97 protein-coding genes, 1 tRNA gene and 4 pseudogenes (2 of these 102 only partly in view) are annotated in these 115,343 nt (G+C 71.7%); 41 read left to right on the top strand and 61 right to left on the bottom strand.

Annotated elements, in window-relative coordinates:
• Window positions 1–1,014 carry the 3' portion of a cytochrome P450 gene (locus ACZ56L_RS24020; protein WP_471066186.1) on the top strand. The gene continues 159 nt to the left of window position 1, outside the view, so only the last 1,014 of its 1,173 coding nucleotides appear in the window; its start codon lies beyond the left edge, outside the window; it ends in the stop codon at window positions 1,012–1,014.
• 84 nt (window positions 1,015–1,098) lie between these two features.
• Here ACZ56L_RS24020 and ACZ56L_RS24015 read toward each other — a convergent pair whose 3' ends face one another.
• From ACZ56L_RS24015 to ACZ56L_RS23995, 5 genes are read right to left on the bottom strand one after another with little or no spacing between them, the layout of a single operon-like run.
• Entirely contained in the window at window positions 1,099–1,473 is a 375-nt protein-coding gene (locus ACZ56L_RS24015; protein ID WP_471066184.1) for an EamA family transporter, read from the bottom strand.
• Between the two features lie 49 nt (window positions 1,474–1,522).
• Entirely contained in the window at window positions 1,523–2,743 is a 1,221-nt protein-coding gene (locus tag ACZ56L_RS24010; RefSeq protein WP_471066182.1) for an ABC transporter permease, read from the bottom strand.
• Window positions 2,743–3,477, bottom strand: coding sequence for an ABC transporter ATP-binding protein (locus ACZ56L_RS24005; protein WP_345219803.1), 735 nt, complete (start codon window positions 3,475–3,477; stop codon window positions 2,743–2,745). The genes ACZ56L_RS24010 and ACZ56L_RS24005 overlap by 1 nt, the downstream gene beginning before the upstream one ends.
• Window positions 3,474–4,532, bottom strand: a complete 1,059-nt coding sequence (locus ACZ56L_RS24000; protein ID WP_468690157.1) for a peptidoglycan-binding protein — start codon at window positions 4,530–4,532, stop codon at window positions 3,474–3,476. Before ACZ56L_RS24000 ends, ACZ56L_RS24005 begins: the two co-directional genes overlap by 4 nt.
• Window positions 4,529–5,035, bottom strand: a complete 507-nt coding sequence (locus ACZ56L_RS23995; RefSeq protein ID WP_468690155.1) for a hypothetical protein — start codon at window positions 5,033–5,035, stop codon at window positions 4,529–4,531. Before ACZ56L_RS23995 ends, ACZ56L_RS24000 begins: the two co-directional genes overlap by 4 nt.
• Before the next feature lie 87 nt (window positions 5,036–5,122).
• Between ACZ56L_RS23995 and ACZ56L_RS23990 the strand changes: the two genes are divergently transcribed.
• Both ACZ56L_RS23990 and ACZ56L_RS23985 read left to right on the top strand, forming a co-directional pair.
• The gene (locus tag ACZ56L_RS23990) at window positions 5,123–5,791 is read left to right on the top strand and encodes a response regulator transcription factor (RefSeq protein WP_401760533.1); all 669 of its coding nucleotides are present in this window, start codon (window positions 5,123–5,125) and stop codon (window positions 5,789–5,791) included.
• Between the two features lie 41 nt (window positions 5,792–5,832).
• The gene (locus ACZ56L_RS23985) at window positions 5,833–7,074 is read left to right on the top strand and encodes an ATP-binding protein (protein ID WP_471066319.1); all 1,242 of its coding nucleotides are present in this window, start codon (window positions 5,833–5,835) and stop codon (window positions 7,072–7,074) included.
• Window positions 7,075–7,205: 131 nt separating this feature from the next.
• On the opposite strand, the gene ACZ56L_RS23980 is transcribed toward ACZ56L_RS23985, so the two are convergent.
• Window positions 7,206–7,661, bottom strand: coding sequence for a DUF6192 family protein (locus ACZ56L_RS23980; protein WP_471066317.1), 456 nt, complete (start codon window positions 7,659–7,661; stop codon window positions 7,206–7,208).
• Between the two features lie 15 nt (window positions 7,662–7,676).
• On the opposite strand from ACZ56L_RS23980, the gene ACZ56L_RS23975 reads away from it, so the two are divergent.
• Together ACZ56L_RS23975 and ACZ56L_RS23970 are read left to right on the top strand one after the other, a co-directional pair.
• Window positions 7,677–7,949 carry a hypothetical protein gene (locus ACZ56L_RS23975; protein ID WP_471066179.1) on the top strand — a complete coding sequence of 91 codons (273 nt, stop codon included), beginning with the start codon at window positions 7,677–7,679 and terminating at the stop codon, window positions 7,947–7,949.
• A 78-nt stretch (window positions 7,950–8,027) separates the two neighbouring features.
• On the top strand, window positions 8,028–8,282 hold the full coding sequence (locus ACZ56L_RS23970) for a Tn3 family transposase (protein WP_471066315.1): 255 nt from the start codon (window positions 8,028–8,030) through the stop codon (window positions 8,280–8,282).
• 101 nt (window positions 8,283–8,383) lie between these two features.
• On the opposite strand, the gene ACZ56L_RS23965 is transcribed toward ACZ56L_RS23970, so the two are convergent.
• From ACZ56L_RS23965 to ACZ56L_RS23955, 3 genes are read right to left on the bottom strand one after another with little or no spacing between them, the layout of a single operon-like run.
• Complete coding sequence (locus ACZ56L_RS23965) at window positions 8,384–9,220, bottom strand: ABC transporter permease (protein WP_471066177.1); 837 nt, start codon at window positions 9,218–9,220, stop codon at window positions 8,384–8,386.
• On the bottom strand, window positions 9,217–10,779 hold the full coding sequence (locus ACZ56L_RS23960; RefSeq protein ID WP_471066175.1) for a DUF1349 domain-containing protein: 1,563 nt from the start codon (window positions 10,777–10,779) through the stop codon (window positions 9,217–9,219). The genes ACZ56L_RS23965 and ACZ56L_RS23960 overlap by 4 nt, the downstream gene beginning before the upstream one ends.
• Window positions 10,776–11,723: an ATP-binding cassette domain-containing protein gene (locus ACZ56L_RS23955; RefSeq protein ID WP_471066173.1), complete on the bottom strand. Its 948-nt coding sequence runs from the start codon at window positions 11,721–11,723 to the stop codon at window positions 10,776–10,778. The genes ACZ56L_RS23960 and ACZ56L_RS23955 overlap by 4 nt, the downstream gene beginning before the upstream one ends.
• 124 nt (window positions 11,724–11,847) lie before the next feature.
• On the opposite strand from ACZ56L_RS23955, the gene ACZ56L_RS23950 reads away from it, so the two are divergent.
• From ACZ56L_RS23950 to ACZ56L_RS23925, 6 genes and pseudogenes are all read left to right on the top strand, one after another.
• The gene (locus tag ACZ56L_RS23950) at window positions 11,848–13,101 is read left to right on the top strand and encodes a sensor histidine kinase (protein WP_471066171.1); all 1,254 of its coding nucleotides are present in this window, start codon (window positions 11,848–11,850) and stop codon (window positions 13,099–13,101) included.
• Window positions 13,098–13,775, top strand: coding sequence for a response regulator transcription factor (locus ACZ56L_RS23945; RefSeq protein WP_471066169.1), 678 nt, complete (start codon window positions 13,098–13,100; stop codon window positions 13,773–13,775). The genes ACZ56L_RS23950 and ACZ56L_RS23945 overlap by 4 nt, the downstream gene beginning before the upstream one ends.
• A 344-nt stretch (window positions 13,776–14,119) precedes the next feature.
• Complete coding sequence (locus ACZ56L_RS23940; RefSeq protein WP_471066167.1) at window positions 14,120–15,658, top strand: recombinase family protein; 1,539 nt, start codon at window positions 14,120–14,122, stop codon at window positions 15,656–15,658.
• Window positions 15,659–15,976: 318 nt separating this feature from the next.
• Complete coding sequence (locus ACZ56L_RS23935; protein ID WP_471066165.1) at window positions 15,977–16,828, top strand: phytanoyl-CoA dioxygenase family protein; 852 nt, start codon at window positions 15,977–15,979, stop codon at window positions 16,826–16,828.
• Window positions 16,829–17,171: 343 nt separating this feature from the next.
• Window positions 17,172–17,471: pseudogene (locus tag ACZ56L_RS23930) on the top strand (AAA family ATPase); the annotation flags it as partial.
• A 448-nt stretch (window positions 17,472–17,919) separates the two neighbouring features.
• On the top strand, window positions 17,920–18,342 hold the full coding sequence (locus ACZ56L_RS23925) for a hypothetical protein (protein ID WP_471066163.1): 423 nt from the start codon (window positions 17,920–17,922) through the stop codon (window positions 18,340–18,342).
• 708 nt (window positions 18,343–19,050) lie between these two features.
• On the opposite strand, the gene ACZ56L_RS23920 is transcribed toward ACZ56L_RS23925, so the two are convergent.
• From ACZ56L_RS23920 to ACZ56L_RS23910, 3 genes are all read right to left on the bottom strand, one after another.
• Window positions 19,051–19,497, bottom strand: a complete 447-nt coding sequence (locus tag ACZ56L_RS23920; RefSeq protein ID WP_471066161.1) for a DUF6228 family protein — start codon at window positions 19,495–19,497, stop codon at window positions 19,051–19,053.
• A 172-nt stretch (window positions 19,498–19,669) separates the two neighbouring features.
• Entirely contained in the window at window positions 19,670–20,056 is a 387-nt protein-coding gene (locus ACZ56L_RS23915; RefSeq protein ID WP_471066159.1) for a hypothetical protein, read from the bottom strand.
• A 627-nt stretch (window positions 20,057–20,683) separates the two neighbouring features.
• Window positions 20,684–21,562, bottom strand: coding sequence for a hypothetical protein (locus ACZ56L_RS23910; RefSeq protein ID WP_471066157.1), 879 nt, complete (start codon window positions 21,560–21,562; stop codon window positions 20,684–20,686).
• Between the two features lie 214 nt (window positions 21,563–21,776).
• On the opposite strand from ACZ56L_RS23910, the gene ACZ56L_RS23905 reads away from it, so the two are divergent.
• From ACZ56L_RS23905 to ACZ56L_RS23855, 11 genes and pseudogenes are all read left to right on the top strand, one after another.
• Window positions 21,777–22,073, top strand: a complete 297-nt coding sequence (locus ACZ56L_RS23905; protein ID WP_471066155.1) for a hypothetical protein — start codon at window positions 21,777–21,779, stop codon at window positions 22,071–22,073.
• A 55-nt stretch (window positions 22,074–22,128) separates the two neighbouring features.
• Window positions 22,129–22,236 (top strand): annotated as a pseudogene (locus tag ACZ56L_RS23900) (peptidase inhibitor family I36 protein); the annotation flags it as partial.
• Window positions 22,237–22,335: 99 nt separating this feature from the next.
• Window positions 22,336–23,153, top strand: a protein-coding gene (locus ACZ56L_RS23895) for an IS5 family transposase (protein WP_471066313.1) whose coding sequence is annotated in 2 segments (ribosomal slippage) — window positions 22,336–22,678 and window positions 22,678–23,153 — 819 coding nt in all. Because the reading frame shifts where the segments join, the coding sequence is not laid out codon by codon here.
• 281 nt (window positions 23,154–23,434) lie between these two features.
• A complete protein-coding gene (locus ACZ56L_RS23890) occupies window positions 23,435–24,712 on the top strand; it encodes a radical SAM protein (RefSeq protein WP_471066153.1) in 1,278 nt (425 codons plus the stop codon).
• The gene (locus ACZ56L_RS23885) at window positions 24,709–25,629 is read left to right on the top strand and encodes a phosphotransferase family protein (protein WP_345219782.1); all 921 of its coding nucleotides are present in this window, start codon (window positions 24,709–24,711) and stop codon (window positions 25,627–25,629) included. Before ACZ56L_RS23890 ends, ACZ56L_RS23885 begins: the two co-directional genes overlap by 4 nt.
• The gene (locus ACZ56L_RS23880) at window positions 25,608–26,708 is read left to right on the top strand and encodes a GNAT family N-acetyltransferase (protein WP_468690143.1); all 1,101 of its coding nucleotides are present in this window, start codon (window positions 25,608–25,610) and stop codon (window positions 26,706–26,708) included. Before ACZ56L_RS23885 ends, ACZ56L_RS23880 begins: the two co-directional genes overlap by 22 nt.
• Window positions 26,705–27,931 (top strand): MFS transporter, encoded by a 1,227-nt coding sequence (locus ACZ56L_RS23875; RefSeq protein ID WP_468690141.1) that lies wholly within the window; start codon window positions 26,705–26,707, stop codon window positions 27,929–27,931. The genes ACZ56L_RS23880 and ACZ56L_RS23875 overlap by 4 nt, the downstream gene beginning before the upstream one ends.
• Window positions 27,932–27,962: 31 nt before the next feature.
• A complete protein-coding gene (locus ACZ56L_RS23870) occupies window positions 27,963–29,183 on the top strand; it encodes a GNAT family N-acetyltransferase (protein WP_471066150.1) in 1,221 nt (406 codons plus the stop codon).
• 11 nt (window positions 29,184–29,194) lie between these two features.
• A complete protein-coding gene (locus ACZ56L_RS23865) occupies window positions 29,195–29,875 on the top strand; it encodes an HAD family hydrolase (protein ID WP_468690137.1) in 681 nt (226 codons plus the stop codon).
• Window positions 29,876–30,007: 132 nt separating this feature from the next.
• Window positions 30,008–30,560: pseudogene (locus ACZ56L_RS23860) on the top strand (transposase); the annotation flags it as partial.
• A gap of 1,038 nt (window positions 30,561–31,598) precedes the next feature.
• Window positions 31,599–31,760 (top strand): hypothetical protein, encoded by a 162-nt coding sequence (locus tag ACZ56L_RS23855; RefSeq protein ID WP_471066148.1) that lies wholly within the window; start codon window positions 31,599–31,601, stop codon window positions 31,758–31,760.
• 30 nt (window positions 31,761–31,790) lie between these two features.
• Here the strand turns inward: ACZ56L_RS23855 and ACZ56L_RS23850 are convergent, their stop codons facing one another.
• The 8 genes from ACZ56L_RS23850 to ACZ56L_RS23815 all read right to left on the bottom strand — a co-directional run bounded on the left by ACZ56L_RS23850 (window position 31,791) and on the right by ACZ56L_RS23815 (window position 38,840).
• Window positions 31,791–32,522 carry a restriction endonuclease gene (locus ACZ56L_RS23850; RefSeq protein ID WP_471066146.1) on the bottom strand — a complete coding sequence of 244 codons (732 nt, stop codon included), beginning with the start codon at window positions 32,520–32,522 and terminating at the stop codon, window positions 31,791–31,793.
• Window positions 32,519–32,728, bottom strand: a complete 210-nt coding sequence (locus ACZ56L_RS23845; protein ID WP_345219868.1) for a hypothetical protein — start codon at window positions 32,726–32,728, stop codon at window positions 32,519–32,521. The genes ACZ56L_RS23850 and ACZ56L_RS23845 overlap by 4 nt, the downstream gene beginning before the upstream one ends.
• A gap of 247 nt (window positions 32,729–32,975) precedes the next feature.
• Window positions 32,976–34,046, bottom strand: coding sequence for a medium chain dehydrogenase/reductase family protein (locus ACZ56L_RS23840; protein WP_471066144.1), 1,071 nt, complete (start codon window positions 34,044–34,046; stop codon window positions 32,976–32,978).
• A gap of 149 nt (window positions 34,047–34,195) precedes the next feature.
• Window positions 34,196–35,548 carry a carotenoid oxygenase family protein gene (locus tag ACZ56L_RS23835; RefSeq protein WP_471066142.1) on the bottom strand — a complete coding sequence of 451 codons (1,353 nt, stop codon included), beginning with the start codon at window positions 35,546–35,548 and terminating at the stop codon, window positions 34,196–34,198.
• A 125-nt stretch (window positions 35,549–35,673) separates the two neighbouring features.
• Window positions 35,674–36,237, bottom strand: coding sequence for a TetR/AcrR family transcriptional regulator (locus ACZ56L_RS23830; RefSeq protein WP_345219770.1), 564 nt, complete (start codon window positions 36,235–36,237; stop codon window positions 35,674–35,676).
• Window positions 36,238–37,093: 856 nt separating this feature from the next.
• Window positions 37,094–37,321 (bottom strand): hypothetical protein, encoded by a 228-nt coding sequence (locus ACZ56L_RS23825; protein WP_471066139.1) that lies wholly within the window; start codon window positions 37,319–37,321, stop codon window positions 37,094–37,096.
• Window positions 37,322–37,543: 222 nt separating this feature from the next.
• Window positions 37,544–38,047, bottom strand: coding sequence for a peptidase inhibitor family I36 protein (locus ACZ56L_RS23820; protein WP_471066137.1), 504 nt, complete (start codon window positions 38,045–38,047; stop codon window positions 37,544–37,546).
• A gap of 214 nt (window positions 38,048–38,261) precedes the next feature.
• Window positions 38,262–38,840: an NIPSNAP family protein gene (locus ACZ56L_RS23815; protein ID WP_471066135.1), complete on the bottom strand. Its 579-nt coding sequence runs from the start codon at window positions 38,838–38,840 to the stop codon at window positions 38,262–38,264.
• Window positions 38,841–38,943: 103 nt separating this feature from the next.
• Between ACZ56L_RS23815 and ACZ56L_RS23810 the strand changes: the two genes are divergently transcribed.
• Window positions 38,944–39,873: a helix-turn-helix transcriptional regulator gene (locus tag ACZ56L_RS23810; RefSeq protein WP_471066133.1), complete on the top strand. Its 930-nt coding sequence runs from the start codon at window positions 38,944–38,946 to the stop codon at window positions 39,871–39,873.
• A 77-nt stretch (window positions 39,874–39,950) separates the two neighbouring features.
• On the opposite strand, the gene ACZ56L_RS23805 is transcribed toward ACZ56L_RS23810, so the two are convergent.
• Window positions 39,951–40,679, bottom strand: coding sequence for an ArsR/SmtB family transcription factor (locus ACZ56L_RS23805; protein ID WP_345219765.1), 729 nt, complete (start codon window positions 40,677–40,679; stop codon window positions 39,951–39,953).
• A 56-nt stretch (window positions 40,680–40,735) separates the two neighbouring features.
• Here ACZ56L_RS23805 and ACZ56L_RS23800 point away from each other — a divergent pair, with 56 nt between their 5' ends.
• Window positions 40,736–41,422 (top strand): flavin reductase family protein, encoded by a 687-nt coding sequence (locus ACZ56L_RS23800; RefSeq protein ID WP_471066131.1) that lies wholly within the window; start codon window positions 40,736–40,738, stop codon window positions 41,420–41,422.
• 109 nt (window positions 41,423–41,531) lie between these two features.
• Here ACZ56L_RS23800 and ACZ56L_RS23795 read toward each other — a convergent pair whose 3' ends face one another.
• Both ACZ56L_RS23795 and ACZ56L_RS23790 read right to left on the bottom strand, forming a co-directional pair.
• Window positions 41,532–41,789 (bottom strand): replication initiation protein, RepL2, encoded by a 258-nt coding sequence (locus ACZ56L_RS23795; protein WP_471066311.1) that lies wholly within the window; start codon window positions 41,787–41,789, stop codon window positions 41,532–41,534.
• Window positions 41,790–41,953: 164 nt separating this feature from the next.
• Window positions 41,954–42,352, bottom strand: coding sequence for a MarR family transcriptional regulator (locus ACZ56L_RS23790; protein ID WP_471066129.1), 399 nt, complete (start codon window positions 42,350–42,352; stop codon window positions 41,954–41,956).
• Between the two features lie 405 nt (window positions 42,353–42,757).
• On the opposite strand from ACZ56L_RS23790, the gene ACZ56L_RS23785 reads away from it, so the two are divergent.
• The gene (locus tag ACZ56L_RS23785; RefSeq protein ID WP_471066127.1) at window positions 42,758–43,711 is read left to right on the top strand and encodes an SDR family NAD(P)-dependent oxidoreductase; all 954 of its coding nucleotides are present in this window, start codon (window positions 42,758–42,760) and stop codon (window positions 43,709–43,711) included.
• A 416-nt stretch (window positions 43,712–44,127) separates the two neighbouring features.
• Here ACZ56L_RS23785 and ACZ56L_RS23780 read toward each other — a convergent pair whose 3' ends face one another.
• From ACZ56L_RS23780 to ACZ56L_RS23755, 6 genes are all read right to left on the bottom strand, one after another.
• Window positions 44,128–44,541, bottom strand: a complete 414-nt coding sequence (locus ACZ56L_RS23780) for a hypothetical protein (RefSeq protein WP_471066125.1) — start codon at window positions 44,539–44,541, stop codon at window positions 44,128–44,130.
• A 78-nt stretch (window positions 44,542–44,619) separates the two neighbouring features.
• Entirely contained in the window at window positions 44,620–45,144 is a 525-nt protein-coding gene (locus tag ACZ56L_RS23775; protein ID WP_471066123.1) for a hypothetical protein, read from the bottom strand.
• A 342-nt stretch (window positions 45,145–45,486) separates the two neighbouring features.
• The gene (tpg, locus tag ACZ56L_RS23770; protein WP_471066121.1) at window positions 45,487–46,062 is read right to left on the bottom strand and encodes a telomere-protecting terminal protein Tpg; all 576 of its coding nucleotides are present in this window, start codon (window positions 46,060–46,062) and stop codon (window positions 45,487–45,489) included.
• Window positions 46,063–46,319: 257 nt separating this feature from the next.
• Entirely contained in the window at window positions 46,320–46,766 is a 447-nt protein-coding gene (locus ACZ56L_RS23765; RefSeq protein ID WP_345219757.1) for a hypothetical protein, read from the bottom strand.
• A gap of 832 nt (window positions 46,767–47,598) precedes the next feature.
• Window positions 47,599–48,117 (bottom strand): pyridoxamine 5'-phosphate oxidase family protein, encoded by a 519-nt coding sequence (locus ACZ56L_RS23760; protein WP_471066119.1) that lies wholly within the window; start codon window positions 48,115–48,117, stop codon window positions 47,599–47,601.
• A 10-nt stretch (window positions 48,118–48,127) separates the two neighbouring features.
• The gene (locus ACZ56L_RS23755) at window positions 48,128–48,418 is read right to left on the bottom strand and encodes an Imm21 family immunity protein (RefSeq protein ID WP_471066309.1); all 291 of its coding nucleotides are present in this window, start codon (window positions 48,416–48,418) and stop codon (window positions 48,128–48,130) included.
• Between the two features lie 140 nt (window positions 48,419–48,558).
• Here ACZ56L_RS23755 and ACZ56L_RS23750 point away from each other — a divergent pair, with 140 nt between their 5' ends.
• A complete protein-coding gene (locus tag ACZ56L_RS23750) occupies window positions 48,559–48,876 on the top strand; it encodes a hypothetical protein (RefSeq protein WP_471066117.1) in 318 nt (105 codons plus the stop codon).
• A gap of 994 nt (window positions 48,877–49,870) precedes the next feature.
• Here ACZ56L_RS23750 and ACZ56L_RS23745 read toward each other — a convergent pair.
• From ACZ56L_RS23745 to ACZ56L_RS23735, 3 genes are all read right to left on the bottom strand, one after another.
• A complete protein-coding gene (locus tag ACZ56L_RS23745) occupies window positions 49,871–50,920 on the bottom strand; it encodes a fatty acid desaturase family protein (protein ID WP_471066115.1) in 1,050 nt (349 codons plus the stop codon).
• An 852-nt stretch (window positions 50,921–51,772) separates the two neighbouring features.
• On the bottom strand, window positions 51,773–52,918 hold the full coding sequence (locus tag ACZ56L_RS23740) for a N(5)-(carboxyethyl)ornithine synthase (RefSeq protein WP_345219753.1): 1,146 nt from the start codon (window positions 52,916–52,918) through the stop codon (window positions 51,773–51,775).
• Entirely contained in the window at window positions 52,915–53,307 is a 393-nt protein-coding gene (locus ACZ56L_RS23735; protein WP_471066113.1) for a hypothetical protein, read from the bottom strand. The genes ACZ56L_RS23740 and ACZ56L_RS23735 overlap by 4 nt, the downstream gene beginning before the upstream one ends.
• Before the next feature lie 724 nt (window positions 53,308–54,031).
• On the opposite strand from ACZ56L_RS23735, the gene ACZ56L_RS23730 reads away from it, so the two are divergent.
• Window positions 54,032–55,165, top strand: coding sequence for an FAD-dependent oxidoreductase (locus tag ACZ56L_RS23730; RefSeq protein WP_471066112.1), 1,134 nt, complete (start codon window positions 54,032–54,034; stop codon window positions 55,163–55,165).
• 421 nt (window positions 55,166–55,586) lie between these two features.
• On the opposite strand, the gene tpg (ACZ56L_RS23725) is transcribed toward ACZ56L_RS23730, so the two are convergent.
• From tpg (ACZ56L_RS23725) to ACZ56L_RS23650, 16 genes are all read right to left on the bottom strand, one after another.
• Window positions 55,587–56,144: a telomere-protecting terminal protein Tpg gene (gene tpg / locus ACZ56L_RS23725; RefSeq protein WP_468690095.1), complete on the bottom strand. Its 558-nt coding sequence runs from the start codon at window positions 56,142–56,144 to the stop codon at window positions 55,587–55,589.
• A gap of 3 nt (window positions 56,145–56,147) precedes the next feature.
• Window positions 56,148–58,340 (bottom strand): telomere-associated protein Tap, encoded by a 2,193-nt coding sequence (tap, locus tag ACZ56L_RS23720; protein ID WP_471066109.1) that lies wholly within the window; start codon window positions 58,338–58,340, stop codon window positions 56,148–56,150.
• A 974-nt stretch (window positions 58,341–59,314) separates the two neighbouring features.
• Window positions 59,315–59,890 (bottom strand): flavin reductase family protein, encoded by a 576-nt coding sequence (locus tag ACZ56L_RS23715; protein WP_471066107.1) that lies wholly within the window; start codon window positions 59,888–59,890, stop codon window positions 59,315–59,317.
• Between the two features lie 74 nt (window positions 59,891–59,964).
• A complete protein-coding gene (locus tag ACZ56L_RS23710; protein WP_471066105.1) occupies window positions 59,965–60,378 on the bottom strand; it encodes a hypothetical protein in 414 nt (137 codons plus the stop codon).
• Entirely contained in the window at window positions 60,375–61,973 is a 1,599-nt protein-coding gene (locus ACZ56L_RS23705) for an AMP-binding protein (protein WP_471066103.1), read from the bottom strand. The genes ACZ56L_RS23710 and ACZ56L_RS23705 overlap by 4 nt, the downstream gene beginning before the upstream one ends.
• A complete protein-coding gene (locus ACZ56L_RS23700; RefSeq protein WP_401760446.1) occupies window positions 61,970–62,869 on the bottom strand; it encodes a hypothetical protein in 900 nt (299 codons plus the stop codon). Before ACZ56L_RS23700 ends, ACZ56L_RS23705 begins: the two co-directional genes overlap by 4 nt.
• On the bottom strand, window positions 62,859–63,545 hold the full coding sequence (locus tag ACZ56L_RS23695) for a 4'-phosphopantetheinyl transferase family protein (RefSeq protein WP_471066101.1): 687 nt from the start codon (window positions 63,543–63,545) through the stop codon (window positions 62,859–62,861). The genes ACZ56L_RS23700 and ACZ56L_RS23695 overlap by 11 nt, the downstream gene beginning before the upstream one ends.
• Window positions 63,542–64,660, bottom strand: a complete 1,119-nt coding sequence (locus ACZ56L_RS23690; RefSeq protein ID WP_471066099.1) for an acyl-CoA dehydrogenase family protein — start codon at window positions 64,658–64,660, stop codon at window positions 63,542–63,544. The genes ACZ56L_RS23695 and ACZ56L_RS23690 overlap by 4 nt, the downstream gene beginning before the upstream one ends.
• Complete coding sequence (locus ACZ56L_RS23685) at window positions 64,653–65,849, bottom strand: acyl-CoA dehydrogenase family protein (RefSeq protein ID WP_471066097.1); 1,197 nt, start codon at window positions 65,847–65,849, stop codon at window positions 64,653–64,655. Before ACZ56L_RS23685 ends, ACZ56L_RS23690 begins: the two co-directional genes overlap by 8 nt.
• Window positions 65,846–66,094, bottom strand: a complete 249-nt coding sequence (locus ACZ56L_RS23680; RefSeq protein WP_345219741.1) for a phosphopantetheine-binding protein — start codon at window positions 66,092–66,094, stop codon at window positions 65,846–65,848. Before ACZ56L_RS23680 ends, ACZ56L_RS23685 begins: the two co-directional genes overlap by 4 nt.
• A gap of 6 nt (window positions 66,095–66,100) precedes the next feature.
• Window positions 66,101–67,387, bottom strand: a complete 1,287-nt coding sequence (locus tag ACZ56L_RS23675; RefSeq protein WP_471066095.1) for a type III PLP-dependent enzyme domain-containing protein — start codon at window positions 67,385–67,387, stop codon at window positions 66,101–66,103.
• Window positions 67,380–68,915 (bottom strand): class I adenylate-forming enzyme family protein, encoded by a 1,536-nt coding sequence (locus ACZ56L_RS23670; RefSeq protein ID WP_471066093.1) that lies wholly within the window; start codon window positions 68,913–68,915, stop codon window positions 67,380–67,382. Before ACZ56L_RS23670 ends, ACZ56L_RS23675 begins: the two co-directional genes overlap by 8 nt.
• The gene (locus tag ACZ56L_RS23665; protein WP_468690076.1) at window positions 68,912–70,090 is read right to left on the bottom strand and encodes a hypothetical protein; all 1,179 of its coding nucleotides are present in this window, start codon (window positions 70,088–70,090) and stop codon (window positions 68,912–68,914) included. Before ACZ56L_RS23665 ends, ACZ56L_RS23670 begins: the two co-directional genes overlap by 4 nt.
• Window positions 70,087–71,517: a TrpB-like pyridoxal phosphate-dependent enzyme gene (locus tag ACZ56L_RS23660; RefSeq protein WP_401760429.1), complete on the bottom strand. Its 1,431-nt coding sequence runs from the start codon at window positions 71,515–71,517 to the stop codon at window positions 70,087–70,089. Before ACZ56L_RS23660 ends, ACZ56L_RS23665 begins: the two co-directional genes overlap by 4 nt.
• A complete protein-coding gene (locus tag ACZ56L_RS23655) occupies window positions 71,514–71,795 on the bottom strand; it encodes an acyl carrier protein (protein ID WP_401760426.1) in 282 nt (93 codons plus the stop codon). Before ACZ56L_RS23655 ends, ACZ56L_RS23660 begins: the two co-directional genes overlap by 4 nt.
• Before the next feature lie 234 nt (window positions 71,796–72,029).
• Window positions 72,030–72,821 (bottom strand): alpha/beta fold hydrolase, encoded by a 792-nt coding sequence (locus ACZ56L_RS23650; RefSeq protein WP_471066090.1) that lies wholly within the window; start codon window positions 72,819–72,821, stop codon window positions 72,030–72,032.
• A 409-nt stretch (window positions 72,822–73,230) separates the two neighbouring features.
• On the opposite strand from ACZ56L_RS23650, the gene ACZ56L_RS23645 reads away from it, so the two are divergent.
• On the top strand, window positions 73,231–74,535 hold the full coding sequence (locus ACZ56L_RS23645; RefSeq protein ID WP_471066088.1) for an ATP-grasp domain-containing protein: 1,305 nt from the start codon (window positions 73,231–73,233) through the stop codon (window positions 74,533–74,535).
• 278 nt (window positions 74,536–74,813) lie between these two features.
• The gene (locus tag ACZ56L_RS23640; protein ID WP_471066086.1) at window positions 74,814–76,013 is read left to right on the top strand and encodes an MFS transporter; all 1,200 of its coding nucleotides are present in this window, start codon (window positions 74,814–74,816) and stop codon (window positions 76,011–76,013) included.
• A gap of 209 nt (window positions 76,014–76,222) precedes the next feature.
• Here ACZ56L_RS23640 and ACZ56L_RS23635 read toward each other — a convergent pair.
• Window positions 76,223–76,296: transfer RNA gene (locus ACZ56L_RS23635), tRNA-Ala, on the bottom strand.
• Window positions 76,297–76,930: 634 nt separating this feature from the next.
• On the opposite strand from ACZ56L_RS23635, the gene ACZ56L_RS23630 reads away from it, so the two are divergent.
• The 6 genes from ACZ56L_RS23630 to ACZ56L_RS23605 all read left to right on the top strand — a co-directional run bounded on the left by ACZ56L_RS23630 (window position 76,931) and on the right by ACZ56L_RS23605 (window position 85,200).
• Window positions 76,931–77,818, top strand: a complete 888-nt coding sequence (locus tag ACZ56L_RS23630) for an MBL fold metallo-hydrolase (RefSeq protein ID WP_471066084.1) — start codon at window positions 76,931–76,933, stop codon at window positions 77,816–77,818.
• Window positions 77,819–78,484: 666 nt separating this feature from the next.
• Complete coding sequence (locus tag ACZ56L_RS23625) at window positions 78,485–80,524, top strand: ATP-binding cassette domain-containing protein (RefSeq protein ID WP_471066082.1); 2,040 nt, start codon at window positions 78,485–78,487, stop codon at window positions 80,522–80,524.
• 68 nt (window positions 80,525–80,592) lie between these two features.
• Window positions 80,593–82,056 (top strand): NUDIX domain-containing protein, encoded by a 1,464-nt coding sequence (locus ACZ56L_RS23620; protein WP_471066080.1) that lies wholly within the window; start codon window positions 80,593–80,595, stop codon window positions 82,054–82,056.
• Between the two features lie 377 nt (window positions 82,057–82,433).
• Window positions 82,434–83,756 carry a methyltransferase domain-containing protein gene (locus ACZ56L_RS23615; protein ID WP_471066078.1) on the top strand — a complete coding sequence of 441 codons (1,323 nt, stop codon included), beginning with the start codon at window positions 82,434–82,436 and terminating at the stop codon, window positions 83,754–83,756.
• Window positions 83,753–84,592: a class I SAM-dependent methyltransferase gene (locus ACZ56L_RS23610; RefSeq protein WP_471066076.1), complete on the top strand. Its 840-nt coding sequence runs from the start codon at window positions 83,753–83,755 to the stop codon at window positions 84,590–84,592. The genes ACZ56L_RS23615 and ACZ56L_RS23610 overlap by 4 nt, the downstream gene beginning before the upstream one ends.
• Window positions 84,589–85,200, top strand: coding sequence for an NUDIX hydrolase (locus ACZ56L_RS23605; protein WP_471066074.1), 612 nt, complete (start codon window positions 84,589–84,591; stop codon window positions 85,198–85,200). Before ACZ56L_RS23610 ends, ACZ56L_RS23605 begins: the two co-directional genes overlap by 4 nt.
• Window positions 85,201–85,397: 197 nt before the next feature.
• Here the strand turns inward: ACZ56L_RS23605 and ACZ56L_RS23600 are convergent, their stop codons facing one another.
• Window positions 85,398–86,168: a response regulator gene (locus ACZ56L_RS23600; RefSeq protein ID WP_345219728.1), complete on the bottom strand. Its 771-nt coding sequence runs from the start codon at window positions 86,166–86,168 to the stop codon at window positions 85,398–85,400.
• Window positions 86,169–86,276: 108 nt separating this feature from the next.
• On the opposite strand from ACZ56L_RS23600, the gene ACZ56L_RS23595 reads away from it, so the two are divergent.
• The 3 genes from ACZ56L_RS23595 to ACZ56L_RS23585 all read left to right on the top strand — a co-directional run bounded on the left by ACZ56L_RS23595 (window position 86,277) and on the right by ACZ56L_RS23585 (window position 90,482).
• Complete coding sequence (locus ACZ56L_RS23595; protein ID WP_471066072.1) at window positions 86,277–88,010, top strand: sensor histidine kinase; 1,734 nt, start codon at window positions 86,277–86,279, stop codon at window positions 88,008–88,010.
• Window positions 88,011–88,018: 8 nt separating this feature from the next.
• Window positions 88,019–89,215 carry a PP2C family protein-serine/threonine phosphatase gene (locus ACZ56L_RS23590; protein ID WP_471066307.1) on the top strand — a complete coding sequence of 399 codons (1,197 nt, stop codon included), beginning with the start codon at window positions 88,019–88,021 and terminating at the stop codon, window positions 89,213–89,215.
• 790 nt (window positions 89,216–90,005) lie between these two features.
• The gene (locus ACZ56L_RS23585) at window positions 90,006–90,482 is read left to right on the top strand and encodes a GNAT family N-acetyltransferase (protein ID WP_401760400.1); all 477 of its coding nucleotides are present in this window, start codon (window positions 90,006–90,008) and stop codon (window positions 90,480–90,482) included.
• A 908-nt stretch (window positions 90,483–91,390) separates the two neighbouring features.
• On the opposite strand, the gene ACZ56L_RS23580 is transcribed toward ACZ56L_RS23585, so the two are convergent.
• Window positions 91,391–92,893, bottom strand: a complete 1,503-nt coding sequence (locus tag ACZ56L_RS23580) for a phosphatidylinositol-specific phospholipase C domain-containing protein (RefSeq protein WP_471066069.1) — start codon at window positions 92,891–92,893, stop codon at window positions 91,391–91,393.
• Between the two features lie 733 nt (window positions 92,894–93,626).
• Between ACZ56L_RS23580 and ACZ56L_RS23575 the strand changes: the two genes are divergently transcribed.
• On the top strand, window positions 93,627–94,364 hold the full coding sequence (locus ACZ56L_RS23575; protein ID WP_471066067.1) for a VOC family protein: 738 nt from the start codon (window positions 93,627–93,629) through the stop codon (window positions 94,362–94,364).
• 263 nt (window positions 94,365–94,627) lie between these two features.
• Window positions 94,628–94,744 (top strand): annotated as a pseudogene (locus ACZ56L_RS23570) (dTDP-4-dehydrorhamnose reductase); the annotation flags it as partial.
• 305 nt (window positions 94,745–95,049) lie between these two features.
• Here ACZ56L_RS23570 and ACZ56L_RS23565 read toward each other — a convergent pair.
• From ACZ56L_RS23565 to ACZ56L_RS23520, 10 genes are all read right to left on the bottom strand, one after another.
• Window positions 95,050–96,261, bottom strand: coding sequence for an ATP-grasp domain-containing protein (locus tag ACZ56L_RS23565; RefSeq protein WP_471066065.1), 1,212 nt, complete (start codon window positions 96,259–96,261; stop codon window positions 95,050–95,052).
• A complete protein-coding gene (locus ACZ56L_RS23560) occupies window positions 96,258–99,026 on the bottom strand; it encodes an amino acid adenylation domain-containing protein (RefSeq protein ID WP_471066063.1) in 2,769 nt (922 codons plus the stop codon). Before ACZ56L_RS23560 ends, ACZ56L_RS23565 begins: the two co-directional genes overlap by 4 nt.
• Window positions 99,027–99,052: 26 nt before the next feature.
• The gene (locus ACZ56L_RS23555; protein WP_345219718.1) at window positions 99,053–99,931 is read right to left on the bottom strand and encodes an SDR family oxidoreductase; all 879 of its coding nucleotides are present in this window, start codon (window positions 99,929–99,931) and stop codon (window positions 99,053–99,055) included.
• Window positions 99,928–100,641: a thioesterase II family protein gene (locus ACZ56L_RS23550; protein WP_345219717.1), complete on the bottom strand. Its 714-nt coding sequence runs from the start codon at window positions 100,639–100,641 to the stop codon at window positions 99,928–99,930. Before ACZ56L_RS23550 ends, ACZ56L_RS23555 begins: the two co-directional genes overlap by 4 nt.
• Window position 100,642: 1 nt before the next feature.
• Window positions 100,643–105,679 carry an amino acid adenylation domain-containing protein gene (locus ACZ56L_RS23545; RefSeq protein WP_471066061.1) on the bottom strand — a complete coding sequence of 1,679 codons (5,037 nt, stop codon included), beginning with the start codon at window positions 105,677–105,679 and terminating at the stop codon, window positions 100,643–100,645.
• Between the two features lie 226 nt (window positions 105,680–105,905).
• Complete coding sequence (locus ACZ56L_RS23540) at window positions 105,906–109,694, bottom strand: amino acid adenylation domain-containing protein (protein WP_471066059.1); 3,789 nt, start codon at window positions 109,692–109,694, stop codon at window positions 105,906–105,908.
• The gene (locus tag ACZ56L_RS23535; protein WP_345219714.1) at window positions 109,633–110,922 is read right to left on the bottom strand and encodes an MFS transporter; all 1,290 of its coding nucleotides are present in this window, start codon (window positions 110,920–110,922) and stop codon (window positions 109,633–109,635) included. The genes ACZ56L_RS23540 and ACZ56L_RS23535 overlap by 62 nt, the downstream gene beginning before the upstream one ends.
• Window positions 110,923–112,364: 1,442 nt before the next feature.
• On the bottom strand, window positions 112,365–112,529 hold the full coding sequence (locus ACZ56L_RS23530; protein WP_471066057.1) for a hypothetical protein: 165 nt from the start codon (window positions 112,527–112,529) through the stop codon (window positions 112,365–112,367).
• 177 nt (window positions 112,530–112,706) lie between these two features.
• Entirely contained in the window at window positions 112,707–112,946 is a 240-nt protein-coding gene (locus tag ACZ56L_RS23525) for a hypothetical protein (protein ID WP_471066055.1), read from the bottom strand.
• Window positions 112,947–113,511: 565 nt separating this feature from the next.
• Window positions 113,512–114,417 carry a glycoside hydrolase family 19 protein gene (locus tag ACZ56L_RS23520; protein ID WP_380837499.1) on the bottom strand — a complete coding sequence of 302 codons (906 nt, stop codon included), beginning with the start codon at window positions 114,415–114,417 and terminating at the stop codon, window positions 113,512–113,514.
• A 565-nt stretch (window positions 114,418–114,982) separates the two neighbouring features.
• On the opposite strand from ACZ56L_RS23520, the gene ACZ56L_RS23515 reads away from it, so the two are divergent.
• On the top strand, window positions 114,983–115,343 hold the 5' end (the start) of the coding sequence (locus ACZ56L_RS23515; protein WP_471066053.1) for a chitinase. The gene runs 1,481 nt beyond the window's last position; 361 of the gene's 1,842 nt are visible here — the first part of the coding sequence; the start codon lies at window positions 114,983–114,985; its stop codon lies off the right edge, out of view.

Raw genomic sequence — 115,343 nt, 5'->3', positions numbered from 1 at the left:
GCCGGTCACGAACTCGCCGACCGCATCCTGTCGGCCCGGCGCGCCACGGAGGTCGAGCGGCCCACTTTCAAGCCGCTCCAGGGGCGTTCCATCCCGCCGAGCGAGGCGGCCCTGGTGATGCGGACCGTCGGCCGCGACGTACGCGAGGCGCTGAAAAGGCCACTGCCCGGAAATATCGACCTCTCCGGCCCGTGGCCGCACACCGGGCATGTATTTCTGCGCGATCTGATATTGGGCGGGGACCCTTATCGGCTGCGTATTCTGATGAGCCAGAATCTCGAATTGACGACCAAACTCACCTGGTCCGTCATCGCGGCGGGCGCCGCCCTCCCCCGCCCCCTGAGGGCCCGCCCAGGCCACGAACTCACCGCGCTGGCCCGCCGGACCGCCGAGGCCGGGAACTACCAGGACCGCCGCTACGCGATGGGCATGTACCGGCGGGCCGCCGCACCGGTCTGCTTCACCGTCTCCACCCTCGTCGCGAACGCGCTGTGGCTGGGCTCGCCCTTCGACCCGTCCGTCCCGAACCGCAACATCCTGTACGAAGCCATGCGGCTGCTGCCGCCCTCGTGGAACATGCTGCGCAACGCCTCCCCCGAGTACCCCGAACTCGATCCGGCGATCGGCGCGGGCGACGACATCCTCGTCCTGCCGCTGCTCTCGCAGCGCGATCCGGCACTGTGGGAGCACCCAGACGAGTTCCGCCCCGAGCGCTGGGACGCGCTCGACCCGGACACCGCGCCCGGCTACCTCGCCTTCGGCCACGGCTCGGAACGCTGCTGGGGCCGCCACGCGGTGATGCCGCTCGCGGAACTCCTGCTCGACCTGCTGCGCAACGAGGGCCTCGCGGTCAGCCCGAAGCAGCGCTCGGCGAAGGTTCCCCTGGCGGGGCTCCTCGGGGTGGACGAGGTGCAAGTGACGCGGGAAGGGCACTGCCGCTCACGGTGTCGTCCACTCTCAAACGGTGGGCTCCACCGCGCTTTCTCCCCCTGTCGTTTGTTCGAGAACGGGTGACGAGTGGGGGCGTCTGTCATCTGCCCCGGTGCAGTTCCCTCTTTGTGCCGCGAGGGCCTGGTGGTGGGACATTCGGCGGAGTGGTCATCCCAAGGACAGGAGGACGATCGCGGCGCCCGCACTGAGCAAGCCCGCCATCTGCTTCCCGGTCACCTTCTCGTGCAGAAGCACCAGCCCCAGAACGGTAGGGATGGCCGGGTGCAGGGAGGCCAGAACGACGACGATGGCGAGCATCTGCTGATGAGCGGCCAGGAGGTAGAGCGACAGGCCCAGTGCTGCACCCGCGCCGATGACGGCCGCCTGCATCAGCATTCTCGGCGGTTGCCGGAAATGAGAGGCGTGGCGCCAGGTGTGCGGCAGGAGGAGGAGCACTGCGGCGAGGCGGCCGGCAACGACGGGCCACAGGCCGCTTGCCGGATCGGCCTGAGCGAGCCCGATGCACTGGACCGCCGTGCCCACACTGGCGGTCAGACCGTCGACGGCCGCCCCTCCCCCGGCCGTACGGCCGTTAGGCCTGGAGCGCGAGCGTCGGGGACAGCCGGGCGGCCCGGACCGCCGGATAGAGCCCGGCCACCGTGCCGATCACCAGCGTCGCGCCGAAACCACCGCCCACCGCCCACGACGGAACCACCCAAGGCAGCGCGGCGACGTACGCGTAGGCGGCCGTCGCCGCTGCGCCCAGGGCGACGCCCGCCAGTCCGCCGAGGCCGGAGAGCATCAGGGACTCGGTCACGAACTGGATCCTGATCTGGCCCCGGGTCGCACCGAGGGAGCGGCGCAGACCGATCTCGTGGCGGCGTTCCAGAACCGAGATGATCATGGTATTGGCGACGCCGACACCGCCCACCAGCAGCGCGATCGCACCGAGCCCGAGGAGCAGGGACGAGAAGGCCCCTTCGGTCGCGGCCTTGGCCCGAAGCGCCGAGGACGGGTCCCCGACCGCCACGTTGTGCGGGCTGCGCGGGTCGATGGTCGGGGCGAGCAGTTTCTGCACGGAGGCTACGGACGCGTCCGTGGACCGTTCGTAGACCGCCGTCGGGTGTCCGTCGAAACCGAGCAGTTGTTGTGCGGCTTCCCAGCCCACCAGAGCCGCGCGTTCGATCTCCGGTGCGAGCGGCAGCGGGCCCAGGATGCCGACGACGGTGAAGTACCGGTTGTCGATCCAGACCTGCTGCCCCGCCCCGGTGATGCCGAGCCGGGCTGCCGTCACATGGCCGAGTACGACGGAGGGATAACGGCCGTTGGCGGCGTTCAGCCAGGTGCCGGTGGCCGTGGCGCCGCGCAGCACGTCCAGCATCCCCTCGGTCGCGGCCTTCACCGCGATACCGCCGGTCTCGTCCTCGGGGATCTTCTGTGAGCGCCGGACGGAGTGCGGGAGGTCACCGGTCGCGCCGACGTCCTCGACGCCCGCAATCCGGCCGACCATGCCCACCGCATCCTTCGGCAGCCTGACCTTCTCACCGCTGAACATCCCTTCGCCCGGCTTGGCGACCAGCATGTTCGTGCCGAGCGCGTCGAGCTGCCGCAGCAACTGCGCCTGGCTGGAGGCCGAGATGCCGACCACCGCGATCATCGTGGCGATGCCGATCGCGATCCCGAGCGCGGAGAGCACCACCCGAACCGGGCGGCTGCGCAGTCCGGCCGAGCCGACATGCAGAACGTCCCGTGGCCCGAGCCGGGCAGCCCGCGGTGTTCTGCTCCCTCGGCGGGTCCTGTTCGCGCGTCCCATCAGGCAGCGACCTTTCCGAGCGCGGTGTCCGCCGCAATCCGGCCGTCGCGGATGCGGACCTGGCGGGGCAACCCCTGTGCGATCTGCGTGTCGTGGGTGATGACCGCGATCGTCGTGCCCTGCGCGTTGAGGTCGCGCAGCAGTTCCATCACCGTCTCACCGGACTTCGAGTCCAGCGCGCCGGTCGGCTCGTCGGCGAGCAGCAGGTCCGGTTCGCCGACCACCGCCCGGGCGATGGCGACCCGCTGCTTCTGCCCGCCGGACAGCTCGTGCGGCCGGTGCTTCATGCGGTCGGCGAGCCCGACCCGGGCGAGCGCGTCGGCGGCCAGCTCGCGCCGCCGGGCCCGGGGCAGCCCGGAGTACAGCAGCCCTTCGGCGACGTTCTCCAGCGCGCCGACCCCGGGCACCAGGTGGAAGGCCTGGAAGACGAAGCCGATGTGCCGGGCGCGCAGCGCCGACAGTCTTCGGTCCGCCAGTGCGGCCACGTCGTGGCCGGCGATCTCCACCGACCCGGTGGTGGGTTGGTCCAGGGTGCCGACGATGTGCAGCAGGGTGGACTTGCCGGAGCCGGACGGGCCGGCGATGGCGAGGAGTTCTCCCCGTTCGACGTGCAGGTCGATTCCGTCGAGGGCGCGTACCCCGCCCGCGTACTCCTTGGTGACCTTGCGGAGCCGTACGACCGCGGGCGGCGGGGCCGTGGCGGTGGCCGGGGGTGTGGTGGTCGTGGTGGTCATGCGGACGGCACCCCGACCTTCATGCCCTCGCGCAGCCCGTGGCCGCTGATCTCGACGCGCCCCTGCCCGAACATCCCGAGTTCGACCGCCACGTCCCTGGCCCGGCCGTTGTCCACGACCTGGATGCCGAAGCCGCCGCCCGGCAGGGCGAGCAGGGCGTTGACGGGCACGGACAGGACGTTCCTGCGCGTCTGGCCGGTGAGGTCGACGACGACCGGCGACTGGTCGACGCCCTTGATCTTGTCCGGGTCGTCGAAGGAGACCGTGATGTCGATCTTCGGGGTGCGGTCCTGCGGGTCGTCGCCCGCCGAGGCGGTCCGGCCCACCGACGACACCCTGCCCGGCGCTCGCGTGCCGTCCGGGAGTTCCACGGAGACCCGAGTGCCCGCCTTCGCCTGTTCCGCGTCCGCGACGGCGAGCTTGAACCGTACGACGCGCTCGGACCCCGTCACGGTGAGCACCGGGTGGCCGGGGCCCGTCTGGTCCCCGGCGGCGGCGTTCGCTTGCTTGACACGCACCGCGCCCGCCGCGAAGGCGACCGTGTCGGGCCCGAGGGTGCCGGTCTGCTTCATGTCGTGCGACTTCTGCCACCGTCTGACGGCGGCGGCGGTCTTCTCCGAGTACGCGTCGTCGACGGTGAAGCCGGTGTACCCGAGCGCGGCCAGGTTCTCCTCCACCTGCCGTACGTCCTTGCCCTCGGCGCCCGTCTTGAGCGTGCGGTACATGGGCTCGGGGCCGTACATCAGGCGGACCGGTCTGCCGTCGACCTCGTAGAGACGCCCGTCACGTCCGACGTCGGAGCCGGCCGGGGCGATCCAGTTGAGGGTCCCGGCCGCACCCGCGTTGATCTTCCGTTCGCCGCGGTGCCCGAGGGTGCCGTCCTGCCGGGAGCTGTCGCTGAGGTCGCCCCGGGTGATCGCGGTCGTCGCGGGCGGCAGCCCCGGGTCCGCCGCCGCAGGCTGCGGCTTCGGCGCGGTCAGGGCGGTGACGGCCGCGCCCGTCCCGGCGACGGCCACGATCACGGCCAGGGAGACGACGAGCTGGCGCCGGCTCATCGCGACACGCTCTCGCAGGCCTTGTTCGCCCTGTCGAACTTCTCCTTCTCCGCACCCTGGGGCATCGGCCGCGCCGCCGACACCGCGCCGCCCTCGAACTTCGGGTCGGGCATGTCGACGCCGTTCTTCCGCATGCACTGGGCGTACGTGATCATCTTGTCCTTGTCGGCCTGGGTCAGCTCCTTGCCCATGCCGGCCCCGCCCTTGCTGCGGCAGGCCTTGAACGCCTTCTCCATCTTCTCCTTGGACATCCCGTCACCACCGATGGTCAGGCCCACGCCCTGCTCGCCCGGCTTGGGCTCGGGCACGTCCAGCCCCTGTTCACGCAGGCACTTGCGGTGCTCCAGCGCCTGATCGGCCTTCTTGCCCTCGTCGCTGGTCGTCCCGCTTCCGGCGCCGGCCGTGCCGCCGTCGGTGGCGCAGGCGCTCATGAGCAGGCAGAGGGCGGCCAGGCCGGTCACGAGGGCCGGAGTGGTGTTGCGTGGAGTCGTTCGTGTCGTCATGGGCGCAGCGTGCCGGGGCGGGATGTTTCGTTTCTCTCAGCGGATGGGTTAACACCGACGAAAGCCCCCGTCGGGTACACAGGGCTCATGCGCGTACTGGTGGTGGAGGACGAGGCGTTCCTCGCCGAGATGATTGCCGAGGGGCTGCGCCGGGACGCGCTCGCCGTGGACGTCGCCGGTGACGGCCCGGAGGCACTGCGGAAACTGCGGTTCGGGGAGTACGACGTGCTCGTCCTGGACCGCGACCTCCCCGGAATGCACGGGGACGACGTGTGCCGCCGGGTCGTCGAGCAGCGGCTGCTCACGCGGATCCTGATGCTGACGGCGGCGGGAACGGTGCGCGACCGGGTCGACGGCCTCGGCCTGGGCGCCGACGACTACCTGGCCAAGCCGTTCGCGTACGACGAACTGCTCGCCCGCGTCCTGGCCCTCGGCCGGCGTGCCCGGCCGGCGCTGCCCCCCGTCCTGGAACGGGCCGGAATCGCCCTGGACACGGCCCGCCGCCAGGCCAGCCGCGACGGACGCCACCTGCACCTGTCCCGCAAGGAGTTCGCGGTCCTGGAGGCGCTGCTGCGCGCGGAGGGAGCCGTCGTGAGCGGCGAGGACCTCATCGAGCAGGTGTGGGAGGAGCACACCAGTTACCGCACGAGCGCGGTACGGGTGACCTTGAGCAAGCTCCGCGCCAAACTGGGTGAGCCACCGGTGGTCGAGACGGTGCCCGGCGAGGGCTACCGCATCACGCCGGGAACCTCGTGAACACCCGCGGTCTCCGGCGCCCAACGACCTTCAGGGGCACGCTGGGCGGTGAGCGGGCCAAGCTGACGGCGCTGTACGGCGGCTTGCTGCTCCTGGCCGGCGCACTGCTGACGGGGGTGGTGTACCTCCTGGTCAGGGAGGGTCTGTACGCCACGATCAGCGTGGCGGTCAACGGTGCCGTACCCGCGAAGCGGCTGAACGAGGCGCCCTCCGCCACACCCGCACCGTTCGACTCCCCTCACCCGCTACCGACCTGGCAGGACGCCCAGCTCGCGAGTCCCGGCCCGCTGCCGCCCGGGGTGAGCCGCGGCATGGCGGTGACCAGCCGGGTGAGCGACGCGGTGGAGAACGCCGCACTGGAACGGCTGCTGACGGTGTCGCTGCTCGTTCTTCTCGTGTACGCCGTCCTCTCCGTCGTCCTCGCCTGGTGGGTGGCCGGCCGGGTGCTGCGGCCCGTCGCCGTGATCACCGAGACGGCCCGCCGGCTCTCCGGCGACGACCTGCTCGGGGCGCCGCCCCGGCACAGCCCCTGGGGCAGGATCGACCTGGACGCCCCGCCGGGAGAGCTGAAGAAGCTCGCCGACACCTTCGACTCCATGCTCGGCCGCATGGAGCGGCTGGTGTCGGCGCAGCAACGGTTCGCCGCGAACGCCGCGCACGAGCTGCGCACCCCGGTCGCGGTGCAGCGGGCCGCCGCCGAGATCGGACTGGCCGGAACACCGGACCCGGAGCGGGTCGCCCGGATCCGTACGAAACTGATCGACGTCGCCGACACGAGCGAGAGGATCATCGAAGGGCTGCTGCTCCTGGCCTCCTCCGACCAGGGCCTGGCCGAACTCCGGCCCGTGACGGTGCACGAGGCGGCCCGCCGCACGGCGGACGCGCTGGCGGCCGAGGCCGCGGAACACGCGGTGACGGTCACGGTCGACGCACGACCGCTGACGGTGTCCGGAGACGCGGTGCTCCTGGACCAGCTCCTGCACAACCTGCTCGCGAACGCCGTACGTCACAACGTCCCCGGCGGCCGGGTGGCGGTCCGCACCGGGCCCGACGGCATCGAGGTGGCGAACACCGGCCCGGTGGTGCCGGACGCCACTGTCCCCCTCCTCTTCGAACCCTTCCGCCGCCTGACCGAGCGCACGCACGCCTCCGGGGAGGGCGTCGGCCTGGGCCTGTCGATCGTCGACTCCATCGCACGCGCCCACGGCGCGACGGCGACGGCCACGGCGAACACGGAGGGCGGGGGCCTGACAATCCGGGTGTGCTTCGACACGAACACCTGAAGGAGTACGTCCCCGGCCGACCTCCACCAGGCGGACTCGCCCAGCGGGTTAGTACTCCAGCAGCGGATCGTGTCCTGAGGTGCTGCTGGAGTACTAAGACGCGATTTTCAACCACTCCACGTCCGTGAATTTCACCTCCAGGCCCGCACGGCCGCCACCGCCTTGACGGCAATAGGCGTTTGCGATGGCCTCCGCGACCGCGTCATGCAGATCGCTTTTCGTCGCACCCTCCTCTGTGCGGCGATGACGGCGGCCGCGTGGGCGGGGCTGACGGCGACCGTGATGTCCCGGGCCCGGCCCGCGTCCGAGGTGCCCTTTGGACCGAGGCCGAAGTACGCCCGGCAGGAGATGACCAGCCCGCCCGAGGACACCGCGCACCGCTTGGCCTGTGCCCTGACCTGCGGCTGCCACTCCGACTCGGTTTCTTCCACCAGGGTGGCCTGGACCTTCTCCTCGGTCGAGACCGGCGTGTCGACCCGCTGCCCGACCAGCCGCTTTGCCCCGTCGTTCGTCCAACCCCGCCTGCCTGTGCGCTGGTTGAACGGCGGGTCCTCGATCTGTGCCCACCGCTCGCTGTCCTCCTTGATCGAGGCCAGAATCCGGTGAACGCTGAACGCGACGCCTTCCTGCCGCTTGGCTTCGGGTCGGCGGGAAGCGATCCACCGCCAGTCTTCACCGTCGAGGCCGCCACCCCGATGTCATCGGTGAAGATCGCCAACGGCTCCTCGACCGTGAACAGGTCCTCGCTCCCCTTGGGCATCGAACCGTCCACCGGCCTCATCGGCTCGATCTCCAACGCGATGTCCTCCAGCCCGAACTGCGCCCGGGCCACTGCCGCAACGAGCTCTCTCGCGTCGGCGACCAACTTCTCGTAACGCGTCCCAGAGACGTTTCCCACCCGGTCCGCCATCGCCACCCCACCACCCCGGGCCGGACCGACCCAGTCGGCGTTGGTGCACGTCAACACGCTGCTCCTCCAAGAGATCCTGAGCGCGGGGAAGTGGCAGAAGTGGCTCACCGACGCCGATCGGCGGGCGCTGTCCCCGCTGTTCTGGACCCACGTGAACCCCTACGGCCGGTTCGAGCTGGACATGAACTCCCACCTCGCCTTCGCCACCACGGTGTCCGTAGTGCCCGGCTTTCGCACAGTATCCGAGGCGGAAGCCGCCCGACCGGCGGCGGACGGTGGGTCCGGGCCGGCGGCCTGAAGACCCGCCCGCCCGGCGTCGCTCCCGGTCGGCCGGATCGTCGACCGGGTGAGGCGCCGGGCCGGGGGCAAGCCACCGTGCCCGTAATCGGCCCGACTCGGCTACGCGTCGCGCCTGTGCAGCAGCAGGCCGCCGACCAGCAGCGCGGCCGCGGCCCACACGGTGAGCACGCCCAGGCCGGCCCAGGGGCCGATGGGCAGCTCGTGCAGACGGACGGTGGCCTGGACCGCGAGTCCGGCGGTCATGGGCGCGATCTGCTGGAGGTGCCGCTGCCACTCCGGGTCGTTGACCACCTGGATGACGACCGGGAAGAGATAGAGCAGCCCGAGCACGATTCCGATGGCGCTCGCCGCCTCCTGTACCGCCGTCGCCACGCCGAGACCGATCAGGGCGACCAGGACGAGGTAGAGGACCGAACCCGCGGCCGCGCGCAGGGTCGGGCCGTCGGCCAGGGACAGCGGGGCGTAGCCGTGCGCCTCGGTGAATCCGTTGCCGGGCAGGATGTGGCGGCCGGCAAGGAGCGAGGCGAGGACGGCAGCCGTCCCGGAGGTCAGGACGACCGCGGCGAGGACCGTCGCCTTGGCGGTGAGGACGGTGAGCCGGTTCGGCACCGCCGTGAGCGTGGTGCGGATCATCCCGGTGCCGTACTCGCCGCTGACGGCCAGCGCCGCCAGGACGGCGACGACCGCCTGCCCGACGGTGACGCCGGTCAGGGCGAGCTTGACGGCGTCCTGGCCGCACCCCGCATCCGGGCACTTCACGGCCTTGGCGGCGCCGCAGCCGACGGCCACGGTCAGCGCGACGGCGAGCAGGAGCAACCTGCCCGTGTCTCCTGCGGTGCGCAGCTTCGTCCACTCCGCGCGCAGGGCGCGGCCGAAGTCCCCTCGCCACGCGCCGTCCGCCGTGCTCGTGAGCCGTGCGCTTCTCAGGAGACTCATACGTCCCTCCCGCGCAGCCGCACCACGGCCAGACCGAAGGCGAGCGCGGCGTATCCGCACAGCACCGCGAGGCCGGCCCATGGCTCCAGCGGGTAGTAGCCGGTCGACGGTTCGTACACGCTGAGCACCTGCGCGTACCGCGGCAGGGTCTGCTGGATGGCGAAACCCGCGGCCGGGGTCGTCCGCAGCAGCCACTCCGAGACGCCCGGGGGCAGTACGCCGGAGGTGGCGAGCAGGAAGGGCAGCACGATCGACGCGATGACCAGGGCGACCGCCGTGCCGCTGCGCCGCAGCAGGGCGCCGGCGCCGAGAGCGAGCACGGCGGCGGCTGCGCAGAGCAGGCCGGTGCCGACCACGACGCGCACTTCGGCCGCCGACGTGACAGGGAGGACGAGGAAGCCCCTGCCGCGCGCGCTGCGTTCCCCGACGGGAACGGTGATCGCGGCGGCCGCCAGGCCGATGGCGAACGCGACGCCCCCGGCCACCAGTGCCTTGGCGCCGAGAACCCTGCCCCGCAGGGGAGTTGCCGCCATGGTCGTACGCAGCAGACCGCGCCGGTACTCGCCGGTGATGAACACCGTGCCCACGGCGATCACCACGATCAGCCCGGCGAAGGTGCCGACGAGGAAGTTCTCGACGGAGAAGCCGACGCCCATGACGGGCCCGCCGACGACCGGTGCGATGTCACCGGCCCCGGTCACGGTGTACCCGCCGTCGTCGGTCCGGGTGAAGCCGCCCCCGGTGGAGTTCGAGTAACTGCCGGAGGTGCCCGCGTCGCCGCCCACCTGTGTGCCGCTCCACGCGCTCCGGGACCAGCCGCCGGTGAGGGCGGGGCGGCCGAAGGCGCCGGTGGCCACGGCGGGGCTGAAGCCCGCGCCCGCCGCGGTGTCCTGCTTCGCCTGCGGTGACGTGGCGAAGAGCCCGGCCTGCACCGTGCGCGCGAGCCCCGGCAGCTTCGCGTGGCCGACCTCGGTCCAGTGGGAGCCGTCGGTGGAGGCGGAGCCGGTGAGGACGTCGCCGGAGCGGACCAGGCGCAGCCAGCGCGGGGACTCCTGGGTGACCTTGCCGGAAGGGCCCGCCGTGTCGTGCGTGTAGTCGTACTGCATGCGCACACCGTGGCCGCCGGTGGCCATGACCGCCGCGTACGGGGATCCCCGGGTGAGGCTCTCCTTCACGATGATCCCGGCCTTCGCCCAGGGCTGGGCGCCCTGGGCCGTCCTGCCGGTCCCGGTGTCGGCCACACCGGTCAGCGACCGCAGGGCAACGGTGAGGGCGCCGTCGCCGGTGAGCGTCTTGCGGACGAAGTAGAAGCTGTCGTTGACGGCCTCGCCGCCGGGTCCCTTCGGGTACGAGAGGGAGTCGGCGCCGCGACCGCCGGGGGCGGGGGCGGCCGTGCCGAGCAGGCCGACCACGATCGTCACCAGGAGCGCCCCCGCCATGGCGAGGACCCAGCCGCGTACCGTACGGAACTTCGTCCACTCGGCGTGCAGCGTCCTGACGAAACCGCTCTGCTCGTCGCGCCTCGTGGCCGGGGGACGCGGGGTGACGGTGGCGGTCATCGCGCGACCTCCCCCGCCGGGACGCCCCGGTACTCCACCGCGTCCCGGGTGAGCTCCATGTACGCCTCTTCGAGCGTCGCCCGGTGCGCGGACACCTGGGAGAACGGCACCCCGTTCCGGGCGAGCAGGGCCACGATCTCCTCGTCGGGCAGGCCCGTGACGCCGAGGGTGTCGGGGCCGGTGGCGAGAACGGTGGCACCCGCGCCGTGCAGGACCTGGGCGGCGCGCGGAGGCGCGGAGGTACGCAGGGTGACCCGGCCGCCGGACGCCTCGGCGAGCAGCTCGGACACACCGGTGTCCGCGACGACCCGGCCGCGGCCGATCACCACGAGGTGGTCCGCGGTGTCCTCGAGTTCGCTCATCAGGTGACTGGAGACCAGGACGGCGCGGCCCTGCCGGGCCAGCGACGACAGGAAGCCGCGCATCCACACGATGCCGTCGGGGTCGAGGCCGTTGAACGGCTCGTCCAGCATGACCACCGGCGGGTCACCGAGCAGCGCCGCCGCGATCCCCAGGCGCTGGCGCATGCCCAGCGAGAAGCCGCCGGCCCTGCGCCGGGCCGCCGTGCCCAGGCCGGCCTGTTCGACGACCTCGTCCACCCGCCGGGCCGGCAGGCCCTGCGAGTGGGCCAGCCACAGCAGGTGGTTGCGGGCGGTGCGGCTCGGTTGCAGCGCGGAGGCGTCGAGCAGTGCCCCCAGATGCCGGAGCGGGCGGCGCAGGGTGCGGTACGGCACCCCGTCGACCAGGGCCTCTCCCTCCTCCGCCGCGTCAAGGCCCAGGATCACGCGCATGGTGGTGGACTTGCCCGCGCCGTTCGGGCCGACGAAGCCGGTCACCCGTCCGGGCCGCACGGTGAACGTCATCCCGTCCAGGGCCAGTTGTGGCCCGAAGCGTTTCCGCAGACCGATGACCTCGATCGTCGCTTTCGTACTCTCGTCGCTCATGGCCCCACCCTGTAACGGAGCGAGTTACAGGGGCCGAACGGCCACTGTCATCCCGCTGTTAGGCGCCTCGGCTTAGCCTGGCCCGGTACGTTTCCTGGTGCGGTGGCGAGAGGGGAGCAGGCGGATGAAATGGGGCCCGCCCCGACGGCCCACGGGCCTGACCGCCCGGCTCGGCCTGCGCCGCGGCACTGCCCGCACCCGCTTCACGGCCTTGTACGTGGCCCTGTTCCTGCTGTCGGGAACGGCGCTGCTCGCCATCGCGGCTGTGGTGGCGTCCGGCGGATCGCGCTCCAGCCAGACCGCCCCCGACAGCGGCACCGACCAGCCCGCCACGGCGGCACAGGCCCAGGACCGCATCGCCGAGCTGGAACAGCAGCTGGCCCGGGCGCACGACACCCGGTCCCGGCAGATCCTGACCGGCTCCGCCATCGCCCTCGGCGTCATGGCGGTGATCTCGGTCGGCCTCGGCTGGTTCGTCGCGGGCCGGGTGCTGCGCCCACTGCGCGTGATGACAGCGGCCACCCGCCGGATCACCGCCGACAACCTGCACGAACGCCTGGCCATCGGCGGCCCGGGCGACGAGGTGAAGGACCTCGCCGACACCATCGACGACCTCCTCGGCCGTCTGGAGGGCTCCTTCGACGCCCAGCGCCTCTTCGTCGCCAACGCCTCCCACGAGTTGCGCACCCCGCTCACCACGATGCGGGCCTCCCTGGACGTGGCCCTCGCCAAGCCGGGCCCGGTACCCGGGACCACGGCCACGCTGGCCGCCCGGATGCGCGCCGAACTCGACCAGGTGGACCGGCTGCTGGAGAGCTTCCTCGTCCTGGCCCGCGCCCGGCACGGCGAGTTCACCGACTCGGCGCACCTCGCCCTCGGCCGACTCGCGCTGACCGCCCTCACCGGACGGGCGAAGGACATCGCGGCCAAGGGCCTGACCGTGCGGGAGAACCGGATCGACGACTCCGCGTGGGTGTGGGGCAGCCGGACGCTGCTGCGCCGCGCGGCCGACAATATGGTCGACAACGCGATCGCGCACAACGACCCCGGGGGCTGGCTCAGCGTCGGGGTGCGGGCCGAAGGAGACGACGCGGGCACGGTGTCCCTCGTCGTCGAGTCCAGCGGGCCGGTCCTCGACCAGCGGCGGGTGGCGGAGCTCGCGCAGCCCTTCCGCCGCCTTGGCGCCGACCGGACCGGCACCGGCCGGGGCAGCGGTCTCGGCCTCTCCATCGTCGCGGCCATCGCCCAGGCCCACCACGGCACCTTGGACCTGCGCGCCCGCCCCGACGGCGGCCTGCGGGTGAGCATCACCCTCCCCCGTACGGACGGCAGGGCGAGGGCGGAAGCCCCCGACACGGAGACGGGGGTGGCGCGTTGAGAGTCCTGGTGGTCGAGGACGCCCGCTCTCTCGCCGAAGTCGTCGCCGAGGGGCTGCGCGATCAGGGCATGGCCGTGGACGTGGCCCACGACGGGCTCGACGCCGCGGCCAAGCTGGACGTCAACCCGTACGACGTCGTCGTGCTCGACCGCGACCTGCCGGGCATCCACGGCGACACCCTCTGCCAGATGATCACCGAGCGGGACGGCCGCGTGATGGTCCTGATGCTGACCGCCGCCGACTCGCCCGGCGACCGTGTCAGCGGCCTCACCCTGGGCGCCGACGACTACCTCGCCAAGCCCTTCCACTTCCCCGAACTCGTCCTGCGCATCCGCGCCCTGGCCCGCCGTCGCCCCGGCGCCCGGTCCCGCACCCTGAGCGCGGCGGGCATCGAACTCGACCCGACGCGCCGCACCGTCAGCCGCGACGGCCGCCGACTCGACCTCTCCGTGAAGGAATTCGCGGTCCTCGAAGCCCTCCTGGACGCGAGCCCCGCCTTCCTCAGCACGGAAGGCCTCCTCGAACAGGTCTGGGACGAACACGCCGACCCGTTCACCAACACGGTCACGGTGACCGTCAGCCGCCTGCGCCGCAAACTCGGCGGCCCCGCGGTCATCGCCACCACACCCGGCGTGGGGTATCGGATCATCGACCCAGCCGTCCCACCCGACTGAGAAGCCGCCAGGGCCGACGGCCCGCGAGCGGAGGCCGTACTCAGTGCACCCGACTCCAGCCATCTGCGCAGCCGACTTCGGAGACTGACGCATGCAGCCACTCTCACAAACGATCCTTTGCGCGAGCAAGATCGACAACCGGCCGCCGGAGCTGGCCCGACCCCAGATCGGTTCTCGGAACCCGTTCTCACTCGAAAGCGGGACGGTCCCCCTTCTGAGACTTGCATTGTGCGAAGATCCGGGCCCACGGCGGGCCCTCAGCAGCCATCGCGAACCGACCAGTCGGACGCCGACGACGTCGAACAGCACGCCTGTTCGAAGCGTGAGGCGCAGTCCGGCTCGCCGTGCCGCTCGCGCGGCGGCGCGGTCGCCCCCGCCTACCACACCCACCGTTTCACCCTGGTGCTCCGGCTGAAGAAGGCGCTGCGAGTGCCGACCCCGGCCGACCGCGGCCGACCGCGGCCCGGGCCGACCACAGTGGCCGGGCACCCCGCCCCCGGCGCCGATCGACCCGGACCTGTCGAGCGCGGACATCCGCATCGGCTACGCCCGTTGCTCAACCCTCGGGCAGGAACTCGATCCCCCAGCTCGACGCGCTCAGCAAGCACGGCATCTCCCGGGACAAAATCTTCAGCGAGAAGATCAGCACCTGGGACCGCGTGCGGCCCAAGTTCGAGGAAGCGCTGCGGACAGCGCGGGAGGTCAGGGCCCACGCCCCGCACTGCCGGGTCATCTTCACCGTGTACGAGATGAAGCGGCTCGGCCGCGACGCCGCCGATCTCACCGCCCTGGCGGACCACCTCACCGCCCACGGCCTGGTCTTGGAGATGCTCGCCGGGCCACTGCCCGGCATCTACGACCCCACCGGCCCGGGCAAGCTGCTGTTCGCGTTCTTCGCAGCGACGGCGGAGACCGAGCGGGAGAACATCCGGGAGTCCACGTTGGAGGGGCTCGACACCGCGGTCCGCAAGGGCAAGCACGGCGGCTGGCCCCCGGTCATCACCGACTACATGCTGCACACCGTGCTACGGCACCGGGCGCTCGGCGAATCCCTCGAACAGATCCAGCCCGACCTGTTCATCCCCACCGGCAAGCGCAAGGGACGGAACCCCTCGGTGGCCAGCATCTACCGGGCGCTCGCCGAACACGCCAAGCGCGAGGCATACCTCGAAGCCGTCGAGCAGGCCCACGCCGGCTTCGCCGCCCTCCAGACCGGAGAAGTCCCCGGACCTCGCCCCGCTCTCCCTGACCGAGGGCCGCTCTGCTTACAGAGAGCTACGTGTCACTTCGCCGTAGCTTCGGGAGAACAGAGCCGACGGCACCGGTGCCGCCGTTTACGTCCGGCCTCACAACTGGTGAATCCAGGCGATGACCAACGCGGCCCCACCAACGGAGGCCGCCGCCGTGATGATGAAGGGACCGAGCCCGACCTTGCGGCCCCACATCCAGCCCGCCAGGCGGGAGTGCAGGCGCCCCAACAGCCACAGGGCGCCCACCCCGGCAACCGCAAACGGCACGGCGACACCGAGGTGCGCCACCCAGGCCCCACCGACGCTCGGACCGCCCCGGGAGTGGTTGTAAGGGCCGCGGTCGACCAGCGGGTAGAGGACCCCGCGAAGAACGAACAAGACCTCGACGCCCACGGGGATGAGCGCCAGCAGCCCGAGCGGCACGCACAACAGGGCATGTGCCAGCAGACGCGCCGCACCAGGCCGCCCATTCGACGTCTGCGTTGCCAAGCCCTGCTCACCGGCCCGGGCCCACCACTCACACGCCCTGTCCGAACGTCCGACCGCAACCGCACCGACCGTGGCGACCGAGGCCGGAAGCAGCACTGCCGCGTACCCGACCCGCCGCGCGAATCCCGGACGAACGACTGCTGAACCGGACCCGGAAGCCTTGCCGACGCGCTGCGAAACCCTGAACGACATTGTTTTCTCCTCCACTTCCTGGCCGACCCGTTGCCGACGGCCAGAAAATTAGGACCAAGGCTCCATCCACCGCGTCACACCACAGTGCCAAACCGACCCCCTACCCCCGTAGGGGCCAGGGCGTGCGGCAGAGGTGTGGCACGCGGAGGGCGGTCGCCTCCAAGATCCCGGCCATTGATTCCATCAGGCGCGGCGCTGCACACCGCACCCGATAAAAGCGGTGCGGCAAGTGTCGGGTGACCGGGACGGTCGGCGCCGCACGATGGGGGCATGGACGACACGACCTTGGTATCCCGCTTCCTCCGCGACGGCTTCGTCAGGCTGGAGGGCGCCGTCGCGCCCCGCGTGGCCGCGGGCTGCGCGCGGCTGCTGTGGCGGGAGACGGGCTGCGACCCGGACGACCCGAAGACGTGGACGCAGCCCGTGCACTGGGTCGGCGGGATGGCACAGGGACCGTTCGCCGCCGCGCCCAACTCCCCGGCTCTGCACCGGGCGTACGACCTGCTGGCCGGCGCCGGGCGCTGGGAGCCGCGCTACTCGCTCGGCACCTTCCCGCTGCGCTTCCCGCACGAACAGGAGCCCGGCGACGCGGGCTGGCACATCGAGGGCAGCTACGCGGTAGAGGGCGAAACCTGGCCCTTCACCAACCTCCGCTCACGCGGCCGGGCCCTGCTGATGCTGTTCCTGTTCAGCGAGGTGGGGGAAGAAGACGCCCCCACCCGGATCCGGGTCGGCTCCCACCTCGACGTGCCGAAGGTGCTGGAGCCGTACGGGGAGGAGGGCGCGAGCGGCCTGGCCGTCGCGCCAGACCTCGTAACGGCATCCGCCCACCGGCCGCTCGCCCTCGCCACCGGTTCCCCGGGCGACGTCTTCCTGTGCCATCCGTTCCTGGTCCACGCGGCACAGCCGCACCACGGGGTGCGACCGCGCTTCATGGCCCAGCCGCCGCTGATGCCGGCCGCGCCGTATGAACTGGAGCGGGCCGACGGCGCGTACTCACCCGTGGAGATCGCGATCCGCCGGGGCCTGGGACGGACCACCCCCGGTCCCGCCGGGGAGGACGCCGGATCCGCCCATCAGAATGCTCAGCTCCGCCAAGCAGAGCGCTCATCCGCCACCTAGCAAGCTCAGTCATACGGTGTGGTGACTGAGCGCCCCAGTTGGCGAATTGAGCGTCAGCCGGTCCTCACCCGTGTGCTCGGCTGGTGTGGTGTCGGCGCGTCCGCGGCGCCGTCAGACGGATGACCGCCTGGCGGGCGGCCTCGCGGTGGTCTGGGGGTGGAAGCAGGGAGGGGCCATGTCCCGGGTTTTCACCGGTGCCTGCGGCAGAGCCGCCCTCCTCGGTGCGGTGATCGCCTCGCGGGGCGCCGGGGCCGTGCCGCCCGGGGCCAGGACCTGGACGGTGCGAACCGCCTGAGTACCGACGGCGTCGTTCGCCGCGGCGAACCTCGCGGCCGAGGCGGGCATCGACAGCCAGACCATCGCCGCCTGGACCCGCGACATCACCGGGGGCCGCGGCCTGGCCGGAGTCGGCGTCCTGGTAGTCGACGAGGCCGCGGTGGTCGACGACCGCGCCCTGGCCGTCCTGCTGCGCCACGCGACGACCACCGGCGCGAAGGTCGCCCTCGTCGGCGACCCGGTGCAACTGCGCGCGGTCGGCGTCGGCGGGTCCTTCGCCCGCATCCACCGCATCGTCGGCGGCGCGGAGCTCACCGAGAACCGCCGCCAGCGCGACGTCGTCGAGCGCGCCGCCCTCCAGGACTGGCGCGACGGCGGACGCACCACCGCGCTCGCCACCCTCGCCGAGCACGGACACGTCCACGCGGACGCCACCGCCACCGACGCGCTCACCGGCATGCTCCACCGCTGGAACACCGAGCGGACCCGCTGGAGCGGTGACCCGCACGGACAGGTCGAGGACCTCCTGCTGCTCGCCGCCCGGCGTGCGGACGCCGCCACCCTCAACACCGGTGCCCGTGCACTGCGCGTCGCGGCCGGGGAGCTGGAAGCAGGCCGGGTTTGGGCGGTGCGTTCCCTTCGCACCGTTTCGGTCGTCGCAGTCGATCATCTGGCGTGGCCGCTCCATGCCACCATGCTGCCGTACGAGTTGAGACGGCCGGCCGAACGGCGCCCCAGGAGTGCGGGGCTGGCGACGCGGGCAACCCGATGCCACCCTCGGTCCGGAAGCCGCACCGCACAGGAGGTACCGAGGCATGTCCGGAACCGCATCCGTATCCGCGTCCGTACTCACCATCGGGCTCGATCCCGTCCTCGTGGAGGACGCGGCCTCGTCGCGGGTGGCGTTCCCCGATCTCGACGTCGACGTGGTCCGGGCCGGGGTGGCCGCCGAGCGGGCCAGGCTCCAGGAGCTGGGCTTCTCCGTCGACCTCTGCCTGCTCGACTACGGCCGCACGGCCGAGGCGGTCTACCGCGCCGCGCTGTCCGCGAAGGACTACGATCTGGTGGTGATCGGCGCCGGTATCCGGCTGGACCCGGCGCTGACCCCGCTTCTCGAAGTCCTGGTCGACGTCACCCGCGAGCTGGCGCCCGCCGCGAAGCTCTGTTTCAACGTGAGTCCGACGACGACCGTCGAGGCCGTCCAGCGCTGGTGGCCGGACCGCAAGCCGCTGGCCTGACAGGTCATCCGGAGGCGAGCGTCCGGAACGCCGTACACAGCGGCCGCACGCTGCGCCGGGACTTCTCGTCCTGGCCGAGCCGGGGCATCTGCTCCATGACGAGGGGGAAGCGAGCGCGCAGCTCGGCGGTGACGGGCGGGGTTGCGGCGCCCGGGAACTCCTCCTCCGGCTGCTCCTGGAGGACGAAGCCGGTGAGTGGCTGAGGAGGGTGTCGGTCGCGACGCCCCCGCCGTCGACGGGCTTACCCGCGCCGAGAATTCCAGGTCGGCGATTCGACAGAGGACGGCCGCAGATGGTGCAGGCGCCGGTCCGGCACAGCAGCATGTCCTGCAGGGCGTCGAGGACTTGGTAGAGGCTCAGGCCGGACGCGGTGCTTTGGGGTCGGGCCGCCGGAGAGTGCCCAGAGCTTCAAGTGGTGGGGTGTCACGCTGTCGCGCCTGTCACGCGGAAACGGCCCGGAGAAGGGTTTCCGGGCCGCCTCCACGCCGTAATGCCTGAATTGATGGGCTTCCGGGTGGCGACTGTCACGCGGTCTCCCGGCAACGTGGCAGGGCGGCGTGACAACTGACCATCACTCTCGGTGAGCGTGACAACTGGTTGTCAGGTCTGGCGCGGGGGCCAGACGTGCGGGCCGGTTGTCCTTTGACAGTGATGTTGGACCGTTTGCCAACGAAGTTGGACCGGTCCGCGGGGTACCAGGCGTTTCGGCTACTGGGCCGCGCTGATGAGAAGGGCATGGATCTGGGCGGCGAGATGCCGCATGTCCTCGCCCGCAGCGTGCACCGTGGTCGTTTCGAAGTGCCACTCCTCGGCGGGTGGACGGTCGTGGATGCCCCATGTCAGATGGACATGGCCGCCGGACCGGTGCTCTGCCGAGAGGGTCAGGTCGTACTCGAGGGGGTGCCAGGTCCGCGCTCCCTGCCAGCCGCGGAAGTCCTCCGCCAGGGAAGAGATGAACAACTCGAGGCCGTCGCCGTCCCAGGTCCGAACCGAGGCCTCGATGCTCACCCGTCGGCCGCGGGCCCGCACGATGAAGTCAAGGGTCGGCTCCTCTTCGTAGGGCCGTGTGGGCTCGGAGAACAGTAGATGCACCGCCTGACTCCCAGGGTCCCCCACCTGGACGAGCAGGCCATCGGAAGCGTCGTCGGCGATCATTCAGCCAGATGAGGGGATCCGGGCGACCAACGGTGCGATGGCCCAACTTCGATGGCAATCGATCCAGGCTCCCTGCCACCGACGACTTCATCGACGAGGTGCTGCTCGACGGCGAACCCGTACGCATCGTCAAAGCCACGCCCGCCACCGACCGGAGCGCCGCGCGCGGACTTCAGGAGCGGCGGCCGAGGGTGGGCAGCCCGGCCGAGGCGGCCCGTACGCTCCGGCCGCGGCGGGCGGCGCGGCCGTCCTTGAGGATCCGGCGGGCCCGGGTACGCCACAGCCGGGCCTCCTGCGGTCGGCCGGCCTCGCGGTGTACGGCGGCGACGTTCAGCGCGGCAGTGCGGGCCCGGGCGGCCAGGACCTCCGCGACGGGAGCGAGGGGCCCATCGATCCGTACGGCCCCGGGAATTCCTCGCAGGCACAGCACGAGGAGCTGCTCGGGCCCGGCCTCACCGAGGTCCCCCACGTACACCCGGGCACGGCTGCGTCCGGTGGCGATCTCGGCGAGGCGCTCCAGCTCCGGCCACGTGCACGGGAGCAGGACCTCCTGGAGCACCGCGCGCGGCGCCGGCCGCCAGGACGCCGTCCAGGGCCGGGTGCCGGATCTCGTCCTCGCTCACCTGCTCCTCCCCCGTCGCTCCGGTCGCCTCACCGCAGTATCGCCACCGGGCCGGGGCTTCGCGGCGATACCGGTGAAGACCGGCGGCGTGGAGGGGCGCAAGGTGTTGCCGCTGCCTGGCAACACCCGGCTCCCCGCCTCCGGGCGCCCGGTCAGGCCCCGGGTGCGGCAGCTCGGCGCCAGCACGATCCGGCCGAGCCGTACGGGTCCGGACGCGGCGGTCATCGGCCGTCTCCGTCTGGAAGTTGGCCCCGGATGATGCAGGCCGGAGGGGGGACACCACGGGGCGGTGCGGCGTGCAGTCGTTCGGGTGCGGCAGAACGGAAGCCAGGACAGCGTCGAACGCTGCCGGACGACGTCGGACGGCTGGTCCTCGACGAGCCGTAACCGGGCCGGGGCCGGCCGACGAATTCGGCCGAACAACGCCGAACAACTCCACGACCAGCAGCGATACGGGTGTGCCTGCCGGGAGCAGCGGCCGACGAGCGGCGGTGCGAGGCCGCCCGAGCCGTACGGGGTCGCGCCGGCGGGCCGGCGAACACGAGCGGGCGGGGGGCGGGGTGGTCACGTGTCGGCGCTGGCTATCAGGCCCTCCCCCGCCAGCCGGCGTCCGGCGTCGTCGAGGGCCGCGCGGAGCCGGGCGCGCTGTCGCGCCTCCTCGGCGAGACGGGCGGCGAGGACCGCGTTGTCGACGTACGGGGCGACGGCGGCGGCGACCAGGCGCTGGAGCTCGGCCGGATCGAGTGCCTCGACCTCCCACTGCACCAAGCGGTCCGCGTCGAGCCGGTAGCGGCGGGCGAACGCCGGCCAGCGGGGATCGCCCGGCTTCCCCTCGACCGGCGGCAGTTCGTGCTCGCGGACCTGGTCATAGGTGAGCAGCACGCCCTCCGCCGAGGCCCAGCAGGCGGTACGGGCCACCCAGTCACGCTCGATGTCGGCGCCGGAGGCGTCGAAGTCCCCGACGTAGAGCAGCACGGCCGGTCGCGGGTCGCGGGCGGTGCACGCACGGACGACCTGGACGTAGCTCTGGCTGCCGAACCCCCGCACGACCAGGACGGGGATCCCGGACTCGGCCAGCCAGCCGGTGAGCTGGGCGCGCAGGGTGTCCTTCTCGCAGACCACGTAGACGGCCGCGTCCTGGCCGGCGGTGTGGTCCAGGCAGAACCAGGCGGGCGCCTCGCGCAGGAAGGCGCCGGTGTCCGGCCAGGCCGGCGGGACGTGGACCTCGCGCAGCGGGTCGATCAGATCGGGAAACCCCTCCCGGCGGCGGGCCTGCGCAAGGCGCGCGGACAGGCGCCGGTAGGCGGGCGCGGTGTGCGGGATCACGGCCGCGGCCACCAGCCGGTAGTAGACCTGGCGCAGGGTACAGCCGCCGACCGGGCCGTAGCCGGTCACGATGACGGCGGCCCGGTCCACCACGTCCGCCCAGCAGAGCCTGCTCACACCGGTACATGTCCCCCTCGCGCCCGGGCCAGTGCGACGGGCCGGCGGCGAGGGACGCGCGGGCGCGCGGCACAGCGCCGGGCGATCGGCGCGGCCCGGGCGGCGGGTGACCGGGACGGGCAGGGGCCAGTGTGGGCTGACGGCGGCGCGCGCTCTGCGCCATGTTCCGGGAACCCGCCCGTGCAGACCTGTTCCGGCGGGCACGATCGGCGGCATGGAGGCGTACGGGGGCGACCAGGTGCTGCGCGAGCTCGACGAGGTCGGCCGGCAGCGCGCCGCCCACTACGAGGCGGGGCTGCGGCTGCCCGCCCGTGCGCGGGAGGTGACGGCGCGGGCGCTGGAGGCGGGCATCTCCCCGCTGGAGATCAGCGAGCGGACCGGCTATCAGTCCCGCACGGTCGAGAAGTGGGAGACCCGGGTGGAGCGTGCGCACAAGCGCGGCCTGCTGACGGCCCTGCTCGAGCGCTGGCGCTCGCGCGGCCACCGTACGGACGCGCCCGTCAAGCCGTGAGGAGCGTGCCGCGCGCCGGACCCCACCACGGGGTCGCACGGGCACTCCTCACCCGGTGGTCGACTGCCATCTCTGCGCCTGGGAACACTCCAACTTCGCTGGCCAGCGGGCGAACTGGCACGGTGACGACGGATGGTGGGAGGGCCACATCGCTGACGGCGACTCCTCCTGGGCCAGCCACGGCGTCGTGGGGCCGGGCATTCCGTCCTTCGTGCAGGTCTTAGACCGTGTCCTATGTGGTCTGGCGGTCATTGAGCCGGTCATGGGGCGGGGTACGTGGAGTTGGATTGTTCCGGACGGGTTGTGGGAGATCGCGGAGCCGCTGATCCCGGCGTCGAGGGTGCGGCCGCAAGGTGGCGGGACGCAGGACACGCCTGATGAGACGCTGTTCGCCGCGATCGTCTACGTGCTGGTCAGCGGCTGTGCCTGGCGATCGCTGCCGCCCTGCTTCGGGATGTCGAAGTCGACAGCCCATCGCCGGTTTCTGATCTGGTCGAGAGCCGGCGTATGGGGCCGGCTGCACGAGGAGATCCTGCACCGGCTCGACGACGTCGGCCTCCTCGACCTCTCCCGTGCAGTCCTCGACTCCGCCCACGTCCGGGCTGAAAAGGGGGCGAACTCACAGGTCCGAGCCCCGTGGACCGGGGTAAGCAGGGTTCCAAGATGCACGTCCTGTCGGACGCGAACGGGCTGCCCCTCCTCGTCGGCATCTCGGCCGCCAACACCCACGACAGCCAAACGCTGAAGCCGATGGTGCTCGGTCACCAAACGAGACACGACCCCCACCGCGGCCGTCACTTCAAGCCCCAACGCCTCCACGCAGACAAGGCTTACGACATACCTGAACTGCGAAAAGGGCTACGCGGCAAGCGAATCGGCGTCCGCATCGCCCGTAAGGGCATCGAGTCATCAGAGCGGCTCGGCCGCCGTCGGTGGGTGATCGAGCGGACCATGTCATGGCTGACCGGCTACCGCCGGCTCGACCATTGTTACGAGCGCCATCCCTGCAACTACCTGGCCTTTCTCGGCCTCGTCGCCGCCATCTGCTGCTACAAGCGACTCGTCCGCCGGACCACATAGGACACGGTCTAGCCAGGCAGTCCTGGAGGCTCTCACCCGGCCCGCGACCGCTCAGCCCGTCAGGCCTGTCTGGGATGCCGTCTCAGCGAACTTCTGCGCGACTTCGACCCCGCAGAAGTCGTAGCGGCTGCCGCAAAACGTTGGCGCAACGAGACACCGGAACCCTGATGTGTGCACTCCCCGTTGATTCCTCTGGCCACACCTACGCCATTGCTCTGGTTGTGACCCATAGCTAGCATGACCTGTCCGTGTCCAGCGTGTGATCGGCGGGGGGGAAAACCATGTCCGTGCCCATCCCAACAGTCGGCATCAGAAGAGGAATTCTCCCTTCCGGTGAGAGGGCAGTGTCCCGAGCCGTCCTGGTCCAGTTCAGCGACCTCTTGCTGACCGAGGACAGCACCATGAGGGACTACTACAGGCGTTCATACGCCCGCATGCGTGGCTACTACATGCCACAACACTTCATGGAAATCCCATACTGGATACCCATCGTCGCCTCCATGCTCCCCGACGAGCATTTCCGCAAAGAGCTTATGGTCGTCGACGATCTCGACGTCGCGCACAGCAGGCTCGCGGAGGCGGCCGAGGGTGACGTGTTCTTCTTCTCGGCGCTGGACGCCAATGTGGAGCAGCTGCTCCATCTGGCCTCCACTGGCGCGACGATGGTCGTCGGGGGCTATGTCGACCCGGAGGTGTTCCTGGGGCACCCCCACGTGAGCTTTCTCCACGACGTCGCGAACCTGCCCGACTTTCTGCCCGGGGCGCGCCCTCGGACCACGCTCGACTACCGGCTCTTCGACGGGCTCCAGTGCATTCCTCGGTTCAGCATGAGCAGCGGATGCTCGTTCCGCTGCAACTTCTGCACCGTCCCCACACAGGTCGTTCCTGCCGACCCCGCAGGCTACGAGGCAGAGATAGCCGCCTTCGCGCCCCTGGACTTCCGGCTCGCCTTCATCGACGACAAGTCGTTCGGCGATCCGGCGGCGAACAACTGGCAGGACCTGGGAAAGGTCCGGGACATTTTCGCCGCCCTTCATCACGGATTCGAGGGGTTCATCATCCAGACCCCTCCGTCCCTGGCGGCCAGGCCCGGGTTCCTCGCCGACTGCCGTGACATGGGCGTGCGCTACGTCGAGTTCGGGGTCGAGACCGCGCACGACGGTCTCCTCAAATACCTCCGCAAGCCATTTCGCACCAAGCACCTCTACAAGGCGAGCGAAACCATCCGTGAGTTAGGGCTCTATGTGATCCCCAACTTCATCATGGGTATACCTGGGGACGACTACAAAGGAACAGTTCAATGGGTCAGGGAATTCGTGGACATCATGCCCGCCGTCAACATCAACTGGCTCGCCGCGCACTACGGCAATGAACGCGGGCATCTCGACCTGCCCGTCGAGACGTTCGGAGACCGGGACCAGAACACCGTCACCAAGAGCTGGCTCGACCAGGAGGAGATCGCCGCCGGACTGGGCGCGGTCCAGGAGATATACGCCGTCACGGAGACGTACTGGCGCGACCGCGCGACCTACCCGGGGGAACAGGTGTCGGCACAGTGACGACAGAGAAGGCCACGGCCCGGACCACCGCTCTGGAAGCGGAAGTCGGCCGCGCCCTCGGTGACCCAGGCATCCGCGTCGCTCCATGGCGGGAAGGAGTGGACTACTTCGCCGACCTCGCCCGTCACCCCGACGGCAGGATCGCCGGGGTCGTGCGCTCTCCCCGCCACGAGGTCCTGCAGACCGACTACGAGGGCGCCGTCGACTTCGCCGACGTACTCGCCAAGGAGGTGAACGTCCTCGGACTGCTGGGCGTGGCGGGCGTACCGGCTCCTCACGTCCTTGACTGGCGGCGGCGCGATGCCCCGGACGGCATCTCCTGGATGCTGTGCGAGCACATCGAACACCAGCCGACGGAGGAGCTGAACGAGGACCAGCAGCAGGAGCTGGGAGGCATCACCCGTGCGATCCACTCCATCCGCCCGGGCAGGACGGTGGGACGCCCGCCGGGACCATGGCCGTCCTACGTTCTCGGGCGCCTCACCGACCGGCTGCGCGCCGCCGAGAAGTACTGCCCTGGGCTCTCCACCGACACGGTGCTGTCCCGGTGCGCGGCCGATGTGCCCGCTGACGCGGACCGGACGGGAGCCCTGCTGCACCTCGACCTGCGGGCGCCCAACATCTGCGTGCGGCAGGGGAGCATCGCGGCGGTCATCGACGTCGCCAACGCGATCACCGGCGACCCCTGGCTCGAGCTCGCACGGATCCGCTTCTGCGGGCTTTTCACCGAGGCATTCCGGGCCGGGTACGGGCTCGACGACGCCGACGTCGAACACCACCGAAGGATCCTGGACTTCTACGAACTGGACATCGCGGCGCTGCTGACCGTCGTGGCGGTAGAGGAAATCGATGACCAGGAACTGCTGGCGTCGTCCCGAGAACGTCTGGAGCACCTGTGCGCGCAGATCGTTCGCTGAGGCCACCGCTCTGCGCCGCCCAGACGTTCCCGTCCTTCGACCAGGCCCCGACGCAGGAGCTGGCTCTCGCCAGAACGCTCTACTCCAGCGCCGCCTGGTTCAGGCTCCTGGAACGGCACGGGCACGAGTACACCTATGCGTTACTGCGTCAGGACCGTGATCTGGCGCTTTGCGCCGTCACCGAGGGAACCGGTACACAGGCACGCCGCTACCACCCGGAGTTCCTCCTCGCGGATCACGTCCCCGCCAAGGACTGCGTCGTCATCGGACCACGTACGGGATACCGCAACGAACTGCTCTTCGGCGCGAGCCCCCTCGCGGCCGACGCCCTCATCGCCGGACTCCAGGACGTCGCACAGGGGCGTACGGTCCTTCTGCCGTACCTCTGCGGCGTCGACGCCGCACGGTTCACCGCCGCGGGGCACCCGGCGGGGCTGGTGGCGTGGGAGGCATGGCTCGACGTCCCCGACCGCGGATTCGACGGCTACCTCGACTCGGTCGGCCACAGCCGCAGGCGCCAGATCAGGGCGGACCTGAGGCAGGTCACCGACAACGGTCTGCGCTTCGAGACCGCCCCCATGGACCGGAACGCGCCGCTTGACGAGATCGCACGTCTCCTTGTTCTCCACGAGAAGAAGTACGACCCCTCGTACGCCCGCCCGCCCGCCGATTTCCTTCCCTACCTCGCCCTGTGCGCGCAGATACCCGGCGCCCACGTAATCCTCGCCCGCCTGAACGGGCGAGCCGTGGGATGCCATGTCATCTTCCACCACGCGGACGTGCTGTGGGTGCGTCTCTTCGGCGTCGACGAATCCCTGAGGGAAACGCGGAGTTCCTACTTCAGCCTCATGTTCTACGAACCTCTCAGGCTCGCCCACCGCCTCGGCGCCGCGGCGGTGCATCTGGGGATCGCCGCATCGGAGACGAAACTGCGGCGTGGAGCGCGCCTAGAACCCCTGTGGACCGTCGCGCTCGCCGGCGAGGGCACCCGAGGCCGGGCACGCCAAGGCCTGCGTGCACGCTCGATCGACCTCCCCGACCCGCTGCCCGCGTCGATGCGCCCTCCGGAGGCGCCGTGACGGTCACCGCCGAACAAGCCGGGTACCGCGCCCTGTTCGCCGCCGGGCCCTTCCGCCGGTTCTTCGCCTCGCGCGCCGTCTCCCTGATCGGTGACGCCGTGGTTCCCACTGCGCTTGCCCTGGCCATGACTGAACTGGGTTATTCCTCGGGCTGGTTGGGGGGCATGCTGGCCGCGGCCATCCTCCCCAAGATCGTCTTTCTGGTCTTCGGTGGCATCGCCGCCGACCGCACGGCCAAGCGGCCCCTCATGGTCGCCTCGTCGATCGTCTGCGGATCGGCGCAGTTCATCACCGTGATCGTGCTGGTCAGCGGGGCCGACCCGTGGTGGGCCGTCCTCTGCCAGGGCGCCTACGGCATCTCGGTGGCCGCCGGTTACCCCGCCGCCTTCGGCTACCTGCCACACTGCGTCCCGGCTCAACACCTCAGGTCCGCGAACGCGTTGATCGGTGCGTGGACCGGGGCGGCCGCGCTGCTCGGCCCCGTGATCACCGCCGTCTGCTTCGCCCTGGGGAACGCGGTCTGGGCTCTCGCGCTCGACGGCTTGTCCTTCCTGCTGGCGGCCGTACTCCTGTGGGGCCTGCCCCGCGGTGCCGCGGCGGTGGGGGAGGGCGTGGGGCAAGGTGTGTCCGCGATGCGCGAGGGCTGGCGCGCCATGCGGGGTCTTCCCTGGCTGCTGCGCATGACCCTCGTCGACAGCACCATTCTCCTGCTGGTGTCCGCGCCGTTCATGGTCCTTGGCCCAGGCCTGGTGACGCAGCGCATGTCGGCGAACGCCTGGGTGCTGCTCATGCTGCTCTTCGCGGCTGGTGAACTTCTCGGCAGCTTGGTCGCCGGCCGGGTGGCGCTGCCCCGGCCGGTCTTCACGGCCGCTCTGAGCCTGCTTGCCATGGGCCTTCCGCCGCTGCTTCTGGCCGCCGGGTCCGGGCTCGCCCCGCTGGCGGTTGTGCAGGTCCTCGCAGGAGCCTCAGTAGGGGCCTACAGCGTACTGGTCACGACGGCCGTCCAACGTTCCGTGCCCCAGGAGCACCTCTCCATGGTCGGCGCCCTGGCATCCGTCGGGTCCTTCGCCTTCCTTCCCGCCGGCTATGTGCTGGCGCCGCTGATCGCTTCGTGGACCGGGCCCACGCCAGTGCTCTGGGCGGCCGCGGCGTGGACCGCCGCGTCGGTCACCACATTGGCCACCGACCGTCGGCTGCGTGAGTTCCGGGGGCAGAACGCATGAGCTTCGAAGGCGAAGGAGCACTGACGCACTGATGCGTGCGACGGCCTGGACGTCCTGGACGTCCATACGCGAAGCCATGGCGCACGGCGCCGGCGTACAAGGCGGCGACAGCGGGCTGCACAGGTCGCTGCCGTGGCTGGCGGCTGAGGAAGGCCGCATCAGTCGCGACCAGTACTACCTCTGTGCGGGTGGAGCACTCGCCAGCTGTTACCTCCTGCCACACACCTCTGCCCACCGCACCTACGCGACCTGGGAGATCGTCTGTGGTTCCCCCGTGGAGGAGTTGATAAAGCAAACGGCTCAGCCGCGGCGCGAGTCCGCCGGGGCGGAGCTCGCCCACGTGCGCTCGCAACTGCCTGCCCCGGCGACGGACACGCTGGCCGTGGTCACGCCCGGTTGTGTGTTCTCCGGAGTGACCCTCAGCCCGGAGGCGAGCGCCGACAGCCTGAACACCCTGGTCGACGGCGTGGAGGCGCAGGCCGGGGAGCTGGGGCTGCCGGTGGTCCAGTTCGGCAATCTCCGGGGGGACAACGCCGCGGAGCAAGCACTGCACCAGGTGCTGCGGGCCCGCGGTTACAGTGCCGTCACCGTGGGGGCGGACGCCGTCCTGGACACCTCCGCGTACGCGGACCTGGAGGCGTACTTCGGCAGTTTCCGCGCCCACCGCCGCAAAGTCCTTCGCAAGGAGCGCAGCCTCTTCGAAGGCGAACGTGCCACGGTCCGTGTCGAAGGCCCCGAGGGTCTGACAGAGGATCTCGCCGCACTCCAACTGGCCCGCTACCGTCGCTATGGCCATCAGGCCGACACCCGCGCGGTACAGGACCGTTTCGCCCGCGCCGCCACCATCCCCGGGCTCAAGGTCCTGCGCGCCGACGCCGAGGAGACGTCGCCGTCCGCAGGTTCACCGACGTCGTCTCCTCTGGGGTTCATCGCCTTCTACGAGGACCACAGGACCCACAGAATTCTGACGCGTCTTGGTGCCTTCCGCGCGGGAAAGGCGGCCTACTTCAACATTGCCTATTACGAGCTGATCGCCCACGCCACCCAAGTGGGCGGTATGCGCATCCACTACGGTGACTCCACCTACCTGGCGAAGATCCTCCGGGGCTGCAGCCTGACCCGTCTCACCTCCTACTTCCGTGCCACCGACCCCTCGCTCCACCGCGCGCTCGCGCGTGCGGGACGGTTGCGAACTGCCCTGGAAGAACTGCAGCTCGGCCAGGCCGCCTCTGAAAGGGGGAAGCTCTGTTGAAGCCTGACGGTGTGTTGTTCGACGCTGCGGGAACCCTCTTCGACCTGACGCCGCCCATCCACGACGTCATCGCCTCGACTGCGGCGGATCACGGTCGTGTGTGCGCCACGGACCGCGTGGAACAGGCCCTCGGCCACGTGGGCAGCACCCTCGGGTGGCCTGATGATGCACCGGACTCCTTCAGCCGCGTACGCGAGTGGGCAGTCTTCGTGCGCAGGATCATCGAGGCGGCCGACCTGCACGCCTGCGAAACGGATCGACTGCGGATCGCCGAAGCGGCCGCCAAGACGATCCTGCAACCGGCGAACTACGCTGTGTTTCCCGATGTCGCACCCGTCATCGAGCGTCTCGCAGCCGAACGCATACCGGTGGCGATCGTCTCCAACTTCGACGACCTGCTCTTCGACATCCTCGGACACACCGGGCTCGACACGGTCTTCGACACCGTGCTGACCTCCTACCGCACAGGGATCAGCAAGCCGGACCCCCGCATCTTCCACCTCGCGGCCGAGGCCATCGGTAAAGACCCCACGACCCTTCACTACGTGGGCGATTCGGTCTACTCAGACATGGGCGGGGCTCGCGCGGCAGGACTGCACGGCATTCTCATCGACCGCGACGGCAAGCATCCCTCATACACGGGTGAGAAGATCGAGTCGCTGTCGGGCCTGCTCCTGCACTTGGACCCCTAGGTGAATGAGCGTTTTCAGAGTGGTCCCTGATCGGGTGACGGGGAGGTATGACGCTGGGGTACGCAACGGACAGGGCTCCCGTGCCGTTGAGGGAGGTGTTCGACATATCAACTCAGCAGCACAGGAGCCCTGTTGGTTCCATATCCTGCCGTACTCGACCTGCCTCTCGCCTTGATCGAGTGGGTCACGATGCTCATCGTCACCCGCGAGGGTGGCCGGCGGTGCAAACTCCCGCCGCATCGCCGTGCACTGGTCCGCACTCGTGTACCTGTGCCGTCATGACACCCTCGCCCGCATCGCAGCCGGCTTCGGGATATCCGTCGGCACTGCCCACACCCATGTCACCGCGGTCACCGCCCTGCTCGCCGAGCAGGCACCGGGCCTGCTGAAGACGCTGCGCGTACGCGCCTCGGACTTCGTCCTCCTGGACGGCACGCTCGTCGAGTGCGACCGCGTCGGCGACGGCCGGGCCGACTACTCCTCGAAACACAAGCGGCACGGGGTGAACGTGCAGGCCGTAACCGATCCCAGCGGGGAGATCCTCTGGCTGTCACCGGCCCTGCCGGGCCGAACCCACGACCTGACAGCCGCCCGCACTCACAAGATCCTCCGGATCTGCGAGCGCCAGGGCGTCCCCACCCTCGCTGACATGGCCTACATCGGTGCCGGCGACTGGGTCACCACCGCCAGAGGCAACGCTGAGAAAGCTCAGTAACTGAACCACGCCAGCGCTCATGGGCGGACCGAAATCGTCAACGGCGGTGTTACGGGTGACGAAGAAGTAGGGATTGGAGCTGTCGGGCCAGCGTTGGTGGCGCTGGAACTCCCACGCTGTGGCCAGACGCAGGGTGAAGGCGCCGAGGTAGATGACATGACCATGCGTCCCACCCGGCGCAGGCGTAGCTGGCCCTTGCTGCGGTCGAGGTCGGTTCGCCGGAGGTGTGCGGGCTGCCCGGGGAGGAGGGCGTAGATGACCACGAGGCGGTCGCGCGGGTCGTCGAGGCGGTCCAGGAGACCGGCGATGCGGTCGGAGGGCAGCGCGGTGGGCACGGATCGGCTGCTGGTGAGGCAAACGTTGCGGGCCGGGTCTCGGAAGATGAGGCGTTCGCGTTTGAGGGCCCTGAAGAAGGAGCGCAGTGTGGTCTGCAGGCAGCGGGCCTGATCGCCGTGGAGCGGGTCCAGGGCGTTCTCGATTCTCCAGGGCCGTCGACCCGGTGGTGTTCTCCCGGTCGGCCGGCGCGCAGGCCGGCATCCGGGCGTCCGTCACCCAGCGCATATCACCTGCCGCCACGCGGTGGCGCAGGTCGGTCAGGACATCACCCGCAGGTGCGGTCGGCCGGGCGAGGTGAGCGCGGCGCAGGAACTTCAGCAGGGCCGGGGGCCCGGGGGCGCTCACCGTGCCGCGTTCGAGGCAGAAGTGCAGCGGCAGGTACCAGCCGGTGAACAGCTCCCGGACCGCGTGGGCCTGATGCACGTCGTACAGCCGGTCCTGTGCTGTTGCCTCGTACGGGACTCTGCCGTGCAGCAGGTACCGCATTCGGGTGTCTCCGTGGTGACGGAACAAGGCGCCGTAGGCGGCCACATGGGCGGCGGCGTTCTCGGTCACCGTCATCACCGGGCGGGTGGCACCGCGCTCGGCTGCGGCGGCCAGCACCGTCACGTGCAGCCCGGCCCGCGGGTCCAGCACCATTCCCTCCAGCCCGAGCGTCTTCAGGCTGACCCCGTGGCCGCGGGTGCGGGAGAGCACCAGCAGCGGGGGGACGTCGTGCGCGGTGTTCAGCAGGTGTGCCGGGGGCCGGGCACCGGCGGCGTGGACGTCGTCGCGGGTGAGCAACGCGGGGTGTGCGGTGCGGTCGAAGAGCAGCAGGTCCCGCCGGGCCGCTGACCCGTCCGCGGCGATCGGCGTGCGCGGGGTTCAGGAGAGGGTGCCGGGTTTGCGCGGCCGGGGTACGGCGGGGAGCAGGTCCCACAGGGGGCGGGAGCCGGCGGCCCAGGCGGCGAGGGTGTGGCGGGCGACGACGTGGAGCCGTTGCTGCCGGGCGAAGGTCACCGCGGGTGCGGTCACCCGTCCGTTGGTCACGATGACCGCCACGTCGGCGTGGTGGACCGGGCGGGCGGTGCCGTTGAGGACCTGGAGGTCGGGGGTGCCGACGGCGGATCCGGCGAGGCCGTCGCGGCGGTGTTTGCACTGGATGACCCACCGCCGGCCGTAGGGGTCGGTGGCCTTCACGTCGGCGCCCTGGTCCCCGCCGCCGCCCACCCGCACCGCGTCCCGGCACCCGTCGCGGAACATCAGGTCCCGGACCGCGTCCTCGAAGCGGGAGTGGTGCAGCGCGTCCAGCTGGGGCATCGCGTAGCGCAGCGCCTGCGCCCGTACGGCGTCCCAGCGGGCCCGCTGCTGCCGCTGGTACAGCCAGCAGCCGCCGGCTCCCGCCGCCGCCACTCCCAGGACGACGAGAACCCACCAGTTCGCCAGGAGCCAGTTGACGGCCGGCACCACCAGGCCCGCAGCCACGAGCCCGGCCACCACGACAGCGGCCAGGTGGTCGTTCTCCTGCTGCCGCCGCTTGCCGGACGTGCGCGGCCGCGGCCGTGAACCGGCCCGTCGTTTGCTTGCCGGCCGTCGACGGCGTGCGGGGGAGCTCACTGGGCGCTCTGTGTGACGGACTGCGCGAGCTGCTTCAGGAAGTCCCCGATGCCCTGCCCGACCGGGGTGGGCGCGATCAGGATGCCCAGGGCCAGCACGATCAGAGCGGTGTTCCGTTCCTCGACCCGGCTGCGGGCCTGGGTGCGCCGTCTGAGCCGGAAGAACACGACGACAGCAAGCAGCACCGCAAGGTTGATGGTCAGAATCAACCGGCCCTCCCCCACAACCGCCCGTCTTGACCCCCTCTGTCTAGCGAGACAAGGCGGATCGTGACGGTGAGTTGTTGAGAAATGGCACAAAGTAATCTGCGGGGCGTCTCAATTCCTCCCCTCGAATGACAGAGCCCCTGCCTCGTGCGGCGTCCGCCGGACCGCGCAGGGAGGGGCGTGTCTACCGGGCCCGGAGGCCGGCCATATGTGACGGGGAGTTCGCGGTCATGGGCTGTCGCGCGCCTTACGGCACCAGGACGACCTTGCCGACCACCGTGCCGGACTCGGCCATCTCTACGGCCTTGGCGACGTCGGCGAGGGGGATGCGGGCGGCGACCTGAGGGGTGAGACTGCCGTCGGCCAGGAGCGCGAAGACCTGCGTCAGGTCGGCGTGCAACTTGGCCCGGAAGGTGTCGAGTCGGCGTCGACCGGCCCAGATGTTGTAGAAGTGGGCGCTCTTGCAGTTCGGAGCTGCGTTCCACCACATCAGGCGGGCGAACAGTTTGAGGACGGGGGCCTTCGACGAGCCCTGGACGTCCCGGGTGGAAGCGGTGCCGTAGGAGACGAGCGTGCCCTTGGGAGCGAGCAGCCGGTAAGAGGTCACGATGCCCTCACCGCCCACGTGGTCGAAGACCGCGTCGTACCCCTTGGGTGCCAGGGCGCGCAACTGCTCGTGCAGGCCGGGGTCCCGGTAGTCGAGGGGGGTGGCGCCCAGCGTGCGGACGGCGTCGTGGTGCTTGGGCGATGCGGTGCCCACGACCTTGGCGCCGGCGATGCGGGCGAGCTGGACGAGGGTGGAGCCCACGCCGCCGTTCGCGCCCAGCACCAGGACGGTGTCGCCGGCGCGGACCTCGGCCAGGCGGTGGAGCATCTGGTAGGCGGTGATGCCGTTGACCACGAAGGTCTCGGCGTCGGCGGAGTCCACCGGCTCGGGCACCTCGGTGAGGTCGCCGACGTCGACGCTGACATGGCTGGCCCAGGCGCCGGTCTTGGTCAGTACCGCGAAGCGCCGCCCCAGCACGCGGCCCGGCACGCCCTCGCCGGCGTCGACGGCCCGCCCGACGAGGTCGTAACCGGGCACGAAGGGGAAGGGCGGCTGGTCGTAGTACTTGCCGCGCCGCATCTGCTGCTCGGCGAAGGAGACCCCGGCGGCCTCCATCGCCAGCACCACCTGCCCGGGGCCGGCGGGACGGGCGGGCCGGGTTCGGACCTGGATGCCGTCCGGCTCGACGATGCCGGGCAGCACCGCCTCGGTGACGGTGGACGAAGCCGCCGGGGAGCCGGCGGCGGAAACGCGGGCGTGGGAGTCGTACACGGGATTGCTCCTCAATTTCGGATGGGCCGGCGTCCGGCGACGGCGGCACGGCGGGGCATCGGCAGGGCAATGGCCCGCAAGGGCCGGCAGCGGGGTAGCCGAGCTGACAGGTGGCCGTCCGTCCGGGCGGCGAGGGCCGGGAGGCGTTCTCAGAGGGCGGAGTCGGGGATCCACGAGCCGTGGATCATCGCGGGCACCCGGCGGGGGAGGTGGATGGTGGCGACCGGCGGCGGGGTGAGGTCCGACGCGTCCAGGACGAGCATCCTGGAGGCGTCGGCGTTCAGGTCGCTCACGACCGTCAGGAGGTATCCCTCGTCCTCACCGGTGGCGCCGTCCGCCTGGACGAACACCGCTTCGCTGGGCAGCTGGCCGGTGCCGAAAGGCAGCATCTGCCGGGTGCCGGCGGCGCGGTCGTACTTCACCAGGGTGTGGTTGCCGATCCCGAGGTCGTCGGGGAAGGACAGGGCGTACTGGTAGCGGTGCTCGCTGCCGGTGAAGCTGTCATTGATGGTGGGGAACTCCACCGTCAGGTCGTCGGTCTGCTGCTCGTGGACGGTTCCTGCGGCAAGGTCGATGGTCCAGCGGCGGCTATGGGAGCCGGAGTTCGGCTCAGCGCCGCGATCGGGTGCACCGACCCACCAGTTCCACGAGCGTTGCCAGCCCTCGCGGCCCACTGTGGGGCCCTCGACAACGATCCGTCCGAAGGCGTCCTCGTAGGCGTTGGCGAAGTGCATGCCGTACCCCTGGCCGATCTCGAACCAGCGGATCTTCGCCGCGCCACCCGCACCGCGCGGCATGACGCCGATCCGCGAGGCCTGGGCATCGCTCCAGCCGTAGGGGATCCCGGAGTGCTCGGTGGGGTCGAAGGCGACCGAGCCCTCCAGGAAGATCACATGGTGCGCGGTGATCGCGAAGTCGTGCTTCAGTGCGGCGCTCGCGCCGGGGACCTCCTGGCTGTCGAGCGCCTGGCCGTCAGGGGAGGCGATGTGGTGGATCAAGTACGGGGGGAAGGGGGAGGAAGCGAAGAAGTGCAGTTCGCCAGTGGCCGGGTCCTCCTTGGGGTGGGCGGTCATGGCAGAGGTGAGCTTGCCGCCGAAGTCGTGAGCGCCCACCGTCTCCAGGTCGGCCGTCAGCTCGAAGGGCAGGGCCGTCTCCGACAGGGCCAGCAGGCGTCCGCCGTGCTCGATGACGTGCGTACCGGCCGTGCTGACCCGCAGGTCCGGTCCCCGGTCGGTCATGTACGAGGCGCCCTCCAGGGCGGGGGTGCGGACCCACCGGTTGCGGTACCACTCGGCTCGGCCCTCCTTCAGGCGGATGCCGTGCACCATGCCGCTGCCCTTGAACCAGTGGGAGGGGGTGATACCGGGCTTGGGGTTGTGACTGTTGCGGATCAGACGGCCGGTCAGCTCCGGCGGCAGGTTCCCCTCCACGGTCAGTTCGGTCGCGGTGATCTCGTCGGCGACAGGGGCGTAGTGACCGGTCAGATAGGGCTTGCTGGCCATGACGAACCTCAATCTCGGTAGAGAGGATCAATAATCAAGTGTGTGTGGTCAGACACTCACTGCCAGGGCGAAAAAGAAGGCGGCCGCAGGATCCGCAGATGCGCGGCCGCCTTCCGGGAGGCGGTTCAGTAGTGCATGATCCCCGCCGTCAGGGTGCGGGTCCAGGGCGCGGAGATCGCCCCGGCGTCGATGGAGACCAGCAGGTGGCAGAGCATGCCGACGGCGAAGAACTCCTGCACCTGCGCCTCGCTGCCGCCCGAGGCGCTGCGCACGTACTCGACGCTGCGGGCGTACCCCGCCCGCACCGCCTCCCGCACGGCCGGCTCGGAGACCGCGGCCGCTTGGGCGTGCAGCTGGACCAGCATCAGATCGTTGTCGCTGATCAGACGGGCGTACGCGTCACCCATCGAAGCGAGCACTTCCTCGGGTGAACTGCTCTCGGCTTTTGCCGCACCGCTCTCGAGGGCGGCACGCACCTTCACGAAGCAGTGCTCGACGACCGCGGTGAACAGGGCTTCCTTGTTCGGGAAGAGGCGGTAGACGTACGCCTGCGAGATGCCCGCCGCCTTGGCCACCTCTGTGGTGGTGGTCCCGAAGTACCCCCGGGCCGCGAAAGCCCCGATGGCGGTACGCAGCACCGTCTCCCTGCGCTCTTCGGCTGTGGACAGTTGGCGTCGCTCCGTCTTCATGTGAGTACTCAATCACTCACTCTTTTTTGTGTCAAGCGTGCTTCTGCGGTGCCGGGCAGAGGCGCCGGGGCCCGGCTTCTGCCGGGGTGCGCCGGATGCAGGCCGTCTGCAGGCGCAGCCCCAGGCGCAGCAGACGGAAGCGCTCCTCGCGTACAGGGGGCGGACCTCCCTGCCGGCCGGTGTCCGGTCCTGGCGACGTGTGGACCCTCCCGCTCTCTCCAGGGTGGAGGGCCACTGCCCCGGTCATCTGCTGTCCGGCAGAAGAACCGCCGGTCGGCCTTCACCCGCGAGGGGGCAGCGTCTCAAAGGGTGGGGTGACGTGTTCGGCGTGAGGAGGGGCTGGCCGTGCCGGCCGCTGAGGCGTTCGCGAAGGCGTACCGGCTGCCGCCAAAGGCACAGCGTCCTGACGCCGGGCCCGGCCTGCCGACTCCCGCTCGTATCGGCTCGGTGACCGGCTACCACTCCTGCATGCCGGGGCAGCCGCGTCAGGTCCGGCCGGAACGAGCGCTTCTCCTTGCGTTCCCGGTCTCCTCCAATCCAGCCTCCGTGGCCAGGTCCACGGGCGCGCCCGCAGTGAAGACGAGGCGTAGCCGCTGGTCGATCGCGGTGCCGGCGTTGCCGGCCTCCGTGGCGACGCCGGGTTCGGGCAGCAGAGGGTGATCGATTTGGTGCTGGGCGCGGAAGGACTCGCGCAGCGGCCGTGGGCCGGCTGACAGTTCGCGGCCCAGGAACCGGCGCAGGCGAGACTGCTCTGCCGGACCTGAACCGCTGCCCGGCGGGCTGCATGATCACCCGGACGAGTCCCAGTTGCAGCATCGGCATCGCGCTGTCGTCCTCCCGCTCATGGCCAAAGCAGTCAGCAGGGTGTCACCAGCGGGGCGAGGACGTCGGCCGCCTCGGTGTCCAACAGGCACGCGTCGGCGACTTCGAGCATCAGCTTCCCGAGCCGGTGGGTGTGAGCGGCGAGTTCGTCGGCGGTGCGGCGCAGCTCGGTGAGCGCGGGATCCGCCGGCGGTTCGGCGGGCGGCGGAGGCGGCGCGGTGCGAACATCGCGGGCGGCCTGGCGGACTGCGATGCGCATCATGTTGTTCAGTCGGCATTTCAGAGCTGCTCTGGGTGCGGCACGACTTGCACAGCAGGTTGCGCCTGCTCCGTATCGGAGGGTGCCTTCGTGGCACTTGGTGCAAGGGATCGAATTGGCTGGGCCGGCAGCCCGACTGTGAGGCGGCCGGCAGTCGGCATGCCTGCTGCCGGTCGTCACCCTGGTGGCGGACAGGCGGATCGCCCCGAGGGCAGCGTCGAGCTCTCAGAGTCCCTTGGAGGCGTAGTCGTAGTCGTCGTTGTAGCGCACGTACTCCTTGGCGCCCTCGAAGGGCTCAAACCAGTCGGGCTGCCAGTCCTTGGCCGCCTTGAGGAAGTAGTTCCCCCGTTCGCAGTTGCCCCGGGCCTGGAACGAGGAGACCTTGTTCTTCCAGTACTTCGTGAAGTTGAACTTCTTGCACCGGTCCTTGGACCCGGTCCACGCCGCCATGGCACCGCGGAACCTGCTGTGCTCCCATACGCAGTAGTAGCCCACTGCGCAGGACTTCTTGGTGGCCGACATGACCACGCGCACCTGGCCGTTCTCCCAGGTGATCTCGTTGTCGCTCACCTTCGTGCCGTTCGGCACCACGGCCATGTACGCGTCTACCTTGGCCGAGGACAAGGACGAGGACGCGGCGGGTGCGGCCACGGCCGGGGCGGTCGTCAGTCCGCTGAGGAGCAGGGCGCCCGCGCCCAGGGCGATACCGGTCTTCTTCGGAGTCTTCATGGGTGTTCCGCTCTCCGTTCGTATCAGAGGGTTGCGGATGCGGACGAAGTTACAAGTGGCATCTCCGGTGCACGTCACCCAGCCGGTTGACTTTCCCCTCCGCCTCCTGCGGTAGAGATCTGCACACCAGGCCTACGACAGGGGTTTACCGATCCTCCCGGCCCTCCTCACTGGGGAACTCTGGCCGTCCTGCGCAACCCGGTCACAGCACGTTTCACAAGCGTGCGCGGTGCGGTGAGGGGTTCCGAGGTTGCACGGGCTCCAATCGCAGCCGTCGGGTCGGCCAGGGTGCCGGCTGGGCCTGGCCGAACCAGATCCGGACGTCTTCCCCGGTCCGGACGGGCAGACGGGGAAAGTCGTTCTCGGCGTGCTCGGTGCGGTGCAGCGCGTGGCCCGGGCCCAGGTTCCGGGCTGCGTACGCGTCGAAGCCGGCCGCGTCGGTCGGATGGCAGATGGTCACGAGCACCTCGCTCGCGCCCGGTTCCGGCACGAAGCCCGGGCCGCGCAGCAGCAGGACGTCGTCGCTGTCGATCATGGTGGCGTTGGCGGTGTCGCGGTGCTCCCGCCAGACCGGGCCGGTGTAGAACGCCTCCAGTGCGCGCCGGCGGTGCGCCATGTCGGGGAACGCGCGCAGCCAGACGAAGCGGTCCGGGTCGTCCAGGTCGCGGAACCGGCCGCCGACGGTGATGCCGACCGCCTGCTGGCCGGTCACGAACTCGCGCTCGAACAGGTCGATCAGCGTTTCTCGGGCGCCGGGATGCAGGGTGTACTGCCGGAGTTCGACGATGCTCATGCGGTGGCCGCCCGGTGTGTGAGGTCCGTGGTCCAGTTGTCGTCCATGTGCCGCAGGTTAGGGCCGGTCTGCTGACATCAACTGTCAGTGGATACTGGGCGGCATGCGTGCGAGCCGGCTGGTCACCCTGCTTCTGCTGCTCCAGAACCGGGGCCGGATGACGGCCCGGCAGTTGGCCGAGGAGCTGGAGGTCTCCGTCCGGACGGTCTACCGGGACGTCGAGGCGCTCGGTGCTGCCGGTATCCCGCTGTACGGCGCCGCCGGGCACGCGGGCGGCTACCGGCTGGTCGACGGCTACCGGACCCGGCTCACCGGACTGACCGTGGACGAGGCACGGGCCGCGTTCCTCGTCGCACTTCCCGATGCCGCTGCCGATCTCGGCCTCGGCGAGGCGCTCGTTACCGCTCGGCTCAAGTTGCGGGCCGCCCTTCCGGCGGGGCTGCGCGAGCACGCCGAGCGGATCCAGGAACGCTTCCTGCTCGACGCCCCCGGCTGGTACGGCGACGCCGACCGGGTGCCCCACCTGGCCGCGGTCGCCGCCGCGGTGTGGGCGCGGCGGGCGGTGGTACTGCGGTACCGGCGCTGGCGGGCGCCGGAGGAGATCGAGCGGCGGGTGGAGCCGTACGGGCTCGTCCTCAAGGCCGGCCGCTGGTACCTGGTCGCCGGCGGGCCGTCCGGGATCCGCACCTACCGAGTCGACCAGATCCTCGGAATCCGGCCGCTGGAAGAGGAGTTCGTCATTCCGGACGGATTCGACCTGACCGGGTACTGGAACGTCTATCTGGCCGACTTCCGAGCGCGACTGCACACTGCGGACGCCGTGGTGCGGCTCACCCCGGAGGGCGCCCGCCTCCTCGGCGTGACACCCACGGGTGACGGGTGGACAGAGGCCCGCGTGCCCATCGAGTCGATCGACCACGCTCACCGAGACTTCCTGCGGCTGGGCGCCGATGTCGAGGTCCTGGCACCGGCCGAACTACGCAACCGCATCGCCCAGACGGCACGAGCCCTAGCCACCCGCTACGAAGGATGACCTCTGAGCAGAAGGTTCTCCCGGCCTGGACACCAGCCGCCCGCGCACGCGTGTAGGACCCGATATGCCTCTTCACCTCATTTCTGCGAGAGGAGTTCATCGGACAGGTCGAGATGGCGGCGGAGTGCCTGTCGGCCGAGGAGGGTGACCGCGACGGCACGCGTGGTACCTATGGGAGTGATCCAGCCCGTGTCGAACGCGTGACGGCACAGGGCGGCGCCGACGGCGCCGGCCAGGTGGGGGCGGCGTTCGGTCCAGTCCAGGCATGACCGTACCGATGGTCGGCGCGTGCCGGTCGGGACGGTGACGCCGAGATCTTCGAGCCAGGTCGCTCCGGCGCTGGTGAGCCCGAGTCCGTGCTCCACGTCCAGCAGCCTTCGGTCGAGCATCGCATCGGTGATGGCGACTCCGACGGTCCCGGCGAGGTGGTCGTAGCAGGTACGGGCGTGAGCGAGGGCCTGACGGCGGCCTGACGCCGACAGGGAGCGGGGTGCCGGGGTGCGCTCGGGTGCCATGGAGGCGAGGCTCTCGATCAGCTCGGCTACGTGCGGACCGGCCAGACGCACGTAGCGGTGGCGGCCCTGCCGTTCCTCAGCCAGCAGGTTTCCGCGGACGAGCGCGTGCAGGTGCTCCGTCGCGGTCGAGGGCGCCACCCCCACGTGACGCGCCAGTTCCGTCGCTGTCCAAGCCCGGCCGTCGAGCAGGGCCAGACAGAAACCCGCCCGTGTGCCATCGGCCAGAAGCTTTGCCACGGTAGCCAGGTCGGGGCCGGCTACGTGTGCACGCTGCGTGTCCATGCGGCCCATTGTCCCCTGTGACACTTCGGCCCCGGCCGAAACAACCGGACCCTAGGCTTCTGGCCATGAACACGGCACCCCCCAGCACCCTGCCCGCACAGCCAGTCGCCACCCACCTGGAGATCGAGCCGAGCATCCTGTACTTCGGGACGCCAGTGGTGCTCCTGTCGACAGAGAATCAGGACGGCTCGTTCAACCTTGCCCCGATATCATCCGCATGGGCCCTCGGGAAGACGGTTGTGATCGGACTGGGCCGTGAAGGGCAGACCGCGTACAACCTCGGCAGCCGCCCCGACCTGGTCATCAACCTGCCGGCCCCCGCCCAGTGGCCGGCCGTGGAGCGGCTGGCACCACTGACCGGCCGGGATCCAGTGCCCTCCAACAAGCCCAAGGGCTGCCGCTTCGAGCCCGACAAGTTCGCCGCCGCAGGCATGACCAGCGAGCCCTCCCACCGGGTCCGGCCGCCTCGCGTCGCCGGATGCCCCATTCAACTGGAGGCCCGTGCCGAACGGGTACAGCCGGACGTCTCCGGGGACTTCGTCATCGTCGAGGCAGCCGTGTGCACAGTGCACGCCGACTCCCGGATCGTCGTTCCGGGCACCGACCACATCGACCCCGCCGCATGGAGCCCTCTCATTTACAACTTCCGCCACTACTTCGGACTCGGCTCGGAACTCGGCCACTCCTACCGCACCCAGACACCCCGCAGCCCCGAGGGGCCTGCCGCAGTCGCCGACACAGCACCCCACTGAGATCAGAGGCCTCGGTTAGCTCAGCTCATGTACGTGGAGTGGATGAGGGCGGTCCCCGGACCGTAACTCATCCACTCCACGTACATGAGGGCGGTCCCGGAGAGCGTGGTCAGGTCGCCCGGCGCAGGGGGACGACGACGTCCTCGCCGGTGGACTTCTCGCTGAGCCGGTAGTCGCTGATGTGAGCGAGCCGGTCGGATTCCTCCAGCCATTCGGCTGCCACGACCTGGCGACGGGTGCGGGAGAAGACGGTGGGCGACATACCCACGAGGGCAGCGAGTGTCGCGCCGGTCTCCACGACGGGTCCGGCACGGTCGGTCGGGTGCATCGCGTAGAGCATGACGACCAGGCGCTGGTTGGCGGTCATGCCGGCGGTGCGCTGGAGAACGTCCAGGAGCTTGGTCTTGTCCTCGTTGTCCTCTTGGCCTCCTACCGCGAAGAGGCTGTGCCGTCGAAGCCGGGGATGTCCGGCGGCCTGCATGTCTTGACCGCTTTCCGCTGTTCAATCCCGGTGCCGTGGAAGGCGATGCACTACGGGCTGATGCGGTAGAGCTTGTAGTTGCCGATCCTGCCTCGCTCAATCAGGATCCGCCGCTTCAGCAACTTCCGGTTGATCTTGCCGACCGCGTCACCCGTCATGCCGACCCGCTTGCCGATGTCGGCACCGGTGGCCCTCAGGGGTTCCATGCCCGCAGGAGAGATACCGATCCACCACAGCACGAGGAACTTCTGGCTGGGGGTGAACTCCCGGCTTTCCGTGATGGCCTCGACGCGGGCCTTGTCGACCTGGATGTGATCGCCGGAGAAGGCATACGGCACATACGGGACGGCCTCGACTGTGTCGGCATCGAAGCCTGCGTACTCCCAACGGGCCCTCCGAGGAGGGGTATTGCCGTGACGTGAGGTCATGAGCCATGGCATCGTCTTCATTGGGCATCGGTTGCGCTGCGTAGCCGCACCTGGCGGGGTGCCACGCTGTTGGGCGCGAGGCCGAAACCCTGGGGTCGGGCCCGTGATCCGGGGCCCGACTGGCAGCGTGACAGCGGGGTCGAGGGCGCGTGACACACGAGCGTGACAGTCACTGTCCCGTGCCACCGAACCTGGATCGATTGCCATCGAAGTTGTACGGAACGCATTTTGTGACACCGAAGTTGGACCGCCGCAGGTCAAGGACGATGCGCCGCTACCAGCGCAATGTCGGTGGGCTGTCGATGGAGAAAGGGGCCTGTCGGCGAGATGTAGGCGGCGTCAGGGACCGTGAGAACTGGGCCTGGCCGGCTGTGCATGCGCGGTCCCACCCGCCTCCAGACCACTCCAACCTCCCGGGAGCCCGCCATGCCCTCCGTAACCCAGGTCCCGCAGTGGGACGTCCACCGGCTGCCCCGTTCCGAGGGAAGGTGCTTCCTGGTCACTGGCGGCAACGCGGGGATCGGGTACTTCGTCGCCGAGCAGCTCGCCGGCACCGGGGCCATGGTCGTTCTGGGCAGCCGCGACAAGGCGAAGGCCGCAGATGCGATCGCTTCCATCAGCTCGCGCGTCCCCGGTGCCAGGATGAAGCACTTGTCCCTGGACCTGGCCGATCTCACGTCGCTCAAAGCATCTGTGGACGCGCTCGGACTGGATCGCCTCGACGCCGTCGTCCACAATGCCGGCGTGGCGCTCGACCATCCACCGCGCCGCGAAACCACAGCCGGCCACGAGCTGATGTTCGCAACCAATCACCTGGGGCACTTCGCGCTGACCCACCACCTGGCACCCCTGCTCACGGCAACCCCGGGGAGCCGAATCGTCACCACCGGCAGCTTCGCCGCCAAGACCGAACGCCTGGACCTCAACGATCTGCAGAGTACGCACAACTACCAGCCCAAGCGCGCCTATGCCCGGTCGAAGCTGGCCCAGATGCTCTTCGCTTTCGAACTTGACCGCCGCCTGCGTGCCGCTGGCAGCACGACACTGAGTGTGGTCGTCCATCCCGGCGGCGCGCTCGACGCCCTCACGCCTTCGCGCCCGCCATTGCATGTCCGGACCGCCGGCGAGCGGCTGCGCCATTTGCCGCTCGGCCTTCTCGTCCAGGGCAAGGACGCTGCCGCGTGGCCCGCCGTTCGGGCCGTGCTCGACCCGGGCGTCCGCGGCGGCCAGATGTGGAGCCCCCGACTGTTCGGGCTGCGCGGTACGCCCAGGATCGAACCCCTCTGGAACCACCTCACCGACACCACGACCGCAGCACGCCTTTGGGCGGCCAGCTGCAACCTGATCGGCGACGACCTGACGTTCGACGAGGTCCGGTAGGACTGAAGGCCCAGCGACCGAGCGCGGTGAAGTAGACGCCTGAACGGCCGAGATCGGGCAAGTATTCGAAATCGTGTGGCAAACGGTCAAGGTCTCGTGACCCAGGACAGTCGCTTCGGGACCGGCAGAGCGCCGGGCCCGCTTCGGCGAAGGATCACACAGTGCGCTGGCCTGCGGAGGTCCGTCTTCGGTGGCACAAACCACGCAGTGGTTCAGGTTCACTGGCAATCGGTCCAGGTTCAGCGGCACAGGACAGTCACCCTTGGTGATCAGCGAGTGGGGTGGGCGCGGGCGAGGAGCGCAGCGAGGTCGCCGGTTGTCCCGTCTCAACGCAGTTTGACCAGTCTCACCGAAGTTTGATCGCTGCACGGCTGGCTGTTGCGAGGATCAATGCCTGGCGAAGAGGAGTCACCGCTCTACCGGCCATCGGGGCTGCTCTCCCCCTCTCGCGCGGCGGCCGCCGCCTCCAGCAGGAGCCAGCCGTCGACTTCCAGTGCCCGCCGCTCCCCCGGTTGCCACCCCCGGGCGAGTGCCACATCGAGCAGGGCCCGGACGGCGCCCGGCTCGTGCAGGTTCAGGTCTGCGCCTTGGGTGAAGCCCACGTCCCCGGAGCCGAAGGGGGCTCCGCCCGGGAGGTACCGGCCGGGCCCGTCGGCAAAGGCAATGCGCAGTGAGCCGCCGGTGCCGGCCGGCTGCGGGAACAGGGTGAGGATTTGGCGGCAGTCCACGGCCCGGTCCTCGTGGTCCTTGCGATGGCTGTGACGCATCGTCCATATGTACACGCGCCCTTCGGCGACCAGCCGACGGGGCTTCTTCGGATGGCGAGGCATGCAGCCGAGGGTACGTGGCTCGATTCGCAGCAGATCCCGAGCGCTGATCAAGCTCCGACGAGACGAACAGGGCGTTCGTCAAACTTCGGTGAGATCGGTCAAGGTCCGATGGGACGGGACACCGGTGGCTTCGGGTTCGGTGGTGGCGAGCCGGGCCGCGAACGCCAGCTGGTCCATGTCGACGCCGGGGGCCAGGCGGACGAGTTCGGCGAGCAGCGCGGCGTGGGCAAGGGCCGGCGGTGGCAGGAGGTCTGCGGCGGCTTTACGGGCGGCCGGGTCGCGGTAGTGCCCGAGGTGCGCGGCCAGGGCGCGGGCGAGCCAGGCGTCGACGTCGGCCCGGACGTATCCGCCGGTTCGCCGGGTCGGCTCGTTGCGCGCGGCTTCGTCCCCGTCGGGGGGCTCGGTCTGCTCCAGGGCGGGGAGCTCGCGCAGTGCCTGGAGTTCGTCGGCGCGGGCGATGATCCGCTGCGCCTCGCGTACGACGGCCTCACGGTCGGCGGCGGCCGCGGTTTCGGCGGCGAGCTCGGCCTGGACGACATCGTCGGTGTCCGGGTCGTAGACGGTGCCCGAGGGCGCGGCGACGACTGGACCAGGCGTTCCCACTCTGCGGGCTCCGCCGGGCCGCGGACGTCGTCGGCCAAGTCCTCGTAGGGGGAGTCCTGCCGTGCGTCGAAGCGGGCGTCCTTGAGGGCCGCCGCGACGGTGCCGGCGTCCCTGCCCTTCGCGCGGCGCCGTACGACGCGCCGCCCGATGCGGGCCGGGTCGACCGGGTCCCGGGGCACAGCGACGCGCGGGGCGAGCGGTCCGCGGGTTCCGCTGCCGGGCGACGGCATCCTGGTCGTCTTCGGCCTCGCGTTTATGGGACGGATTCTGAGCGGGCCGCCGCCGGAGCGCGGTCGACGGCCCGCCGGATTGTTTTACAACAGGTGCGGAAATTTATCCGGGTCAGAACCGGAAAGAAATTTTCGACACGGACGTGAAATCCGCGCGCAGGCCACCGGCCCGTGTGCCCCATTCTGTGAAATACGACTCCGTGATGGCTTCCGCGACGATCGGATGCAGATCCTCCTCCGTCGCCCCGGCCTCCTGGAGATCCAGGATCTGCTCCATGCAGGTGGGTGAGATGTCCGTGGTGATCTGCCGCTCACGGCCGTCGTCCGAGCTGCTCGTGCAGGTGAATCCGAAGGAGGCCGTCACCTCCACCGTCATCCCCCTGGAGGGGGACGCCTGAGTGCGCGCCTGCACTCTGACCTGCGGTTGCCACTCGGATCCGGCCACTTCCGCGAGGGCGGCCCAGAGACGCTTCTGCGGCTTCGTCAGCTTCCCGGCGAGGTAGCTGCTCCAGCGTCCGCCGCAAGGCGCCCAGGTGCCCCGCCACGGCTGCGATGGACCCACCCTCGCGCTTGTGGAGGAGTTTCCTACGTGCCTTTGCCGATTTCGGTGCGGGCCGGATGAAGAGCTTCCTGTGGGGTCCCGAATCGTGTGTCCTCGTCCGCGTGGCGATGTCCACCTGATGTCCATTTGGGCATGGCTGCGGGATCCATGCCTCCAGTGCTGATGCTTCGCGTCTTCGTGTACGGGACCCTTCCGGCTGCCATCGGTGCGTACGGACCGGGGCAGGCCCCAGCGGTCGACGGCCGTCCGGGCCGCCTGGCACAACGCGGGTGGGGGTCCGACGGGGACAGCGGAGCCGGCGACACGTCACCCGGGGGCGCCCGGCCGGACGCCCCAGAGGTTTTGGCGATCAGCGGTTCGGGCGATCCCGGCGGATCACCGGATCACTTGGCCTTCAAGTCACTCTTGATCATGGACACCGCTGAAGCCAGGATGCCGATGGCCCTCTGCACCTCGCGGATGCCCTCGTTGGTCCGGGGCTCGTCCTTCTGGTCGACCCCGGCGACACACGCGTTGCTTCCGTGCTCGAAGTCGGTAAGGGCTTCCGCCCAGAAACCCTTGGCCTTCTCGCTCGGAGGGGTACCGTACTTCTTCGCCTCGGTCACCGCTGCCAGCAGCTCCTGGCAAGCGGTGCGCTTGTCGTCCATCACCTGCATGCTCGCCGTGTTGACGTGGCTCGAGCTGTCGGACAGCGCCTTGACCCTGTCGTCACCCCCCGAAGACCACCAGTCCTCCAACTCCTCGGCCGGGGTCGAGGAGCAGCCGACGAGCAGCACTCCGGTGGCGACGGCAGCGGTGGCGACAGTGAGCAAGCGGACGCCGAAACGCATGGAACCCCCTATGTTCGAATCCCATTGATGTTGCCAGGAATCACCTTGCCGGGCAGGGCCAACGCACGAACTGGCCACCGCAAGCGCTCCCGCTGCCCAGCGGCGGCCTCCTCCGGCCGACGAGGCCTTCTCGACGACATCGACGCGACCCGAACCACTTTCTCCGCGGCGTCCACAGCTTCTACTGCCGGTACTTCGCCTATGGCGGGTGAGGAAGGGCGCGCTCGTCATCTGGTCAGTCAGTCGTAGCTATTCCTCTTACGCGAGCGATCCCTCACCCAACGACGAACCCGATCCCCCACCAGCCAACGAACATGCGGCTCTGCAACGGACCGTCCTCGCCTTCGGCGCCGGCTTCTCCGACCCGGACGAGCAGCACGCGGTCGGCCGGTCCAGCCCTCTGAGAGCAGAGCTCGCGTCGGGAGCGCCGAGGACGCAGCTCCCACGGGACAGAGTCCAGGCCCTGGCGGCGCCCGGCCCTCTGTGGGTACGCGAGCGGGCCTCGGACCAGGTGGGTCCTGGTCTCCGCGTTGACGTGGCAGGTGACCGGGTCCGGGTGCGGCCGTACGTCTGAGCGCTGTGCAGGGCCCGCCTCGGGGTGGACACCGGGCCTGTCAGCGCCGCCGTCTGACTCGACGAAGGAGGTACCCGCTGTTCGAACTCAGCGCAGCGGAGTTGAGAGCTTGGGGGCGGGGCAGCCTCGGGTCGCTGCTGTACCGGCGGGCGCTGCGCGAGGCTGTCGCCATGGCACTGGTAGTACGCGGCGGCGCGCCGTTGACCGCCCCTGCACCCACGTATGCGCAGGTGCAGGTCCTTGTCGACGGGCCCGGCGTTACGTGCCGGTGAGCTTGTCGAGGTCGGGGGCGTAGACGGTCATCCAGTGCGGGTTCAGCCGGTAGTAGACGACCTCGCGGTTCCAGTCGAAGGCTTCGTCGCCGTAGAAGTCTTTCAAGTAGGCGAGAAGTTCCTGCCAGTCGGCCGTGGACTCGGCGTCCTCGGGGTTCAGCTCCTCCACCGTGCCGTGGGTGAACACGCCGAGGTCTTCGCCGCGCATGTGCGCGACGCTGGCGGCGGGACGGGCCGCGAGATGACGGGCCTTGGCGGCGTTGCGCGCCGTACCGAAGTGCCACCGGCCGTGCAGGAAGTGCCCGTCGACGCCGCTGATTCGCGGTTCGCCCTTTGCGGTCACCGTGGAGAGGGCGAGCGTGCACATGCCGGTGAGGACGCCGGTGAGCTGCGCCGCCGTGATGGTGCGGCCCTCGACGATCGAGCGGAGGTGGGCGGTCGAGCTGGAGAGGGAGGAGCCGAGGAGGGACTGGAGCTTGTCGAGTTCTTCTGGGGTTTCGCGCATACGTCCATCGTCAGTCGTAAATCCGACACCCTCTGTCGTCATTGATGAAGCAGCGGTGAGATTGCTCCGCGCGGGTTGCGCTCGGTGCTGCGTGGAGGGCAACAGCGACCCACAGTCCGCTGTCCTCCCAAGCGGTGTCCGGATCGGCCGGAACCGCCTCGGCTGTCGTGAACACCTCGGCCTCGGAGTCCGCAGTCAGCCATCGCACGAACACCCGCTTCTCCGGCAGGAAGCACGTTCTCTGCCACCCTCCAAGAGTCTGTTCGGAAGTCAGAGCCGGGGCCCCCGGCCAACCACTCAAACTTCGGTGGCAATCGCTCAAAGTTCGATGACACAGGACAGCGGCGGGCGCCGGCGAGGGCGTAGCGGCGGGCGGCGAGTGCGTTGTCGAGGGTCTCGCCGATCTGGTCGTACAGCGGGGTGAGGACGTCGGCCGCCTCGATGGCGGACAGGTACGCGGGGGGGGGCGACTTCGAGCATCAGCTTCCCGAGCTGGTGGGTGCGGGCGGCGAGTTCGCCGACAATGCGGCGTGGTTCGGTGAGCGCGGGATCCGCCGGCGGTTCGGCGGGTGGCGGAGGCGGCGCGGTGCGGACGTCGTGGACGGCCTGGCGGACTACGGCGCACACCGTGGGTTCGTCGAGGAGCTGGAGGGCGCTGTCGGCGAGCATGGCGAGTCGGCGGGTGATCAAAGGTCCGTGACGGTGTCCGTACGGTCGGAGACGGCGATCAGGGCGCGTTGGGAGAGGGCCGTAGTCTAGTGCGGCCGCGGTGGCCGGGGCGCTGTTTCGCGTACGGGACGGATCGGGGCCGGCGGCGATGGCGTCGTGGATCGTGGCCAGGGCATGGGCGACGTGGAGGAGGCGGTATGCCTGGGCGTGGGAGATGCCGAACTCCGCGCGGGAGTACGACTCTCAACTGCTGTGCCCCAGGGGGAGCCATGCCTTGGCGACGGGCGCGGCGCGGACTCGGGCGGCGAGGACCGCCGCGGAACGCCGGACGTCGTTGATCGCCTCGCGCAGCCCCCGCGTTGCGCTGCGGCCGGCTCCAGCACTTCGAGCGCTTCGGCCACCTTGCACGCCGTCGCGGCAGATGTGGCGGACGAAGGGCATGTGACGTGTTTCCACGTTGTCGGGCTCAGCACCCGCAGATGTCGAGCCGGCGATCTGCCATGGGTTCGCGGATACGTGTGGTGACCGGTCATTGGCCCTGCGGCTGGGAGGCGCTCTGGTCCTTGTCCGTGAAGTTCCTCCACCTCCATGAGGCCGGTCGGCTGCTTGCATCTCACCGAAGACGGCCAACAGGCCACCGAACAGTGGGAGTCGCTCGGTAGGGCGGTTCATCGGGGCGGCTCCCCACACGGGGCACGGTCCGAAGAGGACAAGTCCGCGATAGGCAGATGCTCGACGAACAGGTGGGAGGCGTACAAAGGGACGAACGGCATGGTGATTCCTCCTGGGTCACGTCGAGGAAGGAAGGCGGCCGATCCGCCGCCAGGCACACGGTCGCCGCGGCGGGGGTCGGCTTCGGCTCCTGGCTGTAAACGGCAATGCCCAGGAGCCGGCGAGTGCTGGTGGTTCTCGGCCGCCACGGCGGCAAGAGCCTGCGCGAGCTCCGGCCCGGCACCCAGGGCCAGGGCTTCATCACAGTCACTCATGCGGGGAGGCAGAGGAGAGAAGCACCGCTCGGCCGCCTTCGGATTCCCCGACGGCAACGAGCAATGTTTGATCAGTGCCCGATTCTGCGTGGAAGCGGTCACGAGGTCGCGGCGGACCGCTCCCGCAGCGGAAGGCCGGCCCGGTGCAGGCTCCTGAGCGCCTGACCGTACGAGGCGATGAGCGACGTCTCCAGGTACGCCACGCCGAGGCTCTCGCAGTACCGGCGGACCACCAGCTGTGCCCTGCGCAGGTTCGGCGAGGGCATGCTGGGGAACAGGTGGTGCTCGATCTGGTAGTTCAGCCCGCCGAGCGCCACGTCGGTGAACCAGTTGCCGCGCACGTTGCGCGAGGTCAGGACCTGGCGACGCAGGAAGTCCGGCCTGTCGTCACCGGTGAGCGTCGGCATGCCCTTGTGGTTCGGGGCGAAGATGGCCCCCAGGTAGACGCCGAACAGGCACTGGTGCACGACGAGGAAGAGCACCGCCTTCCCCGGCGGGAGCACGAGGAACAGCGCCCCGAGGTAGGCCACGAAGTGCGTGACCAGCAGCGTGCCTTCGGTCCTGCGCTGCTTCAACGAGCGGTCCGCCAGCGCCCGGATGCCCGCGACGTGCAGGTTGAAGCCTTCGAGGGTGAGCAGCGGGAAGAAGAGGTACGCCTGCACCCTGCCGAGCAGGCGGGGCACCCGGCCGGTCGCCGCCCTTGCCTGGGTCTGGCTCCAGACCAGGATGTCGGGGGCCACGTCCGGGTCGAGTTCCTCGTGGTTGGGGTTCGCGTGGTGGCGGCTGTGCTTGTCCTGCCACCAGCCGTACCCCATGCCGATGCCGACGTTGGCGGCCAGGCGTCCGAGCAGTGCGCTCGACGTGCTGCGACGGAAGACCTGGCGGTGACCGACGTCATGTGCGACCAGCGCGACCTGTCCGAAGACCACAGCGAGGAAGGCGCCGACGGCGAGGGTCCACCAGCTGTCGCCGACGGCGACGAAGGCCAGCCAGCCAACCGCGTACGCGACGGCCACCAGGGCCATGCGCACGCCGTAGTAGAAGGGCCGTCGGCGCATCAGCCCGGCGTCCCTGATCTGGTGGGCGAGGCGTGCGAAGTCACTTCCGGTGCGGTGTTCGACGGGGGCGGTGTCTTGAACGATGGACATGATGTCTCGATTCCCGGCACCGGCCCGGTTCCGTATGCGCAGGGAAATCGACTGCGTGCGTGGGCGCCGGGGCGGGACGGTCGAAGAAGTGGGGGGACCTGTCATGCCGAGGGCCAGGGCATCTTCTATCGACATTACACAGGCCCGCATAAGCACAGCGTTCTCACAGTCTCCGGGCCCCTTCAGCAAGCTTCAGTGCCGTCGGAACTCGTACACATTCCGGCCGCCCGCGACTGCTTGCCGCCTCCCGAAGCGGTGTCGAAGTGCTGCCCGTTCTCGTGAACAGAGCCAGCAGCACCGGTAGCACCAGATAAACCGGATCGTTCTGGTGCAGCAGAACGTCCGCGAGGACGACCGGCGTGCAGCAGGTGGCCGTGCGGCGCCGGCCGGGCCGGGACACTGCCCGTGCAGCACCCTTGTGCTACGCGGCCCATGCAAATGCTGCGCTGCCCCTGCGACATCACCGTGCTGCAATCCGGCGCCCACCGCCAGGACCATGAGCAGCACGTCACCGTCGGCGGTCACCGCCCCGCTGCCCATCGAGGAGCAGCCCGCTGGAGACCACGGTGAGCAGCACGATCAGGAGCAGCGCCACTCCGTCGGCGCAGGCCCTCGCCTCACACCCTCACAGCGCGATGCGCCCACCTGAGGAAACGGGCTGTGAGCCACCCAGGAGCAGCTGGGATCGTCGGGTTACGGGATGTGGCGGATAGTGTCCTCTGCCATCGCACTTGGACGGCTTGTCACGGAAGTCGGATTGCCAAGGGCGGCCCGTCGCGGGAGATCGACCTCGCCCACGGCTCCGGTGGCGCGGGCACCGGCACGTCCTTCGTCCGTCAAACCGCCGGAACCCTACGAGGCCGGGGCGTGCGGGTGGGCCGCGGCCCGGTGCTGGAAGGCGAGAATCTCCGGATTGCGCACCACGCCGTCGCGGATCTCGATCGCCTTTCTGATCGTGGCGTCAGCCTCCCACGCCTCGGGGCCTTCGAGGACCCTGCGCAAGTACGGCAGCACGGCCTCACTGATCTCCCAGGTGGCCGAATCCCACAGGAGCGACGGGCTGTGGTCGACGGCGTAGTAGTGGCAGCCGTCACCGACGAGGTGCATCGGCGCGTCGAAGGTGGTCGGACGTGCCCATTCGAAGCCCATGCCCCTGTCGCACGACACGTCCACGAAGTACGTCCCCGGCCGGAAGAGGTCCAGCTCCTTCTCGGTGACGAACATCAGCGGCGTGCCGGTGTCCTGCCGTATGCAGTTGACGACGATGTCGAACCCGGCCAGGTACTCGGCGAGCGGCACCGGCCCGGCGGGGGTCAGGGCCTGGAGCCGGGACGGGTCGTCCGGCCGTTCCCGGAAGTGGCTCATCACCACGGACGACATCGGCGACGCGACCGCCACGGCGTCGCGCTGGGTGAGCACCGTGACGTCGGAGACGCCCATGGCGCCCAGGCCAGTCACCGCTCCGCGCGCCGTCGCACCGAAACTGATGACCACCGCCCGCAGGCGCCGGCCGTAACTGCCCGTCGCACCACCGAGTTGCAGGGCGTGCAGGACGGAGCTGTAACCGGCAAGTTCGTTGTTCTTGTGGAAGACGTGCACGCTGAAGGCACCTGCCGCGGTCCAGTGGTTCATGGCCTCCCAGGCGATCATGGTCAGTCGTCGGTCGATGCCCATCTGGGTCAGCGCCGCGTCCTGCACGCAGTGCGGCCACCCCCACAGCACCTGACCCGTGCGCATCGCCGCGACGTCCTCGTGCATCGGCTTGGGCAGCAGTAGTACGTCGCTGTCGGCCAGCAGTTGCTCGCGGGAACGCAGGCCGCCCACGAAGGGGCGCAGCGCCGCGTCGTCGAGGCCGAAACGCAGGCCGTAGCCCTGTTCGAGGAAGACGTGTGCGCGCACGTCGGGGTCGATGCGGTCCAGCTGGCGCGGATGCAGCGGCAGGCGGAACTCGTTCTCCTTGTGGCGGGAGGACAGCACGCCGAGGGTCATGAGGCTCACGCGTCGCGCCCCGTCGGGCCCGGCGTGTGCCCGTCCTGCGTGGGGCCGTCCGGCGTCCGGTCGGCCGGGGTGGGGTCGCCTTGCGTCCGGTCGGCCCGCGTCTGCTCGGCCTGCCGACGTACGCGCCCGGCCTCGTACCGGCGTACGCGCTCGGCCAGGGGCGGCCGGGGCTCGTCCAGACCGGCGGCGGACCCACTGGACATCCGGGCGCACACGCCCCGGCAGGCCAGGGCGGGCCCGTCGTGACCGTGGGCGACCACGACGGCGTCCGCGGTCGCCGCGGTGCGGTAGTCGGTGCCGCAGATGACGCAGGCCAGGCCGTGAAGCATCTCTTCGGTCGGCGCCGGACGTCCGCTGCGACGGCTGGAGATGGAGGATTGCGAGTACATCGGTCCCACGTCCTCGGGGGCCGGCGGGTCCCCGGGCTCGGCGTTCTCCGAGAGCGATGCCGAAAAGGGTGACGGCATGCGGTGTACGCCCGGTACTGCCACCGTACTCCGATGTGCGACGGGTCCGAACACCCGGCCCGGCAACGGCGATGAGGAGCTGCCTGGCACAGGGCTGGAAAAGCACCCCTGTGCCCTCGGGAGCCACGCGCCCGGGCCGGCCACGGCAGCCCCTCGTACGGGCCTGACGGACGGACGCGGTCCGGCGGCCCGCCCGGCGGACCTGCCCCACCCTCTGGGGCGCCCCGGCCCCGCCCCTCGGGCGCCGCTGCCCTCCTCCCCAGCCGCCCGGCCGCGCGGACTCCGCCGTCTGCCGTCGCAGTGGCGGGCAGACCGATGCCGGGACGCCCACCCGGCCGGGACGCCCACCCGGCCGCGCGGCTCACGCCGGGCAGCTCAGCGCCGCCGACACCAGAGTGCGGACGCCACGAGCGCCGGCCCGCCCGGCACCGCTTTCCAGAGCTGGCAGTCGAGACGTTTCGCCTCTGTGCTGTGTGTCGCTGACCAGCGGTGACCGGCGGCCTGTCGGTCATCCGTCGGCGATCTGCCCGAGGAGTCGGTGATCTGTCGGCGATCTGTCCATGCGCACAGGCACATTGGAGCCCGTCCGCGCCGCCGATCGTCCGCCCGGCGGCCACGATCGTCCGAATCCGACAGGGAAGCCCCGATGACCACTGCCCCCACCCCGATCACCGACGTCACCATCATCGGCGCCGGGCTCGGCGGCCTCACGCTCGCCCGCGTCCTGCACCTCCACGGCATACCGGCCACGGTCTACGAGGCGGAGCCGTCACCCACCTCGCGGGCGCAGGGCGGAATGCTCGACATCCACGACTACAACGGCCAACTGGCCCTCAAGGCAGCCCGGCTGACGGACGAGTTCCGCGGCCTTGTCCTGGAGGGGCGCCAGGCCATGCGGTTCCTGGACCCCAACGGCACCGTCCTGCTCGACAAGGCCGACGACCCAACCGGCGGACGCCCGGAGATCCAGCGGGGCGACCTGCGGCAGATCCTGCTCGACTCGCTCCCGTCCGGCACCGTCCGGTGGGGCCGCAAGGTCACCGCCGCCCGCACCCTGCGCCGGGGCCATCACGAGGTGACGTTCGCCGACGGCAGCGCCGTCGTGGCACGCCTGCTGGTCGGCGCGGACGGCGCGTGGTCCCGGGTGCGGCCGCTGGTCTCCGCCGCCACCCCCCAGTACATCGGCAAATCGGTCGTCGAGACCTACCTGTTCGACGCCGCCACCCGGCATCCGGCCGCCGCGAAGACGGTCGGCGGCGGATCGATGATCGCGCTCCAGCCGGGCCGGGAGATCTTCGCCCACCGGGAGAAGGGAGACACCCTGCACGCGTACATCGGGCTGCACGAACCGCAGGAATGGTTCGACACCGTCGACTTCACCGATGCCGCCGCGGCCGCCGGACGCATCGCCGCGGAGTTCGACGGCTGGGCGCCGGAGCTCACCGGACTTATCACCGAAAGCGACCTCGGACCGTTCCTGCGCCCGCTGTACGCGCTGCCCGACCAGCACCGGTGGGAACGGGTGCCGGGAGTGACCCTGCTCGGCGACGCCGCCCACCTCACGGCCCCCAACGGCGAGGGCGCCAACCTGGCGATGCTCGACGGCGCCGACCTCGCCCTCGCCCTCGCCACACACCGCGACGACCCGGAAATCGCCCTGCGGACGTACGAACAGACCCTGTTCCCCCGCAGCGCCGAGGCCGCCGCGATGGAGGCCGGCGAAGGACTCGGCCTCGACGGCCTCCGGCCGGACGGCAGCACCGGGCTCGGTACCGGCTGACGGCACGGCCCCGGCGGCAGGCACCGCGCAGCAGCCCCTGCCCTCCCAGGCGTGCCCGCGTGCTCGGCGAGCGCCCGGCAGACGCTCGCCACCGAGGAGGTCCGTCCCCTGCGCTTGCCGGTACAGGCACGCGGTCATGCGTTCCAGGGCTGCAGGAAGAGGAGTGTGATCAGAGATACCGCCTCAGCCAGTCGGGCATGCCCGGGTCGTCAAGCTCCCAGGACTGAGGGCGGCGTCCTCGCCGAGGAGATCCGCAGAAGGCTTGGGAAGTGGGAACCCCTGCTCAACAACGTGTGACTGAGCGCTTCGGCTTGCCAGGCATCCCCACGCGCGGATGCTCAGTTCGCCAACTCGACCGCTCATCCGGCAAGTGAAGTGCTCAGTCACCACAGGGTCGCGGCGCTCGTGGCAGGCGCCTGGCCTACAGCTCGATGTCGAGCCGCTCCACGTCGGTGAACTCCACGCCCAGCCCGTGCGCGCGGCTGTTGTTGGCCCGGAAGTACATCCGGGCCAGGCCGTCGGCGGCGATCTGCCGGAGCTGGTCCTCGTTCTGGCCCTGCTCCCGTGCGGTGAACAGCTTGTCGGCGTACTCGGGCGGCAGGGCCTGGGTGATGTCCCGGATCCGGGCGTCGTCGGTCGTGCCGTCGGCGGCTTCGAAGCCGAAGCGGGCGCGGGTGGAGACGACCAGCCCGTCCGTGGACGCCGCCTTCTTCCTCGCCTTCGCGCGGATCTGCGGCTGCCATCTCTTCTTCACCTCGCGCTCCAGACGGCCGCGCAGGTCCTGGCGGGGCCGCTTGAGCTTGCCCGAGACGTACCGCTCCACGGTGCGCTGGGAGATCCCGAGCACCTGGGCGGCGGCCCTGGTGCCCTTGAGCTGCTTGACGAGGTACTTCATCTGCGCCTGGGCGCTCTGCGGGACGCGGCGGGTGAACGCCCCCTCCAGCGCGCGGTCCAGGCTGTCCCCGAGCAAGTCCACCACGGCCTACTCCCCTTCTCCGGCGCTCTGGTCGGTCTTGATGAGGTTGGAGATGTTGAAGACGCCGCGCTCCTCGAACTGGGCTTCCGCCCACAGGACGGTCTGCGTGCCCTGGTGCTTGACCATCCCGGGCGAGACCCCGAGCCGGAACGTGCCCGGCGCCGGCTTGCCCTCGGGCGTGTACGGCAGGACGTCCAGCGGGGACGGACCGGGCGAGGGGTAGACGATCGCGTCGGTGCCGATCGCGACCGGGTACAGGTCGGCGGCGGCCGCCGTTTTCATCAGCTTGCGGTGCAGGCCGGTCCGCTGGCTCGCCAGCACGGCGGCCCGGATGTCCGGGCGCCACGTCCACCGGTCCAGCGCCGGGTAGGGCTCGTAGTACGGCACCTGGCCCCGGGACCGCTGGCGCAGCTTGCCGATCGCGCCCTTCGCCGTCGCCTTGATCGCGGTCTCCAGCAGCGCCATCGTCGGGTCGACCTGCTTGCGCCGCGCCATCGCGTCGAGGAACTCCTCGCCCTGGAGGTCGGTGGTGACGCCCATGTCGGCCATCGTCTCCACGTACGCGTCGCGCAGCCGCTTGTACCAGGAGTCCAGGTAGCGGCCGGTCTTCGTGCGCACGTACGCCTCGACCGGTGCGACGTCGAAGCCGAGCTCCACCGCGTAGGCGACCGTCGGGGTGGCGTACCAGGCCGGGCCCTCGGGGTGGTCCCCCTTCGGCGTGAACGGGGAGGGCAGCCGGGAGCCGTCGACCGTGCGGCCGTTGACCCGGGCGCGGGAGAGGTCGACGTGGGAGAGGTCGACCAGCCACGAGCCGGGCAGCGCCGGGTCGAACCTCGGGTTGTTCTCCAGATGGGTCGGCCCGTTCAGCCCGACCACGAGGCCGTTCGCGGCCGCGGCGAACGACATGTTGATGTCGATGACGACCAGGTACGGGTTGGCGCACTCCTCATCGGTCAGCGGCCGGCACCAGTCGTACGGCTCCTCCATCAGCATCTCTGCGGGAGTGCGCAGGTGGTGCCGGGCGAACCGGCCCTTGAGGATCGGGTGTTCGTCGGGGACCTCGCACGGCACGACGTCGTACTTGGCGGTGATCGCGTCGTCGTTGAACGCGGGCTTGAACTCGCCGGTGGCCGGGTCCTTCTCGGCGCGGGTCGGCGGGCGCAGCGCGGTCATCAGCTCCAGGCCGGTCGTCGCGGTGCTGCCGCGCGGCGTGATCACCCGGGCCGCGTACAGACCGAGGTACTGGACCAGGTCGGCCGGGTGCATCGTCGGCAGCCGCGGGTCGTCGCGCTTGTCCCACTCGCGGGCGTCCAACGCGTTCCAGGGCAGGACGCACAGCTGGACGCAGCGGCGCCGGGAGCCCTCGGGGTCGCGGTAGACGCGGGCCCACGGGCCGAAGCCGCGCCGGCTCATCTTGAGCCCGGCCCGTTCGATCTGCTTGACCACCTTGTGGCCGGACGGGAGCCGGCCCGCGTGCCGCTCCTGCTCCGACAGGGCGACCGGCAGGCCGTAGCGCTCCAGCGCGGACGCGGTGAGGACGAGGATCGGATCGGCGTCGCGGCCGTTGCGGTGCAGCCGGGCCTGCCCGAGCCGGGCCTCGCTCAGTGTCCAGTCGACCAGTGCCGCAATGCTCTTGGCGGGTACGTCCAGGACCAGGCCCCCGACGCAGTACGCGGACACCTGCCCGTCCTGGCAGTCGATGACCGCGAGCGGGCCGTTCTCGAAGCGCGGGTCGACGGCGACCGCCGACGCCGTGGTCTTCTTCGCCGCCGCCTTCTTCGCACCCGGGCGTCGCGACGGCGGGGCGGGCCTGGTGGTGGTGCTCGCCTCCTCCTTCAGGCGGGACGGCGGGGCGGCGGCCGCCGGGGCGGGTTCCGGTGCCGGACCGGTGAACGCCTCCGGGGCCACGGGGGCCGGGGCGGCGGCGGGAACGTCGGACGCCGGGGCGGGGAAGCGGGCGGCGAGGCCCTCCAGCAGCCGGGCGTACGCGGCGCGCTTCGGCGGCCGCGGCTCGGTCCGCCCGGTCTCCCAGTTCCCGACCGCCTCGCGGCGGGCGTCCAACGCCGTAGCGATCTGAGCCTGGCTCAGACCCGCAGCCTCCCGCAGGCGCTTGCGCTCCGCAGGCTCTGGCAGATCGTCCTGCGCGACCTGCTCCAGCAGCGCGTCGACGGCGCTGAACAGCTCGTTCTCAGTGGACACAGAGGTCACCTCCGACAGGCACCATACTCCAATCGCGCGTGAATCGAACACTGGATCGCACGTAAATCGCACATCTGGTGAGGTTGTCATACGGGGGGCGGGCAAGGCGTGCAACAGACTGTTTTCGCAGGGCGGTTGAAACAGGAGGAGAAACAGGGAGTGCGTTTCACCGAGGCCGCGCAGTCAGGCCGTGCCGCAATCCGCCAAGTGCGGGGCTGGGAACGCCAGTTCTGTGGGCGGGCGAGCCGGCCCCCGGGGCGGGAGGGGCGATCTGCCGAGGTCCATCGCTCGCGAGGCCCCGTCGCATCGTCAGGCCGCCGTCCGTGAGTTCGCCTGAGCCCTGAGACCCTCGGGTCTCCTCTGCGACGGCGGGAGGAGGGGGCGCGTTCGGGTACGTGGTGACGTGCAGGCCGACGCCGGGCGGGTGTACCGCTCCGGGGAGCAGACGGAGATGTGGCGGGGGGCCGGTGGCATCGGCTCGGCCTGCGCCACCGGAGCCCACGCGTGTGAGTGCTTCCGCGGACGAACTGACGGGCAGCTACTCGCCGCCTTCCCGGACGTGCCCGTCATCGTGGCCGGGGACCTCAACGTCATCGAGCGCGGCCACCAGCCCCCGCACAAGGTGTTCGGCGACCGGGAGTACGACTTCCACAACTCGTTCCGGGCCGTCGGCCTCACCGACGCCTTCGCCCCGATGCAGTCGCCCCCTCCTGTTCGGGTGCAGCGGCAGCGGCTTCCGCCCCGATCACCTCTTCGTCTCCACACCCCCCGCCGAGCGCGTCCTGGCCTGCGACTACCACCAGGAAGCCCGCGGAGCGGGGCTGACCGACCACGCGGTCATGACGCTGCGCCTCGCGGTTTCCCAGCCCCCGGCACCGGCTTCGTGAGGCGCGCGAACACGGCCGCCACAGCGGGTCCGCCGGCTCCGTCGAGGGCCGTGGCCGCGGCGTTCCGGCCGCCGGGCCGCGTGGGCGTCACCCCGCGTCGGCCTCTCGGGAGCGTGCCGCGTACGGGTCGAGTCGGTGTGCGCGGTGGCGGTGGAGGACCAGGGGGCGGGCGTCCGCGTCGTGGAACGCCTCGGTGGGACTGCCCACCAGGAGGGTGTGGTCGCCCACCTCTATGGACCGTTCGACGGTGCAGGTGAACACGGCGGACGTGTGGGCCAGCACGGGCTGGCCGTCGCGAACGGTGTGCGTGACGCCGTCGAAGCGTCGTAGGGGGTCTCCCTGGGCGAACCGGCGGTAGAGCTCCCGCTGTCGCCATGAGACGACGTTGACGGCGAAGCCGCCGGTGCGCAGGGCATGGAGCAGGGTGCGGCTGGTGGCCGCGAGCGACACCAGCAGGGAGGGCGGTTGGGCGGACAGCGAGATGACGGAGCTGACGGTGCAGCCCAGCGGGCCGTCCGGGCCCTGGGTCGTGATGATGCTGACGCCGCTGGGGAGGTGGGTCATGGCGGCGCAGAAGGCGTCACGGTCGGCGCGCTGCCCCTGCTGGGGGCGGCTGCCGGAGGCCGATGACAAGGACGTGGCAGTGGGGGTGGGAAGACCCATGGTGGCTCCTGGGAAAGTGAGTGTCGAAGGGGGCACGTCGTACACGGGACTCGGAACGTGGTGGAGGGCCGGGCTCAGTGCTTCCCGCACGGGCCGTGCCCGCGTCTGGAGTCCGTCATGACTGCCGCGTCGACGACGACGTGTCCCGGGCGCTCCTGGCCGTGCTGCCGGACCGGTGGGCGGTCGCCGGAGCGTACGGACGCCGACTGCGGCCCGAGGCCGTCGGGGAGCGGGCCGGCCGGGAGCTGGCCGAGCACCGTGGCGGAGAGGGCCACGGGGGCGTGGTGCGGCGGTATTTCCGGCGGGGGTGTCGGAGCGTCGCGCCAGGGGGCGCGGTGGGCGGTGAGGACGCCCGGTTCGGTCCGCGGCGGGGGTTCGCCGGGGTCGGCGCCCCGGACGGAGACGCAGCGGAGAGCCGGGCGGGCACGGGTGTCGTGGCCTTCGGCGGGACGGGTTCCGGCGAGGGCCGCGGGTGGATGGCGTGTCATCGGAGTCCCCGGCCCGCTGTCGCCGCGGGGACCTCGTGCAGCAGGGCGGCGAGGGCCGCTCGGTCCGTCTTGCCGTTGCCGTTCAGGGGCAGTTCGTGATGAATGTGGAGGAGGGCGGGGACCATGTAGGCGGGCAGCCGTTCGCGGAGTGCGGCCAGCAGCGTGCCGGAGTCGAGGGCGTCGCCCGTGCACACCCCGTGCAGTTCGGTGCCGCCGTGTGCGGTGGGAAGGGCGAGGACCACGGCGTCGTGCACGTCGGGCTGGTCGCGCAGCGCGGACTCGATCTCGCCGAGTTCGACCCGGTAGCCGTCGACCTTCACCTGGTGGTCGAGGCGGCCCAGGTGGAGGAGTCCGTCCCGGCCGACGGGGCGGACCCGGTCGCCGGTGCGGTACCACAGGGCCGCCGGGACCGTGCCCGAAGGGCCCGTCGCCGAACCGGACGCCGCGGCGGCGGGGTCCGCGGGACGATCGCCGTCCAGGTCCCAGAAGCGCCCCTCGTTGTCGGCGGGGTCCAGGTAGCCGGGGAATCGCTGGGGTCCCCGCACGCACAGTTCTCCCTCCTCCGCCGGCCTCCCCTCGGCGTCGAGGACGCGGTGTTCGAGGTGTGGGTAGACATGGCCGATCGGCACCGTTCCGTTGACGGTCTCGGGCCAGTGGTCCATGTCGGTGTCGAGCGTGAACTCCGAGCAGGTGATGGTCAGTTCGGTCGGGCCGTAGAAGTTCTCCAGCCGGGACGACGGCGCCGCCGCCTGCCATGCCCGGGCCTGCTGAAGGGTGAGCGGCTCCCCCGCGAAGAGGCTGTGCCGCAGTTCCGGCATGGCGCCGGGGCGCAGCGCCCGCATCCGGCGGGCGAAGGAGATCACTGACGGGACGGAGCACCAGTGGGTCAGGTGGCGGTCGTTGACGAACCGTACGGGTGCCAGGATCTCGTCCCGGCTCGGGACGACCAGGGTCGCGCCGCCGCCCCACGCGGCGAACATGTCGAACACGGAGACGTCGAAGGTGAGGTCGAAGGTCTGGGAGAGGCGGGAGCCGGGTTCGACCTCGTAGCGGTCGATGACGTGGGCGAGGTACGGGGCGACGTTGTCATGGAGTACCGGCACGCCCTTGGGGGCGCCGGTACTGCCGGAGGTGAACAGGATGTAGGCGGGCGCTCCCGGTTCCGCGGGAAGAGGCGGGCCCTGCGCGGAGCCGCCGGCCGCGTCGGCCAGGTCGAGCGACGGCACGGGCAGCTCGTGCGGTCCGCCGGTCCCGTCGGTCAGGATCAGGTCGAGCCCGGCGCGGAGGGCGACCGAGGCGTTGCGGGCGCCGGGCCATGCCGTGTTCAGCGGGACGACTGTGGCGCCGAGCCGTTGGACGGCCAGGTAACCGGCGTACGTGGCGGGGCTCCTGCCGCCCAGCAGACCGACGCGGCGCGGCGGGTCGGGGCGGGCCCGCAGGACGCCGTCCGCGACGCGGGCGCTGAAGTCCTCGAGTTCGCGGTAGGTGAGGGTCTGCCCGTCGGCTTCCAGGGCGGTGCGGTCGGGATGGCGTGCGGCCGACGCCGCGAACCACGCGTGCAGGGTGCCGGGGCGGTCCCCGGTGCGGGGGGTCACCGGGCCGCTCCCGCAGGCGCGGCGGTGGGACGGAGAGCGGGCGCTTCGCCGCCTCCGGTCGCGGTGAGGATGCGCTCGAAGGCGGTGCGCACCAGCGAGGCGCGGGGCCTGCCGCGTGCCGCCGACTGGGCCGCGTAGCGCAGTGAGCGGGACAGTTCGCCCCAGGCGGCGGCGGTCGCGGGCTCGGCGCGGTGCAGGTACTGGTGGTGGCGCGCCGCGGCCCAGAGGTCCTCGGCGTAGCGGACCTGTGCCTGCGGGTCGGACGGCAGCAGGTCGCGGAGCAGGGCCAGCGAGGCGGCGGTGCCCCGGACCCAGTCGCCGGGGCGCGGATCGAAGCGGCCGGCGCCGTGCTCCAGCCAGCGGTGGTTCCCCGGGTCGGGCACCCAGGCGGGGCCACCGCCGAGGGCGTACACGTCACGCTGGTGCAGTGCGGTCTCCAGGCCCGGCAGCGGGGCCAGCAGTTCCCGCAGTCCGGCTTCTTCGACCCAGCCGCGGTGCGGTGACTGATGGCCTTCGGGCAGCAGGGCGTCGAAGTCGTCCACCACCAGCCAGCGGTCACCGTCGCGGGCGGCGAGGCGAAGCCAGTGCGGTACGTCGCGCACGAGGTGGGACGGGCTCCACGGCAGGTTGCGGCAGTTGGCCACGGCCAGGACGTCGCCCTGCCTGGCGAACTCGCCCCGGAGGGCGGACAGGGCGTCCTCCCAGCGGCGTGCGCCGCGGTAGCCGAAGTCGGGCGCCACCCGGTCGTGGTGGCTGAAGGCCATCAGGCCGTCGAGGCCGTCGCGACGGACGGAGAGGGTGAAACCGGTGGCCAGTTTCCGTTCGGCGGCGGGGTGGGTGAGACGAAGGTGTTCCTTGAGGTTGGTGGTGTAGCAGCTCAGTGCTTCAGCAGGCACGGGCGTCTCCAAAGGCGCAGCTCACGGGGTGGACACTGAGGTGACGCAGGGCGATCCAGGTGAGATCTCCGACGGTGCCGGTGCCGGGTCGCACCGGGACGTCGAGGGACCACGGGCGGCCGGCGATGCCGGTGCCGTCGGCCTTCACGCAGGCCTCCTGCACGGTCCACACCCAGGCGAACTCCAGGGCGCGGCGATCGGCCGGCAGCGCGGACAGTTCCGCGGCGCGTGCGCGCAGGCACCGGCGGACCAGGCCGGGTGAGAGGTCCGGGCCGGGAGGGAGCTGGACGTCCACGCCCACCCGTCGGCCGGGGGCCACGGCGGCGGCCAGCAGGTCACCGCCCCCGGTGTCGTCCGCCGCGTCGTGGGAGAGGCTGATTCCCAGACCGGGCAGCCCCTCCAGCAGGGGACGGCCGCGGGCGTCGGCGGTCAGCGGGACGTCCTGGGCCGCGGGGCACACCTCGGCGAGCAGGGCGCGCAGCAGTCCCCGGGCGGCGAGGGACTGGCGCCGCCGCCACCGGGGCCGTCCGCCCACGTCCGCGAGGTCGGCGGGGTGGGTGCTCGGGGCGGCCGCGCGCGTCCAGGCCACCCATACGCCGGTCGCCGCCTCGACGACATCGAAACCGGGCTGCCGGGCTGCCGGGCCGGGGAGCGCCGGGGCGGTGGCGGCGCTCACGGTGCCGTCCCGCCGGGCGGGGGCAGCAGTGCTTCCGCCTGTTGGGCGACGGCGGCGAGGACGGTCTCGGTGCTGCCGCCGGCGATGCCGAACAAGGCGGCCTCCGCGCGCCGGTGCTGCATGCCCGCGGCGGCGAAGCCGTCCGCGCCGCACAGGTGCGCGCAGACGTCGAGGACGTGGTCGGCCGTCTCCCCGGCCGCCGCCTTCACCAGCGCCGCACCGGTGTGGTCGTGCTCGGCGGCGACAGCGGGTCCCAACGTTTCGACCAGCGCCTCCAGTTGACGGGTGCGGACCAGGGCGGCGGCGAGCCGCTGGCGGATCGCGGGCTGCTCCCACAGGCCGCGTTCCGCCAGCCGCTTCCGGGTGTCGGCCAGCGCCCGGCGGCAGGCCGCCACCGCCCACAGGCCGCCCGCGAGGCGTTCCACCGCGATGTGCCGGGCGAACAGGGCCAATCCGCGTCCCGCGCCGCCGACCGGTCCGTCCGCGAGCACCGGTACGCCGTCGAGGTGGACGTGACCGGTGCCCGATCCCGTGAAGTAGGGACTCGGTGCCGCTTCGACGCGTACGTGCGGGTCGTCGGCGGGCACGAGGTACCAGGCGAAGTTGGTGAAGTGGGGGCCGGGGCGGCGGCGGGCCAGGACGAGCAGCAGGTCCGCGTGGACCGCGTTGGTGATCCAGCGCTTGGTGCCGTGCAGCACCGTTCCGGCGGCCGTCTCCTCGGCGTGTGTCGCCAGGAGGGCGAGGTCGGAGCCGGGGCCGCTGTCGGTGGCGGCCAGGGCTACGACAGAGCGGCCGTCGAGCATCCGCCGTGCGACGTCCGCCGCGGCGGGCCCGCGCCGGCCGGCCTCCGCGAGCAGCGGCAGCACGGTGGCGGCCTGGACGCAGACCGACAGCAGGGGTCCGGCGCCCTCGTCCGCCTCGGCGCGGACGATCAGGTCGCGGAGCCGGTCGGGGACGATCCCGTGTTCGGGCAGCTCCTCCCGGTAGAGCCCGCGCAGCGCGCCCGCCGCGCCCAGCCGGGCCCACAGCTCGCGTCCGGACGCCGCGTCGGCCGGTGCGGGCCGTGCCGTCGGGGCGGGGCGCCCGCGCTGGAGGGGTTCCACGGCCTCAGGCAAGGCGCACCTCCGCGTCGAGGAGGGTGAGCTTGCCGTCGGCCAGCAGCAGTCGGTCGTTGCTGAAGTTGAGACTCGCCGACCGCAGGTCGCGCAGGGCGCGTTCCAGCGCGAGGGGTGAGTCCCTCAGGTAGCCGTGGCGCAGCCCGACGATCTCCACGAGTTCGTGCACCGCCGCGTGGCATTGTTCGGATGCGGTCACCTTCAGTCCGTTGACCAGGAGCTGGACGCGGGGCCGGGAGACGTCCTCGTGCGTGACGGTGTCGAGGGTGTGGGCCAGCAGCGCGGCGACGGCCTCCAGCCGGTGCCGTACCCGGGCGATCCGGGTGAGCAGCAGCTCGGAGTCGAGGGAGAGGCTGCCGCGGGTCCGGGCGGAGCGGAGCATGCCGACGGTGCGTGCCAGGGCGCCCTCGGCCGTGCCCAGCCAGGCGGCGCTCCAGCCGAGGTGGGCGAGGGGGCCGAAGGTGCGGGTGACGATGTCGCGGAAACGGCCGTGCTCCCCCACGACCTGGTGCTCGGGGACGGTGCCGCGCAGGTGGAGCGCGCCGCTGTGGCTGGCTCGCATGCCGTGCGGGTCCCAGCGGCCGGCGGAGGCCACCTCGAGCTGGCCCCGGTCGGCGTACACGAGCGAGACGTCGTTCTCGTTCTCGGAGTCCGGACTGCGCATGGTGACGAGGAAGCCGTCCGCGTGGGCGCCGCCGGTGACGATGGGCGCGAAGCGGTCCAGGAGCAGGTGGCCCTCGCGCTGCCGGAGGGGCGCGGTGGCGGTGAGGAGTGCGCCGCCCTTGCCCGCTTCGGTGGTGACTGAGGCCAGGTACGTCTCGCCCCTTCCGATCCGGGGCAGGAGGTCGTCGCGCAGCTTGCCGTCGGCGTGCCGCACCAGGGCGGCCACCTGCTGGCAGTGCATCGCGAAGATCATGGCGAGTGACATGTCCTCGCGGCCCAGTCGGCGGGTGGCGGTGAGCACGTCGCCCAGGTCGCCGCCGAGGCCGCCCTCGGCGGCCGGCACGAGCAGGCCGAGCAGCCGGGTGCGGCGCAACGAGTCCAGCGCCTCGGCGGGGAAGGCCGCTTCGGTGTCGGTGCGCCGCGCGTGCACCGCGGTCACCTCGGCGGCTTCCTCGACCAGTGTGACGAGCGGGAGCGGGGCCCCGCCCCGGCCGGCCGCGGCGGGCGCGGTGGAGGTGGCGGTCACGCGATCGCCTCGGAGCTGCGCGCGGCGTCCACGGCCCGCCACAGCGAACCGGCGGTCGCGAAGGTCTCCTCGTTGAGGTCGTCGTCGGACAGCGAGACGTCCATCTCGTCCTCGATGGCGAACAGCAGGTCGACGGACTTCATGGAGTCGAGCCCCAGGTCGTGCAGCCGGGTGTCGTCGGTGAGGGGCTGCTCCTGGAGGCGGGGCAGGTGGTCGCGGAGCACTTTCTCGAACACGGCGTCCATGGGGGTTCAGTCCTTCCGGGTGAGGGTGAGACGGGTGATGTGCGGTGCGGCGTCGCCGTCGACGGCGATTTCGAGCGGGGCCGGATGGCCGAGGAAGGCGAGCAGGCTGGCGGACAGCCCGTAGGCGCCGACGTTGGGGACGGCGAGCAGGTCGCCGGGGCGCAGCGGAGGCAGTGGTGCTTGGCGTGCCCAGGTGTCGAGCGGGGTGCACAGGGGGCCGGTGACCATGGTGGGCCGCGGTGCGCCGCGTTCTGCCCCGCCGGTGAGGAGGGCCGGGTTGAGCGGGGGCAGGCGGCGCAGGCCCGCCATGCCGCCGAGGTGGTTGATGCCGGACTCCAGGACGGCGATGTCCCGGCCGTGCGACCGCTTCACGTCGAGTACGCGGGTGAGCAGGGTTCCGGCGGTGCCCACCAGGTACCGGCCGGACTCGTACGACGGGCGGGGCGCGCCGTCGCGCCAGCCGGGTGCGGAGGCGTCGAGCAGCTCGGCGAGCCCTTCGCGCAGTCCGGTCAGGTCGGCCGCGTCGCCCTCCTTGGCGAAGGGGGCGCCGAAGCCGCCGCCCAGGTCGAGGGCGGTGTCCAGCCCCGCGGTGTGCGGGGCGAGTACGGCGCGGACCCGGGCCGCCGTGGTGAGCGACTGGCGGAACTGTGCCAGCAGGTCGGGTGCGTGGGTGAGGTTGGTGCCCATGTACAGGTGCAGGCCGGTGACCTCGACGTGGGTACGGTCCCCGAAGTGCTCCGGCTCGTCGGTGATCCACCGCGCGTCGGCGCCGAACTGGGAGGCGACCCCGGTCATGGCGAGGCCCTGTCCGGCGGCGGGGCGGTCGTCGTTGACCCGCAGCAGCGTCCGTACTCGCACCCCGGCCCGGCCGGCGAGCCGGTCGAGCTGGTCGAGACCGGTCGGGGAGTCGGTGCAGAACTCGCGCACCCCTGTCTCCAAAGCCCGGTCGATGTCCTGGTCGCGCTTTCCGGGCCCGGTGTAGAGGACCTGCCCGGCGTCCCATCCCGCGGCGAGCGCCGCGTCCAGCTCGCCGGGGGAGCACACCTCGGGCAGGGTCCCGGCCTCCCTGAGGGTGCGCAGCACGCCGGGGTGGGAGTTGGCCTTGAGGGAGTAGTAGAGGTCGGCCGGGTCGGGGAGGGCCGCGCGCAGCCGGGCGGCGTTGTCCCGGACGCGTGCCAGGTCGTACACGTAGGCGGGTGTTTCGGCGCCCGTGTCCAGTGCGGCGGAGACCGCCGCCGGCAGGGCGGCGGGGAGGGCCGGGGCGTCGGGCCGAGCGCTGATCGTCTCAGACAAGGCTGGCCACCTCCCGGGCGAGGGCCTTGCGGTCGACCTTGCCGTTGCGGGTCAGGGGCAGGGCGGGCAGCGGCACGCAGTGGCCGGGCACCTTGAACTCCTCGATCTCCTCGCGCATGGCGTCCAGGACGTCCGCGGGCCCGCGGTCGGAGACCACCACCAGGATCGCGGGCACGCCTTCGGCCGGAGGCAGGACGGCGGCCTGTTCGACGCCCTCCACGCGCCGGGCGGCGGCCTCCAGCTCGGTGGCGCTGACCCGGAATCCGCGCTCCTTGTAGATGTCGTCGCGACGGCCCGCGAAGTGGACGAAGCCGTGTTCGTCGAGCCACCCGTGGTCGCCGGTTCGCAGTTCGGGGAAGAGCCCGTCGCGGCGCGGGAACCGCTGGGCGGTCAGCTCGGGACGGCGCCAGTAGCCCGCCATGACGTGCGGTCCCCGTACCACCAGCTCGCCGGTCTCGCCCGCGGGCAGTCGCCGTCCGTCCGGGTCGGCTGCGTAGATCTCGGTTCCGGGCAGGGCCCGGCCGCAGCTCCCGGGGTGCTCCATGTCCGCGTCCGGCGGGTTGATGGCGGCGCGTTTGCACTCCGTGAGCCCGAACATGAGCTGCACGCGCAGCCCCGGGACGGCGGCCCGGAGCACGGCGAGCGGCTGCGGGGGCATCGCGGCACCGGTGTTGGTGAGCAGCCGCAGCCGCAGGCCGTGGCCGGGAGAGCGGCGCACCAGCTTGGCCAGGGTCTCGGCGACGGCGGGCACGGAGGCCAGGACGGTGGCGTCCGCGGCCTCGATGTTGCGCAGCAGGGTGGCCCCGGCTTCGGCGGGCAGCCCCAGCCGTACCGTCGCCCCGCTCAGAGCGCCGAGGAAGAGCTGGTAGAGGCCGTAGTCGAAGGAGAGGGGAAGCGGACTGTAGACCACGTCGTCGGGGCGGTAGCGCAGTTCGCCCTGGATGGCGCGGACGGCGAACAGCGCCTGCTGGTGGGTGCTCACCACGGCTTTCGGAGCCGCTGTGGTGCCGGAGGTATAGATCAGGCACACCGGGTCGACCGGGAGCGGGGCGTCCGGGCCGGTCTCGTCGGTGGCCGGTTCCGGCAGGTCCGGGGCCGGGTCCGAACCGCGGGGGGCATCGGAGAGGGCCGGGTCCGAACCGCGGGGGACGTCGGAGAGGGGGGCGGCGGTGATGCCGCGTTCGGCGGCCAGACGCCGGGCCTCCTCGTCGTCGGCGAGCAGCAGGACGGGTTCGGCGTCGTCCAGGACGTGGGCCAGGGCCCGCCCGCGGGTCTGTTCGTGCAGCAGCGCGAAGGGCGCCCCGATCCGGGAGGCGGCGTAGACCACGACGGCGACCTCGACGACCGAGGGAGCCACCACTACGACGCGTTCTCCGCGACGGACGCCGAGGTGGCGCAGCCAGCGGGCGGCCGCCCGGCTGGCGACGGCGAGTTCGCCGTGGGTGAGGCGGTCCTGCGTGGTGGTGACGGCGGGCGTGTCCGGCGTGCGGTGCGCCGCGGTGTCGATGAGGTCGTGCAGCAGGATCACGGCGTCTCCCGGTGGGCGCGGGCGGTGATGCGGCACAGGCCGCTGAGGTCGTGGAGGTTCTCCGGGACGAGATCGTCGGCGTCGAACTCGATGGCCAGCCGTCCCTCGATCCGCTCGACGATGTCGATCATGCGGAAGGAGCTGAAGCCCGGCACCTCGGTCAGCGCACGGCCCGCGAGCAGCTCGGCGGCCGGGACGCGGAGCACGGCGGCGGCCTCTTCGGCGACGGCCGTGCGCAGCGTGTCGGTGTCCGGGGGGCCGGTTTCCGCCGTCCCGGTTCCGCGGGGCGTCTCCCCGGCCGGGGCCGGTGCGGCGAACACCCGGGCGTCGGCGTACAGGAGTTCGGCGAGCCGTTCCAGCGGACCGGTGGGTTCCGGTCGGCCGCGCTGGACGCGGCGGTGGGCGAGGAAGGTCTGTTCCGTCAGTTTTCCCCAGGCCGTCAGGTGCTCTTCGACCGCGGCCCCGGGGCCGGTGGCGGCGGCCCGGTGCGCGGCGTGCAGACGGCGGGCCCGGGCCAGCAGCCAGGTTTCCAGGGTGAGTTGGGCGAGGGCCTCCGCACGGTCGGGGTGCTCGCGGTAGGCGCGCACGTACGGCTCGACGGCCGCCGCGGTGGCCGGTGCGACCTCGGTGGCGGCCCGCGGGACCCCGGTGTGCGTCGTGCGGTAGACGCGCGCGCCGTCGGGCAGCGCCGCGGCGAGCTCCTCCTCGGTGAGGGTCCAGGCCCCGGGCCGGGCCGGGCCGTGTGGGGTGTCGTTGTGGTAGCCGTCGCGCACCACGGCCCGCCCGGAGTCGTCCCTGGCGAGCAGGAAGCTGTGGTCCATGTGGGTGTGGCCGTGGTAGGGCACCCAGGGCAGGTGGTAGGCGTCGGCGATCACGTACACGGTGTCGGGGCCGGTCGGCGGGATCGCGGCGCGGGGCGGGAGGACGTGTCGTTCCGTGAGGGACAGACCGAGCGCACCGGCGGTACGCTCCACGTGCGTGTCGGTGTCGGCCTCGACCGTCGGCAGCCGCCCGGAGCCGGTGCGGGGCGCGAACTCCAGACGCGCGCCGAGGACGAGTGGCGACACGCCGTGCTCGGCACGGGCCAGCCAGGCCAGGTTGGTCTGGAGGCAGTCCATGAGTTCGGCGTGCAGATCCGCCGGTGGGGCGGTCCGCGCGACGACGGGGGCGGTCATCGCGCCTCCTCGAGGTCCGCGGCCCTGCCCGCCGCTCGTCCGGCCGTCCCGGCGGTCGGGACCGCGGGCCGGCCGGGTGCCGCGGCGGTGTTCACCGGTGCGTCGATGCGGGCGAGGCCCCCGACGGCTTCGGTGATCGCCGCCGGGTCCGGTGCGCGGTCGGTCAGTTCGCCTTCGAGGAACTGCTGGTAGGCGCCGAGGTCCAGGTAGCCGTGGCCGCTCACGCAGACCAGGACTCCGGTGCGGGCGCGGGGGGCGTCGCCGTCCGCGTCGCCGTCGCCCGCCGCGCGGGCGGCGGCGGCCAGGGCGTGCCCGGACTCCGGTGCGGGCAGGGTCATCTCCGTCGTGGTGAAGGCCCGGCCCGCGGCGAGGGCGGCGACCTGGTCGACGGCGGTGGCGGAGACCTGTCCCGCGTGCCGCAGGGCGGAGATGAGTTTGGCGGCGCCGTGGTAGCGCAGGCCCGCCGAGTGGGAGTCGGGGATGGCGTACTCGCTGCCGATGGTGTACATGGCCTCCAGCGGGGACGACCCGGTGGCGTCCGTGCGGTCGTAGGCATACACGCCGCGGGTGAGCTTCGGGGTCGTGCTGGACTCCGCCGCGATCAGGGCCGGGGGTGCGGTGCCTTCGGCGGCGGCCCGGGCGTGGAAGGGCAGGGCGATGCCGCCGAAGTTGGAGCCCGCCCCGACGCAGCCGACCACGGCGTCGACCTCGCCCCCCTGTTCGGCGAGCTGGTCGATGGCCTCCAAACCGATCACGGACTGGTGCAGGATGCTGTACGTCTCACCGCTGCCGATGCAGAACGCCGCTCCGTCCGTGCGGGCGGCGTACTCCACGGCCTCGCCGATCGCGAGCGCGAGGCTGTTGCCCGCCGACCGGCCGGAGCGGGCGACCTCGGTGAGGGTGCTGGGGCTGGAGATGACGCGCGCGCCGAGCATCCGCATCAGCACGCCCCGGTACGGCTTGCGTTCCAGGCTGCCGCCGACCATGAAGACGGTGCACCGGATGCCGAAGCGGGCGCAGGCGGCGGCCAGCGCGGTGCCCCACTGGCCGGCCCCGGTGCCGGTGACCAGCTCCCGCACGCCCGCCCGGTGGTAGTAATAGGCCTGGGCGAGCGCGGTGTTGAGCTTGTGGCTGCCGGAGATGTTGCCGCCTTCGTACTTCACCCAGATCGGCACCCGGGCGCCCACCTCCTTCTCGAAGGCGCGGGCTCGCCACAGCGGTGTGGGGCGGAAGCGCCGGTAGGCGTCCGCGACCTCTTCGGGAATGTCCCAGTACTCGCGTGACTGCACGCTCTGGCGGACGAGTTCCATCGGCAGGTTCGCCTGCACACTGCCGTTGCGGCCGGCGGAGTGCGGGGTGCGGTCGGGCGGCAGCGGCTGTCCGAGGTGCGGAAGGACGCTGCGCCACTGGCGGGGGACATCGGTCATGCGGCGGCCTCGCTGCTCTGCTCGACGATCGCGGTGATGTCGGCGACGGTGGTGAAGGACTTGCCGACGAACAACTCGTCGGCGAGGGCCACGCCGGTCTCCTCCTCGACCTGGACCAGCAGGCTGATGAGGGTGAGGGAGTTGATCCGGAGACGTTCGCCGTTGAGGGGTTCGTCGTTGGTCAGGGCGCGCGGGTCGGCGGGCGGTTCGGAGGCCGCGGCGATCACCTTCTTGACGACGCTCGTGAGGTGGTGCGGCGTGTTCTGTGCGTGCTGCATGCCATTCCTTCGACGGAGTGGGAGAGGGACGCGCCGGGCATCCGGGGACGCCGTGCGCGTGTCCGGGCACGGGAGGTCGCTGCCGGAGGGCAGCCGTGCGGGGCCCGTTCGGGGGCAGCAGGGCGCCCCGCCGGAACGGGAGGGAAGGGGGAGACGGAGGAGGGGGGCGGTCGCGCCGACCGCGGGCCGGGGCCGCGTGGTGGCGTCGTACGTGCGCCCGGGGAGCGGGAGGGGTCAGCGGACGGGAGCCGCGTCGGCTCTGCACCGTTCCGCGCCAGACGTACGGCACCGTGACCGGTCGCTGTCGAGCGAGGTGGTGAACTCCTGGATGCGCGAGGAGAGTTGCCGCAGGTGCGGGGCGCGCAGGACGCCGAAGTGGTCGGTGTCCAGACAGTGGAAGGAAACGTCCGCGAGGTGCGGTGACCACCGTCGGGCCTGCTGCGGGTCGTCACTGCCCGTACAGGTGATCAGCAGAGTGCGGCCGGGATGCCGTCCCTCCGCGCGGTGGCGGGTACGGGCTTCGAGGTGGGCGTCGACGGTGCGCTCCGTCCGGGCGAGAGCGTCCGCGTCCATGTGGACCGCGGCCTCGCTCAGCACCCGGCGGCGGACGGCGGCGTAGGCCCCGGGGCCTTCAGGGGCCGGTGCCGGGCTGCTGTCGACGAGCACCAGGTCCGGCGTGCGCCCGCCGGGCAGCCGTCGCGCCGTCTCGAAGGCGAGCAGTCCGCCGAGCGACCAGCCGACGAACAGGTCGGGGCGGGCGGGGAGGGCGGTCACCGCCTCGGCGTAACGATCGGCCATGTCCGATATGCGGGTGTCGGGTTCCTCGCCCTCTTCCAGGCCGAGCGCCCGTATGCCGTGCACGGGGCCGTGGCGGGAGAGGTGGGCGACGAGGCCCAGATAGGGAAGGAGGCCGCCCCCCAGGGGCGGGAAGAGGACGGCGCTGACGCCGCCGGCCCGCTTCCCCAGCGGTGACAACAGCGGCCTTCCTAAGTCGGCCACCGTTTCGGACTTCGCGCTGCGACTCACAGATTCCTCCGGCTCGGAAGCGCGGTCGGGACCGGTCGGTCTCGACCCGATGGTGCGGGACACCGAAATGCTGCGGAGCCCTTCGGGCGAGGTGCGGCCCATCGGACACTCCGGACGTGCGCAAGCTCCGTTAACTAGTGCCGCGTGCGTCACACCTCAATCAGGAATGTGACCTACCTCTCCTTTTTTGGCGGGGCGAGAACACCTGCTTTCTCCATGGGCTCCCGCATAAGCCCATGTCACGCGCCCCGTCCCGCTCCCGGCGTCCCCGCCCGGCCGTCGGCGGACGCTTCGGGGCTCCGGCCGGCCGGGCATGAATCCCACCCAGCGGGAACACCTAATCCCGTCCCGTGCCACCCCGCATCCGTTCGGATCGACCCCCGCCGCCGTGCGGCGAGGAAGGGCTGCCATGTCTCACCTCCTCTTCGTGGAGACCACCGGCCTGGGTGTTCAAGCACTCGCCCATGCGAAGCGAAGCGGTCACACCGTGACCTACCTGCACTGCCCCCTCTACGACTTCACCGCCTCCCCCGCCCAGCGCCGGGAGGCGATCCAACTCGCCGACCACTCCGCCGCGTTCACCGATCCCCTGGACGGGGACTCGGTGCACGGAGCGCTGCTCGCCTCGGGCGCGGACCCCAAGAGCGTCGACGCGGTGCTCTCCACGCTGAGTTACGGAGCGCAGGCCGCCGCCGACCTCGCCGCCCGCATCGGCGCGCGCGGCACCTCACCGGCCGGCACCCTCGCGGCCCGGGACAAGGGCGAATGCCGCCGCGTCCTGCGCGAACGCGGGGTGCCCAGCGTCGGCTTCCACGTGGTCACCGACGCCGCCGGGGCGTTGGAAGCCGCGGAGGCGATCGGCTACCCGGTGATCGTGAAGCCCGTCCTCGGCATCGGGAAGGCCGTGACCTCCATCGCCCCCGACCCGGCCGCCGTACGTGCCCACTTCGCCGTCGCGACGGCGGAGCGCGACGGACTCACCGAGGGCATGGCCCGGCAGCTCGACGAGCGGTACCTGGTCGAGGAACTGGTCTCCGGGGACCTGTACTCCGTGGAGGTCGCCGCGTCCGGGGGACGTCTGGTCCCCCTCGTGTGCGCGAGCCGGAAAGTGAGCCGGGAGAACCCGGTGCTGGAACTGGGGTGCACCGTTCCCTCCGGGCTCACGGCCCCCGACGAGGCCGCGCTCGGCCGCTACGCCGTCGACGTGTGCCGCGCGCTCGGGCTCGACCTGGGCGTCTTCCACGTAGAGGTGATGCACACCCCGTCCGGCTTCCGGCTCATCGAAGTCAACCCGCGGCTGACGGGCGGCTCCCTGCCCGACACCATCAGCAGTGTCGCCGGGGTGGACGTCTTCGCCCTGCTGGTCGACCTGTTCCTCGGCGGGCCGCTGCCCGACGCCCCGCTGCCGCTGCGGGGTTCGGCCTCGCACTCCTTCCTCGCCGCCCCGCGGAAGTCCACCGTGCCCTCCCCTCTTCCCGACGACTGGTTCGCCCCCTTCCTCGCCCGGCTCCATTCCGGCCACGTGCGGGTGGGGGCCGGGGACGTGGTGCCGCCCATGCGCACCAACTTCGACTCCTTCGGCATGCTGCGCGCCCTGGCCCCCACGCCCGCCGAGGCCGAGGCCGCGTGCTCGGCGGTCAAGGCCGACATCGAGGACCTCTTCGGCTTCCCGCTGCTGGCAGAGCGGACGCGCACCCCGGCTGCGGTCGCGTGAGGCGCCGTCACGGCCGACGGACCGCCGCCGACACGAGCGGCGACAGCGCGTCCGCACACCGTGGCCGAAACCCACCGAACGGAGAGGGCACGGCCGACCGCCGCGAGCGCGCCGACGACGCGACGTCCGGCACTCCGCGGGCACCGGATCCGACCACCGCGGCGAAGAAGCCGAATCCGGTCGGCGCCGCGCACGCACCCGACCAGGCGGACGGCCCGACGGCGCCCGCACCGCGGGACTCCCCGGGAGAGTCGCGGCGGCGACGACTGTCACTCACCGTGTACCTCACCTCGGCGACGCTCGTACGCTCGGCGAGCGGCGGTGCTCCCGTCGCGTTCGTCGCGCTGACGCTGGCCCGGCCCGGTCACGGCGGGGCCGCGCTCGGCGGCGTCCTGGCAGCCCTGCTCACGCTGCCGAACATCGCCGGGCCCTGGCTGGCGCGCTGGCTGGAGGGGGCCCGCGACCCCCGGCTGCGGCTGGCGGCCGCGTTCACCCTCTTCGGGCTGATGCTCGCCGGCGCCGGGCTGGCACTGGACCATGTGCCCATCGTCGTGGTGGGTTCGCTCGTCGTCATCGGCGGACTCTGCGAGCCGCTGATGACGGGAGGGCTCAGCAGTCGGCTCGCGCTGATCGTCGGGGAGGACACTCGCGCCCAGCGCCGGGCCGAAGGGTGGGATTCGGCGACCTACGGGAGCAGCAACATCCTGGGGCCGGCCGCGGTCGCCGCCCTCACCGCCCTGGCGGGGCCCTTGACCGCGGTCGTCGCGCTGGGCGCGGCCGGCGTGGCGGCCGGTCTGCTGATGCTCGCCCTGCCGAAGGAACACCGGACCTCGGCCGCGAGGCAGCGCTCGATGCCCGTACGGGACGCGCTCAAGGTGATCGTCCGGCGGGGCCCGCTGCGGCGCGTCATGATCGCCACGATGATCACCTCGGTCAGCACCGGCGGCGTGATGGTGATCGCGGTGGTCCTCGGCAACGACCTCCAGGGTTCGGCGGGCGCGGGCGCCGCCCTCGGCGCCGCCTACGGCGTCGGCAACCTCTGCGGGGCACTCCTGACCGGCGCGTTCCCGCTCACCGGGGAACCCGAGCGCTGGGTGCTGCGACTGATCGCCGCGAACGCCGTGGCCGTCGGCCTCTGCGCGCTGGCGCCCGGTTACGTCCTCGCCCTGGTGACCTTCGCCCTGGCGGGAGCGACGAGCGCGATCCTGTTCACCGCGTCCCTGGCCGTGCGGTCGGTGTACTCCCCGCCCAACGCCCGGGCGCAGGTGTTCGTCACGATGGCCGGGCTGAAGATGGCCGCCGGTTCGGCCGGGACGGCGCTGGCGGGCACGCTGGTCGGCGTCGGCCCGCGCCTCGCCCTCTGCCTCAACGCGATCGTGGTCGCCGCGGCCGTCTCCATCGCCGTGACCGACCTCCGGCTGACGCGCCGTCGGTCGTCCAAGGCGGATTCCGAGGACGCTCCGTCGCCGACGGCATGACGAGACCGGACAGCGGCAGGCAGCCCGCGGCAGGCGTCCCGGACGCCTGCCGCGGGCCCGCCTGGCGGGCGCTGGGCTTCATGCCGCCGGTTCTGCCGGGGCATCCCTGCGCGATCCCCCGGCTCCACGTTCCATGGCGTTGTCCCAGGCGTGCGGGCCTCCCCCTCCTGAGGGAAAGGCGCATCCTGCCGGCACGGGTCGGGATGGGACGGGGCCGGCCGGATTCGAACCGGCGTCCTCCCACATGCGGTGAAGGCGCGACAGCCACTGCGCTACGAGCCCCGTCCCGCCCGTGATCATACGATCGAACCGCGCCCGGCGCTCTGGAATTCGTCCGGGAGGACTGGCCACTCAGCACAACGCCATCGCACCACCTGGGCCGGCACCCCCCGCCTGAGCCAGGACCCCCCGAAGTGGACGAAGCGACTGGCCCCCGCCCACCGGCTCCTCGACGCTTCGACCCGCGCGGGCGGGCCGTCGCCCCTGACGGGCCGCACGATGCGGAAGGCGGCTGCCGGCAGGCGCAACCCGACGTGGCCACGCACACGATCGCGGCCCGTGCCTCCCGTCGCCGCGCCGACGCCGACCACCACCCCACGACGGCCAACCCCATGGCCGCGGCGGCGCCGACCCGCTGGAACGACAGCGGGCCCGCTCACCCCCTCGGACGAGGAACTCGATCCAGTGCCGCTGCCGCCAAGCGTCGCTCCGGACTTCCTCCCCCCACGGGTCCGCGACGAAGCGCTTCCCTGCCACGAGCGGCCGAAGAGCACCAAGAACCGGGTCTGTGCGGAACCGCAGATGGGCTCGGTGGCACAAGTACAAGATCCGCACCCCCTTCCACTTCTCACGGGCCCAGGGGTACCCCTGGAGGAGAGCGGCCGGACGGCGGGCGCACCGCGAAAGGGGAGTGGACCATGGACGAGCCACGGTTCGAGGACGGCTGGCGAGTGGACGAGCGCTGCATGAACTGCGACGTCTCCCGGCAGCTCGCCCCCGGCCTGATCGGCGAGGAGAACGGCCGCGCGGTCGTCCTGCGCCAACCGCACGGCCGGACCGAGGCCCGGCAGATCCATGCCGCCGCGCACGCCTGCCCCACCCGTTCGATCCGCCCCCCGGCCGGACGGCTGGAGCCGGGGCTGGACCCCTTCCCGCTGGCCCTGGACGACACCGTGCACCTGTGCGGACACAACTCCCCGCACACCGCGGGGGCCAACTCCTACCTGCTGCGCCGCGCCGACGGCACGTCGATGATGGTGGACACACCACGCTGGAGCCCCGCGCTGGCCACCCGCTACGAGGCACTGGGCCCCCTCACCGACGTCCTGCTCACCCACCGCGACCACGCCGCGCACGGCCGCCGCTACGCCGACCGGTTCGGCGCCCGGCTGTGGATCCACGAGGGCGACCTCGACGCCGCCCCGGACGCCGACCGGGTACTGCGCGGCACCGACCCGACGGAGATCGCCGAAGGGGTGACCGCCCACCCCCTCCCCGGGCACACGCGGGGCAGCGTCCTCTACCTCGCGGACGAGCGGTACTGCTTCAGCGGCGACAGTTTCTACTGGTCGCGCACGACAGCCGACATCGAGGTGGCCGAGAACGTCACCTGGTACTCCATCGAAGAACTCGCCGCCTCCCTCGGCAGGACCGCCCACCGGCTGCGCTTCGAGTGGCTGCTGCCGGGTCACGGCGACCGTCGGCGCCTCCCCGGCGACGACATGGCCCGACGGCTGCGGCAACTGACCGTACGCACCCGGGAACTGCGGCCGCGCCCTGTCGACTTCACCGCGACGCGCTGGTGACCCCACTGGCGCGCGCCGCGGGTCGCTCCCTGTCTTCTGCGCGTGGCCGGACGCGGTGCGCGGTGCGCCAGGCGCGAGCGCGCTCGGCCCGCTGACGCGGGGACGGGCGGCGGCCACGGCCCGGTCGAGGTCGTCGGTCCGTGACTCGTACTCCCGGGCCAGCGGCCCGGTGGGCGTCACCCGCCGGCCCGCGGTCTGTGTTCCGGGCCGTTCGGCCTCGGGCCGGAACGTCTCGAACCGCAGAGGGGTGGCGGCGTCCGCACGGGCCGGGGCCGTGTCGAGGATCGCCTGGGCGCCCGGGCGGGGCCGGTCCAGTGGTGCGTGGTCGCCACGCGTTGCTCCCTTCCCGTCGCCATCGAAGTACGTGGGGCCCAGGCGGAGGGACGCAAGTGCAACGGAAGTACGGGGAGCCGGGGCCAGGTGTGCGGGTCTCCTGCTGACCGCGTACGGCCTGACCGCGCACGGCTTCGACGACCGAACAGCGGAGTTTCGGCCAACTCGCCCGTGCTCGTGCGCTCTTGCGCACCAAGGGTCGGTGCACTGCGCACCTTCGAACAACCGCGGAATCCCGGTGTGCGAAAGCCGTCCGAAAGAACACGTGCTCGAAATCGCGGCTGCGTCGTTGAGCACGCTGACGGCACTGCCGCACCTCCGGGAGGAAACACATTGACGCAAGTCGAACCAGAAAGCGACGAGGGCGCGCGCCCGCCGAAGGCCGCCGCGTCGGCCACCAGCGGCATCTCGGACGCCGAGCGGGAGCTGTACGGCGGCCGGCTGCGCTACGACCAGTCCTACGTCCGGCACGAGGGGCCGCTGACCCGGCTGGGGTTCGGGCACATGGCGGCGGCGCTGCCCCGGATGGTGGGCATGGTGCTGCGTACCGGTTGGGAGGCGGACCGGCGGGCGCTCGCCGGGGTCGTGGTGGCGCAGCTCGGGCAGGGGGTGGCGGCGGGCTGGGGACTCGTGGCGGTCAACAGCGTCCTCACCGAGTTGTTCGCCGACGGTCCGACCGGGGACAAGCTGCGCGAGGCACTGCCGTCGCTGGCGGTGCTCGCGGTCGCGGCGGCGGCCACGGCGGTGCTGTCGGCGTGGTCGACGGCGATGTCGGGCCGACTGGAGCCGCAGGTGGAGCGGGCGGTCTCCGCCCGGTACTACACCGCCGTCACCCGCGTAGAGGTGGCAGCGACCGAACGGCCGGAGGTCCAGAGGGTTCTGGAGGCGGGAAAGTTCGGCACGGACTCCGCCCGCAGCATGCTCAGGCTGTCGGTCGGCGTGGGCACCGTGGTGATCGGCATGGCGGCGGCCGCCCTCGTGCTGGCGTCGCTGCACTGGGCACTCCTGCCGATGCTGCTGGCCATCGCCCTGCCCAAGGGGTGGGGCGCGGTCCGCTCCGCACGCCGTGAGTACCTCTCCCGTCTCAACTGGATCGACCACCGCCGTGCGATCGCCTCCCTGCTGGCGTACCTGACCCGCCCGCACGCCGCCGGGGAGATCCGCGTGCACGCCGCCGGCACGAAGCTGCTCTCCGGCTACGAGGAGATGTCGAGGCAGACGGAGGCGGAGCAGCGACGCCTGGCCCGGGCGCAGGCCTCCACGGACCTGGTGGCCGGCGGCTTCGCCGGGCTCGCGTCGCTGGCCTGCTACGGGGTGCTGTGGTGGCTGCTCGCGTCCGGTGGTCTGCCGCTCGCCGTCGGCGGGACCGCGGTGATCGCCATCCGCACCTCGACGGCGCGGCTCACGTCGCTGGTGCAGCAGGTCAACCGGCTGTACGAGGAGCTGCTGTTCCTCACCGACACCGAGGACGCCATCAAGATCGCCGGGGAGAACGCCATCCCGTCCTCCGGCGCTCCGCTGCCCGCGCCGGTGCGGGAGGTGCGGGCGGAGGCGGTGTCGTTCACCTACCCGGGCGCGGACTCCCCGTCCCTGAGCGGTGTCAGCGTACGGGTGCCGCGCGGGAAGGTGACGGCCCTGGTCGGGGCGAACGGCTCGGGGAAGACCACGCTCACGAAGGTGCTGGCCGGGCTGCTGCTGCCCGCCGGGGGACAGGTCTGGTGGGTGGGCGAGTCAGGTGAGCGGGTCGAGCTCCGGGAGGCGGACCGCGCCCAGGTGTTCGCCGCGGTCGGGGTGCTGGCGCAGGACTTCCCGCGCTGGGAGATGACGGCGGCCGCGAACGTGGCCATCGGCGCCGGCGACCGGCCCCGGGACACGGACCGCGTCCGCCGGTCCGCCGAGGAGGCGGGTGTGCTCGGCCTGATCGAAGGCCTGCCGCACGGCTGGGACTCGATCGTCTTCAAGGGCTACGAGCGAGGCGTCCAGCTCTCGGGCGGGCAGTGGCAGAAGCTGGGAGACGCTCGGACAAGGTACCGGCAGGCGCCGTTCCTGCTGGTCGACGAGCCGACATCGGCCCTGGACCCGCACGCGGAGATCGCCTCGTTCCAGGGGCTGTGGTCCCTGGCCGAGCAGGGGCACGCGGTCGTCCTCGTCACCCACCGGCTCGCCGCGACCATGCACGCCGACCACATCTACGTCCTCGACCAGGGGCGCGTCGTCGAGGACGGCACACACGAGGACCTGATGGGCCGCGAAGGCGGCCTGTACCAGGGGATGTTCACCGCCCAGGCCGCCCAGTACGGCCTCGCGCCGACGACCGACATGCTTCCCGGTCCCCGCGGTGCCCAGCCGTCCGACCACGAGGCGGCGGGCTGACCTTCAGCAGCGCCACTTCCACCAGCCCGGCCCCACACCCGGCCCACGTCGAAGGCGAGACGACACCCGTGCCCCTCAGCTCCTCCTCGATCCGCAAGACCGTCCAGACGTACCTCGGCCGCCACCCGGGCGAGCGTGACTCCCTGGCCGGGCTGCTCGCCGCGCTGGACCGGCCCGTCGACGTGACCGCCCGCACGACGCTGCCCGGGCACGTCACGTGCAGCGCCGTCGTCGTCGACCGCCACGGCCGGGTCCTGCAGGTCCGGCGCCGGGCCACCGGTCTCATGCTCACCCCCGGCGGCCACATCGAGCCCGAGGACCGCACGCTGCTCGCCGCGGCGCTGCGTGAGGTGGCGGAGGAGGCCGGGATCCGGCCCGGGTCCCTGTGCCTGAGCCGGCAGATGCTCGGCTCCCCGGTCGACATCGACGTCCACGACATCGACGCCGACCCCTCGAAGGCCGAACCGGCCCACCAGCACTACGACTTCCGCTACGTGTTCTGTCTCGTCGGCGAGGAGCCGCCGGCGATCACCTCGCAGGACGAGGAGGTGTCCGGCGCCCGGTGGGTTCCGTTGGCGGAGGTCGCCTCGCCGACGCTGCGCGAGAAGCTTCTCCGGGCACGGCTGGACGGGCGGCCGGAGCCGGTGAACGCCTCCGCGCTCATCCACGACGGCCGGGGCCGGTACCTGCTCCCTCTGCGCGACCACAAGCCCGGCATCTGGCAGCCGGGGGCGTTCGACCTCCTCGGTGGCGGCCGCAGCCACGAGGACCGGAGCCTTGAGGACACGTTGCTGCGGGAGCTGTCCGAGGAGGTCCCCGACCTCCGGCTGGAGGACCTGGAGCCGTACACCGTGGAGACGGCCACCGGCGTCGACGGCCTCAGCGTCCCGATCCAGGTGTTCACGGGCCGGTGGCGCGGAAACCCCGACCGGCTCCGGCTGCACGAGGGCGTGCTGCTGAGGTGGTTCACCCCCGACGTACTGGACCGGCTCCGCCTGAGCCCCGGCACACGCGACCTCATTCGGCGGCATGCGGCGAGGAACTCCCCGCACAACGAGCAGGGCACGGTTCCCGCCGTGTGGGGCGGGGGCAGCCGGGCGGTGCTGCAAGGCATCGGAGTCCACCTCCACCTCGAAGACGCCGAAGGCCGGGTGCTTCTCGGGCTGCGTCACCCCGACTCGCAGTACGCGGGCGACACCTGGCACTACCTGGCCGGCCGGTGCGAGCAGGAATCCGCCCTCGGCTGCCTGGTCCGCGAGGCGGAGGAGGAGGCCGGCCTCGTCATCGACCCCGTGGACGCGGAACTGGCGCACGTCGTCCACGTGGTCGACAGCCCAGGCGCGCTGCCGTTGGTGCAGCTCGTGTTCCGCGCCCGCCGTTGGAAGGGGGAGCCGGAGGTCCTCGAGCCCGACAAGTGCCTGGCCTGGAAGTGGTGGCCGCGGGATGAGCTGCCGGACCGGATCGTCCCCTACACCCGAACGGCCATCGCCGCGATCGCCGAAGGCCGCCCCTACTCCCAGATGGGGTGGTGAACACGGTGGGCACACCCGCCGGGAGCCAGCCCGAGCAGCATGCGCCGCCCGTCCGCAGGCCGGCACCGTCGGGGGTGGCAGGGTGAGCGCCCAGTCCGACGTCATGGTCGCAGCCGGGATCCTGGCGCTGCTGTACCGGATCACGTCAACCGTGGTCAGCGAAGGTCCGAAGGGACCTTCCTGCTGCTCGTCCCCTCGTGGTCCTCGCCCGCTCCCCCGCGCGCGCTGCGGCACGTGCCGGACCGGCCGCCGGCCGCGCCCGGCACGGACAGCGATCCCGTGCCGCCGCTCGTCCTGCGGACGGCCCACGCGGCCGCGCCCACGCCCGCCCGTACGGAAGACGCCCGTCACGACCGCTCGCCCGGAGGAGATTCCACGTGAACACAGTGCCGAACACGGCGGCGGTGCCGCCCGCCGTGCCTGCCCCGTCCGAGCCCTTCGAGCGCGACGGGCGCAGTGCCCCCGGCCCGTCCGTCGCGTCCTTCCTGCTGCCGCAGCCCGCTGGTGACACGGCCGGGGCCGCGGCCGCCCGGGCGGCGATGGTCGCCCGGCTTGAAGAGAGCGGAGAGCTGCGTCCCGGGCCGGTGCGCGAGGCCCTGCTCGCGCTGCCCCGCCAGATTCTGATGCCCCAGGCGTACGTGCGGCGCAGCGCCCCGGACGAGACCCCGCCGCACTGGGATCTGCTGGACTGGACGCGCCCGGCCGACCGAGAGGAACTGCTGGAGCGGCTGCACAGCGGGGACAGCGTCGCGATCCAGCACGACGGCGAGCCGGTCCTCGGCCGCGCCGCCGGGCCGCGCCGCGGCGGCGCCATGACCGCGATGTCGAGCACCATGGGCATGACCGCCGACCTGCTCCAGCTCCTGGACCTGCGGCCCGGGCAGCGCGTACTGGACGTCGGGACCGGCGCCGGGGTGACCGCGGCGGTGGCCTGTTTCGTCTGCGGCGACGCGGGCGTCGTCACGCTCGACATCGACCCGCACGTCACCGCGGCCGCCCGTGAGCGACTGTCCGCGCTCGGCCACCAGCCGACCGCGGTGACCGGGGAGGGCACCGCAGGCCGGCCCGACGCGGGCCCGTACGACCGGATCTTCGTCTCCTTCGCCGTCCGCCGCGTGCCACCAGCCCTGGTCGAGCAGCTCGCGCCGGGCGGGCGCGCGCTGATGACGCTCGGCACGTCGTCGCCGTCGTGGCCGGGCCTGGCCGTGGTCGACAAACGACCGGACGGGACCGTGGAGGCGGAGCTGCGCGCGGTCGGGTCCGGACACCGCGCCGGCGCCGGCTTCGACCGGCTGTTCCTGTCCGCCTCCTTCCGCGACACCCTCACCACGGCCGCCGGGCCGACGCGGCGCGCCCGCCTCGCGCCGCCGGCGGACACGGCACGCGGCATGTGGCTCGCCCTGGACGCCCTGCACGCAGGGCTGGTACGCCACTTCGGCGCCGAACACCTGACGATCGGCGCGCCCGAGTGCGGGTCGTGGATGCGCGTACGAGCCGCCGGTGACCGCAGCTGGGACGTGACGACCCGCGGCCCCCGGGACATCTGGGCGGAGGTCCAGGACGCCGCCGCCCGCTGGCGGGCGGCCGGTGAACCGGCCGCCTACCGGATCCACCTCGACACCGACGACGTCCAGCGGGTCACCGGCCCGCACGACGCCCTGACCTGGCAACTCCCCCACGCCCCCGGAGATTCACGATGACCCGCCCCGACCAGCCGGTCTCGGCCGACGCCCTGTTCGGGTCTGGGGCTGCGGACTACGCCCGCTACCGGCCCGGCCTGCCCGACGCCGCAGTCCACCTCCTGGCCGCCACCCAGCACGGCGTACCCGGCCCCGTCCTGCTGGACCTCGGCACCGGAACCGGCCAGGTGCCCCGCGCGCTGCTGCCCGTCCTGCGCCGACTGGTTCACGTCGACCTGGTCGACGTGAACCGGCACATGCTCGAGACGGCCCTCACCGCCCTCGAACCGGTCCGCGGGTCCTGCTCAATGAGCACCTTCACCGGCGAAGCGCACTCCTTCACACCCACCGCGCCCGGCCGAGCACCCACCTTGATCACCAGTTGCCGGTCCTTCCACTGGATGTCCCGCCCCGAGGTCCTGGCCATGGCCGATCGGGCAGCCGCGCCGAACGCCATCGTGGCGGTCATGGGGGACGGCAGCCTGTGGACACACGGATCGGACTGGACCGCGGCCCTCCGGGGACTGATCCAGACCTACCTCGGAGAGGAGCGCCGCGCGGGCACCCGCGGTACGTACGCCGGCCCGGACCGTTCCTACGAGGACGACCTCGCCGACTCGGCCTTCAGCGACGTGACCGAGCGGAGCTTCCCCGTCACCCGCTCCTGGTTCCCCGAGGACGTCGTCGGCCATCTGCGCACCACCAGCTTCGCCCGCCCCGCCCTCTTCGCCGACCGGCACCACGAGTTCGAAGCTGAGGCGCTCGGCCTCCTCCGCCGCCATGCGCGGGGCGGGGTCCTGACGGAGGACGCGGTGTTCACGGTGCTGCTCGCCCGCCGCCCCGGGGGTGCCGCGTGACCGGTGGCCGGCGGCACACCGAGCCGCTCGACGTCCACCTGATCGCCGTTCGCGACGGTGCGGCCGGGCCCGAGGTGCTGCTGTCGCGACGGGCCGGCGACGTGTACGCGGCGGGATGCTGGCACCTGGTCAGCGGGCACCTGGACGGACCGTGGGAAGACGTGGTCACGGCCTTGGTACGCGAGACGCGGGAAGAGGCCGGCGTCGTGGTCGACCCGGCCGACGTCCGCGCGGCCGTCACCGTGCACCACCGCTCCCCCGCCGGCGGCGCCCGCCTCGGGGTGTTCTTCGAGGTGAAGCGCTGGCAGGGCACCCCGGAAGTCATGGAACACCGGGTCTGCGACGCCATGGACTGGTTCCCGTTCGACAGCCTGCCGGAGCCGATGGTCGCGTACTGCCGGGCCGGACTGGACGCCTACCGGGCCGGCGCACGGTTGGCCGTGCACTTCCAGGAGCCCGGCGATCCGGTCGCCTACGACCCGGACGCCGACCGGACGGTCCTGGTCCCCGGCCCCGGCCCCGGCAGCCGAGAAGACGTCCCAGGGGAAGTGCGTGCCTTCGCCGAGCAGGCGGTGGACCGGATCACCGACTGTACGGACGCGTCCTGAGCTCGTGAGGAGAGCCGTGGCTGGAGGGCGAGCGGTGCCGAGGACGCCACCTGGCTGCCCGGCGAGCGCTCTGAGCGGCGGGCCGGCGCGCTGGGACAGTGCTTCCTGGAGGTCTTGAGGCAGCGGACCAGTCCCCGCCGTGCCGACCGTCCTACGCCATGGGGTCGTTCTGTCGGACTGTCTCCCGCCGGGCGGTCTCAGGGGCGGGCCCGGGTGGCGGTGTCCAGGTAGAAGGCGTCGATGCTCTGCACGGCCTGTTCGAACTCGGCCAGGTTGACCGGCTTGGTCACGTACGCGTTGGCGTGGCTGCTGTAGGCGTCGGTGACGTCGTCCGGGGCGGTGGAGGTGGTCAGGACGACCACGGGGATGGATTGGAGCTCGGCGTCCGCCTTGAGGATCTTGAGCAGCTCGCGGCCGTTCATCCGGGGCATGTTGAGGTCCAGGACGATGAGGTCGGGGCGCGGAGCGCCGTCGGCCCGCAGGTGTTCCAGTGCGGCCACGCCGTCGGTGACCTGGACCAGGTTGCGGGCGCCCCGCTCGGACAGGGCCTCCTCGATGAGCATGGCGTCGGCGATGTCGTCCTCGACGAGCAGGACTTCGTACGGGCGGGCGAGTGTGGCGGTCATCGGTTGCTCCGTGGGTTTCGGTGTCGAGTGGTCGTAGAGCCCGGGCCAGCGACGCCGGGCGCCCTGCCGGGTGAGGCCGCATGCGGCTCCGATTTGCGGGTACCCGGCTCCCGCACGGGCGGCGGTCGCGGCGGCTTCCCGCTGGAGGAGTTCGGTGGCCCGCTGGAAGTGCTCCAGAACCCGGAGCACGGCCAGCGCCTGGTCGGGCTGCTCCGCCTCCCGCGACGCGGGGTGGGGGCTTGCGTCCCGTACGAGATGGTGCGCGAGGTCCTTCAGGGCCGACTCCGCGAGGTCGCTGACCTGCGGGTCCGCGGTCCATGGTGAGGAATTCTTGCCTGGCACGCCGGTCACCCTACGGGGCCGGGACCCACTGTGACAACAAGTGTTGTCACGTTTTAGGATGCGCTCGCCGCACCACGACGGACGGCCCTTCACTCAAGGAGTCCGCAGATGAGCGGCGACCAACAGCAGGACGCGGTGCGCCGCCACCGCCCCGGCAGGCTTTCCACGTGGACCACGCGGCGTTGGCTTCACGTGGGAGCGGGACTTTCCCTGATGCTCCTGGCCGTGCTGGGCGTCGCGGGCAGCTGGATCCTGGCGCGCACCGAATCGATCAGCACCGACCTCGCGGACGTACGGTCGCCCGCCCTGACCAGTGCGATACGGCTGGAGACCGCCGTCCTCAACCAGGAGACGGGCACCCGCGGGTACGAACTCACCGGCAGGCCGGAATTCCTGGCTCCGTACCGGCAGGGACTCCAGGAGGAACGGAAGCACCGCTCCGAGCTCGCCCGGCTGTTGAGCGGCGACGACGTCCGCATGAGCGATCTGCGGAGCGTGCAGCAGGCGGTGGGCACGTGGCAGGAGCGTTACGCCGGGCCGGTCACCGCCGTTGCCCCCGGTACCGCCGCCGACCCGGCCGCCGAGCGGACGACACGGGGCAAGAAACTCTTCGACGCCGCCCGTTCGACGATGCGGGAACAGCAGGACCTGCTGCGCGCGGACCGCGACACCGCCCGGCAGGACCTGCGGGAGGTGATACGGCTGCGCAACTGGGTGTTCACCGCCATCGCCCTGGTCATCGTCGTCCTCACGGCCTGCGTCTTCGAAGGCATGAGGCGCGGCATCAACCGCCCCCTGGAACGCCTCGGCCGCGACGCCCGTACCATCGCCGCAGGCGACTTCGGGCACCCCATCACCCCCACCGGCCCCGCCGATCTGCGCAGGCTCAGCGCGGAGATCGACTCCATGCGCCGACGGCTCGTCCAGGAACTGGCCTTCAGCGAAGAGGCCAGGCTGCGCCTGGACGCGCAGGCCGCCAACCTCCAGCGGTCCAACGCCGAACTGGAGCAGTTCGCCTACGTGGCCTCGCACGACCTCCAGGAACCCCTGCGCAAGGTTTCCAGCTTCACCCAGCTCCTCCAGCGGCGCTACGGGGGCCAACTCGACTCCCGGGCCGACCAGTACATCGACTTCGCGGTCGACGGAGCCAACCGCATGCAGGTACTCATCAACGACCTGCTCGACTTCTCCCGCGTCGGGCGCGTCCACCACTCGTACGAGCGGGTGGAGCTGGACGGCGTACTCGACCGCACGCTCTCCGCTCTGAGCATCGCCATCGAGGAGGCCGACGCCACCATCACCCGCGATCCGCTGCCGGGCCTCGTCGCCGATCCCACGCAGATGGGCATGCTCTGGCAGAACCTCATCGCCAACGCCGTGAAGTTCCGCCGCCCGGACGTGGCGCCGCGCGTGCACGTCACGGCGGTCCGGGAGGGCGCGCTGTGGCGGTTCACCGTCACCGACAACGGCATCGGCATCGCGCCCGAGTACGCCGACAAGGTGTTCGTCATTTTCCAGCGGCTGCACACCAAGGACGCCTACAGCGGCAGCGGCATCGGCCTCGCCATGTGCAAGAAGATCGTCGAGTTCCACGGCGGCACGATCCACGTCGACACGGAGTACCGCGACGGGGCCCGGATCAGCTTCACGCTGCCGCCCGAGCAACCGGAGAGCACCGCGCCGGCCGACTCCGGGCAGCAGGACACCGCCCCGGCCGCGGCGCCCGCCGCGTCGCCGGTCGCCCCGGCCGCCGTCCCGGCCTCCGCTTCCGCGGCTCCGGACGTCCAAGGCGCGGCGCGGCGGACGGTCACCGTGTCCGCGAAGCCGGAGGTCTCACCGTGACCCAGGCCATGCCCACGGTCTCCGTCATCCCTTCCACGCCGCCGTCCTACCGGATCCTCCTCGTCGAGGACGACGAGGGCGACGCCCTCCTCGTCGAGGAGTTGCTCCTCGACACCGGGCTGCCCTTCACGCTGACCGTGTGCACGAGCCTCGCCCAGGTCCGTACGCAGCTCCTCGCGACCGGGGCCGCCTTCGACTGCATCCTTCTCGACCTGCACCTGCCCGACGTGTCGGGCACCGACGCGGTCACGGCCGTGCGCGCGCTCGCCCCGCACGTCGCCGTGATCGTGCTGACCGGGCTCGCCGAGGCCCAGGCCGGGCCCGAAGCCATGACCGCCGGCGCGCAGGACTACCTCGTCAAGGGAAAGGTCGACGGCGATCTCCTGCACCGCACTCTGCGCTACGCCGTCTACCGCAGCCAGACCGAGCGCATGAACGCCGACGCCCAGGCCGCCCGGCTCAGGGCGGAGGAGAACGCACGGCTGGAACGCGGTCTGCTGCCCCGCCCGCTCCTCGACCTCTCCACCGTGAAGATCACTACCCGTTACCTGCCCGGCGTCGCGATGGCGCTGCTCGGCGGTGACTTCCTCGACGTCGTCGAGGGCGACGACGGCCTGCTGCACGCCGTCGTCGGCGACGTCAGCGGACACGGGCCCGAGGCCGCGGCGCTCGGCGTCTGCCTGCGCATCGCCTGGCGCTCCCTCGTGCTCGGCGGACACCGCGACAACGACCTGCTGCACCTGATGGAACGCATCCTGGTCGCCGAACGCGACGACCCGCAGCTCTTCGCCACCTGCTCCCTGCTGACCTTGGACCAGGCCGCCGGCACCGCGACCCTCCACCTCGCCGGGCACCACAGCCCGCTGCTCTCCGCCCCGGGCGCCACCAGCGAGGTGACGGCCGCTCACGGAATCGCCCTCGGCATCATGCCCGGCCTGCGCAACTGGCCCCGTACGGTCGTCCCGTTGCCGCCTCAGGGCGCACTGACCCTCTACACCGACGGTCTGACCGAGGGCCACAACGGGGCCACCGGCGAACGCCTCGGCATCGAGGGGCTGCTCACCCTGATCGACAACCTGCCCGCCACGGACCCGGCTCTCCACGTCGACCAGCTCATCGAGAGGACCAATTCCTTGAACGCGGGCCGCCACTCCGACGACCTGGCCGTCCTGCGCCTCGACTGGACCTCCGGCAGCGACCGCTGAATCGGGCCTCGGAGACTGGGAGAACAATCAGAGAGCCGGGTGTCAGGAGGACCGGACGCGCACCGCCCGAGGCTGAGGGATGCACGCCTTGCGTGGCCGCCTACGGGCGGCCGAAGCGGGCGACCCGCGTCGCGGGTGTCACTCGGTCTCGCACCGGCAGGGTGTGCGGACGCCATGCATAACGGGAGCACCTCAGACTTGCAGGAGACGGAACACCCTGTTGGCGCTCATGGGTTCGCTTCCGGACCCTGACACCGCCACATCCCGCGCAGTCGACGCGGACGGAGCGGACGGATTCGCCCAGTGCCAGGGGCGCGGATTCACGGAATCCTGATCGTCGACGCCGAGCGGCCTCCCCGTGCTGCCGCTGCCCGTCGTGCAGCGGAGGGCGACCAGGGGCTGTGCCGCAGAAGCCGGCGGCGACCAACCGCGATTCGCACTTCACGCCTGCGGCAGCCTGCCGCCATCCAAACAGATGCACGACTGCGGAGCTTGCGGCGGCCGTGGGAAAAGAAGGCCGAGCCGACCAAGTCCACCCGGCCAGAGTCCGCCGGGGTTTCCGGAACCGCCATGGAAAGGCCCCTTCACCGGCGCGTGCGCCGAAACCCACCACTCCCGGTCCCACCCGCCCGGTTCCAAGAGCTGCCGCTCGGCGCCACTCCACGACGTGGGACGCGTCCTGGCCACCGACGAGGCTCATACTCGCCCCACTCACCATATGAAGGGCACCAAGCCCCGCCGAACGCAATAGACGAGCAGCCCGGCACATCGTGCTGCCACGATGGACCCCATGGATTTCGAGAACCCCGACAGACTGGTGATACGCCACGCGGATGCCTCGGACTGGCTCGGATTGGCCGGCATCGACGCCGTCGCGGCGTCGGGCGACGATGCGCGGCGCGCGAGTATCCGACGCTGGTGCGAACAAGGCTCGGTCCTCCTGGCCGAGGACGCATCCGGCCCCTTGGGCTACAGCGTCCTGGAGTACACCTTCTTCGAGCAGGGCTTCATCACCATGGTGATGGTCGCGCCCACCGCCCGCCGACGAGGCGTGGGCGCACGTCTCCTCAAAGCCACCGAAGCCGCGTGCACCAGCCCGAAACTGTTCACCTCGACCAACGTCTCCAACCACCCCATGCAACTGCTGCTGCAGCGCGTCGGCTACAGCCCCGTCGGCCTCCTCCACGGCTTGGACGAAGGCGACCCCGAACTCTTCTACCTCTGCTCAAATGCCCAACCACCCGGCCCGGCCAAAACCGAAGATTGAACGAAAAGTTCGGCGGTCGTCTTTCATCCTGGAGACTGGCCACAGCTCAGGTCTGTCAGTGGGGGCCGTTACTTTCGCCTTCATGACGACACATTCCAAGCCGCTGACGGTGCTGTTGGCCGACCCCGTGGGCGGAAGCCCGGGTCTTAGCCTGCCACCGGGTTCACTGGTGACCGAGACCAATGATGGCCCTTGGCCTGAGCCGTTGCTCTGGAGGGCCGACGAGGTCGCATCGGCCGGTACGTGGGCAAAGTACCTGTTGGCTCGGGAAGCGGCGGGCGTGAGGGAGTCCGGCTTGCCCCGTCTGGGCCGCCTGCCGGTGCGTCGAAGCGCGGCTGAAGGCCGTGGTCACGTACAACCGTGAACTCGCCCTCGGTGGCTTTCTGCTCTCCGAGGAGCTGCCTCTGCGGCACATGCCCTCGCCGGGGGTGGACCGCGTCCTTGTCGCGTCGCGTGGCAAAGGCGATGCGCGAGGCGGCCTCCAGTGCGGTCATCGAGGACCACCCCGTCCCCGAGCTCCGCGGGCCGGAGGAGCAGGTGCTCGGCGAAGTGGTCACCGTCGCTCGCTGCGGTCGGCGGCTTCACCGTCCTGAGCACTCTGTCCTCATCGGCGTCGGATGGCGCCCCGAACCGTCCCTGCTGCGCTTGCCGGGGCCGGGCGGTGGCAGTTGGCGGCGCGTGCTCCGGCTGAAGGCGGCAGTCGTGGCCCCGATCCCGCTCCTCGCCTTCAGGCCGACCCTGGCGCGCGCCCTGCCGTACCTCGCGGTGGCACAGGCGGCGCTGATCACACCGACGGTGGCCGTGCCCGCGGGGGGGGGGGTGGTATTTCAGTGCGGCTCAGGTGGACGCGAACAGGCCGCCCCTCCGGGAAGGAAGGGCGGCCTGGAAGCGGAGAGTGTGCTGCGGGATTACTTGCTCGGGCAGGTCTCCTGGGTCACCTTGCCGCCCGACTTGTCGGCGGTGGCCGGGTCCATCGACAGGCACAGGCCCGTCCAGTTGTTGACGAACTTGTAGGCCTGTTGTTCACCGTTCGAGGTGGTGACCTTGACCGGGACGATGTTCCACATCTGGCTGCCGGAGAACCAGCGGGTCTCGCAGTCCCACCAGAACATCTGGGTGCCGGAGCCGGGCGGGGTGCCGTTGTTGTAGGGCACGGTCAGGCACTTGCCGTTGCTCGCCTTGATCCAGAAGTGGCCCTTGTCGTCGAACGAGGAGGGCTTCTCGGCCCCCCACTGGTGGCTGCTGGGCGGGCTCGACTGGCACTCGCGCTGGGTGACCGAACCGCCGGACTTGGAGTCGTCGAACTCGGGTCCCCGCACCATGCAACGGCCGTACAGCGTGTTCACGTAGGTCTTGTCGCCCTTGACCTGCCAGACCATTCGGTTGCCGCTGCTGCGCGCATCGCCCTTGTTGTGGTCGATGATCGCGTTCACCAGGCCCCAGCCGGGAAAGTCCATCATGATGATGCCGACGCGGCCCTGTGTCTTATTGAGGTACTTCATCAGGTGGTAGTTCACACCCGGGACCTCCTCGGTAGTCCCGTTGTCCCAGACCTTCGTGTAACCGCCGGCGTAGTGGCGCGGCGACCCCCCGGCGGGGACCTTGTTCGCGGACGTGTACGTCACGTACATGTTGGAAGCAGCGGACATGGCCTCGTCGACGTTCTTCTTGACGTAGTTCCACTTCTCCGTGATGTCCGAAGCCTTGTAGTGGTCCTCGTTGCGGTCGTTGAAGCCCGCGAGCCCGTAGTTCGAGTTCTCGACGCTGTCGAAGCTGCCCAGGACCAGCTTGCCGCGGACCTCCCCGAGCTTGGGGATCGTCGCCGGGCGGCTGCCCGTGATGGAGGGCGCCCAGAACAGGTTGGCGTATTTCTCCTTTTTCGCGTAGGCGGCGAAGATGTCCCTGACGTTCTGCGGGGTCGTCGTGCCCGGAACGTGCTTGCACTCGTGCAGTTGGGCACCCGAGTAGGGGCACTCGGACTTCAGTCGCATCACGACCGTCTCGGTCGGATGCTTCTTGAGGAAGGACTGCGTCTTTTCCAGGACGTCGTCGAAGTTGGCGTTCTGGTAGAACGCGGCGTGGTGGATCGCGAAGTCCTGGCCGTCGTTGACGACGCGGACCCGGATGTCGAGGGCACGGATCCCGCGTTCGTACTGTGCCGCCAGCGTCTGCGCGCTGTCGCCGTAGTCCTCCTGCGTCTGCACGGCCGCCCCGCCGTGGAGGGAGAGCGTGTCATGGGTGCCGGGGATGGACATCGCCGACAGCCTGGTCTCGCTGGCGACGCCCGACATCCACTCGGCCCGGTCCGGCTGCCCGAGGTTGTCGAAGGCGTCCCTGTTGGTCGACCCGGCCGCCCCTGCGGCCGTGGGCGTGAGAAGCGCCGCGCCCAGCGCGAGACTGACCGTTGTCAAACCTGCGAGCATGCGGGACCGTCTGCGCGATCCCGCGCCGACGGCGCGGAGGGTGGGGCTGGGCATGGGACTCCTGTCCAGAGCGGGGCAATATGTGCTCAGCTTCGGCCCTGCCGCTTACGCTTCTCTCACGTTTCCCTTACGTTCCACTTACGTCCGCCTTTGGAGGTCCTGACAAAGGCGTTAGACGTGTCTGTGTGCGGTGAGGCAGGTGGCGAGGCCGAGGAAGGCCTCGTGGCGTCCGGCCGTCGTCGCGGTCGGGCCACGGCGGTGGCCACGGGCGGAGCCTTGTCGAGCAGAGGCAGCAGCTCGGTGACGTCGTTGCGGTTGCCGCCGGTCAGGGGCGCCGCGAGAGGGTCGCCCCGGGCATGGTGAGGGCGTGTGCTTGCTGCCCGGACCCACGCGGTCGATCGGGCTGAGGCCGCTTCTGGGACTCTGCGGGCCGCCCGCACGTGGGAGGAGTCGATCACCGCCCGGAACCGGTCCGGCTTCTTCGCCGACACGGGCTTCTTCAACAGGGTGATTCGCGGGACGAGCCGCGCGTCGTAGACAGAAGTGCCCATGCCCTGCAAGCCCTGGGGTGCGTGGCACGCTGAGCGCAGCGCGGCGCCCTTCGGGCGATGCGGCGGGGGGCCGTCCAGTCCATGTCCGGGACTGCAGAAGCCGGACGCGGCGGGCAAGGCACACTGTCGGTGGCACGATCCCCACCCACGGAACCTTCCAGGAGCCTGAAGTGCTGCCCGAAACACCGGAGTTCGACCATCTCCTCCACTGTGTTCCCGACGTCGATTCGGCCACCGCGGCCTACACGGCGAGCGGCCTTCCGGCGCACGCCAACCCGCCGTATCTGGGCTTCCGGAACGGTGCCTGGCGGCTCGACGCCCGCTATGTCGAGATCCTCACCGTGGTGGACCGCGCCGAGTTCGCCAACTCGCCCTTCGGGCAGGCCATGACCGCCTGGATGCCGTACGTCGACGCACTGCTCGCCGCCGGCGGGGGTGCGCTCAACTTTGCCGTGCACGTGACGGACGTGCACGCCACCGCGGAGCGGCTCCGCCGCGCCGGGCACGAGGTGGACCTGCATGTCTTCGCCCGTGAGGGCTCACCGGTGTCGTTCACCGAGGCCGTGCTGCGGGACGCCCCCGCATGGGCCCCCTTCTTCATCACGTACACCCCGGACCGGCAGGTCGTACTCGACCGGTACAGCGCGGGACGGGTCGCGCGCGGACCGCACGATCTGGCCGGCTTCGTCGTCGAGACCCCCGAACCGGCGGCGTCGGCCGCATGGTTGGGCGAGATACTCGGTCTCCCGGTCGACCGGGCGAGGACCGTGGTGCCGTTGCCCGGCGGGGACGTGCACTTCGCGCCCGGCCCGGCTGACGCGATCACCACGCTGTTGCTGGCGGAGGGAACTCCGCCCTCGACATCCGTCGCGGGCTTGGAACTCCGCCCCTGCACGGAGCTCCGCTGAACCTCAGCCGCGCCGCCCCGGGGCGCCCGCGCGCAGTCCGTCCGCGACGAAGGCCGTCGGGCTCTTCCGGCGAGCGCGGGCCGTCCGTGTCGGCCGACAGCACCACTGGTGAGGGTCCCAGTGGAAGCACTGGAAGGGCTCGTCCAGCAGCAGCGCTTGCGGGTCGTGCATGCGGGCCGGGGCCGGGTCCACCCCGTGGTGCAGGGTGCGCCCTTGTCACGGCTCCCCCGCGCGCGGCCCATTGCGGACCTAGAGTGAGGTGCATGCGTGTGCTGATCGTCGGTGGTTCCGGCTTTCTGGGGGCGGAGTTGGTACGGCAGGCCACAGCGGCCGGGCACGCCACCGCAGCGACCCACGCCCGCCGCCGGCCCGAGGGGCCCGCGGAAACCGAATGTTCGCCCAGTGGTGGCTGCCCGCTCATGGTGCGTGCGCGGCGAGCGGAGCCGGTGGAGGGTGACGTGCGGGCCGTGAGCGTCTCGGGCCGGCCGGTGGGCGCACCCAGCCGATGCGGTTCGTTGCCGAAGACGGCCGACAGGAGGGGACGACGGTGCCGCTGCCGCCGCCCCTTCCGCCGGGGTGGGCCGGGTGACGAGAGCCGTGAGTACGGCCGCCCCGTCCGGGGGCCGAGCCGGCGGGGTTTCCGCCGGCTCGGCGTCTCGGGACGGGGGCGGGTCCGCGGATTGCCTCAGAGCTCCTTGAGCACCTCCAGCCGCACCGCCCCCGCTGCCTTGTCCAGTGCCGCCCGGCACTCGGCCTCCGTCGCCGCGGCCGCTGTCACCAGTGCGTAGCGGCTGGAGACGTGGCCGTGCGGCGGCAGGCGCAGTTCCTGGCCGGGCAGGGCGATGGCGAGGGCCGTCTCCACCGGGGCGGGCAGGGCGGGGGCGTCGATCACCACCTGGCGGGCGATGCAGTCCGCCTCCGGGTAGTGGAAGCGGACGCCTGCCACCCGGTGGCGGTCCGGGGCCAGGTCGGGGGCGGTGCCGCACGCCACCCGGGCCGCGACCAGGGCCGCGTCGACGCCCAGGGCGAGGCGTCCGATGTCGGGGATGCGGTCCCCGCCGATCCGCGCGTTGATCTCGACGACCTTGGGGCCCTGCGCCGTCAGGCGCAGTTCGGTGTGCGTCCAGCCCGTGGTGAAGCCGACCGCCGCGTGGGCGGCGGCCACCACGTCCAGGACGGCGGGGTCGGTGAGGAGGGGGTCGCCCGCGTCGACGAGGTGGCCCGTCTCCTCGAAGTACGGGGAAAAGCCGCACTCCTTGCGGGCGACGAACGCCGGGTGCATGCGGCCCTCGTGCCAGGCGGCGTCGAAGCTGATCTCCGGCCCGTCCAGGTACTCCTCGACCAGTACGTCGCCCGGCGCCACCTCGACCGCGCCGGGCGCCTTCGCCCCGCGGGCCAGCCGGAATCCGGCGGAGAGCCGGTCGGGGGCGTCCACCTTCACCACGCCCGTGCTCGCGTTCAGCGCCCGGGGTTTGAGGACCAGCGGGTAGCCCACCAGGGCGGCCGCCGCCCGCGCCTGCGGAAGCGAGGCGGCCAGCTCGGAGCGGGCCTGCGGCACACCGGCCTCGCGCAGCGCCTCGCGGGTGGCCCGCTTGTCGCGGCAGCGGAGCATGGCTTCGGGCTCACTGCCGGGCAGCCCCAGCAGACGGGCCAGTTCGGCGGTGTGCACGACCCTGGTGTCGTCCCAGGTCATCACGCCCTGGCAGGTCAGGTGCCGGACGGCGGAGGCCATCGCGGCGACGTCCGTGGTGTCCAGGACGGTGTGCCCGGTCAGGTAGGGGGTCTCCCACAGGGGTTCCCGGTCGGCCAGGAGGTGGATCTCGTACTGTGCGGCGACGGACCGCAGCAAATACTCGCGGTACGCCTGGGATCCCGCACCGACCAGCAGCAGCGTCATGACCGGGCCCCCAGGGTGTCCAGGTGCGCGGCGAGCGCGCGCACGGTGCGGTGCAGGTAGAGCTGCGGGAGCGGGAAGGGGGGCAGGCCCGCCGTCCGTACCGCGGCCAGCAGCCGCACGCTCAGCAGCGAGTTGCCGCCCAGGGTGAAGAAGTCGTCCTCCGGAGTGACCCGGAAGCCGAACACCTTCTCCCACACCGCGCGCAGCCGTGAGACGGTGTCGTCGCCGATGGGCAGGTCCGCTGCCGCGTCGTCGCGGGTGAGCGGCTCAGGCAGGCGTGCCGTGTCGACCTTGCCGTTGGGAGTGAGCGGGAGCGCGGGCAGAGCGGTGAGGGTGGCGGGCAGCATGTGCTCGGGCAGGAAGCGGGCGGCGTGCCGCCGCACCTCCTCGGTGTCGCCGGCCGAGGGGTCGCCGAATACGACGTACCCGTCCAGGCGCGCGCCCGCCGTGTCGTCCGTGTCGGCGCCCTGGCGCAGGACGACCGCGGCGGCCCCCACGCCCGGCGCGTCGAGCAGCCGGGCCCGGATCTCGTCCAGCTCGATGCGGAAGCCGCGCAGCTTGACCTGGTTGTCGAGACGGCCCAGGTGTTCCAGGCGGCCGTCGGGCAGCAGCCGCCCGCGGTCGCCGCTGCGGTACATCAGGCCCGCCGCGTGCGGGTCGGGCAGGAAGCGCTGGGCGGTCAGCTCCGGGCGGCCCAGGTACTGCCCGGCCACCCCGAGGCCGCCGACGTAGATCTCGCCGGCGACGCCGGGGGGCACCTCGCGGCCCTCGGGGTCCAGGACGTACAGGTGCCAGCCCGGCAGCGGGGCGCCGACCGAGCGCGAGCCCTGGAGGGCCTCGCGGCGGGTGACGGTCTGCGCGGTGACGTGGACGGTCGTCTCGGTGATCCCGAACATGTTGACCAGGCGGCACACACTCTCGGGGTGCCGGTCCAGCCACAGCCGCAGCGGGCGGGTGTCCAGCGGTTCCCCGCCGAAGACCACCAGGCGCACCGAGTCCGACACCCGCTTCTCCGCGTCGGTGGCGGCCAGTTGGGCGAACGCGCTGGGTGTCTGGCTGAGGACGGTGACCTGCTCGGCGTCGAGAAGAGCGGCGAACTGTGCGGGATCGCGCGAGGCCCAGTACGGGACCACGACCAGGCGTCCGCCGGTCATCAGGCAGCCCCAGATCTCCCACACGGAGAAGTCGAAGGCGCTGGAGTGGAAGAGCGTCCAGGTGTCGTCGCCGCCCAGGCCGAAGTCCTCGCGCGTGGCCTCCAGCAGCGCGCCCACGTTGCGGTGCGGGACGACGACACCCTTGGGCCGGCCGGTGGAGCCGGAGGTGTAGATGACGTACGCCGCCGCGTCGGAGCGCAGGTCGGCCGGGACGAAGGCGGCCCGGTCCCCCGCCGCGAGCGCGTCGGGGCGTACCGTGCGCACGCCCTCGCGTCGCGGGAAGTCCGGTGAGTCGGTGACCACCAGGGTGAGTTCGGCGTCCTCGCTGGTGTACGCGAGGCGTTCGGCCGGGTAGGCCGGGTCCATCGGCACGTAAGTGCCTCCGGCGGTCAGGACCGCGAGAAGCACCACCACCAGGTCGAGCGAGCGGTCCAGGCAGACGCCCACCCGGTCACCGGGCACGACCCCCAGGTCACGCAGGGAAGCCGCGAACTGGTCTGCCCAGTCCACGAGTTGACGGTAGGTCAGCTCGTTGCCGTCGTACGAGACGGCCGGTGCGTCCGGAGTACGGTCGGCCCGTGCCCGTACCACCTGCTCGATGCGTTCGTCCGGCACCTCGGGCGCACGCCCGAGGCCGCCCAGCGCGGCCAGTGCGCGCACCTGCTCGGCGTCGAAGAGCGGGACCGAGGCGAGCGGGGTCGCCGGGTCCGCGGTGGTCAGTGCGCGGTGTGCGGTGACCAGCATGCCGGTCAGCCAGGCGACCGCCTCGTCACCGAACACACCCTGCCGGTGATGGACCAGACCCTCCAGGACCGTGGAGCCGTCGTCGGCCACGTGCACCGACAGGGCGTGCACCGGGTCCAGGAACGCCAGGTGGGCCAGCGGTTCGGCCTTCAGCCCCTCCCCCGTCAGCGCCTCGGGCGCCTGGGTGGTGACCAGGCCCGCCAGCGGCGCCCGGCCGGTGGCGGGCACCGCCCGCGCCACCTGCTCCAGGTAGTGCGCCACCGTCGCCGACGGGTCGACCGTGAAGGTGAGGGTGGTCAGCGCGTCCACACCGACGCTCACCTCCTCGCGGCCCGTGCAGCGGGCGAGGACCAGGCCGAGCGCCGCTGTGAGCGTGAGCGACGCGGGCGCGCCGCCGGCGGCCGGCACCGAGAAGCGGTGCCGGCCGGACGTCGTGGCACCCGGGGTGCCGAGCCCCCACGCGGGGGCGTCGGCGCGGTCGAGCGCGGAGAGCGCGGTGCGCAGACGCTCACCGAGCTCCTCCGGCACGGGGGCGGGCCTGGCCGGTTCCACCAGCAGCGCCTGCACCAGGTCGTAGGGGTCGGCCAGCACCGCCCGGTGGGCGACCACCACCAGGTCCGCCGCCCCGTCGTCGTAGCGCAGCAGCACCGCCCGCAGGCCGGGGCCGGTGCGCGGGTCGGCGGGCCGGGACAGCTCCTGCTCCCGGCGGCGTGCGGCGGCCCGGGAGTCGGCCGCGGCGGGCACGTCCTCCACCCACAGCCGCAGCCCCTCCACGCTCCGCGCCAGGTTCCGGCGCAGCCGATCGGGGTCGGCGCCGGTGTGCACCCGCAGCGCGAGTGCCTGGCACAGTCTTCCCGTGTCGTTCATCGTCTTCCCCTCGTGCACTCGGGCGCTCATCGGCTCGTGAACCCGCCGTCGACGGTGACGGTGGAGCCCGTCACCTGGCGGGAGGTGTCCGAGGCGAGCCACACGGCTGCTCCCGCGACGTCCTCGGGCTCGATCAGCCGGTTCATCGGCTGGGCGGCCACGAAGGTCTCCTCGTGCTCCTCCACGGGCACCTCCAGCGACCGGGCGATCTCGGTGAGCATCCGCCCCTCGGCCGCGTCGTCGTCCCGCACCGAGCCGGGGCACAGGGCGTTGACCCGCACCCCGAAAGGAGCGAGGTCCAGGGCCGCCGCCTTCGTGAGGCCGACCAGGGCGTGCTTGGCGGTGACGTAGCCGGCGAAGTGCCGGTAACCGACCAGCCCCGCGGTGGACGCCACGTTGATGACGCTGCCCGCACGCTGCACGGTCATCGCCGCGCCCACGGCACGGATCATCCGCCACGCGCCGGAGACGTCCACGTCGAGCATCAGGTCCCACTCGTCGGGCGAGATGTCATGGACCGTCCGGCCGGAGGGAGCGGCGATCCCGGCGTTGTTGAGCAGCACGTCCACGCGGCCGAACCGGTCGAGCGCACCGTCCACCACGGCGCGTACCGCGGCGAGGTCACGGACGTCGGCGGTGGCCGTGAGGACCGAGCCGTGCCCCTCCTCGCGGCACAGCCGGGCGGTGTGCTCCAACTGCCCGGCCGTGCCCAGCGGGTAGGGGACGCCGTCGAGGTCCGCGCCGATGTCGGTCAGCACCAGATCGGCCCCGGCACGGGCGAACGCCACAGCGCACGCCCGGCCGATACCACGGGCCGCACCCGTGACGAGCGCCGTCCGGCCCGCGAGAGGCGCGGCGGTGAGCGGGGGCGAGCCGTACGGGGCGGGGCTGAGCAGGGTGCTCATCGGCCCACCCCCTGCGCGGCCAGCTCCTGGTCGAGGAGGCGGACGAGGTCGGCGGGCGAGTCCACGAGGTACATGTGCCCGCCGGGCAACTCCACCTGACGCACCCCGGCGGTGGTCGCGGCGTCCCACTCGCGGGCCTGGGCGCGGTCCACGAGCTCGTCGACCTCGCCGCGGATGGAGACGACCGGCACACCGAGCGGCACCTCGGACGGGGCGCGGTAGGCCTCGTGCATCTCCACGTCGGCACGCAGCGGGGGCAGCAGCATCTCCCGCAGGTCGGGGTGCTCCAGGGCGGGGTGGGTGTACCCGGCGAACTCCTGCACCTGCTTGAGGAACGCGTCGTCGGACAGGCCGCCGGCCCGGATCTCGCGCTGCGTCCAGGGCCCGGGCGAGCCGCTGACGAAGAGCTTGACGACCTCGGGGGCGCCGAGCGCGCTGATCCGGTGGGCCATCTCGTACGCCAGGACCGCGCCGAGGCTGTGCCCGAACAGGGCGACGGACGGGCTGCCCGCGACCTGGTCGAGGACGGTGGGCAGCAGGTCGTCGACGGCGGTGACGACGTCGGTGTACAGCGGCTCGCCGAACCGCTCCTCACGGCCCGGGAGCTGTACGGGGACGATCTGGACGGTGTCGCTGCCGTACTCCTGGCAGCGGCGGAACGCGGAGGCTCCGGCTCCGGCGAACGGGAAGCACAGGACGGGGATCTGCATGTCAGCCCTCCAACTCGGCGGCGGACGCCCACGCCCGCACGATCAGTTCACCGGTGCCGGCGGGGTTGCCGCGCACGAAGTAGTGGCCGCCGCCGTCGAGTTCGAGGTAGTTCACCTGCGCGGCGACGCGCTCCCAGCAGCGGAACTCGTCCTTGGCGTGGGCGAGGCCCTTGTCGTCGGCGGCGACGACGGCCGTGACGGGCGCCTGGATCCGCCAGTCGGGCTCGTCCTCGGTCACGCCGATGAAGTAGCGGTAGCCGCCGCAGACGTCGTGCCGGAAGAGGCGGCCCATGAACGCGGTGTAGCGGTGGTCGAGGCCGTCCAGCTCGCTGTAGCCGGTCTCCTCGACCATGTAGGAGATGATCTGGTCGTCCGACCAGGTCTCGATCATGTCGATCGACTCCTGCATGTCCGTGGCGGGCGGCAGCAGCTTGGAGCCGATGAACACGTGCCGCAGGTCGAAGCCACGGTCCTCCAGCACCCGGGCCAGTTCCACGGTGACGGCCGCGCCGCCGCAGTGTCCCCACAGGATCAGCGGGAGGTCGGCCTTGCGCTCGATCTCGTCGGCGGTGCGCGCCGCCGTCTCCCGTACGTCCGTGAACTCCGCGGAGCTGCCGGGGGCGTGGCCGGGCGGCTCAAGGCCGTACACCGCCAGCGTCGGGTCGAGTTTCTCGATCTGCTCGGCGAGCGGCTTGAAGTTCACCGGGTGCCCGCAGGGGTAGGGCACGCACACCACGGCCGCCCTGGCGCCCTCGGCCCGGGAGCTGAGCAGGTGCAGCAGTTCCTCGGGGGCCTCGTCCTGGCCGCGTGCCTCGACGAGCGCGGCGAGTGCGGTGAGCCGGGAGACCCGGGTGAGGTCGGAGAGGGTGACCAGGCCGTCCAGTTCCAGGACGACGCGCAGCGCGGACAGCGAGTTGCCGCCGAGCGCGAAGAAGTCGTCGTCCGCGCCGATGTCCTGGGGGGCGAGACCGAGCACGCTCTGCCAGGCGGTGCGGATGCGGGCGACGGTCTCCTCCGAGGCCGTTCCCGCACTGCCCGCCACCGGGGCCGCGGGCTCCTCGGCCGGGGTGCGGCCGAGCAGTGCCAGGTCCTCGTCGGCGAGCAGTTGCCGGGCCTCGTGCGGGGAGTCGGGTTCGCTCGCCATCAGCTCCAGTACGCGCACGAAGTAGCCGCCGATGCGGTCGATCTGCTCTTCGTCGTAGAGGTGCGTGTGGTAGTGCAGGCACAGCCGCACCTCGTCGTCGAAGAAGTGCCGGGAGAACTCGGTACGGAAGGGGAACTCCGTCTCGGAGTCGACCCGCATGTCCAGCAGCGAGAACTCGGGCAGTTCCTGGAGGTTCTTCAGCAGGTAGAAGTGGGTGAAGTTGAACGTCGTCTCGAACAGGGTGCGCTGCGTGGCGAGGTCCTGCTTCATCTTCGCCATCGGGTAGCGGCGGTGCGGCAGCAGGTCGAGCTCGGCGCGGTAGACCCGGCGGACGAGGTCCGCCCAGCTCCCGCCGCTCAGGTCGATCCGGAACGGAACGGAGTTCAGGTGCAGGCCCAGCGTCGTCTCCGCGCCCGGCAGTTCGGGGCGCCCGCTGTGCTCGTAGCCGGTCATCACCCGCTGCCGGCCGGAGACCAGCCCCAGCACCTTCATGTGCGCGGCCAGCAGGACGTCCTTGAACGGCACCGACAGGGCGTCGGCGGTCGCCATGACACGCTCGGTCAGACCCGCCGGCAGGGGTACGTCGCGCAGCACGACCTTGAAGTCGTCGGTGGCCACCGCACCCGGCTTCGGCGGTACGTCGGCGGGGTCGGCGTCCGCCAGCACGTCCAGCCAGAAGTCCCGGGAGGCGGGCGAGCGCAGTGCCTCGGTCTCCAGTCCGACGAAGTTGCGCAGGTGGTTGTCGACGGCGGGCCGGGTGGTGTCGCGGCCCTCGCGCACCTGGTGGTACAGCTCGAAGAGCTGGGTGTGCAGCAGGGAGATCGACCAGCCGTCGAGCGCGGAGTTGTGCTGGCTGACGGTGTACCGGTACAGGTCGTCGCTGAGCACCTGCACGTGCAGGGTGACCAGGCCGCCCTCCTCCCACACGAAGCGGCGGGCCTTCTCGGCCGCCAGCCAGTCCTCGTGCCAGGCCTCCTGCGCGTCGGCGTCGAGGTGGCGCAGGTCGTCGACGGTCAGCGGGGTGGGCACCTCCTTGTGCACGATCTGGAGGAACTCGCTGTAGCCGGTGAGGTGGTAGGTGGTGCGCAGGATCGGGTGCCGGCGCGTCAGCAGCCGCGCCGCCTCGGTGAACGCCTCGGCGTCGAATCCGCCGGTGATCGAGTAGCTGAGTACGTCGTGGTACTGGCCGAGGCCGCCGGTGACCTCCGTCTGGAAGATCAGGCCGGCCTGGAGCATCGACAGCGGGTAGGCGTCCTCCGCGTCCTCGGGGAGCAGGGCCCGGTCGGCGTCGCCGATCAGCTCGAACGGCTGGAACGCGCCGCGTGCGGCGACGTCCTCGGCGACCGTCGCGCTCTCCTGTTCGGCCGCGATCGAGTCGGCGAGGAGGGCGATCGTCTGGTGCTTGAAGAGCTGCTGGAAGGTGAAGTCCAGGCCCGCCGCGCGGGACTTGGCGAGTACGGAGACGAAGTGGATGGAGTTGCCGCCCAGGGCGAAGAAGTTGTCGTGGACGCCGACCTTCTCGCGGCCCAGCACCGTCTTCCAGATCTCCGCCAGGGTCTCCTCGCGGGCGTTGCGCGGGGCGACGTGCGCGGGGGCCTGCTTGCGCAGTGCCTCGGGGCGGCGCAGGGCGGCCCGGTCCAGCTTGCCGTTCGGGGTGAGCGGCAGTGCGGCCACGGACACCACCCGGCCCGGCACCATGTACTCCGGCAGTGCGGCCCGTACGTGGTCCTTGAGCTGTGCCTCACTCGCCTCGCCGTCCAGGACGACGAAACCGCGCAGCGAGGTCTGCCAGCCGTCGTCCACGGCGACCACCGCCGTCTCCCGCACCGCGTCGTGGGTGCGCAGCCGCTCCTCGATCTCGCCCGGCTCCACGCGGAAGCCGCGCACCTTGACCTGGAGGTCGACCCGGCCCAGGTAGTCGATCGTGCCGTCGGGCAGCCGGCGCGCCCGGTCACCGGTGCGGTACAGCCGCTCCTCGCCGGTCGCCTCGCGCACCGCGTCGCCGGTGACGAACTTCTCGGCGGTCAGCTCGGGGCGGCCCAGGTAGCCGCGGGCCACGCCCACGCCCGCGACGTGGAGTTCGCCGGGAATACCGACGGGGGTCTGACGTCCGGCCGCGTCCAGGACGTACAGCCGGATGTTGTCGATCGGCCGTCCGATGGGCAGCCGGGCCACGGCGTCCAGGTTCTCGACGGGCTGGTGGGTGACGTCGACGGTGGCCTCGGTCGGGCCGTAGAGGTTGATCAGGCGTGCCTGCGGGAGGAGTTCGCCGAACTTCTGCGCCTGCGCGGTGCCCAGTGCCTCGCCGCTGGCGAAGACCTGGCGCAGCGCGCCGGGCGCGGTGCCGTCGCCGAAGCGGGCGAGGTGGCCGAGGAACATGGTGAGCATCGACGGCACAAAGTGCGTGGTGGTGACCTTGTGCCGGTCCAGGGCGGCGACGAGCGCTGCCGGGTCCTTCTCCACGCCGGGCGCGGGCAGGGCGAGCGCCGCACCGGTGAACGACCACCAGAACAGCTCCCACACCGACACGTCGAAGGAGATCGACGTCTTCTGCAGGATCACGTCCCGGGGGCCGATCGGGTAGGCGCGCTGCATCCAGGTGAGCCGGTTGACCGCGCTGCGGTGCTCCACCAGGACGCCCTTGGGGCGGCCCGTCGAACCCGAGGTGTAGATGACGTAGGCGGTGTCCGTGGGGCCGGAGTCCGCCGCGGGTGCCGGTGCGGGGGCGGTGGAGTCGGCCGCGTACGACGCCGCGTCGTCGAGGTCGAGGCCGGGGGCCCCGCCGAGCAGGCCGGCGAAGCGGGCCTGGTGGAGGACGAGGGAGGCCGCGCTGTCGGTGAGCAGGTAGTCGATGCGGGCCTGCGGGTACGACGGGTCGATGGGCAGGTAGGCACCGCCCGCCTTCAGGACGGCCAGGATCGCCGTGATCATCTCCGGGGAGCGTTCGGCCACCAGGGCGACGATCGTGTCCCGGCCGACGCCGCGTGCGCGCAGAGTGCGGGCCAACTGATTGGCGCGGGCGTCGAGTTGCGCGTACGAGAGGGTCAGTTCGTCGGTGAGCAGGGCGGGCGCGTCGGGGGTGCGCGCGGCCTGTGCGGCGAACAGGCCGTGCAGGGTGGCCTCGGCGTCGAAGGGGTGTGCGGTGGCGTTGCTCGCGGCGGTCACCGCCTCGTCGTCGGCCGTCAGCAGGTCGAGCCCGGCGAGGTCGGCGTCCGGGGCGTTCGCGGACTTCTCCAGGAGCAGGGCGTAGTGCGCGCCGATGCGCTCGGCGGAGGCGGCGGCGTAGCGGGTGGTGTCGTAGGAGACGGTGACGATCAGTTCCGCGCCGTCGCGGGAGGCGGTGAGGCGGATGCCGTCGCGGGTGGTGTCGGGGGTGTCGTGGTACCCGTCGAGGTTCACCGCGACGGCGAAGGCGTCGGTGTGGCCCAGTTCGGCGGCGAGGGCCGCGACCGCGTGGTTCTGGTGCTGCTCCGCCGTGCGGGCGGCGGCCGCCACCCGGCCCAGGAGTTCCTTCAGGGTGCCGCCCGCGGTGACGTGCAGCGGCAGCGGGCCGCCCGCGAACTCGGGGGCGGCGCCCCGGGTCGGCCGGCACACCGTCACGTCGTCCTCGCCGGTGTACCGGGCGAGCAGGGCCACGAGGGCGGCGGTGAGGACGACGGAGAGCAGCTCGGGCTGGTCGCGGCTGATCCGGTCGAGCCGTTCGGTGAGCGTGGTGCCGAGGCGTACGGCATGGGTGCCGTGCTCCGGACGCGCCGGGTGGTCGGCGGCGGTGCGGGGCGGCCGCAGGTCGGGGAGGAAGCCGGGCGTCTGCGTGAGGGAGGCCAACTGGGATCGCCAGTACGTGGCCGCGGAGGGGGAAGCGGAGCTGGTCGCCTCGGAGTCGAGCAGTGGCATCTGTTTCTCCTGCACTGAGCTGTGAGCCGTTCGGATGGAGCCGTTCGGATGTGGCCGGGCCGCCGACGTGGCGGGGCGTGCGCGCGAGGCGTGCGCCCTGTGACGTGCGGGCGGGAGGTGCGGGTGATGCGTACGGGTACGACGTGCGGGGGTCCGTGCACGGGCTTGAGGTGTCCCGGCGCGGGGGGTGTGCGGGTGAGCGGTGGAAGGGGGCGCCGGCCGGGGTTCAGAAGTCGAAGTCGAGTACCGGTCCGGGCGCGGCTTGCGCGTGGAGCAGTGCGGGCAGAAGGGTGCCGAGCGTGACCGAGGGGTCCTCGGCGACCGTCTCCAGCAGCCGGAGGAAGTCGTCGCGCCAGGCGTCCACGGTGTCCGGACGCAGCAGCCGGCGGGAGTACCGCCAGGCCGTGCGCAGCGATCCGGCGACTTCGTAGATCTGGAGGTCCAGGTCGAAGACGGCCTGGCCGGTCTGTTCCAGGCGCACCGGGACCCGGGCGCCGTGGAAGTCGACCGCGAGGTAGCGGCCGCTGTGCAGCGCGACGAACGCGTCGAACAGCGGGGTGCGGCTGTAGTCGCGCACCGGGGCCGCCCCGGTGACCAGGTCCTCGAAGGGGAAGTCCTGGTGTTCGAAGGCCGACTCGGCGACGTCCGCGAGGTGGCGCAGGTAGGCGGCGAAGGACAGGTCGGGCGTGGCGGCGGTGCGCAGCACGACCGTGTTGGCGAACATGCCGACCGTGCGGTGCAGCCCGGGGGCGGTGCGGCCGGAGACGGGGGTGCCGACGGTGATGTCCTCGGTGCCCTTGAGCGAGGCGAGCAGGGCGCTGTACGCGGCGGCGAGCACCGCGAACAGCGTCACTCCCTCCTGCCGCGCCAGCCGACGGAGCCCGGCGGTGAGCCCTGGGCCGATCCCGGACTCGGTCACGGCGCCGTCGAGTGCGCGCAGGGCGGGCCTGGCGGTGTCGGTCGGCAGGTCAGCCGGGTCGACGGGCGTGGCCAGGACCTGCTGCCAGTGCGGCTCCTGGGCCTCCCTCAGGGCGGTGCCGGCCGGGCCGGTCAGCCATGCCGCGTAGTCCCGGTAGCGGGTGGCCACGGGCTGCGGCGCTCCTCCCCCGTACAGGGTCGCCAGGTCCTCCAGCAGGGGCGCGAGCGAGAACCCGTCCACCACGATGTGGTGCAGGTCGAGCCGCAGCACGACCGCGGACGGCGTGCGGTGCACGTCGGCCCGCCAGAGCGGGGCGCGTCCCAGGTCGAAGGGGCGTACGAACTCCGCGACGGGGCCGGGGGGTTCGTCGCTGACCCGCACCTCGGCGTCCACGTGCGGCTCGACGCGTTGGCGCACCTCGCCGTCCTCGACGACGAACCGGGTGCGCAGTGCCTCGTGGTGCGCGGCCAGGCCGGCCAGGGCCCGCGCCAGTCGCCGCGGGTCGGTGTCGGCGGGCAGCTCCAGGCTGAGCGGCACGTTGTAGTGCACCGCCCGGCCGTCCTTGACCTGTTCGAAGTAGAGCTGGCGCTGCTGCGGGGTCAGCGGGTACGTCTCCTGCTCCGGTGCGGGCGGCAGCCGGTGGCCGAGTCCGGGCGGGGTCTGCCGGAGCAGTTCCGCGAGCCGGGCGGGGGTGCCGGCGCGCAGTACGGCGCTGACCGGGCAGGGCCGGCCGAGCCGTTCCTGCACGCCCGCCGCGATCAGGGTGGCGGTGAGCGAGTCCGCGCCGAGTTCGCGCAGGTCGTGGCCAACGCCGATGCCGGTGATGCCCAGGGCCCGTTCGGCGAGGTCGACGACCGCGCGCTCGGTCTCGTCCGAGGGCGCCCGGTAGTCGGCCCCCGCGAGCAGGTGCCCGCCGTCGGGGTCGGGCAGCCGGGCCCTGTCCACCTTGCCGGTGTGGTTGAGCGGCAGAGCGGGCAGCGGCACGAGGTAGGAGGGCACCATGTGCCCCGGCAGCTCGGCCGTGAGCAGGTCGCGCAGGTGGCGCGGATCGGGCGGGCAGGGGCCCGCGTAGTAGCCGACCAGGTACTTGTCCCCGCCGCTCGGCCGGGTCCTGGCGACGACGACGGCCTCCGCCACGTCGGGGTGGGCGAGCAGGGCCGTCTCGATCTCGGCGGGCTCGACCCGGAAACCGCGCACCTTGACCTGGTGGTCGCGCCGGCCCAGGAACTCGATCACCCCGTCGGGGCGCCAGCGCGCCAGGTCGCCGCTGCGGTAGAGCCGGGCTCCCGGGGGTCCGAAGGGGTCCGGGACGAAACGTTCCTTCGTCAGTTCCGGACGCCCCAGGTAGCCGCGGGCGACGCCGTCCCCGCCGAGCCACAGCTCGCCGGGCACTCCGACCGGGCAGGGCCGGCCCCGCACGTCCAGGACGTACGCGGTGGAGTTGGTGACCGGCCGCCCGATCGGAATGCGCCCGAGGTCCCCGCGTGCCAGCCGGTGCGTCACGGAGAACGTGGTGTTCTCCGTGGGCCCGTACCCGTTGACGAGCGTCACGCCGGGGCAGGCGTCCATCGCCTTCCGCACGTGCACCGGCGACAGCGCGTCCCCGCCCACCACCAGTTCGCGCAGCGGGGCGAAGAGGCCCGCGTCCTGTTCCACCAACTGGTTGAACAGGGGCGAGGTGAGCCACAGCGTCGTGACGCGGTGTTCGGCCAGTTCCCGTCCCAGGGCGCGGGCGTCGAGGACGACGTCGCTGTCCACCAGGCGCAGCGATCCGCCGTTGAGCAGGGCTCCCCAGATCTCGAAGGTGTTCGCGTCGAAGGCGGTCGAGCCGGTGGGCAGGATCCTGACGTCCGGACCGAGGTGCACGTACTCGGCGTTCTTCACCAGGCGCACGACGTTGCGGTGGACGACCTCGACGCCCTTGGGCTTGCCGGTGGTGCCCGAGGTGTAGCAGACGTACGCCAGGTCGTGCGCGGTCACCGGCACCCCGGCGCCGCCGGGGCGGGCGGTTCCGTCGACGGTCTCGGAGGCGGGAGTGAGGACGGTGCCGTCGAAGGGGAGGTCCACCGGCAGGTCGCCGGCCGTGACCAGGATCCGCACGGACGCGTCCGACAGCAGCCAGGCGACGCGTTCGGCGGGGAGGTCGGGCTCCAGCGACACGTAGGCGCAGCCCGCCTTGAGGATGCCCAGGGCGCCGGTCACGAAATCGGGCGTGCGCCCGGTGCGCAGCCCCACCCGGTCACCGGGCCGCGCCCCGGAGGCCATGATGCTCCGCGCCAACTCATCGGACAAGAGGTCGAGTTGACGGTACGTCAACTGCCCTGACCGCCAGCTGACGGCCATGGCGCCGGGGGTCCGTGCGGCCTGCTCGGTGAACAGACCGTGCACCGTGGCGGAGTCGGGGTAGGGGCGCGCGGTGTCGTTGAAGGCTTTGAGCGCCTGTTCCCGCTCGTCCTCGTCCAACAGGTCCACGTCACCGGTCGCGCCCAGCGGATCCTCCGTCAGGAAAGCGGTGACCAACAGGAGTTGGCGTGCGAGGCGAGCGGCGGTGTCCTCCTCGAAGAGGGAGGTGCGGTAGCCGAGGAGCAGATCGCGGCCGTCGCACGTCACGAGCAGTTCGTACGGTCCCTCAGGGGTTTCGTACGAGCCGTCGGCACCGGTGCGCGGAGCCTGCTCGAACCGTACGGGGGCGCCGGCGGCGGCCCCCTGCGGCCGGGCCTGGACCGTCCTGGCCAGCAGGGCGGCGACGGGCTCGTCCGGGTCCACCGTCAGGGTCAGCGCGCCCCCGTCGCCCCGGTCCGTACCGATGTCGAGGAGCAGCCGGGACTGCCCGGTGTGGCGGTGCAGCAGGATCGCGAGAGCCGCGAGGGCCGTCGGTCCGCCCGCGCCGGGCACCCGCAGGATGGCGAGGGGGCCCGGGGCGGACTTCCGGGTACGGGGACGGTCGGCGATCAGGAACGCGGCGTCGCCTTCGGTGTCCGGCCGGAGTCCGGGAACCCGCTGTCCGGGGATCCGGACGTCCGGGGTCCGGGTGTCAGGACGTGGCGCGGACGGCGTCGGTGTCGGGGTCGGAGTCCCGCTGGGCGCGCTGGTCATCTGCTGCAGTCACCCCCAGCCGGAACGGCGTGTTGCGGAAGAGGACGACGGTCAGCACGCCGGGGGCCGCGGCGAGTGCGGAGACCACGAGGATCAGGGCGCTGTAGTGGCTGCCCGCCAGCAGCATGCCGCCGAGTGCCGAACCGGCGGGCAGGGAGCCGGCCATCACCGTGCGCATCAGCGTCATGGCGCGGCCGCGCATCGCGTTGGGCACCCGGGTCATGCGCACCACGCCGCCGAGCACCGTCATCGGCGCGGAGAGGATGCCGTTGAGCGCGAGGCCCAGCAGGATCCACGGCAGGGCGGTCGGCAGGAGCAGGAACAGCACCGCACCGGAGAGGAGTTGGAGCACGCCGATGCGGAGCATCTGCCGTTCGGAGGTCTGCACCGCACCCGAGACGAGGGAGCCGATCAGCTCGCCCGCCGCCATGACGGCCAGCATCAGGCCGAGGATTCCGGGGCCGCCGCCGAACTCGAACTTCGCGAGCCAGGGCAGCGCCACGATGAGCGCGCCCGCCGACACGTTGAAGGCGCCGAAGGCCAGGGTGAGCACGAGGAGGAAGCGGTCGCGCACGATGAGGCGGAACACCGGGCCCCAACCGGGCCTGGCGTCCTTGGCGCCGGGCTCGGCCACCGGTTCGGGCCGGCCCATCGGGGCCTTGATGCGGCTGATCAGGAAGGCGAAGACCAGATAGGTCACGGCGTCCAGGATGAGCACCTGGGGCGCGCCGAAGGCGGTGATCAGCAGGGCGCCGAGGGCCGGGCCGACGACGTTGGCGGCGCCCATGGCGGTGGCCTCCAGGCCGGAGGCGGCCTGCAGCTTGTCCTCGGGAACGATCTCGGGCAGCACGGCGGGGGTGCCCGCCAGAGGAATGATCTTGAGCAGCCCGTAGACCAGCGCCACCACGTACAGGTGCCAGGTCTGGAGCGCGTCCATCAGTGCGAGCAGCGGGATCAGCGCGACCACGAAGCCGCGGAACACCGAGTCGTAGATGAAGAGCTTGCGCCGGGAGAACCGGTCGAGAAGAGGTCCGACGACGGCCCCGCCCAGGATCACCGGGAGGGTGAGACACACGCCGAGAACGCCGAGCCCCGCGGCCCCGGCCTTCTCCAGCGTGATCCACGCGAGGGCGGCGTAGGTGGCGCCGTCCCCGAGGAGATTCAGGACGAGGGCCGACCAGAGCAACCGGTAGTCACCGATGCGCAGGATGGCCAAATATGCTTTCACGTTCCACACCGTTCAGTAGGCCGGAATTGGCGAGCAGAGCGGGCGGGGCAGCGCACAGAACACGCCACATCCGCGCTGGGTGTGCGAAATAAGTAGGCCTTTTCTCCGACCTGCCTCCAGGCGTGCCCGTCACTTCCGAGAGCAACGGAGAAAATGGCTTCAATGCGTTTGGTCTGCAAATTCACACGTCCGGTCGGCAGGAATTGCCGACGACTCCCGTACGTGTCCCCCAGGAAGTGCCCCCACTTCTCTTCTGCGGCCACCAGTGGCGACGCAGGTTTTCCGCCGCTTGTTCTAACAGCTCCCCCAGGGGGCGTCAAGCAGGGTTTATGAGAGGTTCCGGTTGGCTGGATTCGCCCTTGAAGAGAGCCGGAGGAGCCCTTCGGGTCGTGCCTCACCGCCCGGCGAAGGCCCCTCTGGGGGCCCTGAGGGTGGGGTATCGCATGACGTAGGCCCCCAAAAACGGACATCCACCGGAGTGGATTCCGGATGACCGCCTCTGGCCGAAAGAGAGAAAGTCGGCCTTCCGTCGGCCGAGGCATCCGATTGGCGTGTTGACCGCTCTTTCGGCGACGGAAAGGTGCCCTCCACACCCATCTCCGGGCGGACGGCGGGGCAATACCGAGACGGTCGAATCGGCAGGCGGACTCCCGGGTTGACGCGGAGGTGTGTCCGCGTCGGAACGATTGCTGACACCGCCCTCCAGGAATGCGCATACGGACTCCCGGACCGGCGCACGGACGCCCTGCGTCGATCTTTACGATGTCGCGCCTGCGAAGGGTGACGGCAAAGGAATTCGCCCGGCGGGGCCGGTTCCTTTCCGTGACGAAGCCGCACTGCCGCCGTCGCGCCGCACGGGGCGGCCGGCGTCGTTCGGCCGCGGTGGCGGCCGACACCGAACGTGACGCCCGCACGCCGTGACACCGCGTTTTGCGGGAAGTCGACAGCGGAACGTCAGAGTGGGCCGACCGGGCGTCCGGCAAGCGGACGCCCACCCGGGCCGGGACGGGCCCCGAGGCCGGCGCGGGCAGCCGGGAGGAGCCGGGGCGCCGGGCCCTTTCGTCGCTCTTCGTGAGTTCGCCGCCCCGGTACGAGCGGACCAGCACCGGTTGCCGGGAGCCGGGGGGCGTTTGCGTTTCCCGTATCGGTACGGGGAACCGGCGGCACGCGGGCCAACATGCCACAGGGCAAAGGCGGTTGACGCGGACGGCACGACCCGGTGCTTCACTGCGCCCGGGACGGGTGCGGCGGCGCGGCGGGGGACGAAGCGCGGCGGGCCGGCGGACGGCGCGGCGTCGCGCACCCGCCAGGAGTACGGCTCCTCCGTGGTGCCCGAAGCGTCGCCGATCGCGTCGTCCGGGCCGCCGCCGGGGGCGGGTGACCACCCGGTTCCCGTGGAATTCAGGCCCGTTCACCGGGGCGACACGCCCGGCAACACGACTTCACAGAGCCTCCGGGCCCGACTCGTGCCGCCCCGGGCGCGCCCGGCCGGGGGCCTCGCGGGCCGGAAGTCGGGCCGCGACGACGACCCGCAGCACGATGGGAGCGCTCCCTCCGACCGGCCCCGCGACCTGGGGCGGAACGCCGGACGCGGTGCGGGCCGTCACGAGAGGTGCCTCGTGGCGCGTACTCGCGAAATGCGGGCACGGAAAGAACTGGTGCGCGAATCAGTACGTGAGGGCGGCTCACGGATGACCGGGCAGCCGATTAGCGCAGTCTTCCGACGAAACCGGAGATTCACCATTCGCCTCTTCACCTCTTCACCATCCCGCGTTCCCATCTCTTCACCCCTTGACCATTCTCTCGACGCCTCCTGCGAGGGAGCCGGGCCGTGCGGCGTCGGGGGCAGGGGTGTCGGACAGGGTGGTGCGCAGCGCGAAGACGCCGAGTGGGAGCAGCCGCGTCCGGGCCCGGCCCGCCCGTGCGTCCACGAACTGCGGCAGCGGCGCGGCGTACAGGGGAGCGGGCTTGGAGTCGGGCAGCTTGGTGAGGAAGCGCATCGAGAACAGGCGGGCGTCGGACACCGGCGGCAGGTCCCGCTGAGGGGGACAGGCGAGCGGCCACCGGGCTTGAGGAGGCCCCGGGCCAGGGAGGCCGGACAGGCGGCTCCCGCGAGTTTCACGACCGTACGGGCCGACGGTACGGCCGCGAACAGGGCGGGCGGGCCTGCCGCCGCGGCCAACGGGTGGCGCAGGAGGCCCGCCCTGTGGTGTCCACGCCGCCCACTCGCCCTGTGCTGTGCCCGCTCGGCGGCTCAGGGCACCCCTGCGCAACGCATGTCGGCGCATGCGGTGTGCGGGACGTCGGGCGACCGCCGGGAAGAGGAGACCGGCCGACGTCCGGGTTCGGCGGACGGGGCGCAGTTCTGTGTGTAAGCCGCCCGTGCACCCGGGTGTTCGGACGGCTGCGCGAGGCCCAGGCCGGGGCTCGGCGGCGGGTCGTGACGAGTTCGTGTTCGTGTTTCGCGCACGGCACGTCGATCGGCGCCGCCTGAACACGAAGCGCGCGGTGCGGACTTCGTGTTCCGGCGGCGCCGGTTGTTTCATGGGACCTGTCGCTGCGGGCGGCGCGTCGGCGCCGCCCGTGCGGTCAGCAGCTCAGGTTGGAACCCGGGGCGACACCCAGGATCTGCGTGAAGCTCTGGTAGCTGTTGACGCGGCTCTGGACCTGCGCAGGGTTGCGTCCGTCGCACTCCAGGGAGCCGTTGATCGAGCGGATGGTCTCGCCGAAGCCGCGCCCGTTGACGATCGCGTCGTGCGGCGTCATGGTGCCCGGTCCGTTCTGCGTGTTCCAGTACCACAGGCCGGTCCGCCAGGCGATGGACGGGTTCTGCTCGACGAGGTACGGGTTGCGCAGCAGGTCGATACCCAGGGCGTCGCCCGCCGCCTTGTAGTTGAAGTTCCAGCTCAGCTGGATCGGGCCGCGGCCGTAGTAGGCGGCCTGTCCGGCGGGGCAGCCGTAGGGCTGGGCCGCGTCGCAGTAGTGCGGGTAGTTCGCGGTGTTCTGCTCCACGACGTACCGCAGACCGCCGGTCTCGTGGTTGACGTTGGCGAGGAAGGCCGCGGCCTCCTGTCGTCGGACGGTGTCGCTGCCGGTCTTGGTGAACGCGGGGAAGGCCTTCAGCGCGTCGACCAGACCCGCGTAGGTGTAGAAGCTGTTCCGGTTCGGGAACATCTGGTTGAACTGGCTCTCGGAGACGATGAATCCGGACGGGTCGGGGTCCTGTCCGCCTCCGCCGCCGCAGGCGCCCTGGTCGGCCCAGACGCCCCATTGGCCGGTGGAGCCGGGCGTTTCGCCCTGGGTCCACCACTTGGCCTGGTAGTTGTGACCGCCGTGCGAGACGGTCGCGCCCTGGGTGTAGACCGCGCCTGAGCTCCAGGCCGCGGCGCAGCTCGCGGCTGCCGCGGTGGTCGCGGCGAAGAGGGGGAAGAGCACCGCGAGCAGGGCTGCGGCGAGGAGGGAGGCGACGAGTCGGGGGAAGCGCCTCGCGGAGATCGGCGTGCGTAACACGGCATCACGTCCTCAGTGGGGGGAGAGTGGCCCCGAGCCTTCCGCAATGGTCTGGACCTGTCAAGGTCCAGACCATTGCGGAAAGAGGGTCGCCGCATGCGGTGTCCGCCCGGTGCGCCGCCGGAAGCGGTGACGCGACAGGAGCCCGGCACGTGGGCGACGTCGACGCGGGGCGTGCCGCGGTACGGCCGTCGAGCGCGGACGGCGCCGGTCGCACGCCGGGTGCCGGCGACGCGTACGGTCTCGCGGCGGCACGGAAACGCACTCGCGTCACGGCGGTTCGGTGCGCGGTCCCCACCGTGCGGAGCCATACGAAACCATGCGGAACTCGCGCATTCAACCCCAGGCCCCTCGCCCACACCCGACGCGCCACCCGCCCGCCGGATCGGGGGCGGACACGCACGCACCGGGCCCAGCGGAATGCGCAGGCCGGTTCACCCGCCGCGGGCGCCCCCTCACCTATGGCGCCGAGAACCTTGACAACCCTATTGGTCTGGACCAAATTGGGCGGCCCTCGCACCCGCCATCTCCCCCCACACCGGAGGCAGTTGTGGATCGTTCCCGCCGAGACCGCTTCTCCAGACGCCGACGTTCCGCCCGGCCCCTCGCCCTCGCCGTCACCGCTCTCGCGCTCGCCGCCTCCGGGCTGACCGCCGCCGCCCCCGCCGTCGCAGCCGATGCCGAACTCGCCCGCAACGGCGGCTTCGAGGCCGGGCTCGCCGGCTGGAGCTGCACCGCGGGAGCGGTGGTCACCGCTCCGGTCCGCAGCGGCACCTCCGCCCTGAAGGCCACGCCCGCGGGCAGCGACCATGCCAAATGCGCCCAGACCGTCACGGTCGAACCCAACTCGACGTACACGCTGAGCGGTTGGGTGCGCGGCGCGTACGTCTACCTCGGCGCGAGCGGCACCG

This window comes from Streptomyces sp. NPDC039736 (assembly GCF_055596485.1).
This window is presented reverse-complemented; position numbering and strand designations above follow the sequence as displayed.

Coding starts and splice junctions, on each gene's coding strand:
- ACZ56L_RS24010 (WP_471066182.1), bottom strand. CDS start 2,743: ATGGGACGCGCGAACAGGACCCGCCGAGGGAGCAGAACACCGCGGGCT.
- ACZ56L_RS24005 (WP_345219803.1), bottom strand. CDS start 3,477: ATGACCACCACGACCACCACACCCCCGGCCACCGCCACGGCCCCGCCG.
- ACZ56L_RS24000 (WP_468690157.1), bottom strand. CDS start 4,532: ATGAGCCGGCGCCAGCTCGTCGTCTCCCTGGCCGTGATCGTGGCCGTC.
- ACZ56L_RS23995 (WP_468690155.1), bottom strand. CDS start 5,035: ATGACGACACGAACGACTCCACGCAACACCACTCCGGCCCTCGTGACC.
- ACZ56L_RS23990 (WP_401760533.1), top strand. CDS start 5,123: ATGCGCGTACTGGTGGTGGAGGACGAGGCGTTCCTCGCCGAGATGATT.
- ACZ56L_RS23965 (WP_471066177.1), bottom strand. CDS start 9,220: ATGAGTCTCCTGAGAAGCGCACGGCTCACGAGCACGGCGGACGGCGCG.
- ACZ56L_RS23960 (WP_471066175.1), bottom strand. CDS start 10,779: ATGACCGCCACCGTCACCCCGCGTCCCCCGGCCACGAGGCGCGACGAG.
- ACZ56L_RS23955 (WP_471066173.1), bottom strand. CDS start 11,723: ATGAGCGACGAGAGTACGAAAGCGACGATCGAGGTCATCGGTCTGCGG.
- ACZ56L_RS23950 (WP_471066171.1), top strand. CDS start 11,848: ATGAAATGGGGCCCGCCCCGACGGCCCACGGGCCTGACCGCCCGGCTC.
- ACZ56L_RS23935 (WP_471066165.1), top strand. CDS start 15,977: ATGGACGACACGACCTTGGTATCCCGCTTCCTCCGCGACGGCTTCGTC.
- ACZ56L_RS23925 (WP_471066163.1), top strand. CDS start 17,920: ATGTCCGGAACCGCATCCGTATCCGCGTCCGTACTCACCATCGGGCTC.
- ACZ56L_RS23920 (WP_471066161.1), bottom strand. CDS start 19,497: ATGATCGCCGACGACGCTTCCGATGGCCTGCTCGTCCAGGTGGGGGAC.
- ACZ56L_RS23905 (WP_471066155.1), top strand. CDS start 21,777: ATGGAGGCGTACGGGGGCGACCAGGTGCTGCGCGAGCTCGACGAGGTC.
- ACZ56L_RS23890 (WP_471066153.1), top strand. CDS start 23,435: ATGTCCGTGCCCATCCCAACAGTCGGCATCAGAAGAGGAATTCTCCCT.
- ACZ56L_RS23870 (WP_471066150.1), top strand. CDS start 27,963: ATGCGTGCGACGGCCTGGACGTCCTGGACGTCCATACGCGAAGCCATG.
- ACZ56L_RS23835 (WP_471066142.1), bottom strand. CDS start 35,548: ATGGCCAGCAAGCCCTATCTGACCGGTCACTACGCCCCTGTCGCCGAC.
- ACZ56L_RS23830 (WP_345219770.1), bottom strand. CDS start 36,237: ATGAAGACGGAGCGACGCCAACTGTCCACAGCCGAAGAGCGCAGGGAG.
- ACZ56L_RS23825 (WP_471066139.1), bottom strand. CDS start 37,321: ATGATGCGCATCGCAGTCCGCCAGGCCGCCCGCGATGTTCGCACCGCG.
- ACZ56L_RS23820 (WP_471066137.1), bottom strand. CDS start 38,047: ATGAAGACTCCGAAGAAGACCGGTATCGCCCTGGGCGCGGGCGCCCTG.
- ACZ56L_RS23815 (WP_471066135.1), bottom strand. CDS start 38,840: ATGAGCATCGTCGAACTCCGGCAGTACACCCTGCATCCCGGCGCCCGA.
- ACZ56L_RS23810 (WP_471066133.1), top strand. CDS start 38,944: ATGCGTGCGAGCCGGCTGGTCACCCTGCTTCTGCTGCTCCAGAACCGG.
- ACZ56L_RS23805 (WP_345219765.1), bottom strand. CDS start 40,679: ATGGGCCGCATGGACACGCAGCGTGCACACGTAGCCGGCCCCGACCTG.
- ACZ56L_RS23800 (WP_471066131.1), top strand. CDS start 40,736: ATGAACACGGCACCCCCCAGCACCCTGCCCGCACAGCCAGTCGCCACC.
- ACZ56L_RS23795 (WP_471066311.1), bottom strand. CDS start 41,789: ATGACCGCCAACCAGCGCCTGGTCGTCATGCTCTACGCGATGCACCCG.
- ACZ56L_RS23790 (WP_471066129.1), bottom strand. CDS start 42,352: ATGAAGACGATGCCATGGCTCATGACCTCACGTCACGGCAATACCCCT.
- ACZ56L_RS23785 (WP_471066127.1), top strand. CDS start 42,758: ATGCCCTCCGTAACCCAGGTCCCGCAGTGGGACGTCCACCGGCTGCCC.
- ACZ56L_RS23780 (WP_471066125.1), bottom strand. CDS start 44,541: ATGCCTCGCCATCCGAAGAAGCCCCGTCGGCTGGTCGCCGAAGGGCGC.
- tpg (WP_471066121.1), bottom strand. CDS start 46,062: ATGGACATCAGGTGGACATCGCCACGCGGACGAGGACACACGATTCGG.
- ACZ56L_RS23765 (WP_345219757.1), bottom strand. CDS start 46,766: ATGCGTTTCGGCGTCCGCTTGCTCACTGTCGCCACCGCTGCCGTCGCC.
- ACZ56L_RS23760 (WP_471066119.1), bottom strand. CDS start 48,117: ATGCGCGAAACCCCAGAAGAACTCGACAAGCTCCAGTCCCTCCTCGGC.
- ACZ56L_RS23750 (WP_471066117.1), top strand. CDS start 48,559: ATGGCGGACAGGTACGCGGGGGGGGGCGACTTCGAGCATCAGCTTCCC.
- ACZ56L_RS23745 (WP_471066115.1), bottom strand. CDS start 50,920: ATGTCCATCGTTCAAGACACCGCCCCCGTCGAACACCGCACCGGAAGT.
- ACZ56L_RS23735 (WP_471066113.1), bottom strand. CDS start 53,307: ATGTACTCGCAATCCTCCATCTCCAGCCGTCGCAGCGGACGTCCGGCG.
- ACZ56L_RS23730 (WP_471066112.1), top strand. CDS start 54,032: ATGACCACTGCCCCCACCCCGATCACCGACGTCACCATCATCGGCGCC.
- ACZ56L_RS23715 (WP_471066107.1), bottom strand. CDS start 59,890: ATGGGTCTTCCCACCCCCACTGCCACGTCCTTGTCATCGGCCTCCGGC.
- ACZ56L_RS23710 (WP_471066105.1), bottom strand. CDS start 60,378: ATGACACGCCATCCACCCGCGGCCCTCGCCGGAACCCGTCCCGCCGAA.
- ACZ56L_RS23680 (WP_345219741.1), bottom strand. CDS start 66,094: ATGGACGCCGTGTTCGAGAAAGTGCTCCGCGACCACCTGCCCCGCCTC.
- ACZ56L_RS23665 (WP_468690076.1), bottom strand. CDS start 70,090: ATGACCGCCCCCGTCGTCGCGCGGACCGCCCCACCGGCGGATCTGCAC.
- ACZ56L_RS23660 (WP_401760429.1), bottom strand. CDS start 71,517: ATGACCGATGTCCCCCGCCAGTGGCGCAGCGTCCTTCCGCACCTCGGA.
- ACZ56L_RS23655 (WP_401760426.1), bottom strand. CDS start 71,795: ATGCAGCACGCACAGAACACGCCGCACCACCTCACGAGCGTCGTCAAG.
- ACZ56L_RS23645 (WP_471066088.1), top strand. CDS start 73,231: ATGTCTCACCTCCTCTTCGTGGAGACCACCGGCCTGGGTGTTCAAGCA.
- ACZ56L_RS23630 (WP_471066084.1), top strand. CDS start 76,931: ATGGACGAGCCACGGTTCGAGGACGGCTGGCGAGTGGACGAGCGCTGC.
- ACZ56L_RS23610 (WP_471066076.1), top strand. CDS start 83,753: ATGACCCGCCCCGACCAGCCGGTCTCGGCCGACGCCCTGTTCGGGTCT.
- ACZ56L_RS23595 (WP_471066072.1), top strand. CDS start 86,277: ATGAGCGGCGACCAACAGCAGGACGCGGTGCGCCGCCACCGCCCCGGC.
- ACZ56L_RS23590 (WP_471066307.1), top strand. CDS start 88,019: ATGCCCACGGTCTCCGTCATCCCTTCCACGCCGCCGTCCTACCGGATC.
- ACZ56L_RS23585 (WP_401760400.1), top strand. CDS start 90,006: ATGGATTTCGAGAACCCCGACAGACTGGTGATACGCCACGCGGATGCC.
- ACZ56L_RS23565 (WP_471066065.1), bottom strand. CDS start 96,261: ATGACGCTGCTGCTGGTCGGTGCGGGATCCCAGGCGTACCGCGAGTAT.
- ACZ56L_RS23560 (WP_471066063.1), bottom strand. CDS start 99,026: ATGAACGACACGGGAAGACTGTGCCAGGCACTCGCGCTGCGGGTGCAC.
- ACZ56L_RS23555 (WP_345219718.1), bottom strand. CDS start 99,931: ATGAGCACCCTGCTCAGCCCCGCCCCGTACGGCTCGCCCCCGCTCACC.
- ACZ56L_RS23550 (WP_345219717.1), bottom strand. CDS start 100,641: ATGCAGATCCCCGTCCTGTGCTTCCCGTTCGCCGGAGCCGGAGCCTCC.
- ACZ56L_RS23545 (WP_471066061.1), bottom strand. CDS start 105,679: ATGCCACTGCTCGACTCCGAGGCGACCAGCTCCGCTTCCCCCTCCGCG.
- ACZ56L_RS23540 (WP_471066059.1), bottom strand. CDS start 109,694: ATGACCAGCGCGCCCAGCGGGACTCCGACCCCGACACCGACGCCGTCC.